This is a genomic window from Carnobacterium sp. 17-4 (genome assembly GCF_000195575.1).
In the GTDB taxonomy this organism is placed as follows: Bacteria; Bacillota; Bacilli; order Lactobacillales; family Carnobacteriaceae; genus Carnobacterium_B.
Genome location: NC_015391.1, coordinates 958,529 through 1,073,871, shown reverse-complemented (window position 1 = coordinate 1,073,871; position 115,343 = coordinate 958,529). Strand labels below are relative to the sequence as shown.

General features: G+C 34.9%; 110 protein-coding genes, 1 pseudogene, 2 riboswitches and 1 other annotated feature (2 of these 114 running past the window's edge). Of the genes and pseudogenes, 13 read left to right on the top strand and 98 right to left on the bottom strand.

Features of this window, described 5'->3' with window-relative positions; all coding sequences use genetic code 11:
* The 5 genes from dinG to dapB form a co-directional block, all read right to left on the bottom strand.
* Positions 1-894: the beginning of an ATP-dependent DNA helicase DinG gene (gene dinG / locus CAR_RS05240; RefSeq protein ID WP_013710675.1), read on the bottom strand. The gene continues 1,929 nt to the left of window position 1, outside the view; the window shows 894 of its 2,823 coding nt (coding positions 1-894); it begins with the start codon at positions 892-894; the stop codon falls past the left edge of the window.
* Positions 895-1,023: 129 nt separating this feature from the next.
* Entirely contained in the window at positions 1,024-1,500 is a 477-nt protein-coding gene (locus CAR_RS05235) for a hypothetical protein (protein ID WP_013710674.1), read from the bottom strand.
* Positions 1,501-1,708: 208 nt separating this feature from the next.
* Positions 1,709-2,311 carry a nitroreductase family protein gene (locus CAR_RS05230; protein ID WP_013710673.1) on the bottom strand — a complete coding sequence of 201 codons (603 nt, stop codon included), beginning with the start codon at positions 2,309-2,311 and terminating at the stop codon, positions 1,709-1,711.
* Between the two features lie 173 nt (positions 2,312-2,484).
* Positions 2,485-3,690 (bottom strand): CCA tRNA nucleotidyltransferase, encoded by a 1,206-nt coding sequence (locus CAR_RS05225; RefSeq protein WP_013710672.1) that lies wholly within the window; start codon positions 3,688-3,690, stop codon positions 2,485-2,487.
* Positions 3,687-4,478, bottom strand: a complete 792-nt coding sequence (dapB, locus tag CAR_RS05220; protein WP_013710671.1) for a 4-hydroxy-tetrahydrodipicolinate reductase — start codon at positions 4,476-4,478, stop codon at positions 3,687-3,689. The genes CAR_RS05225 and dapB overlap by 4 nt, the downstream gene beginning before the upstream one ends.
* A 208-nt stretch (positions 4,479-4,686) precedes the next feature.
* Here dapB and CAR_RS05215 point away from each other — a divergent pair, with 208 nt between their 5' ends.
* Positions 4,687-5,577, top strand: a complete 891-nt coding sequence (locus tag CAR_RS05215) for a YitT family protein (RefSeq protein WP_013710670.1) — start codon at positions 4,687-4,689, stop codon at positions 5,575-5,577.
* On the opposite strand, the gene CAR_RS05210 is transcribed toward CAR_RS05215, so the two are convergent.
* Together CAR_RS05210 and CAR_RS05205 are read right to left on the bottom strand one after the other, a co-directional pair.
* Positions 5,574-6,149, bottom strand: a complete 576-nt coding sequence (locus CAR_RS05210) for a ReoY family proteolytic degradation factor (protein ID WP_013710669.1) — start codon at positions 6,147-6,149, stop codon at positions 5,574-5,576. The genes CAR_RS05215 and CAR_RS05210 overlap by 4 nt on opposite strands.
* A 48-nt stretch (positions 6,150-6,197) precedes the next feature.
* A complete protein-coding gene (locus tag CAR_RS05205; RefSeq protein ID WP_013710668.1) occupies positions 6,198-7,463 on the bottom strand; it encodes a tetratricopeptide repeat protein in 1,266 nt (421 codons plus the stop codon).
* A gap of 188 nt (positions 7,464-7,651) precedes the next feature.
* Here CAR_RS05205 and CAR_RS05200 point away from each other — a divergent pair, with 188 nt between their 5' ends.
* From CAR_RS05200 to CAR_RS13150, 3 genes are all read left to right on the top strand, one after another.
* Entirely contained in the window at positions 7,652-8,629 is a 978-nt protein-coding gene (locus CAR_RS05200; protein ID WP_013710667.1) for a GGDEF domain-containing protein, read from the top strand.
* A gap of 240 nt (positions 8,630-8,869) precedes the next feature.
* Positions 8,870-9,091 (top strand): glycine zipper family protein, encoded by a 222-nt coding sequence (locus tag CAR_RS05195; RefSeq protein WP_013710666.1) that lies wholly within the window; start codon positions 8,870-8,872, stop codon positions 9,089-9,091.
* Positions 9,092-9,314: 223 nt separating this feature from the next.
* Positions 9,315-9,452, top strand: a complete 138-nt coding sequence (locus tag CAR_RS13150; RefSeq protein WP_158305243.1) for a hypothetical protein — start codon at positions 9,315-9,317, stop codon at positions 9,450-9,452.
* Between the two features lie 288 nt (positions 9,453-9,740).
* On the opposite strand, the gene CAR_RS05190 is transcribed toward CAR_RS13150, so the two are convergent.
* The 22 genes from CAR_RS05190 to dnaE all read right to left on the bottom strand — a co-directional run bounded on the left by CAR_RS05190 (position 9,741) and on the right by dnaE (position 35,589).
* Complete coding sequence (locus CAR_RS05190; protein WP_013710665.1) at positions 9,741-10,016, bottom strand: HU family DNA-binding protein; 276 nt, start codon at positions 10,014-10,016, stop codon at positions 9,741-9,743.
* A 270-nt stretch (positions 10,017-10,286) separates the two neighbouring features.
* Positions 10,287-11,600, bottom strand: a complete 1,314-nt coding sequence (der, locus tag CAR_RS05185) for a ribosome biogenesis GTPase Der (RefSeq protein WP_013710664.1) — start codon at positions 11,598-11,600, stop codon at positions 10,287-10,289.
* A 187-nt stretch (positions 11,601-11,787) separates the two neighbouring features.
* Complete coding sequence (rpsA, locus tag CAR_RS05180; protein ID WP_013710663.1) at positions 11,788-13,008, bottom strand: 30S ribosomal protein S1; 1,221 nt, start codon at positions 13,006-13,008, stop codon at positions 11,788-11,790.
* Between the two features lie 103 nt (positions 13,009-13,111).
* Complete coding sequence (cmk, locus tag CAR_RS05175; protein ID WP_013710662.1) at positions 13,112-13,789, bottom strand: (d)CMP kinase; 678 nt, start codon at positions 13,787-13,789, stop codon at positions 13,112-13,114.
* An 88-nt stretch (positions 13,790-13,877) separates the two neighbouring features.
* On the bottom strand, positions 13,878-14,495 hold the full coding sequence (locus tag CAR_RS05170; protein ID WP_013710661.1) for a LysM peptidoglycan-binding domain-containing protein: 618 nt from the start codon (positions 14,493-14,495) through the stop codon (positions 13,878-13,880).
* 64 nt (positions 14,496-14,559) lie between these two features.
* On the bottom strand, positions 14,560-16,005 hold the full coding sequence (locus CAR_RS05165) for a RecQ family ATP-dependent DNA helicase (RefSeq protein WP_041556255.1): 1,446 nt from the start codon (positions 16,003-16,005) through the stop codon (positions 14,560-14,562).
* On the bottom strand, positions 15,998-17,068 hold the full coding sequence (locus CAR_RS05160; RefSeq protein ID WP_041556253.1) for a helix-turn-helix domain-containing protein: 1,071 nt from the start codon (positions 17,066-17,068) through the stop codon (positions 15,998-16,000). Before CAR_RS05160 ends, CAR_RS05165 begins: the two co-directional genes overlap by 8 nt.
* A 189-nt stretch (positions 17,069-17,257) precedes the next feature.
* Positions 17,258-17,839 (bottom strand): ECF transporter S component, encoded by a 582-nt coding sequence (locus CAR_RS05155; RefSeq protein WP_013710658.1) that lies wholly within the window; start codon positions 17,837-17,839, stop codon positions 17,258-17,260.
* Between the two features lie 140 nt (positions 17,840-17,979).
* Positions 17,980-18,103, bottom strand: a riboswitch (FMN riboswitch).
* A gap of 78 nt (positions 18,104-18,181) precedes the next feature.
* Positions 18,182-19,978 (bottom strand): sensor histidine kinase, encoded by a 1,797-nt coding sequence (locus tag CAR_RS05150; RefSeq protein WP_041556251.1) that lies wholly within the window; start codon positions 19,976-19,978, stop codon positions 18,182-18,184.
* Positions 19,979-19,986: 8 nt separating this feature from the next.
* Entirely contained in the window at positions 19,987-20,712 is a 726-nt protein-coding gene (locus CAR_RS05145; protein ID WP_013710656.1) for a response regulator transcription factor, read from the bottom strand.
* A gap of 221 nt (positions 20,713-20,933) precedes the next feature.
* Positions 20,934-21,671 (bottom strand): pseudouridine synthase, encoded by a 738-nt coding sequence (locus tag CAR_RS05140; protein ID WP_041556249.1) that lies wholly within the window; start codon positions 21,669-21,671, stop codon positions 20,934-20,936.
* Positions 21,672-21,704: 33 nt separating this feature from the next.
* Positions 21,705-22,277 (bottom strand): SMC-Scp complex subunit ScpB, encoded by a 573-nt coding sequence (gene scpB / locus CAR_RS05135; RefSeq protein ID WP_013710654.1) that lies wholly within the window; start codon positions 22,275-22,277, stop codon positions 21,705-21,707.
* A gap of 1 nt (position 22,278) precedes the next feature.
* Positions 22,279-23,052: a segregation/condensation protein A gene (locus CAR_RS05130; protein ID WP_013710653.1), complete on the bottom strand. Its 774-nt coding sequence runs from the start codon at positions 23,050-23,052 to the stop codon at positions 22,279-22,281.
* Positions 23,053-23,460, bottom strand: a complete 408-nt coding sequence (locus tag CAR_RS05125; protein ID WP_013710652.1) for a GNAT family N-acetyltransferase — start codon at positions 23,458-23,460, stop codon at positions 23,053-23,055.
* A 49-nt stretch (positions 23,461-23,509) separates the two neighbouring features.
* Positions 23,510-24,826, bottom strand: coding sequence for a diaminopimelate decarboxylase (gene lysA / locus CAR_RS05120; RefSeq protein ID WP_013710651.1), 1,317 nt, complete (start codon positions 24,824-24,826; stop codon positions 23,510-23,512).
* Positions 24,827-25,034: 208 nt separating this feature from the next.
* A complete protein-coding gene (locus CAR_RS05115) occupies positions 25,035-25,856 on the bottom strand; it encodes a purine-nucleoside phosphorylase (RefSeq protein WP_013710650.1) in 822 nt (273 codons plus the stop codon).
* A 24-nt stretch (positions 25,857-25,880) separates the two neighbouring features.
* On the bottom strand, positions 25,881-27,050 hold the full coding sequence (gene deoB / locus CAR_RS05110; protein ID WP_041556247.1) for a phosphopentomutase: 1,170 nt from the start codon (positions 27,048-27,050) through the stop codon (positions 25,881-25,883).
* A gap of 92 nt (positions 27,051-27,142) precedes the next feature.
* Positions 27,143-28,033 carry a site-specific tyrosine recombinase XerD gene (gene xerD, locus CAR_RS05105; protein WP_041556245.1) on the bottom strand — a complete coding sequence of 297 codons (891 nt, stop codon included), beginning with the start codon at positions 28,031-28,033 and terminating at the stop codon, positions 27,143-27,145.
* Between the two features lie 87 nt (positions 28,034-28,120).
* Positions 28,121-29,029 (bottom strand): CvfB family protein, encoded by a 909-nt coding sequence (locus tag CAR_RS05100; protein ID WP_013710647.1) that lies wholly within the window; start codon positions 29,027-29,029, stop codon positions 28,121-28,123.
* Positions 29,030-29,252: 223 nt separating this feature from the next.
* A complete protein-coding gene (pyk, locus tag CAR_RS05095; RefSeq protein ID WP_013710646.1) occupies positions 29,253-31,010 on the bottom strand; it encodes a pyruvate kinase in 1,758 nt (585 codons plus the stop codon).
* 59 nt (positions 31,011-31,069) lie between these two features.
* The gene (gene pfkA, locus CAR_RS05090; RefSeq protein ID WP_013710645.1) at positions 31,070-32,032 is read right to left on the bottom strand and encodes a 6-phosphofructokinase; all 963 of its coding nucleotides are present in this window, start codon (positions 32,030-32,032) and stop codon (positions 31,070-31,072) included.
* 218 nt (positions 32,033-32,250) lie between these two features.
* Positions 32,251-35,589, bottom strand: coding sequence for a DNA polymerase III subunit alpha (dnaE, locus tag CAR_RS05085; RefSeq protein WP_013710644.1), 3,339 nt, complete (start codon positions 35,587-35,589; stop codon positions 32,251-32,253).
* Positions 35,590-35,783: 194 nt separating this feature from the next.
* On the opposite strand from dnaE, the gene CAR_RS05080 reads away from it, so the two are divergent.
* Complete coding sequence (locus CAR_RS05080; protein WP_013710643.1) at positions 35,784-35,972, top strand: YjzD family protein; 189 nt, start codon at positions 35,784-35,786, stop codon at positions 35,970-35,972.
* Positions 35,973-36,019: 47 nt separating this feature from the next.
* Here the strand turns inward: CAR_RS05080 and clpB are convergent, their stop codons facing one another.
* The 3 genes from clpB to CAR_RS05065 form a co-directional block, all read right to left on the bottom strand.
* Positions 36,020-38,632: an ATP-dependent chaperone ClpB gene (clpB, locus tag CAR_RS05075; RefSeq protein WP_041556243.1), complete on the bottom strand. Its 2,613-nt coding sequence runs from the start codon at positions 38,630-38,632 to the stop codon at positions 36,020-36,022.
* 182 nt (positions 38,633-38,814) lie between these two features.
* On the bottom strand, positions 38,815-39,144 hold the full coding sequence (locus CAR_RS05070; protein ID WP_013710641.1) for a metal-sulfur cluster assembly factor: 330 nt from the start codon (positions 39,142-39,144) through the stop codon (positions 38,815-38,817).
* Positions 39,145-39,228: 84 nt separating this feature from the next.
* A complete protein-coding gene (locus tag CAR_RS05065) occupies positions 39,229-39,990 on the bottom strand; it encodes a prolyl oligopeptidase family serine peptidase (RefSeq protein WP_041556241.1) in 762 nt (253 codons plus the stop codon).
* Between the two features lie 138 nt (positions 39,991-40,128).
* Here CAR_RS05065 and CAR_RS05060 point away from each other — a divergent pair, with 138 nt between their 5' ends.
* A complete protein-coding gene (locus CAR_RS05060) occupies positions 40,129-40,941 on the top strand; it encodes a Cof-type HAD-IIB family hydrolase (protein ID WP_013710639.1) in 813 nt (270 codons plus the stop codon).
* Positions 40,942-41,009: 68 nt separating this feature from the next.
* Here CAR_RS05060 and CAR_RS05055 read toward each other — a convergent pair whose 3' ends face one another.
* Complete coding sequence (locus tag CAR_RS05055; RefSeq protein WP_013710638.1) at positions 41,010-41,906, bottom strand: YitT family protein; 897 nt, start codon at positions 41,904-41,906, stop codon at positions 41,010-41,012.
* A 166-nt stretch (positions 41,907-42,072) separates the two neighbouring features.
* On the opposite strand from CAR_RS05055, the gene CAR_RS05050 reads away from it, so the two are divergent.
* Entirely contained in the window at positions 42,073-42,564 is a 492-nt protein-coding gene (locus CAR_RS05050) for a YajQ family cyclic di-GMP-binding protein (protein WP_013710637.1), read from the top strand.
* 75 nt (positions 42,565-42,639) lie between these two features.
* Here CAR_RS05050 and CAR_RS05045 read toward each other — a convergent pair whose 3' ends face one another.
* The 19 genes from CAR_RS05045 to CAR_RS04955 form a co-directional block, all read right to left on the bottom strand.
* Positions 42,640-43,062 carry an OsmC family protein gene (locus tag CAR_RS05045; RefSeq protein WP_013710636.1) on the bottom strand — a complete coding sequence of 141 codons (423 nt, stop codon included), beginning with the start codon at positions 43,060-43,062 and terminating at the stop codon, positions 42,640-42,642.
* Between the two features lie 42 nt (positions 43,063-43,104).
* Positions 43,105-43,536, bottom strand: a complete 432-nt coding sequence (locus CAR_RS05040; RefSeq protein ID WP_013710635.1) for a hypothetical protein — start codon at positions 43,534-43,536, stop codon at positions 43,105-43,107.
* Positions 43,537-43,674: 138 nt separating this feature from the next.
* A complete protein-coding gene (gene rplS, locus CAR_RS05035; protein WP_013710634.1) occupies positions 43,675-44,022 on the bottom strand; it encodes a 50S ribosomal protein L19 in 348 nt (115 codons plus the stop codon).
* Positions 44,023-44,190: 168 nt separating this feature from the next.
* Positions 44,191-44,940 (bottom strand): tRNA (guanosine(37)-N1)-methyltransferase TrmD, encoded by a 750-nt coding sequence (trmD, locus tag CAR_RS05030; RefSeq protein ID WP_013710633.1) that lies wholly within the window; start codon positions 44,938-44,940, stop codon positions 44,191-44,193.
* The gene (rimM, locus tag CAR_RS05025) at positions 44,940-45,455 is read right to left on the bottom strand and encodes a ribosome maturation factor RimM (protein ID WP_013710632.1); all 516 of its coding nucleotides are present in this window, start codon (positions 45,453-45,455) and stop codon (positions 44,940-44,942) included. The genes trmD and rimM overlap by 1 nt, the downstream gene beginning before the upstream one ends.
* A 121-nt stretch (positions 45,456-45,576) precedes the next feature.
* A complete protein-coding gene (locus CAR_RS05020; RefSeq protein ID WP_035022574.1) occupies positions 45,577-45,819 on the bottom strand; it encodes a KH domain-containing protein in 243 nt (80 codons plus the stop codon).
* Positions 45,820-45,833: 14 nt separating this feature from the next.
* On the bottom strand, positions 45,834-46,106 hold the full coding sequence (rpsP, locus tag CAR_RS05015; RefSeq protein WP_013710630.1) for a 30S ribosomal protein S16: 273 nt from the start codon (positions 46,104-46,106) through the stop codon (positions 45,834-45,836).
* Positions 46,107-46,230: 124 nt separating this feature from the next.
* A complete protein-coding gene (ffh, locus tag CAR_RS05010; RefSeq protein WP_013710629.1) occupies positions 46,231-47,658 on the bottom strand; it encodes a signal recognition particle protein in 1,428 nt (475 codons plus the stop codon).
* Positions 47,659-47,681: 23 nt separating this feature from the next.
* Positions 47,682-48,020, bottom strand: coding sequence for a putative DNA-binding protein (locus tag CAR_RS05005; RefSeq protein ID WP_013710628.1), 339 nt, complete (start codon positions 48,018-48,020; stop codon positions 47,682-47,684).
* Positions 48,021-48,281: 261 nt separating this feature from the next.
* On the bottom strand, positions 48,282-50,177 hold the full coding sequence (locus CAR_RS05000) for a PTS transporter subunit EIIC (protein ID WP_013710627.1): 1,896 nt from the start codon (positions 50,175-50,177) through the stop codon (positions 48,282-48,284).
* A 174-nt stretch (positions 50,178-50,351) separates the two neighbouring features.
* Positions 50,352-51,350 (bottom strand): signal recognition particle-docking protein FtsY, encoded by a 999-nt coding sequence (ftsY, locus tag CAR_RS04995; protein ID WP_013710626.1) that lies wholly within the window; start codon positions 51,348-51,350, stop codon positions 50,352-50,354.
* Positions 51,351-51,382: 32 nt separating this feature from the next.
* The gene (gene yidA / locus CAR_RS04990; RefSeq protein WP_013710625.1) at positions 51,383-52,192 is read right to left on the bottom strand and encodes a sugar-phosphatase; all 810 of its coding nucleotides are present in this window, start codon (positions 52,190-52,192) and stop codon (positions 51,383-51,385) included.
* 82 nt (positions 52,193-52,274) lie between these two features.
* Positions 52,275-55,847 carry a chromosome segregation protein SMC gene (gene smc / locus CAR_RS04985; RefSeq protein WP_013710624.1) on the bottom strand — a complete coding sequence of 1,191 codons (3,573 nt, stop codon included), beginning with the start codon at positions 55,845-55,847 and terminating at the stop codon, positions 52,275-52,277.
* Positions 55,848-55,871: 24 nt separating this feature from the next.
* Positions 55,872-56,567, bottom strand: a complete 696-nt coding sequence (rnc, locus tag CAR_RS04980; RefSeq protein ID WP_041556238.1) for a ribonuclease III — start codon at positions 56,565-56,567, stop codon at positions 55,872-55,874.
* A 185-nt stretch (positions 56,568-56,752) separates the two neighbouring features.
* Complete coding sequence (gene acpP / locus CAR_RS04975) at positions 56,753-56,995, bottom strand: acyl carrier protein (protein WP_013710622.1); 243 nt, start codon at positions 56,993-56,995, stop codon at positions 56,753-56,755.
* Between the two features lie 128 nt (positions 56,996-57,123).
* On the bottom strand, positions 57,124-58,134 hold the full coding sequence (gene plsX / locus CAR_RS04970; protein WP_013710621.1) for a phosphate acyltransferase PlsX: 1,011 nt from the start codon (positions 58,132-58,134) through the stop codon (positions 57,124-57,126).
* Between the two features lie 81 nt (positions 58,135-58,215).
* On the bottom strand, positions 58,216-60,264 hold the full coding sequence (gene recG, locus CAR_RS04965) for an ATP-dependent DNA helicase RecG (RefSeq protein WP_013710620.1): 2,049 nt from the start codon (positions 60,262-60,264) through the stop codon (positions 58,216-58,218).
* Between the two features lie 176 nt (positions 60,265-60,440).
* Entirely contained in the window at positions 60,441-62,114 is a 1,674-nt protein-coding gene (locus CAR_RS04960; RefSeq protein ID WP_013710619.1) for a DAK2 domain-containing protein, read from the bottom strand.
* A gap of 69 nt (positions 62,115-62,183) precedes the next feature.
* Positions 62,184-62,546 (bottom strand): Asp23/Gls24 family envelope stress response protein, encoded by a 363-nt coding sequence (locus CAR_RS04955; RefSeq protein WP_013710618.1) that lies wholly within the window; start codon positions 62,544-62,546, stop codon positions 62,184-62,186.
* A gap of 247 nt (positions 62,547-62,793) precedes the next feature.
* On the opposite strand from CAR_RS04955, the gene rpmB reads away from it, so the two are divergent.
* On the top strand, positions 62,794-62,982 hold the full coding sequence (gene rpmB, locus CAR_RS04950; RefSeq protein ID WP_013710617.1) for a 50S ribosomal protein L28: 189 nt from the start codon (positions 62,794-62,796) through the stop codon (positions 62,980-62,982).
* Between the two features lie 55 nt (positions 62,983-63,037).
* On the opposite strand, the gene CAR_RS04945 is transcribed toward rpmB, so the two are convergent.
* The 23 genes from CAR_RS04945 to CAR_RS04835 all read right to left on the bottom strand — a co-directional run bounded on the left by CAR_RS04945 (position 63,038) and on the right by CAR_RS04835 (position 86,207).
* Complete coding sequence (locus CAR_RS04945) at positions 63,038-63,685, bottom strand: thiamine diphosphokinase (protein WP_013710616.1); 648 nt, start codon at positions 63,683-63,685, stop codon at positions 63,038-63,040.
* Between the two features lies 1 nt (position 63,686).
* Positions 63,687-64,337, bottom strand: a complete 651-nt coding sequence (rpe, locus tag CAR_RS04940) for a ribulose-phosphate 3-epimerase (RefSeq protein WP_041556234.1) — start codon at positions 64,335-64,337, stop codon at positions 63,687-63,689.
* A gap of 10 nt (positions 64,338-64,347) precedes the next feature.
* A complete protein-coding gene (gene rsgA, locus CAR_RS04935) occupies positions 64,348-65,250 on the bottom strand; it encodes a ribosome small subunit-dependent GTPase A (RefSeq protein WP_013710614.1) in 903 nt (300 codons plus the stop codon).
* 151 nt (positions 65,251-65,401) lie between these two features.
* Positions 65,402-67,393, bottom strand: a complete 1,992-nt coding sequence (pknB, locus tag CAR_RS04930) for a Stk1 family PASTA domain-containing Ser/Thr kinase (protein WP_013710613.1) — start codon at positions 67,391-67,393, stop codon at positions 65,402-65,404.
* Positions 67,380-68,141: a Stp1/IreP family PP2C-type Ser/Thr phosphatase gene (locus CAR_RS04925; RefSeq protein ID WP_013710612.1), complete on the bottom strand. Its 762-nt coding sequence runs from the start codon at positions 68,139-68,141 to the stop codon at positions 67,380-67,382. The genes pknB and CAR_RS04925 overlap by 14 nt, the downstream gene beginning before the upstream one ends.
* A 327-nt stretch (positions 68,142-68,468) precedes the next feature.
* Positions 68,469-69,845 (bottom strand): 16S rRNA (cytosine(967)-C(5))-methyltransferase RsmB, encoded by a 1,377-nt coding sequence (gene rsmB, locus CAR_RS04920; RefSeq protein WP_013710611.1) that lies wholly within the window; start codon positions 69,843-69,845, stop codon positions 68,469-68,471.
* Positions 69,835-70,788, bottom strand: coding sequence for a methionyl-tRNA formyltransferase (gene fmt, locus CAR_RS04915; RefSeq protein ID WP_013710610.1), 954 nt, complete (start codon positions 70,786-70,788; stop codon positions 69,835-69,837). The genes rsmB and fmt overlap by 11 nt, the downstream gene beginning before the upstream one ends.
* On the bottom strand, positions 70,785-71,279 hold the full coding sequence (gene def, locus CAR_RS04910) for a peptide deformylase (protein WP_041556232.1): 495 nt from the start codon (positions 71,277-71,279) through the stop codon (positions 70,785-70,787). Before def ends, fmt begins: the two co-directional genes overlap by 4 nt.
* Positions 71,280-71,327: 48 nt before the next feature.
* On the bottom strand, positions 71,328-73,742 hold the full coding sequence (priA, locus tag CAR_RS04905; RefSeq protein WP_013710608.1) for a primosomal protein N': 2,415 nt from the start codon (positions 73,740-73,742) through the stop codon (positions 71,328-71,330).
* A 14-nt stretch (positions 73,743-73,756) separates the two neighbouring features.
* Positions 73,757-74,962 carry a bifunctional phosphopantothenoylcysteine decarboxylase/phosphopantothenate--cysteine ligase CoaBC gene (gene coaBC, locus CAR_RS04900; protein WP_013710607.1) on the bottom strand — a complete coding sequence of 402 codons (1,206 nt, stop codon included), beginning with the start codon at positions 74,960-74,962 and terminating at the stop codon, positions 73,757-73,759.
* A 188-nt stretch (positions 74,963-75,150) separates the two neighbouring features.
* Positions 75,151-75,366 (bottom strand): DNA-directed RNA polymerase subunit omega, encoded by a 216-nt coding sequence (gene rpoZ / locus CAR_RS04895; RefSeq protein WP_041556230.1) that lies wholly within the window; start codon positions 75,364-75,366, stop codon positions 75,151-75,153.
* Between the two features lie 4 nt (positions 75,367-75,370).
* On the bottom strand, positions 75,371-75,985 hold the full coding sequence (gmk, locus tag CAR_RS04890; RefSeq protein WP_013710605.1) for a guanylate kinase: 615 nt from the start codon (positions 75,983-75,985) through the stop codon (positions 75,371-75,373).
* A gap of 75 nt (positions 75,986-76,060) precedes the next feature.
* Positions 76,061-76,276 carry a YdbC family protein gene (locus CAR_RS04885; protein WP_013710604.1) on the bottom strand — a complete coding sequence of 72 codons (216 nt, stop codon included), beginning with the start codon at positions 76,274-76,276 and terminating at the stop codon, positions 76,061-76,063.
* A 221-nt stretch (positions 76,277-76,497) separates the two neighbouring features.
* A complete protein-coding gene (locus CAR_RS04880) occupies positions 76,498-77,124 on the bottom strand; it encodes a V-type ATP synthase subunit D (protein ID WP_041556228.1) in 627 nt (208 codons plus the stop codon).
* Positions 77,125-77,130: 6 nt separating this feature from the next.
* The gene (locus CAR_RS04875) at positions 77,131-78,507 is read right to left on the bottom strand and encodes a V-type ATP synthase subunit B (RefSeq protein WP_041556227.1); all 1,377 of its coding nucleotides are present in this window, start codon (positions 78,505-78,507) and stop codon (positions 77,131-77,133) included.
* On the bottom strand, positions 78,500-80,284 hold the full coding sequence (locus tag CAR_RS04870; RefSeq protein WP_013710601.1) for a V-type ATP synthase subunit A: 1,785 nt from the start codon (positions 80,282-80,284) through the stop codon (positions 78,500-78,502). The genes CAR_RS04875 and CAR_RS04870 overlap by 8 nt, the downstream gene beginning before the upstream one ends.
* A gap of 12 nt (positions 80,285-80,296) precedes the next feature.
* Positions 80,297-80,608 (bottom strand): V-type ATP synthase subunit F, encoded by a 312-nt coding sequence (locus CAR_RS04865; protein ID WP_013710600.1) that lies wholly within the window; start codon positions 80,606-80,608, stop codon positions 80,297-80,299.
* On the bottom strand, positions 80,598-81,602 hold the full coding sequence (locus CAR_RS04860; protein WP_013710599.1) for a V-type ATP synthase subunit C: 1,005 nt from the start codon (positions 81,600-81,602) through the stop codon (positions 80,598-80,600). Before CAR_RS04860 ends, CAR_RS04865 begins: the two co-directional genes overlap by 11 nt.
* A gap of 15 nt (positions 81,603-81,617) precedes the next feature.
* On the bottom strand, positions 81,618-82,199 hold the full coding sequence (locus CAR_RS04855) for a V-type ATP synthase subunit E (RefSeq protein ID WP_013710598.1): 582 nt from the start codon (positions 82,197-82,199) through the stop codon (positions 81,618-81,620).
* Positions 82,200-82,248: 49 nt separating this feature from the next.
* Complete coding sequence (locus tag CAR_RS04850) at positions 82,249-82,725, bottom strand: V-type ATP synthase subunit K (RefSeq protein ID WP_013710597.1); 477 nt, start codon at positions 82,723-82,725, stop codon at positions 82,249-82,251.
* A 29-nt stretch (positions 82,726-82,754) separates the two neighbouring features.
* Entirely contained in the window at positions 82,755-84,716 is a 1,962-nt protein-coding gene (locus CAR_RS04845) for a V-type ATP synthase subunit I (RefSeq protein WP_013710596.1), read from the bottom strand.
* Positions 84,703-85,029, bottom strand: a complete 327-nt coding sequence (locus CAR_RS04840; RefSeq protein ID WP_013710595.1) for a hypothetical protein — start codon at positions 85,027-85,029, stop codon at positions 84,703-84,705. The genes CAR_RS04845 and CAR_RS04840 overlap by 14 nt, the downstream gene beginning before the upstream one ends.
* Positions 85,030-85,075: 46 nt before the next feature.
* Positions 85,076-85,124, bottom strand: a sequence feature (sodium ion sensor (DUF1646 type); this cis-regulatory element may regulate processes involved in with the transportation of sodium ions).
* 213 nt (positions 85,125-85,337) lie between these two features.
* Entirely contained in the window at positions 85,338-86,207 is an 870-nt protein-coding gene (locus tag CAR_RS04835; RefSeq protein WP_013710594.1) for a DegV family protein, read from the bottom strand.
* A gap of 155 nt (positions 86,208-86,362) precedes the next feature.
* On the opposite strand from CAR_RS04835, the gene CAR_RS04830 reads away from it, so the two are divergent.
* Positions 86,363-86,689, top strand: a complete 327-nt coding sequence (locus tag CAR_RS04830) for a hypothetical protein (protein ID WP_041556226.1) — start codon at positions 86,363-86,365, stop codon at positions 86,687-86,689.
* A 107-nt stretch (positions 86,690-86,796) separates the two neighbouring features.
* On the opposite strand, the gene CAR_RS04825 is transcribed toward CAR_RS04830, so the two are convergent.
* The 8 genes from CAR_RS04825 to CAR_RS04790 all read right to left on the bottom strand — a co-directional run bounded on the left by CAR_RS04825 (position 86,797) and on the right by CAR_RS04790 (position 94,097).
* Entirely contained in the window at positions 86,797-87,492 is a 696-nt protein-coding gene (locus CAR_RS04825) for an ABC transporter permease (RefSeq protein WP_052303157.1), read from the bottom strand.
* A 2-nt stretch (positions 87,493-87,494) separates the two neighbouring features.
* Complete coding sequence (locus CAR_RS04820) at positions 87,495-88,439, bottom strand: osmoprotectant ABC transporter substrate-binding protein (protein WP_013710591.1); 945 nt, start codon at positions 88,437-88,439, stop codon at positions 87,495-87,497.
* A gap of 13 nt (positions 88,440-88,452) precedes the next feature.
* Positions 88,453-89,088: an ABC transporter permease gene (locus CAR_RS04815; protein ID WP_013710590.1), complete on the bottom strand. Its 636-nt coding sequence runs from the start codon at positions 89,086-89,088 to the stop codon at positions 88,453-88,455.
* Positions 89,089-89,102: 14 nt separating this feature from the next.
* A complete protein-coding gene (locus tag CAR_RS04810; RefSeq protein WP_041556224.1) occupies positions 89,103-90,287 on the bottom strand; it encodes a betaine/proline/choline family ABC transporter ATP-binding protein in 1,185 nt (394 codons plus the stop codon).
* A gap of 159 nt (positions 90,288-90,446) precedes the next feature.
* Positions 90,447-91,898 carry a cardiolipin synthase gene (cls, locus tag CAR_RS04805; protein WP_041556222.1) on the bottom strand — a complete coding sequence of 484 codons (1,452 nt, stop codon included), beginning with the start codon at positions 91,896-91,898 and terminating at the stop codon, positions 90,447-90,449.
* A 155-nt stretch (positions 91,899-92,053) separates the two neighbouring features.
* Positions 92,054-92,617, bottom strand: coding sequence for an energy-coupled thiamine transporter ThiT (thiT, locus tag CAR_RS04800; RefSeq protein WP_013710587.1), 564 nt, complete (start codon positions 92,615-92,617; stop codon positions 92,054-92,056).
* A gap of 74 nt (positions 92,618-92,691) precedes the next feature.
* Positions 92,692-92,795: riboswitch (TPP riboswitch) on the bottom strand.
* An 83-nt stretch (positions 92,796-92,878) separates the two neighbouring features.
* Positions 92,879-93,379, bottom strand: a complete 501-nt coding sequence (locus tag CAR_RS04795; protein ID WP_013710586.1) for a GNAT family N-acetyltransferase — start codon at positions 93,377-93,379, stop codon at positions 92,879-92,881.
* Positions 93,380-93,431: 52 nt separating this feature from the next.
* Positions 93,432-94,097 carry an HD domain-containing protein gene (locus CAR_RS04790; RefSeq protein WP_013710585.1) on the bottom strand — a complete coding sequence of 222 codons (666 nt, stop codon included), beginning with the start codon at positions 94,095-94,097 and terminating at the stop codon, positions 93,432-93,434.
* Positions 94,098-94,546: 449 nt separating this feature from the next.
* On the opposite strand from CAR_RS04790, the gene CAR_RS04785 reads away from it, so the two are divergent.
* Complete coding sequence (locus CAR_RS04785; RefSeq protein WP_013710584.1) at positions 94,547-95,743, top strand: quaternary amine ABC transporter ATP-binding protein; 1,197 nt, start codon at positions 94,547-94,549, stop codon at positions 95,741-95,743.
* Positions 95,736-97,530, top strand: a pseudogene (locus CAR_RS13320) (ABC transporter permease/substrate binding protein). The gene CAR_RS04785 and the pseudogene CAR_RS13320 overlap by 8 nt, the downstream one beginning before the upstream one ends.
* Before the next feature lie 118 nt (positions 97,531-97,648).
* Here CAR_RS13320 and CAR_RS04770 read toward each other — a convergent pair.
* From CAR_RS04770 to CAR_RS04760, 3 genes are read right to left on the bottom strand one after another with little or no spacing between them, the layout of a single operon-like run.
* Complete coding sequence (locus CAR_RS04770) at positions 97,649-99,328, bottom strand: ribonuclease J (RefSeq protein WP_013710581.1); 1,680 nt, start codon at positions 99,326-99,328, stop codon at positions 97,649-97,651.
* A gap of 31 nt (positions 99,329-99,359) precedes the next feature.
* Positions 99,360-100,238 carry a 4-hydroxy-tetrahydrodipicolinate synthase gene (dapA, locus tag CAR_RS04765; RefSeq protein ID WP_041556218.1) on the bottom strand — a complete coding sequence of 293 codons (879 nt, stop codon included), beginning with the start codon at positions 100,236-100,238 and terminating at the stop codon, positions 99,360-99,362.
* A gap of 33 nt (positions 100,239-100,271) precedes the next feature.
* Positions 100,272-101,321 (bottom strand): aspartate-semialdehyde dehydrogenase, encoded by a 1,050-nt coding sequence (locus CAR_RS04760; protein ID WP_013710579.1) that lies wholly within the window; start codon positions 101,319-101,321, stop codon positions 100,272-100,274.
* 210 nt (positions 101,322-101,531) lie between these two features.
* Here CAR_RS04760 and CAR_RS04755 point away from each other — a divergent pair, with 210 nt between their 5' ends.
* Complete coding sequence (locus tag CAR_RS04755) at positions 101,532-102,284, top strand: alpha/beta hydrolase (protein WP_013710578.1); 753 nt, start codon at positions 101,532-101,534, stop codon at positions 102,282-102,284.
* A gap of 51 nt (positions 102,285-102,335) precedes the next feature.
* On the opposite strand, the gene pnp is transcribed toward CAR_RS04755, so the two are convergent.
* The 9 genes from pnp to CAR_RS04715 all read right to left on the bottom strand — a co-directional run bounded on the left by pnp (position 102,336) and on the right by CAR_RS04715 (position 112,489).
* Entirely contained in the window at positions 102,336-104,444 is a 2,109-nt protein-coding gene (gene pnp / locus CAR_RS04750; RefSeq protein WP_041556216.1) for a polyribonucleotide nucleotidyltransferase, read from the bottom strand.
* Positions 104,445-104,639: 195 nt separating this feature from the next.
* Positions 104,640-104,909 (bottom strand): 30S ribosomal protein S15, encoded by a 270-nt coding sequence (gene rpsO, locus CAR_RS04745; protein WP_013710576.1) that lies wholly within the window; start codon positions 104,907-104,909, stop codon positions 104,640-104,642.
* A 173-nt stretch (positions 104,910-105,082) separates the two neighbouring features.
* Positions 105,083-107,077 (bottom strand): excinuclease ABC subunit UvrB, encoded by a 1,995-nt coding sequence (gene uvrB, locus CAR_RS04740; RefSeq protein ID WP_013710575.1) that lies wholly within the window; start codon positions 107,075-107,077, stop codon positions 105,083-105,085.
* Positions 107,078-107,293: 216 nt separating this feature from the next.
* Positions 107,294-107,548, bottom strand: coding sequence for a 30S ribosomal protein S20 (gene rpsT, locus CAR_RS04735; protein ID WP_041556214.1), 255 nt, complete (start codon positions 107,546-107,548; stop codon positions 107,294-107,296).
* Between the two features lie 132 nt (positions 107,549-107,680).
* Positions 107,681-108,544, bottom strand: coding sequence for a DNA polymerase III subunit delta (gene holA / locus CAR_RS04730; RefSeq protein WP_083806880.1), 864 nt, complete (start codon positions 108,542-108,544; stop codon positions 107,681-107,683).
* Complete coding sequence (locus tag CAR_RS13410; protein ID WP_013710572.1) at positions 108,468-108,740, bottom strand: hypothetical protein; 273 nt, start codon at positions 108,738-108,740, stop codon at positions 108,468-108,470. The genes holA and CAR_RS13410 overlap by 77 nt, the downstream gene beginning before the upstream one ends.
* Before the next feature lie 72 nt (positions 108,741-108,812).
* Positions 108,813-111,161 carry a DNA internalization-related competence protein ComEC/Rec2 gene (locus CAR_RS04725; protein WP_148229385.1) on the bottom strand — a complete coding sequence of 783 codons (2,349 nt, stop codon included), beginning with the start codon at positions 111,159-111,161 and terminating at the stop codon, positions 108,813-108,815.
* The gene (locus CAR_RS04720; RefSeq protein ID WP_013710570.1) at positions 111,162-111,680 is read right to left on the bottom strand and encodes a ComE operon protein 2; all 519 of its coding nucleotides are present in this window, start codon (positions 111,678-111,680) and stop codon (positions 111,162-111,164) included.
* A gap of 101 nt (positions 111,681-111,781) precedes the next feature.
* The gene (locus CAR_RS04715) at positions 111,782-112,489 is read right to left on the bottom strand and encodes a helix-hairpin-helix domain-containing protein (protein WP_041556212.1); all 708 of its coding nucleotides are present in this window, start codon (positions 112,487-112,489) and stop codon (positions 111,782-111,784) included.
* A gap of 152 nt (positions 112,490-112,641) precedes the next feature.
* Between CAR_RS04715 and CAR_RS04710 the strand changes: the two genes are divergently transcribed.
* Positions 112,642-113,388, top strand: a complete 747-nt coding sequence (locus CAR_RS04710) for a tryptophan-rich sensory protein (protein ID WP_013710568.1) — start codon at positions 112,642-112,644, stop codon at positions 113,386-113,388.
* An 80-nt stretch (positions 113,389-113,468) separates the two neighbouring features.
* Here CAR_RS04710 and CAR_RS04705 read toward each other — a convergent pair whose 3' ends face one another.
* The 3 genes in view from CAR_RS04705 to rsmD are tightly spaced (at most 47 nt apart) and all read right to left on the bottom strand, a layout consistent with a single transcriptional unit that may run on beyond the window.
* Positions 113,469-114,512 (bottom strand): SepM family pheromone-processing serine protease, encoded by a 1,044-nt coding sequence (locus CAR_RS04705; protein WP_041556210.1) that lies wholly within the window; start codon positions 114,510-114,512, stop codon positions 113,469-113,471.
* Positions 114,513-114,559: 47 nt separating this feature from the next.
* Positions 114,560-115,051 carry a pantetheine-phosphate adenylyltransferase gene (coaD, locus tag CAR_RS04700; protein WP_013710566.1) on the bottom strand — a complete coding sequence of 164 codons (492 nt, stop codon included), beginning with the start codon at positions 115,049-115,051 and terminating at the stop codon, positions 114,560-114,562.
* Positions 115,044-115,343, bottom strand: the 3' portion of a protein-coding gene (gene rsmD / locus CAR_RS04695; protein WP_013710565.1) for a 16S rRNA (guanine(966)-N(2))-methyltransferase RsmD. It continues 273 nt past the right edge of the window; only the last 300 of its 573 coding nucleotides appear in the window; its start codon lies beyond the right edge, outside the window — the gene reads right to left on this strand; it ends in the stop codon at positions 115,044-115,046. The genes coaD and rsmD overlap by 8 nt, the downstream gene beginning before the upstream one ends.

Sequence of the window (115,343 nt, the reverse complement as noted above, 5' to 3'; positions counted from 1 at the left end):
ATAACCCAGAGTCTTACCTACTCCTGTAGCAGCTTCAATTGCAAAATGACCCTTTTCATTAGTAGTAAAATAATTAAACACAGCATCCATCATTTTGATTTGTTGGTTTCTGGTTGTCAACTTCGTCTGAAATAACTGTTCCTTCTTCGCTACAGTTGTTGGGTAACTTACCTCTTCACGGTAAGTTTTTTGTTCAAAAATAGGTTTCTTTATCTTTATTGCTAACCCATTTTTAATCATAATAGATTCAGAGAGCGGTAATCGCTCCTGCTTCATTTCAGCTAAGAAATTTTCAAAGAAATAAGATGTTTCCATAGTAAGGTGCTCAGAAATTTCAACCATTTTTTCTACAGTAACTAAAGGCAATTCTTTTAGTTTATTTTTTAATTCAAGAAAAAGTTCTGCAGTAACTGCTGCATCGCTATCTGCTTGATGCGGATTAGTGTGTTCAATATTAAATTTGCTGACTAAATCATTTAGCCGGTAACTTGATTCAGTAGGCAATAGAATTTGTGCTAGTTCAACAGTATCTATTCCTTTATTCTTCAACGCTGGCATTCCACAACGCTGCAATTCTCCTGAAAGAAAAATATAATCAAATTGAATATTGTGTGCGACGATAATGCAATCTTCCAATAAATTATAAATGGTTGCTGCAACATCTTCAAAATATGGTGCTAAGGCAACTGATTTATTCGAAAGACCCGTCAAATGCTCTATTTGTTTTGGGATACTTGTTAAAGGGTTAACCGTTGTTGCGAAACGATGAACAATTTTATCGTCTTCTATTAAGACACAACCAAATTGAATCATACGGTCCCCACTGGTTACATTACCGCCTGTTGTTTCAATATCCACTACAGCATATGTATCTTTATGGTTCAATTTATTCACCTAATTCTTTAGACATAGTATTTTCTTTACCATCATACTATGAAGCTTTAAAAAAAACAAAAAAAGCTCAAGAAAAAATGGGAATTCAGCCATTTTTTCTTGAGTCATTTAAGTACCAACTATTTCTTTTTAAAATTTATCTTTATAGATATCATTTACTGTTTTTTCTTTATCAATGACAATGTACAACACATTATCTTGAGAAACAAATGAACTTTGATAAGCGTTGTCAATTCGATCAGAATCAATTGCTTCATAAGGGAAATAAACGGTCTCTTTAGCAATAATTTCTACAGAATCTGAGTTTTCACTATCTCTATACAGGATATCCATTTTTTCAATATCTGGATCTTTTACTGCACGATCAAACATACCCATTTCTAAACCGCCAAGATTAATGTCGCTTGAATTCACTTCATCAGCCTCTGGAAAAATTTCGATTTTTAAAGATTCACACGGGAAAATTTCTTGAAGTTCGCTATCACCAATGCGTCCAAAGCTTTTTGAAATGTGTTTAATCCATAAATCTCCAATAAATTCTTTATCGATTGTCCAAGTTTCTTTATTTTTAAACGTCATTTTTAATGCCTTAACTTCTTTTTTCATTATTTTCGCTCCCTTTTTTTTATTATTTAAAAAGTTTGTGATTCTTTTACTAGTTTCATTCTACCATAAAATAACTAGATGTAAATAAAAAAGATTAGAAATTGTGATTTTTTTAACAAGACAAAAACAAAAAAAGGCATAGGAAGTTCACCAATTTCCTATGCCTTCATCTATTTCTTAATAGACCGTTCGTTTAGTTCATTAATGATTAGTCAAATACAAGAACTCTAGCAGAATCGTCCATGTATTCTTTTTCACCAGCTGGAGCTTCAATAGAACCAATCGGCATTTGTCCTGTTAATTTCCAGTCTGCAGAAAGATTCCATTCTTTTTTAACAGCATCGTCAATTAATGGGTTGTAGTGTTGTAAACTTCCTCCAATATTTTCAACAGCTAATGCTGTCCATACAGAGTTTTGTGCAATCCCAGTAGATTGTTCAGACCAGATAGGGAAGTTATCTGCGTATAATGCAAATTGTTCTTGTAAAGCTTTAACGATACTTGTATCTTCAAAGAATAAAATTGTTCCGAATGCTGCACGGAAGCTATTTAATTTTTCTTTAGTTGGAGTAACATCTTGTCCTTCTGGAATAGCTTTAAGTAAAGCTTCTTCAGTAATATCCCAAAGTTTGTTGTGAGCAGCTCCAAATAATACTACTGCACGTGAAGTTTGTGAATTGAATGAAGATGGGCTTTCTTTAATCGCTTTTGCAACTAATCCAACGATTTCTGATTCAGGTAAAGAAACATTTTTTCCTAAAGAATAAATTGAACGACGTTCTTCTAATAATTTTGTGAATTGGTTTTCCATAATTTAAAAATTCCTCCTTTAATTAACTTACAATATTAGTATAACAACTTATTTTTAGTGCGTAAACCTTTTTCTTACTTTTTGTATAATTAGTTACAAAAAGTAAGAAAAAGATAGTCATCGTTTTTTATAGATGACTATCTTTTTACTTAGATAACGCTATAGCAGCTTTTTCAAGCATCTTTAGTATAATGATTTGAAATCCATTCAACTATGACCGATTTTTCATTAGCCAATTCACCTGATAAAATAGTGGTCTCTATTTCTGTTATCAAATTCCCTAACCATTTGCCAGGCTTTCGATTCAATACTACTTGTAGATCATCGCCATCTACTTCCAGGTCATGCTTACTATAAATTGGCAACTCTTGGTACATCATCTGAACGGACTCAAAATTAATCGGATATCCTAAACAATCCATAACTGTTTCAACATCTAACGCAATTTGAAGTCCAACTTGATAAAGGACTTGACGATTAAAATCATCTTTCAAGCGATGCTCTAAAGCAATCATTGCTAATTTCACCTGATTAATTTCTTTTTTTGAACATTTCCAAGCTCTTAAAAATGGCTCAACATCATCACTCGTTTTTTTAAGATGATGAATTAACAACGTCCACGCAACGATTCGATTCTCAATCACACACTCTAGTTTAGCGAAGGCTTCTAACTCTTTTTTGGAGCCCTTCAGTCCTGGACAATAATAAAAGAGATTCGTTCGGATAAATAACCCAAGCCCTTGTTTTCTTCCACTTCCTAAAAGAAGTTTAACAAATTCTACTTGAATGCGTTCGATTGCTATTTTTTTAAGCAAAGGATGGTTTTTTTGAATCGCTGCTTCTGTTTCGCTATCCATATTAAAATTTAGTTGGCTAACAAATCTTACTCCACGCATCATACGTAAAGCATCCTCGAAAAAACGTTCTTCTGGAATACCGACTGCTTTGATCAATTTATTTTCTAGATCTTTTTGACCATTGAAATAGTCAATGATTTCTCCATCTCGGTTCATTGCTAATGCATTAATTGTAAAATCACGTCGTTTTAAATCTTCTTTTAAGGAACGAACAAATTCAACAGTATCAGGACGTCTAAAATCTTGATACGTTGATTCCGTTCTGAATGTAGTGATTTCATAGCTTGCATCTTTCCATAACACCATTACAGTACCATGTTCGATGCCTACATCAATTGTTTTCGGGAAAATTCCTTTGATCTCATTTGGTTTTGCACTTGTGGCGATATCCACGTCATTGATTGGCTTATTTAAAAGGGTATCTCTGACACTTCCACCCACAAAATAAGCTTTAAAACCAGCTTCTTCTATTTTATCAATAATTGGCAATGCCTGTTTAAACTGATGATCGAACAAAATCATAAAATATTTTCCAATCCATAGGCTAATTCATTTAATGACATTACCTTTTCACAGCCTAAAGCCACACCTGTCATAAACGAAGAGCGATCAAATGAATCATGGCGGATTACTAGTCCTTCGCCAACACTTCCAAATTGCACTTGTTGATGAGCCACCAGACCGGGTAAACGCACACTGTGAATTTTCATGCCTTCATAATCAGCTCCACGTGCTCCTTTAATCAGCTCTTTTTCCTCAGGGTTTCCTTGTTCATGATGTCCACGTGCAGCAAAGATCATTTCAGCTGTTTTAATTGCTGTACCGCTTGGTGCATCTAATTTATTATCATGATGCATCTCAGTTATTTCAACATCTGGGAAATACTTAGAAGCTTTAGCAGCAAACTCCATCATGAGAACTGCTCCAATAGCAAAATTAGGCGCAATTAATCCCCCAATATTTTTATCTTTAGCTAATTGTTGGACTTCTTTAACTTCACTTTCTGTAAAACCAGTTGTCCCCACTACGGGGCGAATCCCTTTTTCTAAAGCAAAACACGTATTTTTGAAAGCAACAGCGGGAATTGTAAAGTCGATCCACACATCTGCTTGGACTTCTTTCACCATTAGTTCTTTGTCTTGAAACACAGGTACATCTATATTTGAAAATTCGGTTAACTCACTTAGATTTTTTTCAGAAGAATGAGGATCAAGTACGCCTACTAATGAGAACTTTTCGTTTTCTAGTACCATTTTTGTGGCCGTTAATCCCATCTTACCTTTAAAGCCTGCAACTACAATTTTAATCATTTTTAATCTTCCCTCTCAATCGGCTTTTCCACCGTAACTTCTTTTTTCACATTATCTATTTTATCTATGCCAAATGACTATTGCACTATTCATTTCATAGTCTACTACTCTTTAAGTCTACCAAAAAGTGAGAAGGTTGCAAGACTTGTTGCTTGTTTTTAAAAAAAAATGTATTATTTATAAGATAAATCAAGTCAGGAGTGAAGGTATGTTAAACGAAAAATTAGCTGTAAAAGATTTACTGATCATCACAATTGGCTGTGCACTTTATGCATTTGGACTAGTGTATATTAACATTGCAAACGAATTAGCTGAAGGTGGAATGACAGGCGTTTCTTTATTGTTACGCTACTGGTTTCAAATTGATCCAGCTCTTTCTACTTTACTCCTAAACATCCCAACGATATTAATCGGATGGAAAATGTTAGGCAACCGTTCTTTAGTTTACACCATATACGGAACAGCTATGTTGTCCTTCTTCTTATACATATGGCAAAGAACTTCAATTGCTATTGATTTAGAAAACGACCTTTTTATAGCTGGTATCTTAGCTGGCTTATGTGGCGGAGTAGGTAGCGGTATGATCTACCGTTCGGGCGGAACAACTGGTGGCAGTGATATTCTTGCTCGTATTTTAGAAAAGAAAAAAGGTATTTCTATGGGGAAAACATTATTGATTTTTGATGTTTTCATTTTAACGTTATCGTTAACTTACATAGACTTGCCTCACATGATGTATACGTTACTTGCTTCATATGTATTTTCTAAAATTGTTGACTTCATGCAAGATGGTTCTTATGCAGCAAGAGGACTGCTCATTATCTCAGAGAAAAATGATCGTATCGCTGAAACGATTATGTCAGAGATGGAACGTGGCGTAACGTTCTTCAAAGCTGAAGGTGCTTATTCAAAAGAAGAAAAGAAAGTATTGTATTGCGTTTTAGGCAGTCATGAAATCGTCATGGCTAAACGAATCATTCATGAAATTGATCCAAAAGCCTTTTATTCTCTTCTAACGGTACATGAAGTTTTAGGAGAAGGTTTTTCATTCGACCCTAAACCTAAGCAACCAATGTTCAAAAAAAAAGCCCAACCTTAATGGTTGGGCTTTTTTTGTTCATTCTTTAAATCCTCTTCAATTTCTTTCAATTGTTTTGACAATTGTATAAATCTTTCTCGATCGTCCTTTTCTAAAGACAAATCAATTTGATGTAATGTATTTTGTTTCCGCTCAGTTAATGACAACGTCTCAAGTGCAAGTTCGACTTCTTCAACAAGTTTTATGCTAATGGTTTCATTCCATTTGTAATAGGGATTATCTTCTAATACAGTCACATATTCGGCAGACTTCCATGGATTTAAAAAGACAAGCTCAATATACATTTCTTCTTGCCAATTTAATCGAACTTCATGGAAAGCCTGTTCCGGATCACTAAACACTGTCCCATTCTTATAAAATAGAAATGGCTCATTATTCATTTCCGTTGTAGATATCATCATTCCACGTGGAGTTTTATCTACAGCCTCTACAAAATGGACTTTATTTAATACTATATCATGATTTAGTAAGTAGTTTAGGATCCACATGGATTCTCTTCTTTTCAATTGGTATCGGTCTAAAAACCAGCCAAGAAAAATCTTTTTAGCTTCTAAAGAAATTTGGATGTTCATGTAAAAAACCTCCCTATCTTACCCTTTTTCTCATTATAACTTAATCAATTAATAGTTGCTATTTATTTCTTCTAGTATTTCTAATATTTCTGCATCTGTTGGCTCAAGAAGTAAATAATCGTTTATGACATCTTTAATAACGGTACGTTCTCCTTCTTCCCGCAGAAAATAGATATACGATTTCAAAAAATCCTTATTTTGACGAAGTGACGGATATGCTTTTTGATAAGCTGTACTTGCTGCTGAATATTCTTCCAAACCTTCATTGGCTAAGGCTAAATTCCAATAAAACTGAGGATCGACTTCATTTTGCACGAGCATTTTTTGAATCCATTCGACAGTTTCATCGAAACGTTCTTGTTTCAGCAATAAATTTGTATACGCTAACTGCACAGTTGAATTTTCTGGAACAAGTTGAACGGCCTTTAAATAATAAGCTTCTGCTAAAGGTTCATCTTCTAACTTGATGGCTATATCAGCACCATAATAGAAAAGTTCATAATTGTATTCATCAACTCTTAATCCTTCTTTGATGGTTTCTAGAGCCTTGTCCAGTTCATTTTCTTCTTCAAGCCCTTTAGCTAAATATGGGTACAAAGTTGTGTAGTTCGGATCTAAGTCTTTTAATTTATTCAAGGTTTCAATTGAACGACGGTATTGTTTGTCTTGTAAATAAGAGAAGCCCAATTGGAATAACGTGTCAACATTCTCTTTTTCTTCCAAACTTTGCTCTAGATATAGGATAGCTTGCTCCAGATCACCTAAAGCACTGTATGAGCTTCCGCATCGTGCAGCAAGGTTAATGCCTGAAAAATCAGATAGACCTTGGCTCATCAATTCTTCATAGCCATGAATCGCTTGAGCGTATTTCCCCATAGAAAAATGTAATTCTGCTAAGGCGAAATCTATAACTGGTTCGTCAGATAAGATTTCCTTCGCTTTGAGCAGCTTTTGCTCACTCACTTCATAAAGACCTTGAACTTGGTATAAGTCGGCTAAAACAAGCAACGTTTGGGGATAAACAGCACTGTCTTCTGTGACTTCTAGTAACCAATCCATTGCTGTATCTAATTCATTTGCTTCAATAGCTATTTCTGCTAAACCTATTCTTAATTCATCGTCTTCAGGATAACGTTCCAGCAGGTACAGGTTTATTTTTTTTACTTCATTTAAAAAACCAAGGTGATAAAGAGAATCTGCAAGATTATACAGTTCTTCATCTGTATCTTGTTTTAAAGCCTGTTCAAAATAATCCATCGCTTCTTCTAATTGATTATTTTGAAGCGTGTCAATCATCATTTGTCCATATGACATGTCAAAAAACCTCTTTCATTTTACAATCTTCTATATCTTCTATTTTAACATAAATTAGAACAACTAGGGTCTTACACTTTTCTATTTATTAAAGTGTACAAAAATTATTGAACTCAACTCTAATTTAAAGTAAGCTTAAAAGGTTAATATTTTCAGTCAACTAAATTTTTAACAAAGGGGCTAGTACTTTGCAAGAATATACTAATGAAGAGCTCATCTTACAAATGACTTCTTTGAAAAGATTGAATAAAGAACTATTGGTAGCTCTTCAAGAAACAGAACGTCTAGAATTTGAATGGACACAAAATTTAGGGCAATGGTTCTGGGATTTTACATTGAATGAAGTCACCTTTAATCCGCTAAAAGCAGAAGCCATCGGATACTTAAAAGAAGACCTTCCGGAAAAAGTTCCCTATCATTTTTTTACAGATAAAATTCACCCTGATGACATAGATGAAGTGATGCAATTAATGACAGATCATCTTAAGGGAGAAATACCTGCTTGGAATACAAAATACCGTATTCAAGCCAAAGATGGTTCATGGAAAGTGTACCGCGATTTCGGAAAAGTAACAGAGCGAAATGAACAAGGAGCTCCACTATTTCTTAAAGGAATTGTATTTGACATTACACAAGAAGAACAAGAACGAGATCAACTAATGGTCAGAAATCAAAATTTATCTAATCAAATGAAAAAAGATACTCTCACTTCTCTATATAACAGAACAGCTGTTACAGTGGAGCTAGCAAAACATGCAAACCATTCAAAAAAAACTGACCTTCCTTTATCGGTAATGTTTTTGAAAATTGATAAGTATTCCGAATATGAGGAACTGTTTGGAGTGGTCCTAAGTGAAGAGATACTAAAAGTTACTGGTCAAATCATACAAGTAGCCATTCAAGAAAATAGACACGTTGCTGGTCGATACAGAGAATCCGTATTTTTGATTTTATTAAATGATACTCAAAAAGAAGAAGCTTATATCCTTGCTGACACAATAAGACAGACTGTTTTAGAAACCCTTTTCGATGTTCCAAAGCATGTAAGCGTAAGTGTTGGTATATCCGAATTCAATAAAGAAGAAACAATCAGTGAGTTAGTTAATAATGTATCAAAAAAATTAGTAACCGCCGTTAAAAATGGTGGAAACCAAATTATCATGTAAAATTAAGTCTTATTTCGTAAATTAATTTACGAAATAAGACTTTTTATTACTTTAATCAATAAAACTACTGACTTCTCAAGGATTTTAAATACTGTATTAATTAAATGCGTCCATTGGATATACCGGAACATCATCACAAGTGTGAATATTGAATTCCGGTATTAGAATGGGATGTTTAATTTCAATTAATAGATTATCTTAACTAATATGCTAAAATAAAAATACAAGGAGGAGTTACTTATGGGAGAATTAGATAATAAAGATAGTGAAAAGGAAAATAATGGAAAGAACACAGATCAAGCATCTTACATTGCTTTAGGTATGTCTTATGGTCTTGCGTTTGGTGCTGCTTTAGGACTAGTATTTGATAATTTGGCTATAGGAATCGCTATAGGTATTACTCTCGGAGTTGCAGTTGGTGCAGCTATGGGCAGTCAAAAATCAAAAAATAAATCAAAATAAAAGCCACCTCATTCAAGAAGTGGCTTTTTTTATAGTTTCAGTAGCTTAGAAAATTTTTCCAACCAATTCAATTAGACTAGTCACAGTAATACATCCCCTCTTTTAAATCTACTTATATGAAATATGTTGAGGAAAACCCTCTAGACAACGTCACTTTAGGCAGACATACTAAAACATTCCAAGATATAAAACGAATTGAAATTGAATTTTTAGAGCTATGAAGATGAAGCTTTATAGGTTGAACTTTACTGAAGAATCTATTTATCGTTTAGAGCAGCTGGCTGAATTTATGTACCTAACTGAACGCCAATTCAAAACAACTCCTTCATATAGCCTTAGAAAGGGCAGTGCAGCGCGTTAGACTAAAAGCAAGGCAATCTACTTATCACATATCCAGACACTCTTACAACTCCTAATTAGCCGGAAAGAACGTGCCTTTAAAGTAAATCATAGAAAGAGTTGATCATATGGACGCAGATATTACAGATCATCTTTATACTCACGTCACTAGTTCAATGAAAACAAACGTAATTGCTAAGCTTGAAGCTAGCGGATTATAAATTTCTACTAGTTTTTTGCTAGTTTTGGAAACATCTATCCCTATAAAACAGCAAAAACCCCTGATTTCTCAGGGGTTTTAAGTACTGTATTATTTAACTGCGTCTTTAAGAGCTTTACCTGGTTTAAATGCAGGTACTTTGCTTGCAGCAATTTGGATTTCTTCCCCTGTTTGAGGGTTACGACCTTTACGTGCAGCACGATCGCGAACTTCAAAGTTACCAAAACCAATAATTTGAACTTTTTCACCTTCACTTAATGAAGTTTGAATTGATTCAAAAACAGCATCTACTGCTGAAGTTGCATCTTTTTTAGTAAGTCCTGTTGAAGTCGCAACGTTTTCGATTAATTCTGCTTTGTTAGCCATGTGTATTTCACCTCCCTCGGAAAGAAGAATTGATGCTTTATTTTTTAGCAAATAAACATCATTTAGACATTTTTGAGTGGCCCAAAAATGAATCAATGCGAAATGTAAAATTAGTATTTCTAAATGACATTTCATTTAAAAAGATATCATATAAATACTGATACTGCAATGATTTTTAGCGTTTCAGGAAATTTTCTTATGCATTTTATAAATAATGATTAAATTATTTGAAACCCCTTAAGAGTTATGTTAAAATACCAATTTAATTTTTTATTTCCTTCTTCTTACGATCAAATGAATCGGTGTTCCTTCAAAAGTAAAGGCATCACGAATGCGATTTTCTAAGAAACGAGCATAAGAGAAATGCATCATTTCGGGTTCATTCACAAACACTACAAACGTTGGCGGTTTAACGGCTACTTGAGTAGCATAATAAATACGCAATCGTTTTCCTTTATCCGTTGGAGTTGGATTCATAGCCACTGCATCTAATATGACTTCATTCAAGGTAGCTGATTGAATGCGTAAGTTTTGATTCATACTTACTCGCTCGATAATTTCAGGAAGTTTATTTAGACGTTGTTTCGTTAAAGCTGACACAAATATGATTGGTGCATAGCTTAGATACAAAAATTCACTTCTAATTTGTTCTTCAAATGCTTTCATTGTGTGGTTATCTTTTTCAAGAGTATCCCATTTATTTACAACAATGATGATTCCTTTTCCGGCTTCATGAGCATATCCAGCAACTTTTTTATCTTGCTCTCTAATACCTTCTTCAGCATTCAATACACATAAAACAACATCAGAACGTTCGATTGCTCTTAGGGCTCTTAAAACACTATATCTTTCAGTATTTTCATAAACTTTCCCTTTTTTACGCATTCCAGCAGTATCAATCATCACAAATTCAGTTCCGTCTTCGCCTACAAAAGCTGTATCGATAGCATCACGAGTCGTTCCTGCAATACTCGAAACAATCACTCGATCTTCTCCTAATATAGCATTTACAAGTGATGATTTCCCAACATTTGGTCTACCAATCAAGCTGAATTTTATAACGGAATCATCATACTCTTCTTCTTGCTCTTCTGGGAAGTGGCTGATTGCTGCATCCAACAAATCACCAATTCCTAAACCATGACTTCCTGATATTGGGAAAGGTTCCCCTAATCCTAAAGAATAAAAGTCAAAAATATCGTTACGCATTTCAGGATTATCTACTTTGTTAACAGCTAATAAGACTGGTTTGTTTGTACGATAAAGAATTTTTGCTACATTCTCATCTGCATCTGTTATGTGTTCTTTTACACTTGTGATAAAAATAATCACATCTGCTTCATCCATAGCTATTTCAGCTTGGTATTTAATCTGTTCTAAAAATGGTTCATCACCTAAATCGATCCCGCCTGTATCAATCACATTAAATTCTTTTCCTAGCCATTCTGCTGGTGCATAAATACGATCACGGGTTACTCCTGATACGTCTTCTACAATTGAGATACGCTCTCCAACAATACGATTAAAAATAGTTGATTTTCCTACGTTAGGGCGACCAACGATGGCTACAACTGGTTTTGCCATTGTTTTTGCCTCCTTTTTTATATTCTCTTGTAAGTTTATAGAAATACCTCAAAACATGCAAGCTTTTGCTTAAGGAATAAGGCAAACTCTCATAAATACTTTATTTTTTCGTTATATTTTACTTAATAAATGCAAAAAAAAGAACATGTGAACAAAAAATGCTCACATATCCTTTTTAACGGTTTAATTAATTATCATCATCTGTTGTAATATCAGACAATTGATCGCCTAAAATATCACCTAACGTAAAACCTGTATCTTCTTCAGGCAAGTCGTAATTGGTTTCTTTTTGACTTGCTTTTGGCTGATTCGGTTTCTCTTCTAATGCCTTAATACTTAAAGAAAGTCTTTGATCTGTTGGATTAACTTCTAATACTTTCACTTTAATTTCGTCGCCCTCATTTAAAACTTCATGTGGAGTTGCAATATGATTGTGCGAAATTTGCGAGATATGAACAAGTCCTTCAACTCCTGGGAAGACTTCAACAAACGCTCCAAAACTTGTTAAACGTTTAACTAGACCATCCAGAACAGACCCTACTGCTGCGCGCTCTTCAATATCATCCCATGGTCCAGGCAAAGTTTCTTTAATAGAAAGAGAAATACGGCCTTCTTCTTCATTTACAGAAAGAATCTTCACATTAACTTCTTCTCCGACTGTTAAGACATCTGCAGGATCTTTTACATGCTCATAAGCAATTTGTGAGATGTGAACAAGACCATCTACACCGCCAAGATCAATAAAAGCTCCAAAATTTGTTAGACGAGCGATTTTTCCTTTTACAATATCGCCTTCAACCAAATGATTAAGTAAGTCTTTTTTCTTTTCTTCATTTTCTGCTTCAACAACAGCCTTATGAGAAAGAATTAAGCGGTTCTCACTAGGTTCGATTTCAACAATTTTAAATTTCAACGTCTGTCCTTTATAACTAGAAAAATCTTCTACAAAATGAACATCTACCATAGAAGCAGGTACAAATCCTCTGACGCCCACATCTACAACTAAACCACCTTTTACTACTTCTTTAACAGGTGCTTCAATAATGGTACCTTCATCAAATTCTTTTTGAACTTTTTCCCAGACTTGTTTAGCATCAATACGACGCTTTGATAGCAAATAGCTACCATTTTCTTTTTCTTTAATCTCTTTGATAACAACTAAATCTACGATATCTCCAACATTTACAATATCTGTAACGTTTTCAAATGGAGCAGCTGATAATTCATTGTTCGGAATAACACCTTCAACTCCGCCACCAATGATGCCAACTATAGCTTGCTTATTATCTTGAATCGTTAAAATTTCACCTTTAACAATATCGCCAATATTAATTTCTTGAACACTATTCATTGCGTCCATCATTGATTCTTGTTCGTTGACCTCTTGGTTTTTTTCATTTTCCGTCATCTGTTTGCCCTCCTATAGCTAGCCAATTAAATACTTTCTCTCTATATTTTAACCAATTTTTCAAATTATTGCCACCATAACGATTGAAAAAATAAAAGAATCCTCAATTAGTAAGTTTGATTTGAATTAATTCTCTGATTCTTTCAACAACCTGTTCAATAGACAAGCTAGTTGTATCTAAGAGAATAGCATCTTCAGCTTGTGTAAGCGGAGAAACTTCACGATGTGAATCTTTGTAATCTCGATCCGCAATTTCTTGCTTCAATACTTCTAGTGAAGTAGGTATACCTTTACTTAAATTTTCTTTATAGCGTCTTTCTGCTCGTTCGTCAACACTAGCAATAAGAAATATTTTCACTTCTGCTGTTGGCAAAACGGCTGTACCAATATCACGACCGTCCATAACTACTCCACCGTGTGAAGCTATTTCTTGTTGCCTTTTTACTAATTCTTTTCTAACTTCGCCATGCGCTGAAACGGCTGAAACGGCATTTGTTACATCTGTTAAACGAATAGCATCGGTGACTTCCTCACCATTAATAAATACTTTTTGATTGCCTTTATTTGGTTCAAAAGAAATAACCATTTCTTTTAATAAGCGAACTAATTGTTTTTCATCTGTTACTTCGATTTTATTTTTGATTGCTTGATATGTTAGAGCACGATACATTGCTCCAGTATCGCAATAAATGTAACCTAATTCTTTCGCTAATATCTTAGCGACTGTGCTTTTTCCAGCTGATGCCGGACCGTCAATGGCAACTTGTATTGTTTTTTTCAAATTTTTTCCTACTTTCTTTTTTCATATTAAAAAGGCTAGGTTAACCCTAGCCTTCTGCCGATTATAAAAATCCAACTCTAAAGAACATTTATTTAACTTTCAAAACCATTCCTACACTAACTGAATCGCCTGCTATACCATTTAATGCTTTCAATTCATCTGTCGACATACCATGATTTACAGCAATACGATACAGATTGTCTCCTGCTTGAACAGTATAAGTATTTGTTGCTTCTTCTACCACTTCAGACTCTGGTTCTTCAACACTTTCAGGCTCTTCGATCACAGGCTGTTCTGCCACTTGTGATTCAGGCTCTTCTGGTTGTACAGCTTCACTTTCAGATGACTCTTCTTCTATACTTTCAGATGAAACTTCTGATTCGGGTTCCGACTCAGAAACCGATTCTTCTGAGCTGCTTGATTCACTACTGCTATTTTGTGTTATTGTCATTCTTTCTTCCGTTTCATTCTGGTTTTTACTACTATCGGAGTCTGCATTAGACCACCAAAGATAAGCAACACTTGGCAAGATAATAATCAATAGTAAGAAAATAAACAAAGATGTTATAACAGGGTGTACACTTTTCTTCGCTTTTTTCCTTGCTGTTCTAGAATATTTATCATCCACTAAACTATCGTCATCATCAAATTTACGATTCCATGCTTTTTCTTTTTTTGGGTTATTTTTCGAATTTTTTTTACTCATCTTTTAGTACTCCTCCTAGGCTAAACTCTGTATTATTGTATCATTTTTACATAGAATTGTCTTATTAATTTCCTATTAAAAATAATTCCTTTATAGTTTCTTCCCAACTTTTTTCATTTCGAGAACCTATTTTTTGTTTTAAATCAGATTCGCCGTAAAAATCAGCGATTTCAAGACTGCAATTATTACAGCAACGATCTGGTTTGCCTTCTAATTTTTCATCAAAATAATGCAAGAGAAAGCTTCTTTTGCAACTTGATGTTTCAGCATAATCCATCATGTAATACAATTGTTGTTGTTTGTAAACAATTCTACTTTTTACTTGCTGCTTGGCTGTTTCAATAGATAGATTGGATTTTAAATAATTTTCTATTAGTTGCTTTTGGGAAGGACTGCAACTACCTTCTGGGATCACACCTTTTTTATACCCATATTCTAACATCTCAACTGTCGGTAATGTGTATTCTTGCAAACGAAATTGAATCATACTATCTCCTTGTTCATACAGCAATAGAGCCAAGCTTGGTTCTCCATCTCTGCCGCATCTTCCGACTTCTTGCAAATACGCTTCAGGACTTCCCGGAAGATGATAGTGAATAACAAATCGAATATTACTTTTATTGATGCCCATTCCAAATGCGCTCGTCGCACAAATAATATCAATTTCATTATGAACAAATTGCTGTTGTATTTTAATTTTGTCTTCTGATTCTATATCGGAGTGGTAACTTTCTGCAATAATGGTTGTTTTTGCACGAATCATTTCAGCAATTTCATCGGCAGTTTTCTTACTAGAAAAATAAATAATTCCTGGTTTCTTCAATTTTTCAATTTGATTCATTAAGTGCTGATTCTTGTCTCGGTCACAGATAATTGTAGAAAAAGCAATGTTTGAACGGTCGACTGAATAAACAATCTCCTTTGTATTTCCATCGTCAATATGCAATGACGTTAAAATTTCTTCTCGTACACGTTTTGTAGCTGTAGCGGTCAATGCCATGGTTAACGGGAAGTTTAGTTCTTTACGAACCAATCCTAAATCTAAGTAATCAGGTCTGAAATCCAGTCCCCACTGAGAGATACAATGGGCTTCGTCAATGGCAAAAAGACCAATTGGAACTTTTTTTAAATACGCCATCACATATTCTTGGTGAAGCATCTCAGGCGAAAGAAAAATAAATTTATATTGAGATAAATGCTTTAAAACCCATTCTTTTTCCTGTGCATTCATCAAACTGTTGATAGCTGCGACTCTTTTTTCACCGTTAAGCTTTAACTGTTCTACTTGGTCTTGCATTAAAGACAATAGAGGTGAAACAATCACTACAAGACCATTCAAACAATAACCTGTTAATTGATAACAAATTGATTTTCCTGTGCCAGTTGGCAGCATAACTAAGGTGTGTCGACCTTCCAAAGCTGCTAAAACCGCTTCCTCTTGCCCATTTCTAAAAGAGGTATACCCAAAATATTCCTCTAAATTTTGTTTGATGAGCTCTCTATTATTCATCGGTACGACTCCTTTCAACTTGGATCAATCTGTACCATGAAAATGGGACCTGAGGCATATCTTTTTCTAATTCCTCATAGCTAATCTTTTCATTAGATTGAAATGCCGTAACTAAATGTTGGTAATCGCTATCCGGTATTACACTAGAAATATCGAAATCCGGAAAAATAATAGCCAATTCAATGATGTGTTCTGAAATAGTATTTGCCTTTAATTTCCTCTTAAGTGCAATATTTTCAATAGAAAGTCCTTTATCTAAATAGTTTGCGGTCAATCTTGTACTTTGGCTTAGATTACTGTAGGGATCTCTGATACATTCTTGATAAATCAAATAAAATAGAGGATAGTTTTCTTTTTTTCGAACAACTTGATCCATTACTTGAATAATAGCATTTTGAAGTAAAAAAGCCATTTCTAACGCTTCAATTTTATGCATCGAAGCTAATTGAGTAATTGTTTTCCCAAATTTTTCATATCCTGTCAATTGTGACACCACTATTTCTGCAGCAAATGAATCCAAGTTTTTTAATACATGAATCCATTCTTTTCCAAAAGATTGAGCGAGATCTTGTTTATCCAATGGATTATTTTTCAACCAATTTTTTACCCAAAGTTGGTTTTTCCATTCTTTATTAACAGGTAAATAACGCTTATTTTGGTACCGTAATTCTGAAAGAACTTGGGTCAAAAACACAATTTTTTCCCAAAATTCCTTAGTAGCTTTTCCATTTAATAATTGATTTAAATTTGTGGGGTAAAAATGTTCAGAAAAATAGACTTCTACTTCTGCCTTCCCTTGTTCAGAAAGATAAAACTCTTCATTCGCATCGTTTGCTTTGATCCAACCTTTGGCAACGAAACCTTGAATCATCTGGTTATACTGTTCTCGTTTTAGATTGGGGAAAATTGAAAAAAACTTGATCATTTGGTAAGTATGCGCTTTGAACAAAATCGAAGCAGTTCTTTTTCCTATTAGAATATGGTATAGCGTTGAAGGTTTAATTGGGTAGTCTTTAGAATATAATGAAAGACAGAAAATCTGACTGTATAACGATTGCTCCAAGACATTCACCCTCATTTCAGATACTTTAACAACCGTAACAGCAACGCTGATAGATCGTTAAATCTAATATACCAAAAATAACTAATTTTAGGGTATTCTTTTATAAATTTTAATAAATATTAATCAGGAGCGAATGCATGATTTTAGAGATAAAAAAAGAAACCGCAATAAAATTGCGATTTCTCTCATTTATTTAAAACTAATTTTTGTCATTTGGTTACGAAACAACCAATTTTTTAATTTTGCAAAGATTAAGATAAATACTGTGCTTACTATTGCTCCTTTTATTATATTAAATGGTATAACACCCATTAAAAGATACTCTCTAATAGGTCCTACACTAAAGTTTAATACTTTTAAGTATAAAGGAAGTAAGAATAAATAATTTACAAATGATAGAACAACTGTTAAAGATACAGTTCCAATCACATTTGCAAAAACAATATTTTTCATATCATGAACTTTAGTCTTCATGATTAAATAGATTGGCAATGTATACGCGACAGAAGCTATAAAACTTGCAGTATCCCCAATGGGATATCCTGCGTCACCACCCGTTTGAATGTAATGCAGTAATGAACGTATGAACGCAACCATCACGCCTCCAACCGGACCGTATAAGAACATTCCAATCAAAACAGGAATATCACTAAAGTCTACTTTAAGAAAAGTAACTCCTGGAATTATTGGAAAGCCAAATGAAATCAAAATGGTTGCAAAAGCAGCCAACATGGAGATTCCCACCATTTTTTTCGTGTTACTAGTTTGCATAAAAATCCTCCTAAAAGGATTCATCAGCGTAGGCATTACTGAGTCTATTTAAATAAAAGCAATATAAAAATGCTCGTCCAAATTATCTTCAGATAGATAATTAAACAGAGCACTTGAACAATGATGCATATTCAAATAAACTCCATCTTCTTTATTCAGACTTTACTGTCGGTACTGGAATTTAACCAGTTCAACTAAATAATGCTATTTAGCTCGTGGACTATACCACCGGTCGGGAATTTCACCCTGCCCCTGAAGACGAATCTTTATATTTTTTTTAACATTTTAATTGTATATCATAATAAAAGAAAAATCAATAGTTACTTACTTTTTATTAATGAATCAATCGATATACGGTAAATGAACAACAAAAGTAGTATGCTCATTTATAACGCTTTTTACTTCGACAAAGCCGCCATGTGCTTCTATAATATTTTTAACAATGGATAAACCGATTCCTGTTCCTGTTTTATTGCCTTTCATCACAGTACGCGATTTATCAGCTTTATAAAATCGATCGAAAACATAAGGAACATCTTCTTCAGAAATTCCTGTTCCGTTATCCCTTACTTCAATCAAAATTTCATCCATTATTTTTTCTAAATGAACCCAAATTTCTACTTTCTTATTTTCTTTATTTGACAAACTAGTATGTCTGATCGCATTATTTATCAAGTTTACAAATACTTGGTTCATTTTGTCTTCATCCATATAATAAGAGTCTAAATTAGGATCAATCGTCAATTTCATCTCAATATTATTTTTTTCAGACATAGTAGCAAATCGCGTAAATAACTTATTGAAAAAGTCGTCTAACTGTACATCCAGTTTAATCAAATTAATAAAGCCCGCTTCCATTCTAGAACTATCGAGCATTTCGTTGACCATACGGTTCATTCGAATAGATTCTTCACCGATTATCTTAGCCATTTCTTTTTTTTCTTCTTGTGTTTCAGCTACATCATCCAAAATAGCTTCACTGTATCCTTGAATCATAACTAACGGTGTTCTTAATTCATGAGATATATTGTTGATAAAATCATTTCTCATAATATCAAGTCGTTTTTCTTTAGTAATGTCCTGAATAGAAACCAATACACCACGAACACTTTCTAAATTTTCATCAAAAAGTGGGATCAACGTTATATTGTAATAATAATCATCGATATTGTTTTCGTAACTTACTTTTTCTGGAAATTTGATAACAGAATCAATTCGATATTCTAACACTTCAGGTATGATTGTTTTCATCACTTGATCTGATCGATACAAGTGTTGTAAGTATTCATCTCCAAGTGGATTAGACATCAACAATGTTTTATCTTGATTGTAATACAATACTCCAGTCGAGATGGACGTCACAATATTTTCTAATAATTCTTTTTCTTGTCTAGTTGCTGCTCCTGTTACTTCCAATGATTTACCCATCTTATTCATAGCCAGCGCTAATTGAGCTAACTCATCTTTGTAATTCGAATGCGTTTGTTTTGAGAAATCATTTTTAGCATAATCGTAAGCAATATCTCTCAATTGAGTTAAAGGATGGCCTAGTCTACGTTGGAAATAATAAAACAATAAAATTCCTATTATGATATAAAGAATCAAATTCGCAATTGACCACATCGCCATTCTACTATGGGTTTTATTTAAAAATGATAAATCTCCATAGATGTACAGTTTACCCTCTTGATTATTAAGGTTAAAATGCTTAATCTTCATGATGAAAGGTGTTTTTGATTTTCCATCAAATTTAACTTCATCTTTAACTAAAGCGTCTTTTCCACTATTTAATGCTGCGTTCACTTGAGTGGTAGCTTTAACTTTTTCTATAGCTTTTAATTGTTTATCCAAATCAATGTTTGAAGAATAAACTATAGGTTCATCTCCTTGTTGGATACTTAAAAAAAGATGTGAATTAAAAGCTCTTATTTTATCTAAATTATCTATTAAAAAATTTGGATTTTCTTCAGACATGGCTGCAATAGTATCCATTGAACTTTCAAAATCTTTTATATAATTTTCTTCAATATTTTTTTTATAAATCATTCCATATACTTGAGTTGAGGTAAAAAAACAAAAACCTATAGCTAACATGGTTACTACCCAAGTACGGGTTACTAGGCTATTTAGTCTAAACATATCCCAACCTACTTTTCAGATTCTTCTGGAAAAGAATTAAATTTATAACCAAGACCCCATACGGTCACAATCATTTTTGCGGCCGGTTCAGAATGCTTCGTTAATTTTTCTCTTAAGCGCTTAACATGAGTATCTACCGTTCTTAAATCGCCAAAAAACTCATACTTCCATACTTCACGTAAGAGTTGTTCTCTTCCAAAAATTTGATCCGGAGATTGTGCTAGATACAATAATAAATCATATTCCTTTGGAGTCAAGTTAACAGCGTTTCCATCTGCCAAGACACGATGAGATTGGTCATCTATTTCAAAATGAGGCATTTTAATTAAATCAGGATTATCTTTTTCTTTTGGTTTTCCGCTTTGGGTTCTTTTTAGAATAGCCGATACTCTTAAAACAACTTCTCTTGGACTAAATGGTTTAACAATATAATCATCTGCACCAACTTCAAATCCCTCTATACGACTAACTTCTTCCCCTTTAGCGGTCAACATCATAATCGGAGTATTTTTACTTTCTCTTATTTTCTCAGCAGCTTGAATACCATCCATTTTAGGAAGCATCAAATCTAGCAGGATTAAATCGTAATCATTTTCTAAAGCCATCTTAACAGCATCTTCTCCATTATCAGCTTCAGAAATAACATAATTTTCTCTCTCTAAATACATTTTTAATAGTCTACGAATACGATCTTCGTCATCTACTACTAATAGATGCATTGCATCATTTCCCATTATATTTCCACCTCATTATTTTCCTGTAGCACTTACCTATAGTAATTTAGTCTAATATCAGTATACACAACATTTGTTGCAATTTTCAACTAATTGACATAATTCCTTGGTGAAATACTAAAACGTTCTCAAAAAGAAGTACGTACTCTAAAAAAACTGCTTCATTTATTTGTTTATAAAAAAAGAGCTTGATTTTTTATCCAAGCTCTTTACGCATTTATTTACTTTGTTTTGTTTTCTTCTTGAGTTGCTGAATTACGCAATTGATAGATTTCAAATGTCTTTAATTCACGCCATTCGCCTGTTTGCAATCCGTCCAACGTTAATGTGCCATAAGATTCTCTTTTTAATTTTTCTACTGGATGGCCAATAGCTTGAAACATGTTTTTCACTTGTCTATTGCGACCTTCATGTATGGTTAATTCGACCATAGTAATATCTTTTGCTCGATCAGCCGAAAGGATTTTAGCTTTAGCTGGTGCCGTTTTTTTACCTTCAATAACGATCCCTTTTTCAAGCTTATTCAGTGCCTTTCTATCGACTAAACCTTTTACTTTAGCCACATACGTTTTATCTATTTGATACTTGGGATGCATCAATAATTGGGAAAGTTCTCCGTCATTTGTTAACATCAATGCTCCTGTTGTGTCATAGTCTAATCGGCCTACCGGGTAAATTCGTTGCTCTATATTAGTAAATAAATCCGTTACTACAGGTCGTCCCTTATCATCTGAAACGGCTGTAATCATATTTCTAGGTTTATTTAATAAAAAATAGACCGGTTCTTCTCTATAAATTGGAACTCCATCTACTTCTACTACATCAGAATTCCCAATTTGAATTCCCATTTCTTTAACAACTTTTCCATTTACTTTAACATGTCCCTTAGAAATAAGTTCCTCTGATTTACGACGCGAGGCAACCCCCGCATGAGCTAAAACTTTTTGCAATCTTTCCATAATTTCTCCTTCGTACAACTCTATTTTTTATTCTTATTCAAACTGCTGGTTAAAACGTTCAAAAAATAAATCTGATTCTTTTTCGCTAGCTTCAGTTTCTAATTCAGTTATCTTAGGTAATTCATTTAAATCTTTAAGACCAAAGTAATCCATAAAATAGTCCGAAGTCCCATATAAAATAGCTCTTCCAGGACCTTCTGCTCGTCCTTTTGGTTCAATCAATCCTCTAAGAGTGAGTTTTTGTAGTGCTCCGCTTGTTTGTACTCCTCGTATCTCATCAATCTCCATACGAGTCAAAGGCTGCTTATAGGCTATAATAGCAAGTGTTTCTAATGCTGCCTGTGAAAGGTTAGTGGTTAAAGGTGAGATAGCATATTTTTTTATGACATCTGCATACTCTTTTTTAGTCGCTAGTTGATACTGATTTCCTACTTCAAGCAACATCAGCCCTCTGGCAGTCATCGTTTCATACTCTTTTTGAAGTCGCATTAAAAATTGATACGCTTGTTGAGTTGAACACTCTAAAAGACTCGAAATTTCCTCTAGTGTCATCCCTTCATCTCCAGCTACAAAGAGCAGTGCTTCAATTGCTGCTAATTCATCCATACTACTCATCACCTATTTCTTCTGTTTCTGATGGATAGACAATAATATCTCCATAGGTTATTTCTTGTTGAATGTAAATATCTTTCTCCTTAATGAGTTCAAGTAAAGCCATAAAGGTCGTTACCATTTCATTTTTTGTTGGCTCTTCAAAAAAACCTGCAAACAAAACTCCTTGATTGGCTTTTACATTTCTTAGTTTCCCCATGATAAAATCCATTTTTTCATTAATAGAAGTCTCTTCAGCTTTAATTTTTGTTTGTAAAGGAACCTTTTTCATTTTCTTATTAAACATTTCTTGAAAAGCAGCTACTAAATCAAATGTACTGATTTGAAGAGGTTCAAGAGGAACTTTTTCTTGTAACAGCTCTAAATTAGCTGGCTCCTTAGAAAAATACTGACTTCGTTCTTCTTCTTTTACTTTTAGTAAAGCGGCAGCTGATTTAAATTTTTTGTATTCTAACAATTGTTCTACTAAGGCATCTCGGGGATCTTCGCCAGAATCATAAAAACCTTCATCTTCTTGATCTGCATCGATCTCCTGTTTAGGCAATAGAAGTTTGCTTTTAATGGCCATTAACGTAGCAGCCATAACTAAATAATCGCCTGCAACATCTAGTTGCAATACTTTCATTGCTCGAATGTAATTTAAATATTGTGACGTTACATCAGCAATTGGGATATCGTAAATATCGATTTCTAAATGTTTAATTAAGTGTAGCAATAAGTCTAACGGCCCTTCAAATGCATCAATCTTTATAGTTATATCAGATGACATCTAACCCTCGCCTTTTTCATCAGTTACTAAGATCTGCTGTTGGTTTTGTTTACTTTTTTCTTGTTCCCACTTAGCAACCAAAGCGGACGTTTCTAATGTTCCCATTATTTTTTTTTGTGGAAAACGACGTTCTAAAGCTTCTAACATTTTATAACTAATGCCTTCATTTCTAAATGAAGGATTGATTGAAATATGCCTTAACAGTATCATGTCATTCCCAATTTCTACGCCTATTACACCTATGATATCCTGAGTGTCCTCACTTTTCCATAAATAAAGTTTACGATCTTCTTTACTTTGATACCAATCCATTTCATCTTGCAAACGTGAAACGTCTTTTAAATCTGGAACGAATGAGAGTAATCCCATTGAAATTTTTTCATAGTCATTTTTGTAATCGAGTAACATAATTTCCTCCTAGCGCTTTAAGCTTGCAGTACTACCGATTAGTGCCTATCTATTGATACAGAGAGCAATCTAATCTCATTAAGTCTGCATAACTTTCTCGCTTAATAGCCAAAAAATCTTTTCCATTTTCAACAAAAACTACTGGTGGTCTTGGAATGCGGTTGTAATTGCTTGCCATTGCATAACCATAAGCACCAGTACTAAATACAGCTAAAATGTCAGTGGCATCTGCTTTTGGCAGTGGCAAATCCCAAATTAACATATCTCCAGACTCACAACATTTCCCAGCTATAGAGTAAGTTTCTTCTACTGCATCTGCTACACGATTAGCCAAAACTCCTGTATATTTCGCATCGTATAAGGCTGGTCTGATGTTATCCGTCATACCGCCATCAATGGCTAAATAGTTTCGAACATCCGGTATCAATTTTTGCGAACCGACTTGATATAAAGTGATCCCTGCATCTCCTACTAGACTACGACCTGGTTCAATCCAGATTTCAGGCATTGGCAATTGTATTTTTTCTGAAACAGACTGAACTTCATCAATTAAGTTATTTACATAGTCTTCAATTGGCAACGGCTCATCTTCAGAAGTATATCTAATACCAAAACCTCCACCAACGTTTAAAACGCGCAATTGAAAATCAAACAATACTTGCCATTCTTTTGACTGTATCATTAGTTTATCAATCGCTAGACTAAAACCGTCTGTTTCAAAAATCTGTGAACCAATATGACAATGCAAACCCATTACATCAATATAAGGCATTTCCAAAGACATTTCTAAGGCTTGCTGTGCTTGGCCATTTTCTAGATCAAACCCAAATTTAGAATCGGTCTGTCCAGTAGTGATGTATTCATGAGTATGAGCTTCAACTCCAGGAGTTACCCTTAATAGAACAGACACTTTTTGTTGGCGTTGTTTAGTATATTCATTCAATTTACTTAATTCATAAAAATTATCGACAACAAAGCAACCAATGTCATAATCCAAAGCTGCAATAATTTCTGAATCTGATTTATTGTTCCCATGAAAATGGATCTTTTTATTTGGGTATTCTGCTTGGATAGCTGTAAATAACTCTCCACCAGAAACAACATCTAATGACATTTCTTCTTTTGCCATTAACTGATAGACTGCCAAACAAGAAAATGCTTTACTGGCATAAGCAACTTGAGCTTTGATGTTACGATCTTGAAAAGCCTTTTTGAATGTACGTGCTTTGTATTTTATTTGAGAAATATCGTATACGTAGACTGGTGTTCCATATTTTTCAACCAATGAAACTGTATCTACGCCGCCAATTTCTAAATGATTAGCTTCATTCATTCTCATTGTGCCCGTTAGTAATCTTTCATCCATTAATCGACTATCCTCATTTCAATTTCTCTTGTTTTTTGCTTTACTTACTTTAACACAAAAAAAAGCATTTCTCAATGCAGGCCTATACCTTTAATAAACCTATAATGTCACATTTTTTAAACTTGATCCAGAGATGAACAAAAGAGAAACTGATTAAGTTACGGCTAATAAACCATAGCTTTTCACAGTTTCTCTTTGTATTGTCTGATTACATTTCTGAAAGGATATTTTTTACAAATGCTTTAAACGTATGTTTAACACGTTGAGTAGTTTCAACAACTTCTTCATGATTTAATTGAGCTTGCATACCTGCTGCTAAATTAGTGATACATGAAATACCGATTACTCTCATATCAGCATGTTTTGCTACTATGACTTCAGGAACGGTTGACATCCCTACTGCATCTGCTCCGAAAAGACGAACCATTTTTATCTCTGCAGGTGTTTCGTAAGTAGGTCCAGAAAACCCGATATAAACGCCTTCTTTCAGGTCGATATTCATGTCTTTCGCTACAGAACGGACAGTTTCTTGATACGCTAAATCGTAAGCATGGCTCATATCCGTAAAGCGTGGCCCCATAGAGGCATCATTTGGTCCAATCAAAGGATTTACACCTGTATAGTTAATTTGATCTGTAATCATCATCAATTCCCCCGGTGTGAAGTCAGCGTTGACTCCACCAGCAGCATTTGTAACGATTAGTGAATGAATACCTAAGGCTTTCATTACACGGATTGGAAAAGTTACTTCTTCTAAAGAGTAGCCTTCATAAAAATGAAAACGACCTTGCATAGCTAGTACTTTTTTACCACCAAGAGTTCCATATACTAATTGTCCAGCATGACCTTCTACAGTTGAAACAGGAAAATGAGGAATTTCACTGTAAGAAATTGCAATTGCATTTTCAACTTCGTCGCCCAACTCACCTAATCCTGATCCTAAAATTAAGCCAATTTCGATATTTTGAACGCCTTTTTCTAGGATGTAATTTTTTGCTTCATTTATTTTATTTAAAATTGCGGTAGTCATAACCGTCCTCCAATAATTCTTTTTTTATTTTAATTCCTTTAAGAAACTTTTCCCAAAACCAGTATCTTGAACATGGAAGTTCTCTGCAATAGTTGCTCCAATATCAGCAAAGTGTCCTTGAGGAATTTCGCCATGCCCTTTCATAGATGGGGAATACGCTAGTAAAGGAACATATTCTCTTGTATGGTCTGTTCCAGGAGCTGTCGGATCATTTCCGTGGTCAGCTGTAATCAACAATAAATCGTCTTCTTTTAATTTTCCAACAATTTCATCAATTCGATCATCAAATTCATCTATCGCTTGACCATAGCCTGCAACATCGCGACGATGCCCAAACTTGGCATCAAAATCAACAAGATTTAAGAAGCTAAGGCCTTCAAAATCTTTGTCCATAACGGTCAATAATTTGTCTACACCATCCATATTGTCTTCCGTACGTACAGAATCCGTAATACCTTTTCCATTATAAATGTCATTGATTTTACCAATTGCGATTACTTCTTTTCCAGCTTCGCTTAAATGATTTAAGACGGTTTTGCCAAAAGGATCTAACGCATAGTCATGACGTCCGCTTGTTCTTGAGAAATTACCCGGTTCCCCAATGTATGGGCGAGCAATAATTCTACCAATCATGTAAGGATCCTCTTTTGTAATATCTCTTACAAATTGACATATACGGTATAACTCTTCTAAGGGAATAACCTCTTCATGAGCTGCAATTTGTAGCACAGGGTCTGCTGAAGTATAGATAATCAAATCTCCTGTTTCTAATTGGTGCTGTCCATATTCATCAAGGATAGCTGTCCCACTTGCTGGCTTGTTCCCAACAATTTTACGACCTGAAAAATCTTCAATTTTTTTTAATAAATCATCTGGAAAACCTTCCGGAAAAACACGAAATGGAGTTTGAATATTCAGCCCCATAATTTCCCAATGTCCAGTCATAGTATCTTTACCTACTGACACTTCTTCTAATTTAGTATAATACCCTAAACTATCTGCAACACTGCGAACACCTTTCAACTGTTTAATGTTTCCAAGTCCTAATTGTTCTAGATGAGGTATTGTCAGGCCAGCTTCTTGCGCAATGTGACCTAAAGTATCGCTTCCTAAATCATTAAATTTATCAGCATCAGGTGCTTCACCAATACCAACTGAATCCATAACGATTAAATGCACTCTTTTGTATGACATTCGATCTTCATCCTCCTAATAATAGGTTTCTACATTCTCATTATAGTAAAAAGTACACAATAAAGCGAGCAAAATTCTGAATACTTTATTTTTCAAGCTCTGGGATGATAGGTTTTGTAAACGCTTGACATCCTTTTTTTAGTAATATGAGTATATATTTGAGTTGTGGAGATATCTGAATGACCTAACAACTCTTGCACCACTCTTAAATCAGCTCCATTTTCTAATAAATGTGTCGCAAACGAATGACGCAACGTATGAGGTGTCACTTCTTTTTCTATTCCAGCTTTTTTTACGATTATTTTCAAGTTTTTCCATACACCTTGTCTGGTCAATTTACGTCCATGATGATTTAGGAATAAGTGCGGTGAGCGCTGACCATCTTTTTCTAATTTTGTCCGGCTGTATCGTAAATATTTTTCAATCCATGTGATTGCTAGATCACCTAAAGGAATGATTCGCTCTTTATCTCCCTTACCAATTGTTTGAATTAATCCAAGTGATAAATGCAGATCATCTAATTTCAATTCTGTTAATTCAGAAACGCGCAAACCGGTTGCATACATTACTTCAAGCATTGCCCGATCTCTTAATCCTAGCGTCTCTCCTGTATTCGGAGTTTCTATTAAGCGATCTACTTCTTTGATCGACAATACTTTTGGTAATTTTTGTGCTTTCTTTGGTGTGTCGATATGTAGCATCGGATCACTTTGAGATATTTGTTCCTGTTTTAAAAACTGATGAAATTGTCTTAGGCAAGAAATCATTCGAATGATAGTACCTGCTGATTTTTCTTTCTCCTTTAAATCCTGCAAAAATGACAACACAGTGTACCGATCAATCTGGTCCCATTTGGTTACCTTGATTTGCTCAATAAAAACTAAGTATTGCCGGATATCTCTTTTATAGCTTTCAATTGTATTTTTTGAAAGACCTCGTTCGATTGTAAGAAAGCGTATATATTCTTCTACATCTTCATTCAATTTCTTCACCTCTATCACATTAAAAATACTACATTGAGTGAAATGCAAAAAGAAGGCAAGAACACTTTGTGAACTGCCTTCTTTAGATTATTCATTATCTAATTCTATTTGATCTTCTTCATCTTCTACTTTAGTTACAGGTGCAACAAGTTTTGTTTCGCCATCTTCTTGTACAATCAAACGTTGTTTCATTAAATTGCCAATAGCACGCTTAAACTGACCTTTACTGATTCCAAATCGATCAGAAATATCTTCTGGTGAACTTTTATCGGTATAAGGGAAGCTGCCTGTTTTTGTTCTTTCTAATATGGCCATCAACATTGCAGCATCGTCTCCGATAGCTTCATAGGCACGCGGCATTAAGGATACGTTTATAACGCCATCTGGTCTAACCCCAATGACACGCCCAGATACAACTTCTCCTAAACGAGGTTCGTCTTTACGTTCTGAAGGATGGATAAATCCAATTTGATTATCTTCTGTCAAAATAAATGTTCCAATCATTTTCAAACGATAAGCTGTTCCTTTAATATTTTGATTGATTAGTTCTTCTGTTCCTTTTTTTGCTAGTGATTGATATACTTCATCACTTGCTAGTTCTCCCCACATACGGTCTTTGTCATCTACTCTTATTGTTATCAGCAAACGGTCGCCTTTTTTAGGCCACAGTTGTTTAATGGTAGGCAACTCGTCAAGTGAAACAACTAATTCTTTATCTGGTAAACCTACATCTACAAATACACCTAAATCTTTACGTGTGTCTATAACCGTTCCCCATGCGTAATGTCCAACTTGAGCTTTAGGTATATCTTGAGTCAACATAAAGTCTTTATCCATTGAAATATAAGCAAAGCCTTCTACGGTATCTCCAAGCTTATATTCCATTCCTTCTGCTTTGTCTAATTTATAGGTTACTCCATCTTTTTGTACAAAAAACGCGTCCTCGTTTACATCTGTAACAAGTCCTGTAATAACTTTTCCTAATGATTGATTCATATTTTTTCCTCCATAAGTTTCAAAATAATCTTTGCATTTTTGTTCTATTGATCCATCTATTTCATTTTATAGGAAAAAGAAGTAGATGGAAAGCAAGGAACAATTTATCCAAAGCAAGTTTACCATATTTTTTTTATGTAAACTAAATAATAAATTACTCAAAAAAAACTCCCTATCGGATCTAAAATCAATCCTCAAGAGAGTTTTGTTTAGTTAATTGTGATTAGATTGCTGTTGTAGCTCCACGGTAAACAATTCCGCGACGTGAGTCAACAGTAATTAATTCATCATTTTTAATAAGTGTTGTTGCATTTTCAACATTCACAATTACAGGAATGCTCATTGCAATAGCAATAACAGCTGCATGACTAGTCAAACCGCCTTGTTCTACTACTAAAGCTGATGATTTTTCAATTGCTGGCAAGTAGTCTTTATCTGTTGTTTTAACAACTAAAATTCCACCCTCAACAGCATTTTTATTTGCTTCGTCAGCACTTGTTGCAACAGTTGCTTTACCAATAACAGCATCTGATCCAACACCTTGACCACTAGCTAATTTAGTTCCAATTAATTGGATCTTCATTAAGTTAGTTGTTCCACGTTCTCCAACTGGTACACCAGCAGTAATGATAATTAAATCTCCTGCAGAAGCAAATCCAGTTTCTTGAGCGATTTTAGTAGCTAGATTAAACATATCATCAGTTGAACCAGGTTTTTCAGAAACTACTGGAGAAACACCCCATGTTAATGCTAAACCACGCATTTGACGTTCTGTAAACGTAACAGCAACAATGTTAGCTTTTGGACGATATTTTGCAATCATGCGTGCAGTATGTCCAGATTCAGTTGCTGCAACAATTGTTTGAATGTTCAAGTTACGAGCAGTATGTCCTACTGATTGACCAATAGCTTCAGTCATATCTGTTTGGCTGTAAGCTTTTAATGCAAATGCATCTTGGTTTACTAATGCTTCTTCTGTACGAATAGCAATACGTGCCATAGTTTGTACAGCTTCAATCGGGTAATCCCCAGCAGCGGTTTCTCCAGAAAGCATGATAGCATCTGTACCATCAAAAATAGCATTTGCAACGTCACTTGCTTCCGCACGAGTTGGACGTGGGTTTTGTTGCATTGAGTCTAACATTTGTGTAGCTGTGATAACTGGTTTACCAGCTTGATTACATTTTTGGATAAGTGCTTTTTGAACGATAGGAACTTCTTCTGTTGGAATTTCAACTCCTAAGTCTCCACGTGCAACCATTAATCCATTTGAAACTTTCAAGATTTCGTCAATGTTATCTACGCCTTCTTGGTTTTCAATTTTAGGAATAATTTGAACGTGTGTCATGTTTTCTTCTTCAAGAATTTGTGTGATTTCTAAAACATCACTTGCACGACGTACGAAACTTGCAGCAATATAGTCAATATCATTTTCTAAACCAAAACGAATATCAGCAGCATCTTTATCAGTGATACCTGGTAAGTTAACAGATACGCCTGGTACGTTAACACCTTTTTTATTTTTCAATGTTCCTGGGTTTTTAACTAAAACAACAATTTCACCATTTGCATGGTCTAAGTCTGTTACTTCAAGATCCACTAAACCATCATCTAATAAGATGTGAGTTCCAGGGTTTACATCATTGATCAATTCAGGGTAACTGATTGAGAATTTTTCTTTTGTTCCTTCAACTTCTGTCATTGAGATACGAACAACGTCTCCTGCTTCAAATTCCACACGACCATCTTTCATGTTATGCGTACGCATTTCAGGACCTTTTGTATCTAATAGAATTCCTACCATTTTGCCAGTACGTTTTGATGCTTCGCGAATGTTTTTGATACGTGCACCATGCTCTTCAAAATCACCATGTGAAAAGTTTAAGCGGGCTACATTCATACCTGCATCTATCATTTGAACCAGTTGTTCAACTGTTTCACTTGCTGGACCAATCGTACATACAATCTTCGTTTTTTTCATTCTATTATCTCTCCCAACAGCAATTTTTTATTACAATTTTTTTAAAGTTTGTAATTCGTTTAATAAGATATTTCTTGATTTAATTTGTATAAGCTGACATCAGGCATATGTTTTTTTGTTTTCAAGGTTTCAACAATATCATTTTCAACAATTTTATTGTTTACGATTCCTATGCATAATCCGCCTTTACCAACTTTTAATAGATCAACAGCTCTCGCACCAAAAACACTTGATAATACTCGGTCACGAGCAGTTGGAGAACCTCCACGCTGAACATGCCCTAGAACAGTAACACGAGCTTGATAATCTCCAAATTTTGACAATTCATCCGCAAAGTCGTTTCCGTTCATTACGCCTTCAGCCAAAATAATGATACTGTGTTTTTTACCGCGTTCACGGCCTTTTTGAATCGTGCTTGCAATTTCTTCCATATTAAATTCTGTTTCAGGAATAATAATTTGTTCTGCTCCACCTGCTACACCAGTCCATAATGCGATATCTCCTGCATTACGTCCCATAACTTCAATAATAAAAGTACGCACGTGACTTGTTGCAGTATCACGGATTTTATCAACCGAATCTAATACAGTATTAATAGCCGTATCAAATCCAATACAGAAATCAGTACCTGGTATATCGTTATCGATCGTACCTGGTAAAGCTACAGTTGGATAACCGTGTCTAGTTAACGCAGCAGCACCCATATAAGAACCGTCTCCGCCAATAACTACTAAACCTTCAATCCCAAATTTATTTAGTTGTTCAATACCTTTTAATTGACCTTCTTCAGTAGCAAATTCAGGATAACGAGCAGAATAGAGAAAAGTTCCACCTCTCGAAATCTTATCACCTACATCTCTACGAGTTAATTTACGTATATCACCAGCCACCAAACCAGCATAGCCATAGTTAATACCATATACTTCCATACCTTCATAAAGACCTTTACGCACAACAGCTCGAATAGCTGCATTCATTCCTGGAGCATCTCCACCACTTGTCAAAACAGCAATACGTTTCATATTGACTTCACCTCATAAAATAGATTAAAGTAAACAGCTCTTCTAAACAACTCATAACTAGTTATCATCTAAAAAATCTTTTTACTTCTTACACTTATATATTCTAGCACAAATCATTCTTGCTTCAAACTTACAAACATAAGCTCAACTGCTATTCTACCATTTTTATAACGTCTTGTCTTTTTAAAAATCAGTTTTTATTAAAAAAATATACATATTTAACTATTTTTGATCACAACATTTTCTTTCCCGAGTAATTCTTCCAATTGTTCTATTAATTCGGGTGTATCATGGATCCAATTTTCTTCTGCTAAAACAATTTTTTTATTTGTTTGTACATAATAGAGAACGACCGGTATATTGCCTTTTGCCTTCATCATTATTTTTTTCATTTTTTCCAATGTCTCGTTGGTGTTCTGCACATCTAGTATCCGTATAAAACATTTTTTAGTGGTGTAACTGTCCATTACTTTCTCAACATTTTCCATTTGACCGACAATCATTTGAGGAGTATCTTCTCGTTTTGAATCAACTTTCCCAGAAACGTATAAAATAGTCCCGTTATTAAGAAAGTCAATAAATTGACGATATTTTGTCGGGAAAAGCGTGAGCGAGCAATCTCCAGAAGTATCACTAATTGTTACGAAAGCCATGGACTCACCTTTTTTAGTGCGGATTTTATGCACATTTTTTACCATCCCAATAATTCTACTTGTTTTTCCAATGGTCAGTTCGCTCGTATACTCAACTTGTTTCCATTGTCTCAATTGATCATACTTTTCAGTTGGATGACCTGACAAATATGTGCCTAAGTATTGTTCTTCTGTTTCTAGTTTTTCTTCAAGCGTTAAATCTGGAGCAAATTCATATTTAGGTTTTAATAATTCAAATAAATCAATATTGTTTCCGCTCATTTTTATGCTTTGAACAATTCCATCAACCGATGCTAATAAAGCGCCTCTAGAGTAATCAAATTGGTCGAATGCCCCTGCGTAGATTAATGGCTTAATGTATTCTGGCTTTAACCATTTTTTATCCAATCTTTTGAGAAAATCAATCAATCCTAAATATTTTCCATCGCTTTTTCGATTTTGAATCATTTCAACAATCATATCTCGTCTTAATCCTTTGATTGAATTGAAGCCAAATAAAATATTATTTTCAGTTAATGTAAACCCGCTAAAACTTGTATTGATATTAGGCGGAATAACTTTTATTTTCCTTTTTTTCGCTTCAATAATGTATTCTTTCATCTTAGCAGAACTGTTTAAGGCTGAATTTAATAGCGCCACAAAAAAAGCATTCGGGTAATGCGCTTTTAAATAGGCCATCTGATAAGCTATGAACGAGTAGGCCACTGCATGGGAACGGTTGAAACCATAATTCGCAAATCGTTCGATATAATCATAAACTTGCATGGCCACTTCTTTAGTGTACCCTAATTGGTTTGCACCAGAAATAAAATGATGTCTCTCTTTATCAATAATGGATTTTTGTTTTTTCCCAATCGCTCGTCTTAAAATATCCGCTTGACCTAACGTGTACCCACCCATTTTGGCAGCCACTTGCATGACTTGTTCTTGGTACACCATGACACCATAAGTGACCGCTAAAATTTCTGACAAGCTTTCATGAGGGTATTCTATAGGAAGAACACCTTTTTTCCTTTTAATAAAGGTATCGATTTGTTCCATTGGACCTGGACGATACAAAGCATTTACAGCTGCGATATCTTCGATTGAAGAAGGCTCTAATCTACGAAGAACGTTTTTTATTCCAGTAGATTCAAATTGAAAAATCCCCACCATATCTGCTTGACGGAATAATTGAAGAGTCTCTTGATCTTGCATTGGAATAGTCAAAAGATCCAAGCGTTTTCCAGTTTCCCTTTGAACAAGTTTTAGCGTGTTGTCAATGATCGTTAAATTTTTCAACCCTAAAAAGTCCATTTTTAACAATCCGATTTCTTCTACATTTCCCATCGGATATTGTGTTAACAGAATCTCTCCTCCACCTTTTTGCAAAGGAACATACTGAGTTAGTGGGTTATCACTGATAACAATTCCTGCTGCATGTGTCGATATGTGTCGAGGCAAACCTTCAATTCTTTTGGCCGTTTTAAACAGCAATTTATTTTTATCATTTTCTTCAACTAATTTCCTGAGTGTTACTGATTCTTTATAGGCTTTTTCTAAAGTGATGCCCAATATTTTTGGAATGGCTTTTGACCATACATTTGCTTCTGAAGGGCTTAGCCCAAATACTCGTGCTACATCTTTTAGAGCCATTTTAGCTGCCAATGTTCCAAAAGTGGCTATCTGAGCAACATGATTTTGACCGTACTTATTTTTTACATAATGCAAAATTTCTTCACGTCTATTATCAGGAAAATCCAAGTCGATATCAGGCATTGTATAGCGTTCTTCATTCAAAAATCGTTCAAATAATAAATTGTACTCTATTGGATCAACATCTGTGATTTCAAGCAAATAAGCTACCAAAGATCCAGCTGCTGAACCTCTACCTGCACCTGTAACAATTTTTACTTTATGAGCGTAAGCCATGACATCCCACACAATTAAAAAGTAATCTTCAAATCCCATTTTTTGAATAACGGCTAACTCATACTCTAATCGCTTTGTGTATCGCTCATCCGGTTGAACTACTCTCAACGTTAACCCTTTTAAACATTGTTCTTTTAAAAATTCCGTTGTCACTGTGTCTTTAGGTAAAGGAAATTTTGGCAATAATTGTTGATGCAGGGATATATCTGCATCAATCATTTTAGCTACCTCGTTGGTTTGTTGAGCAGCTTGTTCCAATCCGTTATCTTTAAATAACTTTTCTACCTCATTGCTTTCAGGTAAATAATACTCGCCTTCTTCAGCTTCCTGTTGATTGGATAGGACCTCTCCCTTATTGATTGCTCTTAATACTGTAGTGCTAAAGTCGTCAGCTGCATCGATGTACCGAATATCTTGCAAAGCAACTGTTAAAGTGCCTGTTTCATTTGCTAGTTCATTTACTGCATCTTGGATTACCTTAAGTTTTTGATGCAACTGTATGCCAAGATAAAATTGTTGCTTAGGAAAAGCCGCTTGCCATTTTCCGACAACTTTTGCTGCTGATTTTTTTTCATCTTGTAGTAAAAAGGATTCTGTCTCCCCTTTTTCTCCAGGTGTTATTGCGATTAAATTTTGACTGTATTGACTTATATGTTCAATTGTAAGCCATTCATTTTCAGTTAATAACATTTTCTCACTTGAAAGAGCCATCAAACTTTCATATCCTCTAGCATTTTTAGCTAATAAAATAATCGAATAAGTCTCTTCGTTATTTACAACGCCGCCAACATCTAATGTTAACCCTAAAATGGGTTTAATCTGATGTTTTTTGCACATTTTATAAAAGTCAACCATTCCATATAAGACATTGTGATCGGTTAAGGCGATCGCTCGATAACCTCTTTCTTTTGCTTTGACCACTAATTCTTCAATTGAAGTTGTACTTTGTAATAAACTATAAGAACTAATAACCTGTAATTGTACAAATGACATCTTGTCACCCCATTCTAACTCATTACTATCTATTATACCCTTCTAAGATTCGTATACGCAAACCTTCTAAAAAGAACTTTTTATTCTTGCGCAATATCCTAAAGTAACCTACAATCAAAAAAATTCTACTTACTTTTGCTTTACAAAGTTTTTGAAAGTGCTAAAATGAACGAGTAAAGAAGAGAGGTTATATCATGAAATATTTAGTGACATTATTTTGGGGATTCCTTATAGGACAAGCTGTCAATTACATTGGTAGTTCATTATCAAGCGGCTCGTATGACTTTATTACAGCATCTGCTATTGGATTATTTATTGGCGTTATGGTTATTTTAATTGCCAAATCTTTTCCTAATCAAAAACAAGGACATACAGCTAAATAAGCTTTTCATAAAAAAAAAAGACATTCTAATGAATGTCTTTTTTTTATTTAGTCATTTAAAATTGTTGTTTCGTAAGATAATTGATCCTCTTTTAAGGTAATCGTTACTTTGGATTTTGGTGGGATTTCTCCAGAAATGATCCCTTTAGCTAAAGGTGTTTCCACTTCTTTAGTAATAAATCTCTTCAATGGTCTCGCACCATACATAGGATCGTAAGCTTTTTCTGCTATCCATATCTGTGCCTCTTCTGAAATAGTCAGTTCAATATCTTGTTCTGCTAAACGTTCTGACAAATTGTGTACTAATTTGAGAACAATCTTCTTCACAACTTGTATACTAAGTGGGGCAAATAAAATCGTATCATCGATTCGATTTAAGAACTCTGGTTTAAAGGATGTTTTTAATAATGACATCACATGTTCTTTCGTCGCTTCTTTTATTTGTCCTTTTTCATCCGTACCTTCCAACAATAAATCAGATCCAATGTTACTTGTCATGATTAAAACAGTATTTTTAAAATCGACCATTCTGCCTTTAGAATCGGTTAGGCGTCCATCATCCAATACTTGTAATAAAATATTAAATACATCTGGATGAGCTTTTTCAATTTCATCTAATAAGACAATAGTATATGGACTTCTTCTTACCGCTTCGGTCAATTGTCCTCCTTCATCATATCCAACATAACCAGGAGGCGCTCCTATTAATCTTGAAACAGTATGTTTTTCCATATATTCGCTCATATCGATTCGCACCATATGATCTTGCGAGTCAAATAAGTTTTCGGCTAAAGCTTTGGCTAATTCAGTTTTCCCTACCCCTGTAGGTCCTAGAAACAGGAATGAACCTAGTGGACGATTAGGATCTTGGATACCAGCTCGAGCCCGGATAACCGCATCTGATACACTTTGTACCGCTTCATCTTGACCGATGACTCGTTCACTTAATGACGTATCTAAGTGCATCAATTTTTCACGTTCTCCTTTAACTAATCTACTAACAGGAATACCCGTCATCCGACCAATAACGACAGCAATTTCTTCATCTGTTACCGATTCTTGTACAAGTCTGATTGAATTCCCTTGGGCAGCTAATTGTTCCTCTTCTAGCTTTTTCAATTCTTTTTCTAAAGCAGGAATTTGTCCATGCCTTAAAACAGCGGCACGCTCTAAGTCATAGTTGCCTTCAGCTTCTTCTAACTCATGACGCGCTTTTTCAATTTCAGCACGTTTATTACGCAACTTAGCGACTTCTTCTTTTTCAGTTTCCCATTTCATTTTCAACTGATTGGCTTCTTCACGTAGATTAGACAATTCTTCCTGAATGATCTCTAATCTTCGGATACTAGCATCATCTTTTTCTTTTTTCAACGCTGCTTCTTCAATTTCCAGCTGCATCAAACGACGTGAAACTTGATCCAATTCAGTAGGTCGTGAATTCATTTCCACTCGAATCGTTGCACAAGCTTCATCTATTAAATCAATGGCTTTATCCGGTAAAAAGCGATCCGTGATGTAGCGGTTGGATAACGTTGCAGCAGCAACTAAAGCATTATCATGTATATTAACACTATGGTGAATTTCAAAACGTTCTTTTAATCCCCTTAAAATACTAATGGTCTCTTCTACAGTTGGCTCATCAACGAGTACTTTCTGGAAGCGTCTTTCCAGTGCTTTATCCGTTTCCATGTATTTCCGGTATTCATCTAGTGTGGTTGCACCAATACAATGCAATTCGCCACGAGCTAACATAGGCTTCAATAGATTTCCTGCATCCATGCTGCCTTCTGTTTTACCAGCACCTACAATAGTGTGGATCTCATCAATAAATAAGATGATTTGTCCTTCACTTTTTTTCACTTCTTTTAAGACGGCTTTTAAACGTTCTTCAAATTCACCACGGTATTTAGCCCCTGCAATCAACGCACCCATATCTAATGAAAAAATAGTTTTTCCTTTTAAGTTTTCAGGAACGTCTTTTCGAACAATTCGTTGAGCCAACCCTTCTACTATAGCCGTTTTACCGACACCAGGTTCTCCAATCAATACAGGATTATTCTTTGTTTTACGAGATAAAATACGAATCACATCACGAATTTCATCATCTCTTCCAATGACTGGGTCTTGATCTCCGCTTCTTACCGCCTTGACCAAATCAGTTCCATATTTTTCAAGTGCTTGATAAGTTTCTTCTTGATTTTGTGAGGTCACGCGATCTCCTCCTCTTATTTTTTCAATTTCAGCTTTTAATGCTTTTTCAGTTAATCCATTTTTGGTTAAATACTTTGTCAAGCTGTGGTTCTTTAATTTCATCAGTGCTAGCAAAACGATTTCGGTTGAAAGGAAATCATCTTGAAATTCAGTCCTTAAAGTATCAGCTTCCGTTAGCAATCGAAATAAGTTTTGGCTCATTCCTTGTCCATATTGAACGTTTGAGCCTTCCACAGTTGGGTAGTTGTCTAATTCTTGGTCTACAAAAAATTCAAAATCATCTGTATCGATTCCGAGAGATTGATAAAGTCCACGTGCAAAATGATCAGGAGTCAAAAACACTTTCCATAAATGGAGAAGATCAATTTCTTGATGCTTTCTGGTTACGGCAATACTTTGAGCTTCGCCAAGAGTTTGCTGCATTGTAGTGGTCATTTTTTCTATATCCATTGGAACCCCTCCTTGATTTTTACTAATCATATTATATTTAATTAGTCAGTAAAGGTCAATCAAAAACAATTGAATTTTTGAACTCAATTTGCAAGTTTAAGAGATTAGAATTTACTTTCAACATTGTTTCAACTACTAGAGTTAAAAAGTTTACTCTAACTTTTAATAGAGTAAACTTTTCTTTATCTAACGCCTAATGCAATTCTTGCATAACGGCTCATTCTGCTAGTATCCCAAGCAGGATACCAAACTAGCTTAACTTCGGTTGAAGTAATTTCAGGAATCGATTGCATAGCTGTCATAATATCATTGGTAATGGTATCTGCTAATGGACAGCCCATTGTAGTTAACGTTAACTTTATCACACAACGATTTTCATCCACCAATTCGATAGCGTAAACTAACCCTAGATTGACAATGTCAATGTTCAGTTCTGGATCTATAACTTGTTCTAAAGCTGTCATGATGAGTCCTTTAAGCTCTTCCATCTGATTTTCACTAGTTGGTTTCATTGGGTAACCACCTTCTCATTTTAACTTTATTTTACCTTTTATCAGAGGTGAAGTAAATCATTTCAACGAGAGTTTGTGATTTTTTTATAAATGTTTATTAAAAAATTCAGCTGTTTCAACCGAAATTATATATGGGACATGATGGCCATATCCTTCTGTTGTTGTAAAACTCACATGTTGACCATAATCTTGATCTTTTATTTTTTTATAAAAATCAAAAGTCGGTTGATAAGGGACTAATTCATCGTCTTCATCATGCCAGAAGTGAATAAATTTACCATCAATTTTTTCAGGTTGTAAATCGAGCGAAATAGCTTTTAATGATTCGATAGCAGGAGCAAATTGTTCTGACTCAAAATCGATTTCTACTCCTTGTTGCCATTTAGAGGTCAATAACCATTTAGAAAAAGGGATTGGTGCAGGACTTCCCATCAAGACAACAGCTGTTTTTATCCAAGGATATTGCGTTAATAACGCTGAAGTTGTTACACCGCCCATAGAAAGGCCAGACACGCCGATACGGTTTTGATCTGTTAATCCAGCGTTTACATAATGATCAATTATAGTTGGAAATTCTACTATACTATGTTGAACAACATCCCAAAATTCCATACTTCTTTCGGTTACTGGTGCTCCTTGACTTCTTTCACCATGTAAATAAGCTTCAGGAATCAATACTCTAAATCCTTTTTTAGCAATTTCGTATCCATGAACTAAAGAACTTTCTTTAAAATTTGTCCACCCATGATAAAAAACGACAGTTGGCAAAGTTTCATTTTCACTTTCTGTTGAAACAACCTCTAGTAAAGGGATGCCATTCACCTTTTCCTGTTTTACAGTTATCATCTATCTGACCTCTTTCTATATTTATTCTTATAGGCTTTGTGGTACACTATTAGTAAAGGTTCTATGTAGTACAAGTGTAGCATAAAAGAAACATAGAAGCTTTTATAAAGACAAATGAAGAATAGTCGGAGGATTTTGATGAATAAAAAATTAATTGCTCTTGATTTAGATGGCACTACATTGAATAATCGTTCTGAAATTTCAGTAAGAACACAAAATGTTTTAACAACTTTAAGAAATGCTGGTCACCTTGTTTCAATTGTAACAGGTAGACCTTATAGAAATAGCAAACAGTTTTATACTCAATTAGGTATGGAAACGCCCATGGTTAACTTTAACGGAGCGTTATGCCACTTGCCAGATCAATTAAATTGGGAATCACAATACCACAAAACACTAGATCGTGAAATTGCCTTAGATATGTTAACTTTAAAAAAAGAGTTAGATATCCACTTAATTGCAGCTGAACTCAGAGATACTGTTTTTGCGGATAACTATTTTGTTCCTTACAGCGACTTCTTTCCAGATGGAAAAAAAGGCGCTTCAAAACTAACATCTTCTAGTTTAAAAGAAGACCCTACTGCTGTTTGTGTATTTACGGATAAAGAAAATCAAGGTTATATCATTGAAAAAATCTCAGCTCGTTATGGTGATTCAGTCGAAATTAGAACTTGGGGCGGACAAACACCTTGTTTAGAAATCGTAGCAGCAGGTGTACAAAAAGCATTAGGTGTCGAACGCATTGCTCAAGTATATGGTATCAAACAAAAAGATATTATTGCTTTTGGTGATGAAGACAACGACTATGAAATGATTCAATATGCAGGTCATGGTGTAGTAATGAAAAATGGAATCGATACTTTAAAACATATTTCAAATGATGTAACGGAGAAAACCAATAACGAAGAAGGTTTGGCTCATTATTTAGAAAATTACTTTAAATTAGTCTAATTTCTTTCCTTAATTAAACGTAAAAAAAGACAAGGAGTCATTCATTAGGAATGGTTCCTTGTCTTACTTTATTTTTTTAATTGAGATTCCTTTTGTCGATCAGAACTCCAAAATTCACCTAATACTTTATTTGTTTCCATGAAATTAACAAACGCTGAAGCATCTGCTTCCCTGACCGCTTGTTCGAGTTCATACATCTCGTAGCGAGTGATAACCACCATTAAAATAGAACGATCCATTCCTGAATAAGCTCCTTTTGCAGGTATAATGGTGATTCCTCTTATTAATTTTTCGTGGATGACTTTTACTAAAGCATCTGGTTCATTGGTCACGATCATGGCTGTTACTTTTTGATGACTGGTATGAATTGTATCAATCACTTTAGTCATAACATAAATCGATACCAATGTGTACAAAGCATATTCCCATCCGTATAAGAAGCCGGCTGACGAAACAATCAGCAAATTCATGGCAAATGTTAAGGTTCCAATTGATCTCCCAGTTGTTTTAGCTAACACCATTGAGATAATATCCATTCCACCAGTTGAAAAACCGTATTTCAAAGCAAATCCAATTCCGGCTCCACTAATGATACCTCCAAATAAAGCATTCATCATAGGATCAGCCGTTAATGGATTAACCGGCAAGAGGATGATGAAAAATGAAATCAAGATAGAGGTTAAAAAACTATATAACGTAAAGTTTTTTCCTACTTTAAACCACCCAAGAATTGCGATTGGGATATTAAATACGAGAATCAGGATACCTGTATCAATTACAATTCCTGAACTGCTCCCGAGAATATCTGCTAATAATTGCGATACTCCATTAATCCCAGATGCATAAATATTAGAGGGAATTAAGAAATTATTCATAGCTATTGCACTTGTAATAGCTGCAAAAAAGATAAAAAAGATTTTTTTGGCTTGTTCGATCCAAAAATTTGGTGTTTTTAATTTTGTCATTTTACAACTCCCTACTTACTTAATCAAACAAGGATAACAAGTTTTTCTTTATAAAGAAAGCGGAAAATAGTTTTATTCATTACGCTCTCATTTGTATCCGTTTCCTTCTCCTATACACGCCTTTGTGGTACAATTTAAGAGCACAATGTAGAAGGAGGAAACAATTATGGCAAAAGAAGCAAGTTTTGATATCGTTTCAGAAATGAATATGGAAGAGATAAAAAATTCCATCCAGTTGGCAACAAAAGAAATCGCCAATCGTTTTGATTTTAAAGGCTCTATCAGCGAGATCAAATTAGAAAAAGAAAAATTGGTTTTAGTTTCAGATGACGACTTCAAGTTAGAGCAAGTAAAAGACGTATTGTCTAATAAATTGGTTAAGAGAGGCGTTCCTACCAGAAATCTCCATTATTCTTCAACTGAAAAAGCTTTTGGTGGAAATGTGCGTCAATTCGCTGACTTAATTAATGGAATCGATAAAGAACACGCAAAAACGATTACTCAATTGATTAAAAAATCTGGTATTAAAGTTAAAACTCAAATACAAGACGATCAAATACGAGTAACCGGTAAAAATCGTGATGATCTACAGCAAGTTATTGCTCTATTAAGAGATACAGATCTCCCAATTGATTTGCAATTTATCAATTACAGATAATCAAATACTACTTCTAGGATTATTATGCTGAAAGACCTTCAAATATGGATTTGAAGGTCTTTTTAGCATTTTTATTTAAAATTGTTCAACCGCTGTTACAGAGACTGTCTGGCTTCCTGCCAATAATTTAGATACAGGGCAACGATTTTCAGCTTCTTCCACGATTTTTTTACTTTCTTCAAAAGATAGTCCCTCAATTTTCGCAAAAGCTTCTACATTAAAGAAAAAACCGATTCCACTGGGTTCACGCATATAGTCAACATGAACTTCAACACGGCTTTCATTCTCTTTTCCTCTAGCTTTTAGCAAGGATTGAATCGTAGCATTGAGGCACGTACTAAAAGATAAGCCAAGTAATTCTTCAGGATTTGTGCCATCCTCATCGCTTAAGGGACTGGACAGCTTAACATTCAGTCCGCCATTTTTTACAAATGCTTGACCATTCACACCTGTTTCATTGACTATCTCAGCATGAAATAACGGTTTGCGGTCTTTCATGAAATCCCTACTTTCTTATTCATGATAACGATTAAATTGAATTTATTTTTTTCCTACAGCTTCTTCAATTTTAGGAAGAATACTTTTAGCAATTGTTGATCCTACGATCATCATTTCATAAGCTGCTCTCACCTCTTCTGTTGTTCGTGAAAGGAGTCTCATATAAATTTCTCCATCTCCAGCAAGACATACGCGATAATAACCTGTTTTCATTTCATTTAATTCATTTAAAACTTCTAACACTTTATGTTTTGCATCAAAATTCGTTACATAAGCTAGTTTATGGTACACAATTTGAAAATCAATGATACCCTCTTCTTTATTATCAAAAACAACCCCAAATGGTAAAGCTTGCTGATCATTCAGTTTAAATTTACCATTATACAAAATTTGTCCATTTTTTATTTCTTTCTTAGCTAAAGGCACATGTTTTGCCTTCAAGATGGCTTCAAAGTTTACTAATGCTTTATTCACTCTACAATACCCCACTTTTTTTAAGTTCTAATCGCTTTTTCATTTTCAATTATAACGTACTCTATTCATAATTAACAGCGTATTTAATAAAACAAAAAAAGTTCTAACTCAAGAGAGTTAGAACTTAAAAAATTCATCTTAGCGACGGATTTCTTTAATACGAGCTGCTTTACCGTGTAATGCACGTAAGTAGTACAATTTAGCACGACGTACTTTACCAAAGCGAACAACTTCGATTTGAGCAACACGTGGTGAGTGTAATGGGAATGTACGTTCAACGCCAATTCCATTAGAAATTTTACGAACTGTGTAAGTTTCGCTAACTCCAGCACCACGGCGTTTGATTACAACACCTTCAAATAATTGGATACGTTCTCTAGTACCCTCAACGATTTTAGCATGAACACGTACAGTATCTCCTGGACGGAAAGCTGGGATGTCTTCACGTAATTGTTCGTTAGTGATTGATTCAATTAAATTACTCATTATGTTTTTCTCCTTCCAACAAACCTTCATATATCACATATGGATACAGCGGAACATCGTTTTGATGGCAGGTTTTACCCGCTCACCAAATAATTTTAACATAAGCACTAAAGGGTGTAAAGTAAATTTCCTTATTTTCCAGAAAAAATAGCGAAAATTATAGTTTCTTTACTCTTTAGGAGTCGCTTCTTCTGCTTTTATTTCTTCTACATATTTTTGTTGTTCATCTGATAATAAGATGTTTTCAAGCATATCAGGGCGTCTTTCCATCGTACGTCTGATTGATTCTTTATCTTGCCACTCTTTTATTTTTTTATGATTCCCACTAATTATCACATCAGGAACTTTCATTCCGCGGTACTCAGCAGGTCTAGTGTACTGAGGATGCTCCAATAACCCAGTGGAATGAGAGTCCGTTTTAGCTGATTGATCGTTTCCTAAAACCTCAGGTAACAAACGTACCGTCGCATCGATCATCACCATGGCGCCTAGTTCCCCGCCAGTTAGAACGTAATCCCCTAACGAAATCTCATCCGTTACCAACGTCCGAATTCGTTCATCATACCCCTCGTAATGGCCACAAATAAATACTAGATGTTCTTCTTCTGCCAGTTCTTCTGCTACCGATTGAGTAAATGGAACACCTGCAGGATCTAGCAAGATCACGCGTTTTTTAGTATCAGGCGCCTGTTCATTAATTGCATCTATGGCAGCAAAAATAGGCTGCGCTTTTAATAACATTCCTGCACCGCCACCATAAGGATAATCATCTACATTCTGGTGCTTGTTATCTGTGTAGTCTCTAAAATTCATCACATTTACTTGTAGCAGATCTTTACCAATTGCTTTTCCAATAATGGATTCGGTCAACGGTCCTTGAAACATTCGCGGAAACAAGGTCAAAACATCAATTTTCATTAATCATCTAGCCCTTCCATCATATGAATCGTCACCATTTGGTTTTCTAAATCAACCTCTAATACGACTTCTTCAATATATGGAATCAATAGATCTTTCTTTTTCGGACGTTCAATTACCCATACATCATTAGCACCAGGTGACATTACTTCACTGATTTTCCCAATGGTATTTTTTTCTTCATCTTGTACAGTCAATCCAACTATTTGATGCAAATAGAATTCGTTTTTTGGCAATTCTGTTAAGCGGTCTTCGCTAACTTTCAGGATACCATCACGATATTTTTCTACATCATTGATATTTGGGTGGTTTTCAAAGGATAGGATATCAAAATTCTTGTGTTTACGATGGCTTGCAACAGTTAAATCCGTTACTAACTTGCCATCTTGGAATAACGATAACGTAGACCCTTTTTTGTATCTTTCTTCCGGAAAATCAGTTTTTGAAATAACTCGAACTTCACCTTTTATTCCTTGTGTGTTAACAATTTTCCCTACATTGTACAATGTTTTCATTGCATTCCCTCATTTACAATTAATTTTTTCATTTAAGTATCTATTCAGCTGGATGTCTAATAAAATCATTTATAAAAAAAGAAACCATCTCTTATTGAAGAAATGATTTCTTTTCCGGAATTTAGCTATTGGCAATTGTTAATCTTACACGTTTGGGTCCAAGAACTCTAACACTGTAAACAATTGTACGAATAGCTTTTGCTACGCGACCTTTTTTTCCAATTACTCGTCCAACATCATCAGGGTGAACAGACAATTGATATTCTAAAAACTCTTCAGTTTCTACTACATCGATTGTCAACTCATCCGGATGACTTACAAGAGGACTTACAACTGTAAGAATTAAATCTTTTATGTCAGCCATAGAAAACATCCTTTTTATTTAATGTTTTTTGATTCATGGAATTTTTTCATAATGCCTTCTTTTGAAAGGATGTTACGAATTGTATCAGAAGGTTGAGCACCATTAGCTAACCATTTTAATACTGCTTCTTCGTCCACTTTTACTTCTGCTGGATTAACAACTGGGTTGTATGTTCCTACAGTTTCGATGAAACGTCCATCACGTGGAGAACGTGAATCTGCAACTACGATACGGTAAAAAGGATTTCTTTTAGATCCCATGCGTTTTAAACGAATTTTTACTGCCATATTTCTTACACCTCCATTAACTATCTCACAATTAGTAGTTTACCAGTTTATTTATAGCTTGTAAAGTGTTTTTTCTTTACAGCTTGTTTTTTTTTACAAAGTAGTTATTTACTATTTCAAGATATTATTTACGACTTTTTTTATTCTTTTTCTTCATTTTTTTCTTATTCTTACGAACCATAGAATTCATAGCCATTTTTCCAAGTTTGCCTTTTGCACCTTGTCCAAATAGATTTTCCATACCGTTCATATTTCCTTTAGACATTTGACTCATCATTTTTTTCGATTCATTAAATTGCTTTATCAATCGATTTACTTCAGCTATTGGACGAGCTGAACCTCTCGCAATTCTACGACGTCGACTTTGAGATAAAAGATCAGGATTTTCTCTTTCTTGCGGTGTCATAGACAAAACAATAGCTTTCATTCGGGCAGTATCTTTTGGATCGATTTGAAGTTTATCTAATCCAGGAACATTGCTCATACCTGGAATCATTTTTAAAATATCTTCCATCGGTCCCATATTGCTGACTTGATCCATTTGTTCAATGAAATCATTGAAGTCAAAACTATTTTCACGTAATTTTGTCATCATTTCTTCTGATTTCTTTTCGTCAAAATCTTCTTGAGCCTTTTCAATCAGAGTTAACATATCTCCCATACCTAAAATACGGTTGGCCATACGCTCTGGATAGAATGGTTCTAAAGCATCTAGTTTTTCACCAGAACCTGTAAATTTGATAGGTTTACCAGTAACCGCACGAATAGAAAGTGCTGCTCCTCCACGAGTATCTCCATCTAATTTCGTTAAGATGACACCGGTGATATCTAATTGCTCATTAAATGATGAAGCGACATTTGCAGCTTCTTGCCCAGTCATTGCATCAACAACTAAGAAAATTTCTGTTGGCTGTGACGTTTCTTTAATATCGCTTAACTCTTGCATCAATGTTTCATCAATTTGTAAACGACCAGCAGTATCAATCAACACGAAATCTAAGTGTTCTGCCTTTGCTTTTTCGATCCCTTGTCTTGCGATTTCAACAGGACTGACTTGATCTCCCATAGAGAAAACAGGAACATCTAATTGTTTCCCAATAGTTTCTAATTGTTGAATGGCTGCTGGACGATAAATATCGGCAGCAATCAATAAAGGTCGTTTGTTTTGATTTTTGCGTAGATAGCTAGCTAATTTACCAGCTGTAGTCGTTTTACCTGCCCCTTGCAAACCAACCATCATGACAACTGTAGGTGCTTTAGGTGACGTTTGAATCGTGGCTTGTTCCCCACCCATCAACTCGGTCAATTCTTCATTAACGATTTTAATCACTTGTTGTCCAGGAGAAAGGCTGTCCAATACTTCAGAACCTACTGCACGAGCACTCACCGTTTTAACAAAATCTTTGACAACTTTAAAGTTAACGTCAGCTTCTAATAAGGCTAAACGTACTTCTCTCATCATTTCTTTTACATCAGCTTCTGATACTTTCCCTTTGCGACGCATTTTTGTCATCGCATTTTGGAGACGTTCAGTTAAACCTTCAAATGCCATTCTACTTCACCATTCCTTTATTTCTAATCTCTGTCTTTTTTTAATAACTCAATAAACTGTTCTAATACCTCATCTTTTGGATAATGACTCTTAATGTAACTTGACATATCCTCTATGACGGCCTTTGTAGTATTGAAATCTTCCAATAAGTGTAGCTTTTTTTCATACTCGATTAAGCTATTTTCAGTTCGCCTGATGTTATCATAAATTGCTTGACGACTAACTTCAAATTCTTCTGCAATCTCACCCAGAGAAAAATCATCTGCATAGTATAATTGCATATAACTTTTTTGTTTGTCGGTCAATAAAGAGCCATAGAAATCGAACAAGGCGTTCATTTGATTTGTTTTTTCAATTTCCAATCGTAACCCTTCTTTCTTTGCTTAACAACTGTCAAGGAAAACACGTTTACACACCTTATTAGCGTACCTGTTTTTGCCTAAATAATCAATAGTTTGTCTTGTTTTTACAAACATTTCTTTAATCCATTTAGTCGTTTTCACTATTTTTAATTACTGAGCTATAAGGTTATCTGATAACACACAAAAAGAACCCCCTTAACGGCAGGACAATCTCTGCCCGTTAAAGGAGTTCTTTACTAGTTTAATTACTTAAGAAACAAATTATAGCTTACCATTACGGTATTCTTCAATATTTGATTTAATATTTACTACTTTAGGTCCATAAATGACTTGGGCACTAGTCCCTTTGACAACAACTCCAGCTGCTCCAGTTGATTTTAACTTAGCTTGATCAACTAATTGACCATCTTTAACGGTAACTCTTAAACGAGTAGCACAATTATCAACGTCGATTAGATTTTCTTCTCCGCCAAGGCCTTCAATAATATCTGCAGACATTTCATCAGCAGGGTTAGAAGGTTTAACAGAAGATGCAGATGCAGGTGCTGTATTTGTTGAGCTAGCTAAATATTCATCTATATTTGATTTAATATTTGAAACTTTTGGTCCATAAATAACTTGGGCACTATTTCCTTTTACAACGACTCCAGCCGCTCCAGTTGATTTCAACATAGCTTGATCAACCAATTTACCATCTTTGATCGTTACTCTTAATCTTGTTGCACAATTGTCAACATCGACTAAATTGGCTTTTCCACCCAGTCCTTCAATAATGTCATGCGACATTTCATCTTGAACGGGTTCATTAGATGTAGTTCCGCCAGCTTTTTTAGCTTGGTAATCTGCTTTTGTATACATTTTTGATTCAGCTACTTCATCTTCACGACCTGGTGTTTTCAAGTCGAATTTTGTAATAAAGAAACGGAAAACGAAATAGTAAACAAGTGCATAAATAATTCCTACTAAGACAACTGGTATCCAGTTGGTTATTCCTTGTCCTGGTAAGATACCATACAATACAAAGTCAAGTAAGCCACCTGAGAAAGTCAATCCTACTCCAACATTTAAAAAGTGCATAATAACAAAAGAAAACGCAGCTAATACACAATGTACTCCGAAGTATAAGAAAGGTGAAGCAAATAAGAATGAAAATTCAAGCGGTTCTGTGATTCCTGTAAAAATTGACGTTAGTGAAGAAGACATCATAAGTCCCTTAACATCTTTTTTACGTTCAGGTTTAGCCGTTTGGTACATTGCTAAAGCTGCTGCTGGGAATCCGAAAATCATGAACGGGAATAATCCAGAGAAGAATTTTGCTGCTTCAGGATCAACAACTTGTCCATTAGCTAATTGTGAGAAGACGATGTTTTGAGCTCCTTCAACAATTGTTCCGTTAATTTCAGCCGTTCCTCCAAGTGCTGTCTGCCAGAAAGGAAGATAAAACACATGATGTAAACCTAATGGAATCAATGCACGATAAATAAAACCGTACAAGAAAGTTCCAAAATACCCAAGTTCAGCTACAACTGAACCTAACCATGCAATCCCTGCACCAGCATATGGCCAGATAAACGCAAGAATCATCCCGACGATTACAGCTGCAAATGCTGATACGATTGGTATGAAACGCGTTCCAGAAAAGAATGATAAAGCGTCTGGTAATTCAATTTTATAAAAGCGATTGTGCAAGGCAGCAACGATCAATCCCATAATGATTCCGCCAAATACACCTGTATTCATTGTTGCCTCAAAACTAAGTACCGAAGCAATTAATCCCGGTGTTTGTTGCAACTTTTCTATATTTCCAAAGTTTGTTATGGTACTTGTTAAAGATGCATACATCATAAAGTACGCTACAACAGCTGATAAAGCCGCAACTTCTTTAGCAGCTTTAGCCATTCCTAAAGCAACCCCAACTGCAAAGAGCAGTGGTAAATTATCAAATACGATCGTTCCACAATCTTTAAGTACTGTTAAAACACCATATAAAACAGTACCTTCCCCTAATAACCACTCTAAGTCATATAGACTTACAAATGAATCTCCAGTAAAAGATGACCCTATTCCTAATAGCAAACCTGCTACTGGAAGCAATGCAATAGGCAACATAAAGGTTTTACCCATTTTTTGCAGCCCTTCAAAAATTTTATCTTTCACTTCTTTTCCTCCTTAAAATCTAAATAAGTGCTTGTATGAATATATTATAATAACAGCATACTTTGCAATATTATCACATTGGTGAACCAGTTTCAAAATGTAAACGTACACACGTTCGAGAAAAAAAGAGTAACCTTTTAATTTACTTAAAAGGTTACTCTTTAAGAATTTTTATTAAATCGAATTTTGAATTAATTCGCTAAATAATCCATAAATATATTCATTTGGATCAAATAGTTGCAAGTCATCCATACTTTCACCTAATCCAACAAATTTCACAGGAATATCTAACTCTTTACGAATAGCTAAAACAATTCCACCTTTTGCTGTGCCATCTAATTTAGTTAACACAATTCCAGTTACATTGGTCGTTTGTTTAAATTGTTTGGCTTGGTTCATCGCATTTTGTCCAGTTGTTGCATCTAGTACAAGCAACACCTCATGAGGACCGCCTGGTATTTCACGTTCTATAATCCGTTTCATTTTTTCTAACTCATTCATAAGATTTACTTTGTTTTGTAAACGTCCAGCTGTATCTACGAATAAAATATCTGCTTGTTGTTGTTTAGCTTCTTTAATCGCATCAAACACTACAGCTGCTGGATCTCCACCAGCTTTACCACTGACTACTTCTACGCCAACACGCTCTCCCCAAACATGTAACTGTTCTATCGCACCAGCTCTGAACGTATCACCAGCTGCTAAGAGTACCTTTTTACCTTCTTGTTGGTAAAGATGCGCCATCTTGCCGATTGTAGTGGTTTTCCCTACACCGTTTACGCCAACCACCAAAATCACCGTTAACCCATCAGGATTTATATGGACTTCTGGCTTTTCAGTATCCTCTTTTTCATAAATTTCAACCATTTTTTCAATAATCACTTGTTGAACTTCATTGGAAGCTTTTGCATTTTTCAGTTTTACTTCTTGGCGTAAGGCATCTGTAATTTCCATTGTCGCTTCAAAACCAACATCTGCCCCAATTAAAACTTCCTCAAGTTCATCAAAAAAATCTTCATCAACTGTTCTAAAATTAGCAAACAATTCATTCATGCGTTGAGAAAATGTTTTTCTCGTTTTTTCAAGGCCTTTTTCATACTTTTCGGTTACTTCTGTGGTTTCAATTTTCTCTTCACCTGTAAAAGCTTTTTTGATTTTGTCGAATAATCCCATTTTATACCCTCTTTTCTTGGCATTGTTAATGATTAGTTAAGTACAAATTTTTGAATGGCATGTGCCACGCCATGTTCTTCATTTGTTTTAGTAATATATTGAGCCATTGATTTGATGTCATCCGTAGCATTTCCCATGGCTACTCCCATGCCTGCATATTCAATCATTGCTGCATCGTTAGCTTCATCCCCTAATGCCATTACCTCTGATGCTTCAAAACCTAGCAAATCGGCTAAAACAGCTATTCCACTACCTTTGTCTACACCTTTAGGCATTAGTTCTAATAATATTGGACGAGATTTCATTATCGTATATTTTTTATAAAAATGAACGGGAATGTTTTGAATGGCTTCATCTAATTCGGTTTGAGCGTAACAAAAGACTGTTTTATTGATTGCAATATCTTCTGGTACTTCTTCCATTGCTATCGGAACATATGGCAATGCTGACATAACTGTTGGATATAGCGAGTCTCTCCCTTTAGGGTATGGCGGCTCATAAATTTTTTCTAAATCAATGAAGTTACAAGGCACATTGATCTGTTTGCTTAGCTCAAAAATTTCTTCTGTTTCAGCTTTTGTTAATGTTGTCTTAGATAATACTTCACCAGTATCTGTACGTTGTACTAGACCACCATTGTAAGTAATGCCATAATCTCCAGCTTCTTTTAAATTTAGCTCTTCTAAATAGGCGATCATTCCTAACAAAGGTCGGCCGGTACAAAGAACTACTTTGACGCCTTGTTCTTTTGCTTGTTTGATTGCTTCTTTATTTTCATCTGATATGCCATGTTTCCCATTTAATAATGTTCCATCCAAATCAATTGCAACTAATTTAATCATGCTTTGACTCCAATCTTTTTAATAACTACTTTAAAAGGGAAAAAAAGATCGACACCAATCGATCTTTCCTCCTCTATTGTTTCTAGGTTATTCCTACAGGTGTTTCGGTTAATTCTTCTAAACGAACAGATACGACTTTAGAAACACCTGATTCTTGCATGGTTATTCCATAAAGAACATTAGCTTCTTCCATAGTTCCTTTACGGTGAGTAATAACGATAAATTGAGTATCTCCATCAAATCGTTTTAAATATTTTCCAAATCGGATGACGTTAGCTTCATCTAGTGCAGCTTCAACTTCATCTAAAATACAGAAAGGTACCGGTCGGGCTTGTATGATTGAAAACATTAGAGCAATTGCTGTAAATGCTCGTTCTCCGCCAGATAATAAACTTAACTGCTGTAGTTTTTTCCCTGGTGGTTGAGCGATGATCTCAATACCTGTCGTTAACAAGTTTTTAGGATCTGTTAATCGTAATTCAGCTGAGCCTCCGCCAAACATTTGCGGAAAAACTTCAGAAAACCTTAGTCGAATATCTTCAAACACTTCTGAAAAACGAAGCTTCACTTCTTCATCCATTTCGTTCATCGTGGTGTACAAACTAATTTTTGCTTCTACTAAATCTTCACGTTGATCCACAAGGAAAGAATACCGCTCATTTACACGATCAAATTCTTCAATAGCACCAATGTTAACAGAGCCCAGCTCTTCAATACTTTGTTTCAAAAGCTTCACTTTACGTGTCGCTTCTTCAACAGAAAGCTCAAGCAGATGGCTTTCTTTAGCCGCTTCAAAAGTCATACTGTATTCTTCATTTAAATAAGTTAAGCGATTTTCAATCGCAACATCTGTTCGATTCATTGAGACTTCAGATTTTGCTTTTTCTTCTAGAAGATAATGTTTTTGATTATTCGTTATTGTCGTTAGCTGTTCAATTTCATTCAGCTGACCTTCAATTGTATTTTTCTCACTTTTCACTTTTGATAATTGACTTTCTAGCATCTGCTTTGTGTCTGATAATTGCGCTAACTGATCGCTTAATTCTTTTTTAGTCATCTGATGCGTACCATCAGAATGCGTTATTTGTTCCATTCGACTAGTGATGGTCGTAATGTCTTTCTGTTGATCATCTAATTGACTAGAGACCGCTTTTTGTTCTTTTTTCAAACTAAGCAATTGCTCTTTTAAAGCAGCTAACTTAGTTCGTAGCTGCTGTTGTTTTTCATTAACCAACGTATGATTTTTTTCGCGCTCTTCCTTTTGAGAAGAAGCTAATAAAATCTGATGATTGATATGCTCCATTTCTTTTTTGACCGTTTGAAAAGATTCCGTTAACTCCGTTTTTTTCAACTCATAGGACTCTACTTCTTCTTTTGCTTCTTTGTATTCATATTGGAGAGCTTTTAACTCTCTCGTTAACCGGATTTGTTTTTCTTCCAATGTTTCCGCTTGATTTTTTAATTCTTGTTCTTTCAAGCGTTGTTTTTCTCCAAGTTCACGTAATTCGTTTAAGTTTGTCTCTTCTTTTTTTATTACTTGTTTCATTGTCCGAACTTCTATTTCTTTTTCTGTCAAAGTCGTTTCCATTTGAGTGATTTGCTTAGTTAAATTTGTTAATTCATTTTTCCGAGCAAATAAACTTCCCTGATTGCCAGACTTGCTTGCTCCACCAGTCATTGAACCCCCAGCATTCATCACATCGCCTTCAAGAGTCACTACACGGTACTTAAATTGAATTTCACGTGCAATGTTATTAGCAGAGGACAAATCTCTGGCAACAATGGTTGTTCCCAATAAATTTTGTATAACTGTTGAAACAGCTTCAGGATAAGCAATCAATTTACTTGCAATCCCTAAGAAACCATCACAACTGCTAGCCTTATTTTCTACAGATGTTGGCAGATGACGAGCTTTTATTGTGGTTAAAGGTAAAAATGTTGCTCGACCAATACGTTTTTGTTTTAAATACTGAATACCTTTACGTCCGCTTTGCTCATCTTGAACGATAATGTTTTGGCTAGCTGCACCGAGTGCAATATCAATAGCTAACTCAGCTTGTTTGGGCACTTCAATCAATTCAGCAACAGCTCCGATGATTCCACCGATATCTTTTTTACGTTTTAAAACTTCTTTTACACCTTGATAAAAACCAGCATAATCTTCATTTAATTCTTTCAAACTTTCTTTTTTTGCTTTTGCCTGCTGCACAACTTTTAAAGCATCATACATACGCGTCTCGTTCACTTCTAATTCTTGTCTTTTAGTTTGAACGCTTGCTTGTTTCTCTTGATATAATAGTAATTTCTGAGCAATCTCTTGTTGCGTATTTGTTAATTCTTTAGCAATACGTGTAAAATCTTCCGTAATTTTTTCGATCGTTTTCTCGAGTTCCTTGACCGATGCGGTTGATTTCAAGTTCTTTTGCGCCATTTGATAAGAGCTTCGCTCAAGATAGGTTTGCTCATTGCGCAAACTGGTTTGCTTTTGCATTAAATCAACATATTCATCTCGCAAACTCTCAATCGTCTCTTTTGAATTTCCAGAAAGAGACAAGGCTTCTTTTTCAACAGCTAGAAGTTCTGACTTTAATTGTCGTTCTTGTTCCGTTTTCTCAGCAAGGTTTTCATCGATCCCTTTTAATTGTTGCTCTAATTGAGCCACTCTCTGGTTTGCTTGCTCTTTAGTGACTTCAAGTTGCTGTAGATTTTCAGTGGTGTACTTATTGCGTTCAGATAAAACATTATTTTGACCATCAGTCTGTTCAAATAATTGAATGGTTTCAACCAATTTTTGCTGAGTTTTTTCAATTTCATCAGTCAATTTAGCTTTTTGTTTCCGTTTGTGCTTCAATTGCGTTTCACAATCCGATAAGCTTATTTGCTTTTCAACTAATTGTTTCTCAAAAGAACTCATTTCATGTTTGCTTTCATCCCATTTTACTTTCAAACGTTCAATTTCAACAACCGTTAAAGCAATATCCATTTCGGTCAATTTTTCCTTATAAGATAAATAGTCTTTCGCTATACTGCTTTGTTCTCTCAAAGGTTCAACTTGCCCTTCCAGTTCATAGACAATATCTTGGACACGATTTAGATTTTCTTCGGTTTCAGTTAATTTTTGTTCAGCTTTTTTCTTACGTGTTTTGTATTTTAATACACCAGCTGCTTCTTCAAAAATTGCTCTTCTTTCTTCTGGCTTACTGTTGAAAATACTTTCAACTTTTCCTTGAGAAATAATCGAAAAAGACTCTTTTCCCAATCCCGAATCCATAAAAAGATCAACGATATCTTTCAAACGACAAGCTTGTTTATTCAAATAGAATTCACTCTCACCGTTTCGATGCAATCGTCTCGTAATACTTATTTCGCTAAATTCTAACGGTAAAAAATGATCTTCATTTTCTAGTATCAATGTAACTTCAGCTAAATTGACTGGTTTCCTTGTATCAGATCCTGAAAAAATAACATCATTCATTCTTCCGCCACGTAGGTTCTTTGCTGATTGTTCACCTAAAACCCAACGGATGGCTTCTGTAATATTACTTTTCCCACTTCCGTTAGGACCTACTACAGCTGTCACACCATCATGAAACTCAATTGTTGTTTTATCCGCAAATGATTTGAAACCAGCGATGTCTATTCTTTTTAATTGCACAACTACTGGCTCCTTTCTCCTGTACTATTTTTCTTGCAAAGCAAGCAATGCATTTTCTGCAGCCACTTGTTCAGCTGCTTTTTTAGTTTTCCCTTGTCCTTGTCCAAGTACTTGCCCTTCAGCAAGTACTTCTACCACAAAGGCCTTTTGATGTGCAGGCCCAATTTCATCAACTAATTGATAGTCGATTCCAATTTCACCTTTTTGTTGTAAAAACTCTTGTAAATTAGTTTTATGATCCATCACATGTGAGAAAGCACCGGACTTGATTTTTGGAAAAATCGTTTGATCAAGAAAAGATAATACGCTATCTATTCCTTGATCTAAATATAACGCTCCAATAAAGGATTCAAATAAATCGCAAAGTAATGCTGGACGTTTTCGTCCATTCATACGTTCTTCGCCTCTACCTAAACGGATAAATTGATCGAATTCGTATTCTTTTGCGAATTGACTCAAACTAGCTTCACAAACAATAGTCGCTCTCAATCGTGTTAATTTCCCTTCAGGCAAGTTAGGATATAATTCGTATAAAAATCTTGATACGGTTAATTCTAATACCGCATCTCCTAAAAATTCAATTCTTTCATTATCCTTTAACTCAAGATTCCTGTGCTCATTCACATATGATGAATGGGTAAATGCTTCTTCTAAATATGATAGGTCATGAAAAACCAAATCAAATTTAGTCTTTAATTGTGTTAAAAATGCGTCATCCATTGTATTCTTCCTTTCTATAAAAATTTCTCCATGCTCTTTCATTATACTGTGTTTAGTCATAAAAATAAACCATTTCTAAGTTTATCCTCTAACGTATATCAAGAGTGAAGACCATTCATCTGGTTTACTTCAAAAAGAAAGAGTCGCTTAACTCAAAATAAGTTAAGCGACTCTAGAGAACCTTATTAATTTTTATGTTGATCAATATAGGTTACTGCATTTCCAACTGTAGCGATTTGTTCAGCATCTTCATCAGAAATTTCTGTTCCGAAGACATCCTCTAATTCCATAACTAATTCTACAACATCAAGAGAATCAGCACCTAAATCATCTTTAAAAGTAAGTTCTTTAGTTACTTTTTCTTCATCAATGCCAAATCTTTCAACAATGATTTTTCTTATTTTTTCGAAAGTTTCATTAGTAGACAATCTTTTACACCTCCGCATTTGACTTTATTATTAATGGTAAATTAATATCACTTTATTTATTTTAACGATATTCACAAACATTGTCCAACTATTTTTTAGTGCTGCATTTTTTCCTTGTTCAGAAAAACTTATTCAGACGGTAGTTCTTTTGTTTCAAAATAGTGAACTAAGTCATCAATAACATGTGATTCCAACATTTCGTGAATTTGCTTAATCGTGTGGTACACAGCTTCTTTTTCAGTTGATCCGTGAGTCTTGACAACAGGCGCTTTAACTCCAAATAACACTGCTCCGCCATGCTTTGAGTAATCCATAACATCTTTCATATTAGAAAAACTATCTTTTAATAACAATCCGCCTAATTTAGCTTTTGTGCCATTTTCATACACAGCATTTTTAATAAGTTTCATCATAGACATAGCTGTACCTTCAATTGTTTTTAATACAGCATTTCCAGTAAAACCATCTGTAACGACTACATCCGCTGCCCCGCCTAACAATTCACGTGCTTCAACGTTTCCGATGAAGTTAATATCTGTATTGTTTGCTAACAGTTGATAAGCTCTCTTTGTTACATCATTTCCCTTATTTTCTTCTGTTCCGTTATTCAAAAGTCCAACTTTTGGATTTTTGATTCCTCGAACAAATTGAGCGTAATAGCTTCCTAATATCGCATATTGGTGAATGTTTTCTGGTTTAGTATCTGCATTTGCACCAACATCCATTAAGTTAAAGGTTCCATTTTCTGTTCCAATTACAGGCAACGAAACTAACAGCCCTGGTCGATCGATTCCTTTAATTCTTCCAATAATCAATAATCCAGCAGTCAATAATGCACCTGTATTCCCCGCAGAAAATAAAGCATCTGCTTCTTTGTCTTTTACAGCTTGTGCCGCTAAAACCATTGAAGCGTTCTTTTTACGGCGAACTGCACGAACAGGATCGTCATCACTCGCTATTTTTTCATCTGTATGAATAATGGTGATATTCGTTTCATCCGTTAAGTATTTTCTTATCGACTCTTCTTTTCCATATAAAAGAAACTCAATATCATTGTATTCTTTAGCTGCCATCATGACACCTTCTACAATTGCTTTTGGAGCGTTATCTCCGCCCATAGCATCTACTGCAATTTTCAAATCATTTGCCTCCCTAGTTAACTTCCAACATTTCTAAACTTTACGTTCCTAATAGATATTACCACTAATCATGATTGAACCTCAATTAAAATCTAATCCTTCTAATTCATTAAATCCAACAGCTTCTCTAATTGGTTGATAAAGTTCGTTTGTTAGAAAGTCCTTTTGATTGATTAATTGAACCGCTTCTTGTCTAGCTGCTTCCAAAGCTCCAAAATCCCCCACGATATCCCCGATTTTAAAATCAGGTATCCCAGATTGTTTATTACCAAACAAATCTCCAGGACCTCTGAGTTCTAAATCTTTTTCACTTAATAAAAAACCATCAGTTGTTTCCGTCATGATTTTCATACGTTCCATCCCATTTTCAGTTTTAGGATTTGCGACAAGAATACAATACGATTCTTTATCTCCTCGACCTACCCGGCCTCTTAACTGATGCAATTGAGACAGACCAAAACGATCTGCATCGTAAATAATCATAGTTGTTGCATTCGGTACATTTACACCTACTTCGATTACTGTTGTGGAAACAAGAACTTGTAGTTTTTTTTCTTTAAAATTTTCCATAATGTTTTCTTTATCGGCTGACTTCATTTTCCCATGCAACAAACCTACTTGAAAACGATCGCCATAATAAGCTGTTAATTTTTCATAAATATCAGTCGCATTTTTAACATCAATGCTTTCTGATTCTTCAATCAATGGACAGATTACATAGGCTTGTGACCCTTTTTTTAACTGACTTTCAATAAACTCTAGCGTTTTTTCAAAATTTTTCGGTTTGATCCATGTGGTTTGAATCGGGATTCTTCCTGCAGGCATTTCATCAATAATAGAGACATCCATTTCACCATATGCCGTAATTGCTAAGGTCCGAGGTATAGGGGTAGCTGTCATAAATAAAACATCCGCATCTTTCCCCTTATCCCTTAATAATTTCCGTTGATTCACCCCAAAACGATGTTGTTCATCGGTAATGACTAATCCTAAACGAGAGAAATAAACATCTTGCTGGATCAATGCATGCGTACCTATAAGAACGTCTAATTCACCATTAGCTAATTGTTCTAATATGATGCGTCGTTCTTTTGTTTTTGTTGAACCTGTCAATAATGCAATTCTCACTTCAAGTGGATCGAATAATTCCGTTAAACTTTCCATATGCTGTTCAGCGAGAATTCCTGTAGGAACCATCAAGGCCGATTGAACGCCAACGTTCGTGGCAGCATATAAAGCAATCGCAGCTACGATTGTTTTTCCGCTCCCAACATCTCCTTGAAGTAAACGATGCATATGAATCGGTTGCCTTAAATCACTGCAGATTTCATTCACTACTCTTTTTTGTGCTGTTGTTAATTCAAAAGGCAATGTCTCAATAAAATTTCTCAAATCATTCACATTGTAATTTAGTATATTTCCTTTGCCCATAGCTTTTTGCTTTTTTCGTACAATCTGCATGCGCATTTGGTACAATAAGAATTCTTCAAAAACAACTTCTCTTCTGGCTTGCTTTTTTTGTTCTTCTGAAGCTGGAAAATGCATCGCATAAACAGCATCATGATGAGAAATCAAACGGTACTTCGTTCTTAATTCTGCAGGAATAACCTCTGGGATATGCTCTTGATAGATTTTAAAAGCTTCTGTGATCAATTGCAGTATCGTACTTTGTTTAATGTGTTTATTTGCACTGTAAACTGACTCAAAATCTCCCTGTTCAGAACCTGATTTGCTGCCTAAAATTTTCATCCCAGTCAAACTTTTTCTCTTTGCATCCCATTTTCCAAATACAGCAATTTCTTCTCCAGTAACAATTTTACTTTTCAAGTAAGCTTGATTAAAAAAAGTCACCGTTATTACTGCATGTTCAATGATTAAGCGAAAAGACAAACGATTCTTTTTGGGTCCAAAACGACTGACGACTGCTTCTGAAACCACATTTCCTTTTAACGTTACTTTTTCCTGATCTTCTATCTCTAATAAATCCTTTTCTTGAATATCCTCATAACGAATCGGATAATGAGAGAGCAAATCAGAAATGGTATGAATGCCTAATTGATGCAAAGCTTCTAAACGCTTTTCACCAACGTAAGGGAGGACCGAAACAGAATCATAAATTGATTTAGCCATATATTTTTAAACAGATTAAACAGCTTCAGCTTTTTTAACCTGTCGCTTACCTCCCTTTAGTGTGATAATTGCTCAACGCAAAAAATAACTGCTTTATTTATTCATTTTCTTTAAACTGACTAAAAAAGACAAAAATAGGCTTGGAATAAAATCCGGTTCTATTTTTGTCTTTTTAGTTATTCTACTGACAAGATGTACGGATAAACTGGTTGTTGTCCGTCATGAATTTCAACTTCTACTTCTTCAAAGAGATTTTCAATTTCAGCTGCAATTTCAGCTGCTTCAGCTTCATCTCCATCTTCTCCAAGTAAAATAGTCACAATTTCACTATCTTCTGTTATCATTTTTTTCAATGTTTCAATCGTAACATTTTTACGGTTGGATTGAGATACTTTAATTTTGCCTTCAATAATTCCCATAAAGTCGTCTTTTTTGATTTTTATTCCATCGATTTCTGTATCTCTTACTGCATTCGTTACTTGACCACTAGCAACATTTTTTAATTCACTCATCATTTCAGCTTTATTAGTATCTAAGTCATTCAACTCATTAAATGCTAACATTGCAGTCATACCTTGAGAAATGGTCTTACTAGGAATAACAACTACTGGCAATTCGCTTACTTCTGCAGCTTGATCAGCTGCCATGAAAATATTTTTGTTGTTTGGCAAGATAATAATTTTTTCAGCATGTACTTCTTCAATTGCTTTAAGAATATCTTCTGTGCTTGGGTTCATTGTTTGTCCGCCACTAATGACATAATCTACGCCTAAGCTTCTGAACAAGTTTTGAACGCCTTCTCCTGCTGCAACTGCGATAATACCATAAGGTGTTTTAGCTGCTTTTTCAACAGGTTGAGGTGACTCATTTTCAAGAATCGTTTCATGTTGAACACGCATGTTATCAACTTTAATTTTTAGCAATGAACCAAATTTTTGTCCGTAATTCATTACTTCTCCTGGATACTCTGTATGAACATGAACTTTAACAATCTCGTCATCAGAAACTACCAATAAAGAGTCCCCAATTTCGTTTAAATGATTACGGAATGTATCATAATCAAATTCACTGTCAACGGTTTCGCCTTTACCAATTTGAACCATAATTTCTGTACAATAACCAAATTTGATATCTTCAGTATGAATATGGTTTGACACACTTCTATGGTGTTCAGCATTAACCAACTCTGTCATTTCTGCAGCAGAAGGTTGATAAATATCTTCTTCTACAATTTTACCAGACAATACTTCTAAGAATCCTTCGTAAATAAATAAAAGACCTTGTCCACCACTATCTACAACCCCTACTTCTTTAAGTACAGGCAATAAATCAGGCGTTTTAGCTAAAGATTTTTTAGCACCACGAACAATTGCTTCCATAACTTCAACAATATCATCTGTCTCTTTTGCTTTTTTTTCACCAACTTTAGCAGATTCACGAGCCACAGTTAAAATGGTTCCCTCTACAGGTTTCATAACGGCTTTATATGCCGTTTCAACGCCCTTAGTGAATGCTTCTGAAAAGTCTTTAGAAGTTACCGTTTCTTTATTTTCAATAGCTTTGCCGAATCCTCTAAATAATTGAGATAAAATAACTCCAGAATTCCCACGAGCTCCCATCAATAACCCTTTAGAAAGGGCTGCTGACAAATCACCAACACTTTCAGAAGTTGTATTTGCAACTGCCTTAGCTCCACTTGCTAAAGATAAATTCATGTTGGTACCTGTATCACCATCTGGAACTGGAAAAACATTCAATGAGTTTACATATTCCGCATTTTTATCTAAACGATTAGCCCCTGTCGCTATCATTAAACGAAACTGTTTACCTTCTAATTTTGTAACTTTCACTACATATATCCTCCTTAGTTACTTTTTAATAAGTATTAGTAACTATTTCTTCTTTAAACTAGTCATTTTTTAATCATTTAATACGCGAACACCTTGAACATAAACATTCACAGTGTTAGCCGTAACATCTAACATTGTTTCCAAATTGTACTTCACGATTTCTTGCACATTACGGCTGACTTCAGAAATTTTTATTCCGTAACTAACAATAATGTAAATATCAACTGCAACGCCGTTATCTTCTTGACGAACGACAACTCCACGCGAATAGTTTTCTTTTTTTAGTATGTCATTTAAATTATCACGGATTTGGCTTTTACTTGCCATACCAACGATTCCAAAAATTTCGGTTGCGGCACCACCAACGACGGTCGCAATAACTTCATTTGAGATATCTATTGTTCCAAATTGTGTTTTGATTTTAACTGCCATGTTAAAAATCCTCCTCTTGGCTAGCAAGCCATAAATTACTACTCTACATTTTACCATAGCAGACCTAATAAGAAAAGAAAAACTAAGTTTCCTCATTTTTAAATAATACTAGGGAAACAATAATAGACTGTCAAGTAAATTTCCTTGAAAGAAGTTCTTGCAAAGGCAACTAAATTATGATAAATTATTGAAGTATGAGTATTGATTGAAGCTTTGCTTCGATATATCGGCAAAGGAGGAAAGACTAATGGCTAAAGAATGTGTAATTACAGGACGTAAAGCAAGAAGCGGAAATAACCGCTCTCACGCTATGAACAAATCAAAACGTACTTGGGGTGCTAACTTACAAAAAGTTCGTATCATGGTTGACGGAACACCTAAAAAAGTTTGGGTATCTGCTCGAGCACTTAAATCTGGTAAAGTTGCACGCGTATAATTTTACTTAAAAAAGAACCTTTCCCGTCATCATGGAAAAGGTTCTTTTTGTTTTTTTAGTCTTTGCTTTGAATAACAGCTATCATTCCAGATGCAAAGGAAAAATTTACTGTATCTGTAATAAATTCATTACTTGCCAAGGAAATCGGATGAGAAAAATCCGCATCAGTTAATTGATATTTGGCATCTTTTATAGATAATTTTTCCACAGGAGATAGGCAAGTAAATGCGAGATATTTTTTATCTTGTTCTTTCACTATGGTATGAGTACCTGGCAAAAAGTATAAGATAGTATTTTGGACATCTATTAGACGTATTTTAGCAGCATGATTGAGTAGTTTAGGTTGAAAAATCATATAAATGTTGTTTAATAAATGATCCATTCTTCCACCAGTTGCTCCATAAATAGAGACACTATCTGGCTTGAATTCGTCAAAAGCTATTTGGACAGCCAGCTCTGTATCGGTCTCATCTTTTTCTGCTTTGTAAACTCGAACATCTACAATTTCTTTTTTTATTTTTTCTAATTCTTCCTCTGTGACTGAATCAAAATCTCCAAGGGCGATCTTAGGAACAATTCCTTGCCCCAATAATCGTAAGGCCCCTCTATCAACACCAATCCAAATAAGTTCTTCTGATTGATTATTTTTTATTACTGGAACGCGCTCATAAGGTCCACCGACCATAATTGCTAAATGTCCCATCTTATTTTACCGCATCCATTAATAAGGCCATTTGATTCAAAGGATCTTCTGCATTATAAATATACGATCCTGCAACAAAAACTGTCGCTCCCGCTTCTTTACATTGTTTAGCAGTCTGTTCACCTATTCCCCCATCAACTTGTATTTCATAAGTATAGCCTTCTCTATCTTTTATTTCTTTTGCTTTTTTTATTTTTTTTAGCATTTCAGGAATAAAACTTTGTCCGCCATAACCGGGATTAACCGTCATCACTAAAACTAAATCAATTACTCCCAATATGTGTATCATCGATTCAATCGGTGTTCCGGGATTCACAGCAATCCCTGCTTTAACTCCTTGGTCTTTTATCAACTGGATAACACGGTGAATATGCGGTGTGCTTTCAGGATGCACAGTAATGATATCCGCACCTGCCGCAGCAAATTGTTTAATGTAGTTTTCAGGATACTCTACCATTAGATGGCAATCCAACGGCAACTTTGTTACCGGACGAATAGCAGCTACAGTATCTGCACCAAATGTAATGTTTGGTACAAAATGTCCATCCATTACATCAACATGAATGTAATCTGCACCTCCATCTTCAACTAACTGAATATCTCTTGCTAAATTTGCAAAGTCTGCACTTAAAATAGATGGTGCTAATTTCATTTTTTTATCCTCATTTCTTATGTTTATTGTCATATCTTGGTTTACGACTTTCAATTTCATCTAAAAATTGCAAATAATGTTGGTAACGGTATGCTGGTATCATATTTAATTCTACTTCTTTTTTCACTTGACACCCTGGCTCTTTTTTATGCATACACCCTCTAAATCGACAGTCATCTTGCACTTCAACAAAGTCAGGAAAGCATGCCGATAGTTCTTCTGCTTCAAGTTCTAGAAAATCGATTGAACTAAAACCAGGAGTATCAGCAACTAATCCTTCATACAAAGGCAATAATTCCACGTGTCTAGTCGTATGTTTCCCTCTACCAAGAGAGCTTGAAATTTCAGCTGTTTTCAGTTCTAAATCAGGTGCAATACTGTTCAGCAATGTTGATTTCCCTGCACCAGATTGGCCCATAAAAACAGACAATTTATTAGGGAAATAAGAGGTTAATTCCTCTAAAGATTTTTTATTGTCATCTTGTTCAGGTACAATAATGGGATACCCTATTTTTTCATAAGCTCGCTCTTTTTCTTTTAATTGTTGCAACAATTCATCCGTTAACAAATCAATTTTACTGATATAGATAATGGCTTGGATTCCTTTACTCTCTAAAGTAACCAAAAAACGATCTAATAAATTTGTTGAAAAATTAGGTTCAATAGCTGACATTACTACAATACCGATATCCACATTGGCCACAGGCGGACGGACCAATTCATTTTTCCTAGGTAACAGTTCTTGTACTACACCCTCTTTTAAATTGCCACTTTCAAATAAGACATAATCACCAACCAAAGGCGTTAGTTCCCTTTTTCGAAAGTTCCCTCTTCCCCTTGTTTGATAGGTTTCTCCTTTATAGTATACATAATAAAAACCACTTAATGCTTTTCTGATTTGACCTTCCGGCAATAAAACCCCTCCTATAACGCGTTCTCTTTTATACTCTACTGAATGAAACCTAAGAAAGCAAGATTTTAATCATAGTTAATGTGTTTTATGAATAGAAAAAAAAGGACTAAAAAACTGAAAAAAACAGTCTCTTAATCCTTTTTTAATTGGTTTATTCAGGAGTTACATTAGTATTTTCTTCTATAATTTCTCCATCACGTTCAATTCGATACGTACCTACTTCGTCTTCTTGAAGAACAAATGGTATAACTGTTTCAAAATCTTCGGTAATTGTGAACTTCTGAAATTCATTTTCTAAAGAATGCTCTTTGTCTTGGATATAGATGATAATTTCATTAGGTACAGGTGTTGGTTCTTGCGAGCCACTTTCAGAACTTGATTCATCAGGTTCTTCTATTTTTGGTTCAGCATACGGTATGGTTACCGTTTTAGAAAATTTTTGTTCCGGTGCCTTACCTAAAGAGATAACAACGGAGAATGACGAGCCACTTGATAACAATGCTCCTGCAGAAGGATCTTGTGATATCACTTGACCTTCTGAAATTTCTTCAGAGTATTCTTCATTAATAGTAACCGTCAAACCATTTTCACTAGCATAGTCTTGTACACCTTTTTCAGAATATCCTGCCAAATCTTTCATTTCAAACATTGCTTCGCCGGTACTTACAGTCAATGTTACTGTCGTTTCGCTTGGAACCACTTCGTCATCTTCAGCTACACTTTGTTCAATAATTGTGCCTTCTGGATAAGTATCACTGCTGGCATCAACTCGTTCAGTATCGAAGCCTTGATCAATCAATTCTGCTCTGACCTCTTCATAGGGTTCACCTGTATAGTCTTTAAAAGAAACTGTCTCTTTTCCAGAACTGATATATAAATTAACATCAGTCTCTTCTTTAACACTGGCACCTGTTTCGGGATCCGTTCTTGTAACCAGTCCCTCTTCAACGTCTTCACTTGTCTCTACGATAGTCTTACTGATTTGTAATTTAGCTTCTGAAAGTACCTCTTCAGCTTCATCTTCCGACAGCCCTACTACATCTGGAACTGAGATGTCTTTTGGAGCTGTAAGTGCAAATGCAACCACACTTCCGGCAACAATCAGTAAAAGCAATAATAGTGTTAGCCAAATAATTTTTCTCTTTTTCTTCTTAGGCTTTTTTTCTTTTGCCTCCTCGTTTTTTGGTTTATCCTTTTGTTCTGCTTTATCTTCTGGGTTTTTTCCTTCTACCAAACTAGTAGGCGCTACCGGAACAATCGGTTCCAATACTTTTGTTTTTTCCATTAAACTCGCTGGAACAAATTTCGGTTCATTGATTCTTTGCGGTGATAATGAAGTCGCTAAATCAGAAGCCATTTCTTGTACCGTACGGTATCTGTCAATTGTTTCTTTTGCTGTTGCTTTAAGAACAACATTCTCTAAAGGTTGCGGAATTCGATGATCAAAATCCTTCACTGAAGGGAGAGATTCTTGAAAATGTTTTAACGCGATTGATACAGCTGATTCGCCTTCAAATGGAACATTTCCTGTTAACAATTCATATAAAATAATCCCTAATGAATAGATATCGGATTGATTAGTCGCCATTCCTCCTCTTGCTTGTTCTGGAGAAAGGTAATGAACCGACCCTAACAAAGAATTTGTTTGAGTAATCGACGTTTGTGATAACGCTACTGCTATACCAAAGTCAGTTATTTTCACGACACCTGATTCATCGATTAAAACATTTTGCGGTTTTAAATCTCTATGAATAATCCGATTATTATGCGCTTCTGCCACAGCTGCCAAAATTTGTCTCATAATATCAAGAACTTTTTGATAAGGAATAGGGAAGTTGCTGTGGATGTAATGCTTCAAATCCATTCCTTTAATGTATTCCATAACAATGTATTGATTATTTTCTTCTTCTCCAACATCATACACACTAACAATATTAGGATGAGTTAATTCGGTGGCAGCCAATGCTTCTCGCTTAAAGCGGCGAATGGTATCTTGATCATCTCTGAAATCAAAACGCAAGACCTTAACAGCCACATCTCGTTCTAGAATTAGGTCTCTGGCAAGATAAACATTTGCCATACCACCTGAGCCGACCGTACCAATTATTTTATAACGTCCATTTAATTTTTTACCTATTTCCATGAATGCTATCCCTCCCTTCTGTATTTGTCTGAACTAATATGATTGTTATATTATCGTAACCTCCACGCTCATTAGCCATAGTAACTAGCGTTTCAACTTTTTCTTCTAGTGGTTTTTTGGTACTTAAAATTTCTTTTATGTCTTGATCTTCAACCATATTCGTCAATCCATCTGAACAGAGCAACATCTGGTCGTTAGGTAAGGCCGGTAAAATTGTTACGTCAATATCAATCTCATCTGTAACACCTAAAGAACGAGTCAATACATTCTTTCTAGGATGGTTTTCAGCGTCTTCTGAAGAAATTTCTCCACTTTTAACTAGTTCATTGACTAATGAATGGTCTTCCGTCACTTGGCTTAAACGACCTTCAGTATAGTGGTACCCTCTGCTGTCGCCAATATTTGCAATCACAAATTCTTGTTCTACAACTGCTGTTGCAACAAGTGTTGTTCCCATTCCTTCTAAATCAGAAAATTCGCGTGACTTTTCAAGAATACGTTTATTTTCACGACTAATGCGTGTTAACATCCATTGAGTAATCTGCTCAGCATTGTGTACATCTGATTCTTCCCATGAATGCCCTAAATGCGAAACGGCCATTTCACTAGCCACATCGCCACCTCTATGTCCACCCATTCCATCACACAAAATTGCCAACGTAATCTTTTGTTTATTTATAAAATAACCGGCGAAATCTTGATTGTTTTTCCTCTTCTTGCCGGTATCACTGCGAAATACAACTTCCATTGTTTCACCTCATACCTTTCAATAAGTCATTTCATCATTTTTAACTAATCATCAACGCTCTGTATCATTTCACTAAGGCTTGAGTAAGCAAGCCTTAGTGAAATGATACAGAAATTTAATCGCTCATCATGTATAAAAAGACAACACAAAAGAAAATGGAAGAAAGTATCAAATCTGGATTTTGCTACTCGACTAACCTTTTTAGTTATATCCCTCTCTATCCTGAAATAATAGTGAGCAGGACTATGTCGAAAAATTCAGATCCAAAGATTTGTTCTTCCATTCTCAATTTTTAGTTGTTTTTTTACTAGTTGATTTTAACTAAATTTAGTTCTGTATTTTTCTTAGGCAGCTAATAAAAAAGCCGTCTGTTCCAAAATCATGTGGATAAAGTTGAAGAAATCCATCTTTCAGGCAACCTGATAGCGATTCTTCAGTTCTAACAGAAACTTTTTCAAAATCAGCATGTGCGGCTAAAAAGTTCTCGACTGTTTCTTTATTTTCCTCATTTGCTATTGTACATGTACTGTAAACTAAAAGTCCACCTACTTTTAGTTTTGGGGCTACTTTTTCTAAGATACCCAGCTGTATTTTTTGAAGATTCAATAAATCTTTTTCTTTTTTAGTGTACTTGATATCAGGCTTACGTCTCATTAATCCTAGACCAGAACACGGTGCATCTACTAATATACGGTCAAATTGCTCGTCTGAGAACTCTTGATCTACATTTCTGGCATCTAGCTTCATTGCTGTTACTACATCTTCTACATGCATTCTTTTAGCATTTTCGGTAATCAAAGCTACTTTGTGTTCATGAAGGTCAAGTGCCGTTACTTTTCCGCCTTCTTCAGCGGATAAATAAGAAGCAATATGCGTTGTTTTACCACCTGGAGCAGCACAAGCATCCAATACTTGATGATGTGGTTCAAGTTGTAAAGCTGGTGCAACTAATTGAGAAGATTCATCTTGAATCGTTAATTGTCCAGATTGAAACAGTGGTGAAGAAGCAAAGTGTCCGCCATCACTGACGATACCCACTGGAGAAATCACGCTTTCACGAACATCAAATCCTTCTTCTTCCATAGCTTCTAACGCTTCTTCAACGGTCAAAAACTTCTCATTTACTCGTGCACTTGAATGGCTCGGACGAAGTAACGACTCACCTAATTTTTTAGTTTCTTCTAATCCAATATCTGCAGTGAATTTTTCTACTAGCCATCTTGGCATGCTCAACTCAATGCTTAAACGTTCAATTGGGTCTGCGATCTTCTCAACACTAGGAAATCCATTACGGTCAGCATTTCTTAGAACGCCATTTATAAACTTACTGATTCCAACGTGACCTTTTTTCTTAGCTACTTCAACAGCTTCAAATAAAATAGCATGAACCGGAATTTTATCTAAATAAATCATTTGATAAATTGACAATCTTAGTAGATTTCGTACCCAGATATCAATTTTTTTGTCTTCATTTAAAAATGGAGACAAATAAAAATCCAATGTTAATTTACGCTGTAGAACACCATATACCAATTCTGTTAACAAGCGCGCATCAGCTGCACTTAGTTTGTTTTTTTGAATGGCTTCGTTGATCAACAAATTCGAATACGAACCCGTTTTATCTGTTCGTTCCAAAATCGACATCGCTAAATAACGACTTGTTTTCTTAACATTTCTTTTTTCAGGTGTTTGATTAGTTTCCATTTGACCCTACCTTTTCTCCAACTTTTAGTTGGCTGCCTACTCCACTTAAAAAAGCCATGACAGTCATTTTACTTTTACCAGCTGGTTGAACTTCATTTATTTTTACAACTGTCTGATCCCCACAAGCTATATAGATCGCTTCTTTTTCAATCCGTATAATGGTTCCGGGAACTGCTGTTGTTTTTTCTTCAGTAGGTGTCACATCCCATAACTTCAGTCTGTTTCCTTCTAATAAAGTATACGCTACTGGCCAAGGGCGCATGCCACGAACTTGATAATCGACTTCGGCTGCTGTTTTAGTCCAATCCACCAATTCTTCTTCACGTTTAATGTTTGGCGAATAAGTAACTTCCTCTTCATTTTGCTTTACTGGCATGATATCTCCAGCCAATAACTTAGGCAAAGTATCCATTAATAAGTCTTTACCTAAGGCACTTAAACGATCAAATAACGTTCCAACATCGTCATTCCGAGTAATTTCTAAAGCTTTTTGTGAGAGGATATCTCCTGCATCCATTTTTTTCTCCATATACATAATAGAAACACCCGTCTCTTTTTCGCCTTTCATAAGAGCATAGTGGACTGGAGCGCCACCACGATACTTAGGCAACAAAGAAGCATGTACATTGATCGCGCCATATTTAGGAACAGATAATAATTTTTGTGGTAGAAATTGACCAAACGCTGCAGTAATGATCAGGTCTGGTTCAAGAGCGATCAGTGCCTCCATTTCAGGAGAACCCGAAATTTTTTCTGGTTGAAAAACGGGCAAACCGTGTTGAACAGCAGCTGCCTTAACAGGTGAAGCCGTCAAGATTTTCTTTCTTCCTACCGGTCTATCCGGTTGAGTGACCACTGCTATCACTTCATACTCCGAATCAATCAATGCTTCTAAAATTGGAACTGAAAAAGCAGGAGTTCCCATAAATACGATTTTTATCATTCTAGATTCGCCTCCATATAACTTTCTAAATCTTCGGGTTTAATTTTTTGAATAATCTTATCTGTAAATAACTTGCCATCTAAGTGTTCCAACTCATGCTGGAATGCACGCGCAAGATAATCATCAGCTTCCACTTCAAATTCATCTCCATTACGGTCATAAAATCTTAACACGATAGTATCGGCTCTTTTTATTGTCCCGTATACTTCTGGAAAACTCAAACAACCTTCTACATCAATAGTTTCACCTGTTGATTGTACAATTTGTGGATTGATCATTTCAAACAATCCTGATTCTTCGTCAATTTCTACTAAAGCCAGTCTAAGATTGCTGCTTACTTGTGGAGCCGCAATTCCAATACCATCATTTGCAATCATGGTATCATGCATATCTTCTAATAATTGGATGATTTCATCTGTAATTTCCTCTACTTCTTTTGTAGGAGTAGTCAGTAGTGCATTTGGGTAAGTTAATATTGGTAGTACGGACATGATTGACCCTCTTTCTTTTAAATTATTTAATAACATAAAGCTTAAGTGCTAGATAAAATTTATGGGCTCCGAGTCAATAGCAATTTGTAAACCCTTAGCCATTTCTCTTTGAGATTCCACTAAAATTGTTTGCAAAACAGCCTTTAAATGCGGTTCGCTTTTGTACTTAATAATCGTTTGGTAATAATAGCGATTGTTCATACGAGCAACTGCTTTTGGTGTTGGCCCTAACATAATGGTCTCCGGCTGCAACTGTGGCTTAATGTGTTGAACGATTTGTTGCATTTTCTTTGCAGCTTTTATTTCTTCTTCATGACTAGTTGTAATCAAAATTGTATAGAAATAAGGCGGATAATTCCCACGATGTCGTAACATCATTTCTTGTTTATAGAATGTATCGTAATCATGTTCTTTAGCTAGCTGAATCGCGTAATGTTCAGGATTAAACGTTTGAACGATTACTTCACCTGTTAATTCAGCTCTTCCAGCACGTCCACTTACTTGTGTTAACAATTGGAATGTCCGCTCACTCGCTCTAAAATCAGGTAAGCCTAATCCTGTATCTGCATTCAAAACACCCACCAAAGTAATATTGGGGAAATCTAAACCTTTTGCAATCATTTGTGTACCCAATAAAATGTCCGCTTCACCATTTCCAAAAGAAGCTAACAACTTTTCATGTGCCCCTTTTTTACGCGTCGTATCCACATCCATGCGGATCACTTTTGCTTCTGGCAAAACATCTCTTAATTCTTCTTCAATCTTTTGCGTTCCAGTACCATAGTAGCGTATCTTACTTCCTTTGCAACTTGGACAAGTATGTGGAATATTTTCTTCATGACCACAATAATGGCATTTCATTGTTTTTGTATCCATATGCAAGGTTAATGAAATATCGCAATTCGGACAAGGCAAGACAAATCCGCAGTCTCGACACATCACGAAAGAAGAATACCCACGTCTATTTAATAGTAAAACGATTTGTTCTTTTTTTTCTATTCGGTCTCGTATCTTTTCTTGTAAAAGAATTGAGAAACTGCTACGATTAGCGTTTTTTAATTCTTCTCTCATATCGACAACTTCAACATCAGGTAAGTCTTTTTGATTGACTCGTGTTGGCAGTTCCAACAATGTATACACGTTTTTTTGCGCTCTGGCTCTCGACTCTAATGAGGGTGTAGCACTTCCTAAAATAACAGGACAGTTATGGTAATTTGCTCTCCATATTGCTACATCCCTAGCATGATACCTGGGGTTTTCATCTTGTTTATACGTAGCTTCGTGCTCTTCATCAATAATAATCACGCCGATATTTTTAACCGGTGCAAAAATTGATGACCGAGCACCTACTACAACCCGAGCTTCACCGCGTTCAATTTTTCGCCATTCGTCGTATTTTTCACCAACAGACAACCCACTGTGCAAAACGGCTACTTCTTCTCCAAAGCGCCCTTTAAAATGATTCACCATTTGAGGAGTCAATGCTATCTCAGGTACGAGCATCAAAGCACTTTTATTGTTTTGAAGTGTCTGGGCAATGGTCTGCAAATAGATTTCTGTTTTCCCACTTCCAGTTACCCCTTTTAGCAAGAATACTTCCGTTCTTTCTTCTGTTACAGCTTTCAAAATAGGTTGAATAGCATTTTGTTGTCCTTCATTCAGTTGAAAGGATACGGTTTTTTTAAAGGTCTTATCTTTAAATGGATCACGGTAAACTTCAACTTCTTCAATAGTTAACCAGCCTTTTTTTTCACCTGTTCGAATATCCGATGCCGTAAGTTCCGTATTTTTAGTGAGTTCACTCACACTGATTGTTTGCTCAATTAATGATTGCAATACATCTAGAAGAAGGTGTTGTTTTGGACCGCGTTTGCCTAAAGTTAGTTTTTCATCTTCAAATTGCTCAAAAGATAAATTCGCTCGAATCATTCTTTTTTTCTTTGTTTTTGCTTGGTTTTTAACTTCATATATCACTTCAACAGCATCTTTTTTCTTCAATTCGATCAACTGCGGTAAGATAGCTCTTTCTTCCGCTTCTTCCCATTTGATCTCATTTTTCCCTTTAAATAGCTCAAAAAATAAGTCTTCAGGAATTTCATCAATGAGTCGAATTTTTTTTTCATATTTTGCTTTCAATATAGCTGGCAACATTGTTTGGTAACACGTTATTTGAAAAGCATAAGTTTTGCGTGCCATTTCTTTGCCCAACAACAGCATTTCTTCGTCAAGAACCGCTGTTAAGTCCATTAGACCAACAATGGGTTTTAACTCGCCTTCATAATCTGTTGAGTGAGTAATCTCCACAACAAAGCCTTGGACTTGCCTAGTTCCTTGACCAAACGGAACGGCCACACGCATTCCTTGAACAATATCTTGTTCGAATTCAGTAGGAATACGATAATCATAAGGTTTGTTCGTCTGCATTGTTGGAACATCCACAATTACTTTAGCAATTGAAACCACTCATTCTCACACCTTTATTTTTTCATTTTAGTAAGAGCAACAGCTAAAATTTCTTCCGCTATCGCTTGCTTACTATTTACTTTTAATTCAATCGGCTGTTCATTTGTCATAAAAATAGTTACTTCATTTGTATCTTTATTAAATCCTGCATAGGGTTTGGATACATCATTGGCTACGATCATATCTGCATTTTTCTTTTTTAGTTTCCCTTGAGCATACTCTTCAACATTGTGCGTTTCAGCAGCAAAACCAATTAAAAATTGATCGTTTTTCTGACTACCTAAAGTAGCTAATATGTCTGTATTCCTTACCAATGTCAGTGTCATTTCTTGTTCACTTTTCTTAATCTTTTTATTTGCAACCTGATCTGGACGGTAGTCAGACACTGCTGCCGCCATAATAACGATAGCCGCTTTTTTAAACTCAGCATTTACCGCTTGATGCATCTGTTCAGCAGTCTCTACAGACACTAAATCCACTCCATAAGGTGTCTTTAGTGTCTTGGAAGTAGAAATCAAACAAACTTCTGCTCCTAGATCACGAGCAGCACTAGCTAAACTGTATCCCATTTTACCTGAAGAATCATTTGTAATATATCGAACAGGGTCAATTCTTTCTTTGGTTCCACCAGCTGTTATGACGACTTTTTTATTTTTTAACGGTAAATGGGTTTCTTTTTTGATTAAAAATTCTTGAATGGTTTCAACGATTTTTTCTGGTTCAGGAAAACGGCCTTTTCCTTCGTATCCTTCAGCTAGAAAACCTGTATCTGGTTCCATAATAAAATGCCCGTCGTTTTCTAACAGTTGAAAATTTCTTATCGTTGCAGCATTTTCAAGCATATGCTCATTCATAGCTGGCACAATAAAAACAGGTGCAGTAGTAGCCAATAATGCAGTAGTCACAAAGTTGTCTCCAATGCCATGTGCCATCTTCGCTAACGTGTTGGCTGTTGCCGGAGCAATCACTGCTAAATCTGACCAGTCCGCAAAATGAATATGACTGACTTTGTCGCCTTCGCGTTCATCAAATGTATCTGTATAAACATGGTGCTTGCTCAAAATTTGAAACGTTAAAGGAGTAACAAATTCTGTTGCAGATTCCGTCATCGCTACTCTAACAGTAGCTCCTGCTTTTATTAAACGTCTCACCAAATCACAAGCTTTATAAACCGCAATACCCCCGGTAACATATACAACAACTTTTTTTCCTTTTAACAACTGGCATTCCTCCTGACAAAACCTTGAAATTAATGATGCTTCTCTTTCTTATTTTACTAGAAATAAAAGCATTTGTCTTAACTATCCCACAATTCTTAGTATTAACGCATTCTAATTGGGTTCATTTCAAAACAAAAGTGCTTCAAAGTAAGAAAACCATTACTTTGAAGCACTTTTTGTTGTATGTCTTATTCTTCTGGGCCAACCGTTAATGGATCAATAACTAAATCGCCATTATTAATTTCTTCTAATGCACGTCCAACATTTTTATGTGAACGATAGTTTTCTAACATCGGCATTGAACCTTCATCCAGTTCGTGTGCACGTTTACTTGCTAATGTAACTAAAGAATATTTAGATTCAATTTTTTCTAATAAGCTATCAATAGATGGTTCTAACATCATGATTTTACAACTCCTTGATCATTTTTTTATAACGCTGTATAACGCGTGAAACTTTTAAGTGTTCACTTTCAATGATTTGTTTGACTTTTCTAACAGCATTTTCAACTTTATCGTTTTCAACCGCATAATCATAATAACGCATTAAATCAATTTCTTCAATTGCTTTTGTCATGCGTTGTTCAATTATAGCCATTTCATCTGTTCCACGACCAACAATACGTGATTTTAATTCTTTTAAATCTGGCGGTGTTAAAAAGATAAATATTCCTTCAGGCATTTTTTCACGAACTTGAAGAGCTCCTTGAACTTCAATTTCTAAAAATACGTCTTTGCCGCTCTGTAGCGTTTTTTCAACATATTCAAGAGGAGTTCCATAATAGTTTCCTACATATTCAGCATATTCCAATAATCCTCCACTTTCAATCAAAGCTTCAAATTCTTCTTTTGTCCTGAAAAAGTAATCTATTCCATCTCGTTCTCCTGCTCTTTGCTTTCGAGTTGTCATTGAAATTGAATAATCAAAATCATTATCGCCGCTCTCAAATATTGCCTGTCTTACTGTCCCTTTTCCTACCCCAGATGGTCCAGAAAGAACAATTAAAAGTCCACGTTCAGTCATGTCAAAATCCTTCCTATCATCAAAATGTTCAACTATTCGTTGCCTATTATCAAAATCTAACAAATTCCAACTTGTTTAAGTAGTTAAAAACTGTTTAAGAGTATCCATTTCTTCATTTGTGAATGTAAGGCCTTTTCCCATCTTATCGTGGTCAGGACTCCACTCACGAATATCAAATTTAGGAGGATTTCCGTTCCAACAAACTAAATTTAATTCTTTGCGCCATCCTTTAGCGTTTTCAGAAAGTACGGCTAATTCTTCAACAATCTCAAAAGAAAATTTTTGATCCATTTATAAACACCTCAACAATCTTTAGCTACTTCTAATTTTTATCTGTTAAAGATAACTTATTCTCCAGTTTAGCATAAAATGCCATTTTCTTATAGCTTTTTATTTGCAGAATGTATTTTTTTACGTACTAATCCCCACTTTCCAAGTATACCAATCTATTTTTCAGACCAAAAAATAAACGCCAGACCAAGAATTGTATCCTTGATCTAACGTTTGCTTTCTTAACCCATGTCTTTAACTTTCATTAAGCGCGTAATTGCTGCTCGTTCACTCTCATCTAATTTCATTTGAATAAAGTAGATGGTTTCTTCATAACGAGGAATTGTCATATATTCAAGAGCATTTACTCGGCGGCGCGTTTTTTCTATTTCATTTGCCATCAATTGACAAGTTTTTTCTATTTCAGATAACTCTAACAGTTGCGTCATAACGTCAGCCATTTGTTCAATTGACGTATCCAGCTCACTATTGGAGTTCAGATAACCATAAACCAACTCTTTAGAATTGTCGTCATCATCGTAATTAAAATTCATTACGGGTACTTTAACACTCATAATATTTTTTTCATACAAATCAAGGCTGACACTGCGAGGTGGAATAGCCACTAATTCTTCAATAAATTTTTCATTCAATAGCGCTTTTGCCATAACGAAAGACTGCATAGCTTTTGTTAACTTTGCTTCAACTTCTGTACGTAAATCATTATTTTTCCGAATAAGTAAGATGAATTGTCTCATCAGTTCATCTTGCTTATCCTTTAATAATTTATGTCCCCGGGTTGCTGTGCTTAGTCTACCTTTTAATGTCGCTAGTTCCATCCTTGTAGGGTTAACATTTAATTTCACCATTTAGACTTACTCCCCTTTCGGCAGGTATTCGTCTAACATATCGTCTTTAATTCGTTTCAATTCAGTTCTTGGCAGAATAGATAATAATTCCCATCCTAGATCCAGAGTCTCATCAATTGTACGATTTGTATAGTTTCCTTGATTTACATATTCTTTTTCAAAACGATTTGCAAATTCTGCAAACATTTTATCTTCTGCTGATAATGCAGAATCTCCTAAAACAACTGCTAACTCTTTAGCTTGTTTCCCTTGAGCATAGGCAGCAAAGAGTTGATTCATTGTAGCGGCATGATCTTTTCTCGTTTTGCCCTCACCAGTTCCTTTGTCTTTTAGACGGGAAAGAGATTGCAATGCATCGATTGGAGGTTGAACACCACTATTGTATAAATCACGTGACAATATTATTTGACCTTCCGTGATATATCCAGTTAAATCAGGAATTGGATGTGTTTTATCATCTTCCGGCATCGTTAGGATAGGAATCTGCGTAACTGATCCTTTTCCTCCTACTAGACGACCAGCTCTTTCATATAAAGTTGCCAAGTTTGTATATAGGTATCCTGGGTAACCACGACGACCGGGAACTTCACGTCTAGCTGCTGAAATTTCACGTAATGCTTCACAGTAGTTTGTCATATCGGTCATGATAACTAATACATGCATATCTTTTTCATAAGCCAAATATTCAGCTGCAGTTAAGGCCATTTTAGGTGTTGCAATTCTTTCAATAGCTGGATCATCAGCTAAATTGATAAACATTACCGAACGGTCGATAGCTCCTGTTTTACGGAAGTCTTCCATAAAGAATTCAGCTTCTTCAAAAGTAATCCCGATGGCTGCAAATACAACAGCAAACTTCTCATCCGAATTTTTAACAGTCGCTTGTCTAGCAATTTGTGCAGCTAGTTCTTTATGTGGCAGACCAGAACCTGAAAATACTGGTAACTTTTGTCCACGAACCAATGTATTCAAGTGATCAATAGAAGAGATACCCGTTTGGATAAACTCATCTGGATAGTCACGTGCCATAGGGTTGATTGCTTCACCATTGATATCTAGCGTTTTTTCAGGAATCAACTCTGGTCCACCATCATTCACGCGTCCCATTCCATCAAACACACGTCCAACCATATCTTCAGAAACATCTAACGATAAAGGTCTTCCAAGAAAACGAACTTTAGTATCTTGCAAGTTGATTCCACTTGATCCTTCAAAAATTTGGACCATCGCTTTATCGCCATTAATTTCAAGAACTTGTCCACGTCTTTTTTCACCATTTTGCATTTGTATTTCAACTAACTCATCGAATTTAACACCTTCTACGCCTTCAACGGCCATCAAGGGTCCCACGACTTCATTTATTGTACGATATTCTTTAAGCATTTGTTTCCATACCTCCTTCTGAAACAACTCCATGAATAGCCTCTTTGATGTCTTTTCTTAACACTTCAAATTTAGCAATTTGATCTTCAGGGAAGTATTTAGATTTAGCAATCTGTTCACGAGCAGCTGCCGTGCCTTTTTTAATTTCAGCGAAGTAAGCACCAAGTTCCATACCAGCTCGTGCTTCATCTTCAAAACTCAAGATAGTAGCTAACATTTCATATTGTTTTTCTCTTGATGTATAAGTATCTACATCATCAAAAGCATTTTGTTGCAGAAAATCTTCACGAATCATTTTAGCTGTTTCTAATTTCAATCGGTCTTTTTCTGATAAAGATTCTACCCCAACTAGTCGAACAATTTCTTCCAATTCAGATTCGTCTTGCAGAAGTAATTTTGTTCTTGTAACCATGCCTGACCAATCTTTACCTAAAATATTTCCAATATATTCATTCAATTCATTAGAATATAACGAATAAGACGTTAGCCAATCGATAGATGGAAAATGACGCTTTTGAGCTAATAAATTATCTAAACTCCAGAATACTTTTACTACTCGTAATGTATTTTGTGTTACTGGTTCAGATGTATCTCCTCCTGGAGGGGATACTGCTCCAATAGCTGTTATACTTCCTTCACGACCTTCTGAACCTAAAGTGATTACTTTACCTGCACGTTCATAATATTCTGCAATACGACTACCTAGATATGCCGGATAACCTTCATCCCCTGGCATTTCTTCTAAACGACCAGACATTTCACGTAAAGCTTCTGCCCAACGAGAAGTCGAATCCGCCATGATAGCTACACTGTAACCCATGTCACGGAAATACTCTGCAATCGTGATTCCTGTATAAATTGAAGCTTCACGAGCCGCAACAGGCATATTAGAAGTATTGGCAATCAAAATAGTTCTTTCCATGATAGATTCACCCGTATTAGGGTCAATTAGTTCTGGAAATTCATTGATTACGTCCGTCATTTCATTTCCACGTTCACCACAACCTACATAAACAACTAAATCAACATCAGCCCATTTAGCGATTTGGTGTTGCACAACTGTTTTACCGGCACCAAAAGGACCCGGTACAGCTGCTGATCCACCCTTAGCAACTGGAAATAGTGTATCAATAACACGTTGACCTGTTACCATTGGTTCAACTGGATTTAATTTTTTAGCAGTTGGACGACCTTGTCGAACAGGCCATTTTTGCATCATGGTAAATTCTTTTACGCCTTCATCTGTTTCGATACTATAAATAGCATCATGAATAGTAAATTGACCTTGTTCAATTGATTTTATCGTTCCTTCAATACCATGTGGAACCATGATTTTATGAGAAATAACTTTAGTTTCTGGAACAGAACCTACGATGTCTCCTGTAGATACTTTTTGTCCAACTGTAACGGTAGGTGTAAATTCCCATTTTTTTGAACGATCTAACGGTTCGATGCTTACTCCTCTAACTAAATAGTTACTTTCTGTCTTTTCCATAAATTTATCTAAAGGACGTTGAATTCCGTCAAACATTTGTGCAATCATTCCGGGCGCTAATTCAACAGATAACGCATCTCCTGTCGTTTCAACTGGTTCCCCAGGTCCAATCATGGATGTTTCTTCATATACTTGTATAGAAGCTACATTTCCACGCATTTCAATGATTTCGCCTATTAAGCCCAATTTTCCGACTTTACAAATATCTTGAATATTTGCTTCTTCCATCCCTTCAGCTGTAACTAAAGGACCGGAAACACTAACAATTTTCCCTGTTTTCAAACTTGTAACCTCCTATAAAATATTCTGTCCAACCGCTTTTTCAACATTCTCTTGGATACGATTTTTCCCGATATCTAATGATCCCATATGATTAGGAATCAATATAATAGCCGGTGAAATCTCTTCATCGTATCGTTTTATGGTATCCGGAATCAATTTGCCTAATGGTTCCGTTAAATAGATAATGCCATAATTTTCTGTTGCTAATCGATCAATCGTTTTTCTAGCTTCTTTAGCCTCAGATGCGAAAAAAACGTCAAAACCTAACATTTTAAATGGCAAAATAGAATCTTTATCTCCTACTACACCAATTTTATGAGCCATAGTTTATTCGCATCCTTTCTCTGATAGCTGAAATTGGAAGATTATTTTCTTTACCAACTAGAATAAGTCTTAAATTTTTCACTTCATTCTCTTTAGCGTAGAGATACGCGACAATCGGTAATGGTCCAAAAACTTCAAGTTTAGCATCTTTTATACGATTGATAAAAGCATTATCTGTTTCTAAATCTATTTTTTCTGGGGATAACTCTTTTGTTTCATCATTAATTGACGCCAGTATAATGTTTTTGTATTTAGATTCTGCAAGTTTTTTACCTGCATTGACTAAATTATCTGCCCCAATTTGAACGAGTTGATCTTTAGGTATTGTCCCAGAGCTAGATAGGATAGTTGTTAAAAAATTACGCGTTCTTTTTTGACGGATAGCTCTTGTTAAAGTAGACAAATTGTTCATATCAATATAAAAAGTTACTAAGTCTAAAATTTTTGTATCATTCATTTTTTCAGCAATGTGTCTTAAATGAGTGAAGAAGCGACGATCAAGAATAATATCTACGGCTTGACTATCTTTATATTCTTCATATGATTCAGATGCCTCTAATATACTGATTAAATAGTCTTGATCTAAATCACTGGATTTTTTTGTATCAACGGCCTGTCTCAATGCTGATATAGAATCCTTACCGATATTTATAAGCAATGAATCAAAATCCTTTTTAGTACCCTTTTCTTTTAACAAAACTTTCAAATTATGATAAGAGTAGCGCAATGAAAATAGTTCAATTAAATCATGATTAGGAGTGATTTTAAATAAATCAGTATAGACAGATTGCAACTCATTCATCAATAGCGTATCGTAATTCTTAGTCTCCTTTAAATCTTCAACATCATTTCGATAAGGAGTATCTTTTAAAACGTTTACCGCTTCTTCAAAATTACTTGCTTGTAACATCCGTTCATATTGATCATTTCTAAGGAGACTACTTTCATATACACGAATACGTGTATTTGCGCCAACAAAGTCTGTTGATTTCATTTTTTCCTCTCCTTTTTAATCAAATAATTGTTTTGAAACTGATGAAACAAGTTGACCTTTGATATCTTTGACCAATTCATCAAACAAATAATTGTATTGTATTCCGCTCTTTTTAAGAATAAATCCATTCTTTTTAGAAATAGTTTTTGTAGACAATTGAACATTCACTACTTCTTTAGCTACTTTATCGATCCAGTCGTTTGATACTTTGTTGACTGACTCTTGTCCTACAATTAATTCGATAGATTCACTATCTTTATGTTGTTTTAAAACAGCTAATAAAAACTGTTGAAATTCTGAATCTGTCCATTGATTCATTTGCTTTTCAGCCTCATTAAAAACGATTGTTAATACTTTTTGCTTTTCAGAAAGCAATTGATTTCGCTTGTTGATCTGTAATGTATGTTTATCTTGTTCGAATTTTCTTGCCAAACGTGAATCAATTAAAATGATTTGTTTCGCTTTTTCTTCAGCTAAATTTTCAGCAGACTCCGCAAGCAACTGTTCTTTCTCAGCTTCGGCTTCGTTTATTTTATCTTGTACTTCAGATTTCTTGTTTTCTATCAAACGATCTGTTAATAGTTTTAAGTCTGACATTCTCACGCCTCCATTCTTTCTTTTTTCACTATAAATGGACTAGTTTTGATTAAGCGTTAAATATCATTAAGAATGAAATAACAAATCCTAAAATCGCATAAGTTTCAACCATCGCTGCGTATACAATCCCTTTAGTAGCATGCTCTGGTCTTTTAGCTAAAATTTGGATACCGGCAGCAGCAACACGTCCTTGTGCAACACCAGAAGTTAATCCAGTAAATGCAATTGGTAGAGAAGCCATAAACATATACATACCTTCAGCTAAACTTGTATCTAAACCAGTATTCAAGAAAATTAAAAATGCGATAACGAAACCGTACAAACCTTGAGTTCCCGGTAATAACATTAAGATTAATGATTGTCCAAATTTTTCAGGTTGTTCTGTAGTTAATGCAGCAGCTGCTTCCCCTGCAATTCCGACCCCTTTAGCAGAACCTGTTCCTGCAAAGAATGTAGCAAAAGCTATACCTAAAGCTGCAAATACTATTCCGCCGTTTTCAATTAAATAACTTGTAAAAGTTTCCATTATAAAATTCCTCCATTTAAATTCTTTTTTTATTTGTTAGTTCTATTTTTTAAATAAATATGTTTTTCGAAGGTTTTAAAAGGATTTAATGATTGTCCTCCACCTTCATAAAATTTACCGAAAAATTCAACATACTGAAGTCTTATTGTATGAATATAAGCACTTAAGTAGGTCAAGAAAATATTTAATGCATGTAAGACAATAAATAGTAAGGCACCAATCGTAAACTTCATTACTGGTGGAAAAATATCTACAATCGAATTAAAGGCCACTGCAATACTCCCACCGGAAACTCCTAAAGCCATTAAACGGGTATAACTGACTATATCTCCAACATAATTTGTTGCGCCATAAATATTGTAAAGTCCTAATCCGAACCCTAAAGCTTTATTATCAGACGCCAACATAGTCACCAATATAATTCCAATGACGTTCGCAATGATGACAACCAAAGAAATGGTTTGAACAAGATCATTATTCCAAAAAGTCATATTAACTACTATAACAGCTATACCTATTAAGATAAGAGCCCAAGCCGTTCCGTCAATATAACTAGATGCTCTTTGCTGTTTACGCCATTTTATACCCCCATTTAAAATCAATCCATAAATCAATTGGATAAATCCAAATACTACAGATAAAATCAATATGGTGATGACATCATTTGTAATAGACAACAACTGGAATGGGAGAGTATACCCAAAGAAACTTCCATAAATAATTCCCCAAATTATGACTGAATAAGACAAATAGTGAAAGAGTTGGATAAAGTTTTTCATTCCCTTATCAAACTTGAACACTTTAGATCCAACTAAAGTCGCTAACCAGAGCAATACTCCATATCCTAAATCCGCACTCATCATTCCAAAAAAGACAAAGTAAAAAGGCATCATTAATGGCGTAGGGTCTACATCATCGTACTTAGGCATACTATACATTTCTGTAATACTTTCAAAAGGTTTAACCAGTTTATGGTTCTTTAGAACAACTGGAACTTTATCGTAGTCCTTAAATTTAATTTCATCTGCAATAACGACATAACTTTCTTTTCCAACATGTTCATCTAACAGAATCGTTAATTCCGAAATTTTTTCCTCTTCAAGCCAACCAGTTAAAATAAAAAGATCCCTACCATTTAATAAAAGGTCTTTTCCAATTTCTCTTTCAACTAGATTATAGTAATATTCCTCACCTAACTGTAATTCTCTTGTTTTTTCTTTAAATGTCTTTATTGCATTTTTTAATTTATTTTCTTCTTTTTGTAGGTCTTCAATTTCTTTAAGCGTTATCTTCAACTCATCGTTGGGTTTCAGATTATATGGATAAACAAGTTTTGATAATTGGAATTGGTCAAAAACTTCGTCCAATAGAGAGTTCAATTTTGATGGAATCAAAATCAGATAAGAAGCTTCATCTTTGTAATGAAATATTTTTTCTAAATAGCTATTTTCTATCGATTCAACATTTTCTTCGAAACTTTCTACATTGTTAGAAGCTATACTTCCAACTGTTCCAGACATCAATTGAAATGATTTTAAATCATTAGGATTAAAATCCATATTCTGCCATTTCCGAAGAAAGTCTTCTTTTTCTCCGAGATTTTTTTTACTCTGATCAAGTTCAACTAGCCTTTTTTCAATGTCTCCTAGTTCAACGATTACTTGGTCTAAATCGGAATAAAGAACATGCTTTTCAAGTTCTTCGAGAGTATACTCTTCACGACCCTTTCTCAGCTTTTCAATCATACCTGGCTGAGAAATATGGTGGTTCAAAAAGCTTAAAGCAGCTTGACTTTCTTTTAGTTTCTCTTCATATTCAACACGTTTCTGAGGTTTTGTATTTGTTGAATAATAATCAAGAAATTCTGATTCTTCTAAAGTAGACAATTCAAACAGTTCAAGTTTTTGCAATTCTTGAACTGCTCTTAATAAAGAATCTTTATTTTCTTGTTCACCTAAAAGTGTCATTTGTTTCATTTTAGCTATTGCCATAGTGAGTGCTTACCTCCTTTACAATATGATCAACAACACTGTTTTGCTTATCTTCTACTGATTTAAGCATTGCTTTTATTTCAATAGACAATTCTTGATCAACTGTTTGCTTTTCTTTTGCTAAACGATCACGATACATATCTTGTTGCTTAATCTCATAATCATGTAACTCTTGTTGCATATTTTGATTGCTTTCTTGAATTCTTTGTTTAATGGATTGATTAATTTCTTGAATTTTTTTTTCTCCATTAACTTCAACTTGGCGGGCTCTTTCTTCTGCTTCTTTTACATATTCAACTGCTTCCAGACTCATTTCTACACCCCCTTAAAATACAAAAAAAGGCATCACTTAAGAACTCTTCTTCTCACCCCTTGAAGAAAATATCCTTGAAAGCAACTGCCCCAACCATTATTTTTAATTTAACTACTTATAATTTACCATAACGTTTTCTTGTTGTCAAAACATAAAACCTTAATCAGTAACGATTTGTAACGGCTTTCTAAGATGAAGAAAACTTAATAAACTACTTAATAGATGAAGAAAAAAGTAACAACTACTTCTATAAAGTATATCGACCCTTTTTCTCATTTATTAAGCGTTCTCTTATCAAAAAGTAACCTTTATTTTCTTACGTCTCCAAAAGAAAATAAAGCAACCGATCCAAATCCTGTATGAGCTGCAATAGTAGGACCATAAGGATGAACTTGTATATCTTTCACCTTAATTTTTGATTCGATTTCTTTTTTGATCCATTCAGCCTCTTCGGGAACACCGACATGACCAATAAAAACCGTTTGATTTTCGGGATCTATCATACCCTCAACTGTTTTATTAATTAAATAGTGTAATGATTTCTTTCTTCCACGTACTTTAGCAGAGGGCACTAAACCACCTTTTTCATTCATTACGATAATCGGTTTAACATTTAGAACACTTCCAAGTGTTGCAGAAACGGAAGATATTCTCCCGCTACGTTCAAGATGTCTGATATCATCAACAGTTACCCATGAATGAAGTTTCATTTTATATTCTTCTAACCAATTCACTACTTCTTCTAATGATTTGCCTTCTTTTTTTCGATTTACCGCCTCAAATACTAAAAGACCTTCTCCAAGGCAAGCAGCTTTAGAGTCTACAATCGTTATATTTACTTGGTCATATTCTTCTTTCAACATCTCTACAGCTGTTACAGCATTATTGTAAGAACCACTTAATGCAGAAGACAGTCCTAAAAATAGAACAGGTTGTCCTTTTTCAACATATTTTTTAAATACTTCTAAAAATGTTCCAATATTAACTTGAGAACTAGTTGCCATTGCGCCATTCTTTAAAGCTTCAAAGAAGGCATCACGGTCAAAAGTTTCTCCCATATCATCTAGATAATCTTTTCCATCCATATTAATCATTAAATTTATAATTTCAATATCATTATTTTTTATAAAATCTAATGGCAAATCGCAGCATGAATCTGCAATAATTTTATAATCCATTGTTAAAACCCCTTTTTCAGAACTCTATACATACTTGTTTCATTATGCCATTTTTTCAGAAAAATAGAAACTTTAAAAAAATAATTAAACAGCTTGCTTTGTTGAACGTTTGTTCGTATAATAAAATTATCAAACAAACGTTCGGAGGAATAAAGATGAAAAAAAATACTTTAGAAGAACCAGTTCATCCCTTTGCCTTTCTACAAAAAAAATTCTTTTTGCCTACTACGACTAGTGAACTAGAATTTTTCCCTCAAATGCCTGAAGCACAAATCATTCTTTTCTTAAATCAAGCTTTTACTAAAAAGAAAAAAATAATTTTACAAATCAACCAACTAAAAAATCAATCTAGCCTAACTGAAGTTACTGGTTTTATTAGATACACGCCTTTTAAAAGACCACAAATCATTTTAGAAAATACTCTTCTTCATATGACTTATCTTATTCATCCAAGTGATATAAGACATATCCGTTTACCTTAAAATGATTTATACTTACTTTTTTCACTATTAGAATAATACTAAAAAGCTCTCCCAATAACGATTAGATATACAGCTATCTAATTCGCTCAAAAGGAGAGCTTTTTATTTTAAATTGATTTTATCCATGTTTGATTATTACGATAATAATTTTTTCCTTTTGTTGGATCTAATTTCTTCTCAATCCACCCTAAGAGTAAGTCACTAATGATTGCCATAAAAGCAGTAGGAATAGCACCCGCAAGGATAATGGCTCCACCATCGGTCACGTTTACTCCTCTAGTGATGATATCCCCTAAACCACCGGCTCCTATAAAGGTTCCGATTGCAGTTACTCCAATACCCACTACCATAGCATTACGAATTCCTGCCATAATAATCGATAAAGCCAATGGAAGTTCAATCATATAAGTCAGTTGCCATCTTGTCATGCCCATTCCTTTACCAGAATCTAAAATATTTTTGTCTACGCTTTGAACTCCAGCGTAAGTATTTTTAATAATCGGCAATAGAGAGTACAAAAATACTGTAGAAACAACGGTATTCACACCTAGTCCCAATCCTAACATTAAAATAGACAACATAGCTAAAGAAGGAATCGTTTGGATCACATTAGCGGCTCCTATAACCCAATCAGCTAACTTTCCATGTCGGGAAATCCAAAAACCAAGAGGGATCCCTACAATTGCTGCAAATAACACCCCATAAATTGAAATTAAGAAGTGACGAAAAAATTGACTCCAAATGTAAAGGCCATTTTCTGAGAAGTAATAAAGTAATTGTTCCCATAAATTCATGTCTGCCATCATTACTGTTCGTCTCCTTCTTCGTTTACTTCAACTGATTCAAAGTAATTATTTTCTTTCAAGAAATTATCTGCTACAACTTTAGGTTCAATTAAATTATTGTCTGAAATATAGTTTAATTCTTGCATTTTTTCATCCGATATTGTATTTTTCAACTTCGTTAATACTTCATTCAATTCAGGATAAGCTTCTAAAACTTCAAAAGTTGCAACCGGACTTGCGTCATACGGTGGGAATAGTCGTTTGTCATCTTCCAATACCACTAAGTCATAACTTTTAATACGACCATCTGTCGAATAGCCCAGTACAACATCCATTTCACCAGCTTGTAATGCATTATAAACTAAACCGATTTGCATAGGATATACACGGTTAAAATCAAAACCATAAGTGTCTAGAAACGCATCATAACCATCTCCTACACGTTGGATCCAAGAGGTATCCACTCCTGCATTAAGTTCGCCAGCAATGTCCTCTAAATCACTAATCGTAACTAAGTCATATTGATCTGCCAGTTCTTGTGTCACCATAAAGGCATACGTATTAGCAAATCCATATGTTGGAAACCATTTTTGATCAAACTCAGCTGCAAATCCCTCTACAACTAAATCCAAGGCTACCTCAGGATCCGTAATCGGATCTTGCCCTAACTCACCCGTTAACGAAGTTCCAGTATATTTTATTGCCGCAACGTTCGCATCTCCACCAATCAATGCTTGATGATTTAGAGAAGATGAACCCAGATTATTAACAATTTGAGCATCTATATCAATGTAATGCTCAACCATGCCTTCAACAATATAGCCAACAATTTGTTGCTCTGTAGTTGAACCACCTGTGATGGTGATACCTTCTTCATTAAACCCGCTGCCTAGACCAGGCAACGAACAACTGCTTAATAATAGTGCTGCTAAAAAAAGGGCAGCAATTTTTTGAATTTTCTTCATAGTTGAAGCCCTCCTATTCAATACCTTGTATAACTCTAGGCGTTACTTTTTTCTCTAGTTTTCCTAGTGCATAATCTGTTAACAATGCAAGAATAGTCACAGGTATAGTCCCACCAATAATCAAACTAGGAATAAAAAGATTTAATCCGTTAAAGATAAAATCACCTAATCCACCTGCTCCAATGTATGAAGCTAAAGCAGCCCATGATATAACGTAAACACCGGACAATCGAATTCCCGCCATAATAACTGGTGCAGCCTGAGGCAACTCCACATTACGAATCAATTGTACGCTTGTCATTCCCATTCCTTTTCCTGCATCTCTTAAGTTAACATCTACTCCATTCATTCCTATATAAGTATTTCTCAAAATAGGCAACAAAGAATAGATAAATAATGCCACAATCGCAGGGACCTTGCCAATTCCAAATAAAGGAATCATTAAAGCTAGTAACGCTAATGAAGGAACTGTTTGTAAAATAGTAGCTAAACCAATAATAAATTTAGCACTTTTCTCAAATCGTGTTAATAAAACTCCCAAAGGGACAGCTACAATAACACCTAATGCCAATGCAATTGCTGAGATATAAAAATGTTCCCATGTTTTCAGGAGTAAATCAGAGCCATTTGTTGCAAAAAATTCAGCCATAGTCTTTTCCTCCTCTATTCATTACTTTCTTTAGGAATGGTTGTTTCAAAAACACTGCTGGATGTCAGCTCTTCTTCTTGTTCTTCACCCCATATTGTATCGTAGACCACATCTACTAACGAAGCACGAGTAACAAGACCAATTAAACGGCCTTTATTATCCACAACTGGAATATTTTTAAAGCCACGCTTTAGAATTCTTTGAACAGTGTCTCTTAAAAGTGTACCTTCTCGAACAAAATAAACTTTGTCTATCATAATATCTCCAACACTTGTAGCACGTTTGCGGTTACGGTCAATTTTCTCGATATCTACATACCCTTTTAACACACCTGAATCATCCGTAACAAATAACGAATCCACACGTTTGTCTCTCATTAAACGTATAGCTTCTGAAATAGATTTTCCAGGAGTTACTGAAATCGGATTTTTTATCATAACTTGATCTACTGTTTGAATATTTGGTCTAGCTTGAATTAAGCGGTCTTCACCGATAAAGTCTTCAACAAATTGATTAGCCGGTTCAGCTAATATATTGTCTGGCGTATCAAATTGCACTACACGTCCTTTTTGCATGATAACAATGCGATCAGCTAATTTTAAAGCTTCATCCATATCATGAGTAACAAAAATAAAAGTTTTTCCCAATTCCACTTGCAACTCTTTAACTAATTCTTGTAAGGCATCTCTAGTAATAGGGTCTAATGCCCCAAATGGTTCGTCCATCAATATCACATCTTGATCAGCAGCTAAAGCACGAATAACTCCAATTCTTTGTTGTTGTCCACCAGAAAGTTCAGCTGGGTAACGTGACAAAAATTCTTTTGGTAAATCTACCTTCTCCAACAATCGTTCTGCAGATTCTCTCTGCTTATCTTCGGACCATTTTAATAATTTAGGAACCATTACGATATTGTCATATATAGTCATATGTGGCATTAAGCCAATTTGTTGGATAACATAGCCAATTTTACGTCTTAACTGAACAGGATCTTTCTTCATAATATCTTCCCCGTTAATTAAAATCTGACCTGATGTTGGTTCAATCATGCGATTGATCATACGCATAGAAGTTGTTTTCCCACTTCCACTCGTACCAATAAATACAATAAACTCTCCATCATTAAATGTGAGGTTAATATTGTCAACAGCTTTTTTCCCACCTTTGTAGACTTTGGAAACATTTTTAAATTCTATCACTACATTCACCTCTTATATAGTTTCGTTTTTTTACCATACTCCCATTTATTATCTCAAAGAAGCTTCACCTTATCAAATTTGATGCCTTCTAATTAAAACCCTCTCATAAAAGAACAAGGTTGAAACAAAAAACTTGTTTCAACCTTGTTCTTTCATTGCTTATAAAATTGGAGAAAATAACCGTGAAAAAATTTGTTTGAATTTTAACCATTTAGATTGATTGTCTAAGATTTCTTTAGTTAACAAATAACTTTTTTTCATATCATCGTAGAACAATTGTTGCTGTTGCTTTGCAATTTTATCATCGTAAATAAAGACATTCACTTCAAAATTTAATTTAAAGCTTCGGATATCAAAATTGGCTGTACCAATTGAACAAATATCTCCATCAACAACAACAGTTTTTGCATGCAGAAACCCATTATCATAGATGTACACTTCTGCTCCAGCATCCACCATCTCTTCTGCGTAGTACATTGTTGCACGATAGATAAAGGGATGATCTGGTTTATTCGGTATCATAATTTTTACGTCAATCCCAGACATAACGGCAATTTGGATAGATTCTAACACTGAATCATCTGGAACAAAATACGGTGTTTGTATGAAAACTGACTCTTTAGCCATACTAATCATCTTGATGTAGCCTTTTTTTATTTGTTCAAGATCTGAATCAGGACCACTAGATACCACTTGAACATTTGTGTGTCCTTTTTTATCAATCAATGGAAAATAATTTTCTTCGTATTCCAATTTATGTTTTGAAACAGCTGCATTCCAGTCCATCAAAAAGCGAGTTTGTAAAGCTAACACTGCATTTCCTTGGATCTTCAAGTGAGTATCTCTCCAGTAGCCAAATTTCTTATATTCGCCTAAGTATTCGTCACCTACATTGAAACCACCGGTATAACCAATTTTTCCGTCAATTATTACAATTTTACGGTGATTCCGATAGTTAAACCGTAGATTAATAATTGGTAGCTTAGATCCAAAAAATGGTTCAGCTTTTCCACCTAATTTTTTCAAGTTTTTAAAAAATTTGGGTCTTAAAGATCTAGATCCTAATGCATCATAGATGACAAGAACTTCTACTCCTGCAGCTGCGCGTTCTTCTAATGCTTCAAGAACTCGTTTTCCAATTTTATCATTATGAATAATGTAATAAACCATATGAATATGGTGTTCTGCTTTAGAAATATCTTCAATTAATGAATCAAATTTTTTTGCTCCATCAGTAAATAACTCAATCTTGTTTCCTTTTGTTAAAATAGATTCATCACTTTCTAAAAACAAACTAGCCATTTCTTTTGCATTTTCAGTAGCTTGTTTTCCAGATAATAATTCTTCATCATCAGCTAGCATTTCTTTCTGGGCTTGCACAAGCTCTGGCATCCCTATATTTTCTTGCGAATTAATATCAAATATTTTTTCACGGGTCAATTTTTTCCCGATAAATAAATAAAAAATAAAACCTATACCTGGTAAAAGAATAAGCACAAGTAACCAAGCCCAAGTAGCTGCAATATCACGTTTTTCACGAAATACTGTTATGATAGAAAGTAAAACATTTAGAAAGTAGAGCCCTAAAATTATGTATATTATAATGTTCATTCAATTATTCCTCTCCACCTTATTATTGTCTAATCTTACTACTTCCGTTTTCTTTTAGCTACTAGAAACTATCTGTATAAAAAAATATCAAAAAAAAGAGACTGGAATAATTATCCACTCTCTTTATCTATAGACTTACTAAAGTAAAGCAACCTTTATTTTTTTGGTAAAAATAAAGTTGGCGTCGTTTTGGCCATGATGAATAATACTACACTAGTAGCTATTCCCGTTGCTAAAGCACTACCACCATTCGCAATAAACGAGTACCAAATGGGATTCATACCTTTTGGAGCATAGCTTCCCCAGAAATAATAACCTGCAATAAAGTGCCAAAAGAAACGGGCCACTGTACCAATAATCGTTCCAATTAAAATAAATTGATATTGCTTGAATTGATTATTTTCTTTAAAAGCAAGTTGTAAAGGTTTCCTAACTACACCCGCAAAACCAACAAATGCAAAAGCAACAAAATATTCTATAAATCCTTGTAATGGATGTAAGATGCTAGCATTTCCTATTAAAAAATGAAGTATCCCCCAAAGAAAACCTGCTGCAGTTCCTGCCGCAAAACCACGTCTAAATGCAAACAAGGTCAATGGAATCATACCTAAAGAAATAGTAAAACCTGTCCCAATATTTGTTGGAATCAGGGACAATACAATCGCTAAAGCCGCAAATATTGTACCTTCTATCCAAACTCGTAATCGATCATTTCTCAAAAAAAAACTCCTCCTATTGTGCTGAACAGTGCCACACATCAAAGGAGGAGCTCGAATTATCATTATAAATAACATTTCGTCCCCGTCACAATCCCTACGCTCGTACTAACGAACAGGTTCCAAGGGTTAGAATCACTTGATTCAGTCTCAGCTTTTTACAGCACCCCTTTGTGATGGTTGTTCATTTAATTTTTTCTTACAATATCTATTTTACGATGATTGTTAGGAGTTGTCAATGAAGCATTTATAAGATCTTTTACCCTAATTCGAACTCATTTCATTTGTCAGTTTTTTTGAGTAAACAAATTTATAGCCATCCAACTCTTTCACTTTATTTCTAGTATCTTTAAATCCAGATTTTATATACATCATTTGTCCACTAATGTTATCGTAATCAATCAACAAAATAATTTCAGTAATAGAAGGAAAATGTTCGTTAATAAACCTAGGTAGTTTTTCTAATGAAGCTTTTCCATATCCTTGTTTTAGATACTGCTTATCAACCGAATGGGCTTTTAATAAAATCGCATGAGGATTTGAAACGTAATTTAGAATAGTGTCTCCAGTTTGAAGGATAAAAAAAGCCACCATTTTATTCCCTTCTAACACTAGAATCGGATGTTTTTCACTTTCATGTAAACTTTCTGTCATACCATCCATAGGTTTCACTGTATATGGTGTTTCTTCTATTGTATAGTCTTCTATTATAAAATTATCGCTTACCGTTGCTTCTCTTAAAATTAGACTTTTCATATCACCCATAACAAACCTCCTATACTTTTATTTCAAATCCCATTGATTTTCAACGTATAGCTTATTTTTTACCATCCCACTCAGCGTAAAACTCTTCTAAGTATGCTTCCATGTAAGCATGTCTTTTTTTAGCCATTTCTTTTCCAATACTCGTATTCATCTTATTTTTTAATTTTAATAATTTTTCATAAAAATGCATAATTGCTGTATCTTCTCCAGAACGATAGTCTTCAATTGTAAGCTGATTTCGTGGTTTTTTCGCTGGATCATGGATTAAGCGATTTTTTGAGCCCGAGTAAGCCATAGTTCGTGCAATTCCAATTGCGCCCAATGCATCCAATCGATCTGCGTCTTGAACAATTTGTCCTTCTATAGAAGATAGTACCACTTTATTTGTTCCGCCCTTATAAGACATATGAAGAATAATTCCCATTATCTGTTCGATTTCTGGTTCGATTAGTGAAAATCTAGAAAGCCATACTCTAACCTTATTTTCTCCTTCAGCTTCTGTCTTATTTAACTTGCCGTCTGCTACGTCATGTAAGAGAGCTGCCATTTCACAAACAAAAAGATCAATATTTCCTTTTTCCTTTTGCGCTATACTTTTAGTTAGATTTCGAACACGGTCAATATGCCACCAATCATGACCGCTAGCATCATCTTTTAAAAGTTGGTAGACATATTCTTCTGTCTCATTTATTATGTTTTTTTGCAATTGCGTTAACATCCATCGTCCACCTCTTTTGGGTCATCAAAGTACTTAAAATAAGTTTATCAATCTCACTTAAAAATCACAAGTTATATGTCCATTGTAATGTTATTCTTTATCGGACTTTTTTCAAATAAACGAACAAAAAATAGCCAAAAAAAAAGTTTTTTCATTTTTTTTATTCATGCTCTAAGGTCTGTTATATAGGCAAAACAAAGGCACTAAAGCTTATTTTTGAAAATGCTTTGGTTTTTCATTTGTTTTCATTCATGTTACACTACTCATTGTGTTCCATTTGAAACTATTTTTTTTATGAATAGTTGTCGTTGTTTTTTTGTAAAAGGGGTTTTAGATAAAACTACTATGGACAGTGGTTAGCTAGTCAATTTATGTTTGGATCCTCTTTTACATCAATTTTGATTTATTAGTTTGAGATTCATACCTAAAAAGGGAAAGGAGATGTTATTTTGTCAAAAATAACTGTTGAAAATGTATCGAAAGTTTTTGGTAAAAAAACAACACAAGCCTTAGAAATGTTGAAAGAACAAAAATCTAAGCAAGAAATTTTAAAAGAAACGGGGGCCACTGTTGGGGTTAATAACGTTAGTTTCACTGTTGAAGAAGGTGAAATTTTTGTTATTATGGGATTATCTGGTAGTGGAAAATCAACTCTTGTTCGAATGTTTAATCGTTTAATCGATCCTACAAAAGGAGATATCTATATAGATGATGAGAATCTCTCTAAAATGGATAAAAAAGCTTTACGTCAAGTCAGAAGAGAAAAACTAAGTATGGTTTTCCAAAACTTTGGTCTCTTTCCTCACCGGACAATTCTAGAAAATACAGAGTATGGCCTAGAAATCCAAGGTGTTGACAAAGCTGAAAGACAGCAAAAAGCTCAAAAAGCTCTAGATAATGCAGGTTTAGGTGAATATAAAGATCAATACCCTAATCAACTATCTGGCGGAATGCAACAACGTGTAGGATTAGCACGTGCTTTAGCGAATGATCCTGAAATCTTATTAATGGACGAAGCTTTCTCAGCATTAGACCCATTGATTCGTCGTGAAATGCAAGATGAATTAATCGAACTTCAATCTAAAGTGAAAAAGACGATTATTTTTATTACTCATGATCTAAACGAAGCTTTAAGAATCGGTGATAAAATTGCCTTAATGAAAGATGGATCAATCGTACAAATCGGTTCTCCTGAAGAAATATTAACTAACCCAGCTAATGATTACGTTGAAAAATTTGTTGAAGACGTTGATCGTTCTAAAGTATTAACAGCTGAAAATATTATGCAACGTCCTGAAACATTGAATATAAAAAATCATGGTCCGCGTTTTGCACTTGAGCAAATGCGTAGTGAGGGAATATCCAGCATCCTAGTAGTAGATAGCCAACGTAACCTTCTAGGTTATATCACGGCAGAAGATGCTTCAGATGCTCGTAAGAATAATATTACAACAATTGAAAACATCCTGAAAAAAGACATCCCAACTGTTACTAGAACAACTTCCATGAACGATATCTTTTCAGTTATTCATGATGCAACTACTCCCGTAGCAGTTGTAGATGATGGTAAGTTAGTTGGTATAATTGTCAGAGGCGCTGTAATAGCTGCCCTTGCAGGAGAGAGTGAGGTGCTTGAAAATGTCTAGTATATTAGATATCATTCCAGAATTACCAGTAGCTGATGCTGTAGAAAACTTTACAAGTTGGGTAACTCAAACTTTTGCGTTTTTGTTTGACCCTATTCAAAAATATTCAGAAATCGTTATGGAATTTGTGACAAATACGTTATTACTTGTTCCGCCAATTTTGTTTATTTTGATTATTGCTTTGATTGCTTTTATTGCTTCAAAGAAAAAAATCGGATTGGCTACATTTACAATAATTGGTCTTTGGTTTACCTATAATCAAGGTCTTTGGGAAGACTTAATGAACACTCTGACTTTGGTTCTGGTTGCAAGTTTATTATCTGTTATCATCGGGGTTCCATTCGGAATTTTAATGGCTAAAAGTAAAATTGCAAATGCCATTATTACTCCTGTTCTTGATTTCATGCAAACAATGCCAGCCTTTGTTTACTTGATTCCCGCAGTTGCTTTCTTTGGTATTGGTATGGTTCCGGGGGTATTCGCCTCTTTAATTTTTGCCATCCCACCTACTGTTCGCTTTACTAACCTTGGAATCAGACAAGTTTCACACGAATTAGTTGAAGCTGCTGAATCATTTGGTAGCACAGGTGCTCAAAAATTATTTAAAGTAGAATTGCCTTTAGCAAAATCAACAATTATGGCTGGTATCAACCAAACTGTTATGTTGGCTTTATCTATGGTAGTTATTGCTTCAATGATTGGAGCTCCAGGTCTTGGTAGAGAAGTTCTTTCTTCACTACAACGTGCACAAATTGGAACAGGTTTCGTATCTGGTTTAGGTTTAGTTGTCTTAGCGATTATTATTGACCGCTTAACGCAAAAATTAAATAAAAAATAAAAATAACAAATCAAAAAAAAATTAGTTTACAAAAAAGGGGATATAAATTTAATATGAAAAAATTAATTGGAAACATTTAGGTCTTACAGCTGGTTTGGGGTTATCATTAGTTGCAGCAGGTTGTTCAACTGAAAAGTCATCAACTGAGGATGAATCAGCAACTGTTGGTAAAGGACAAGAAATTGAATTATCTTATGTTGAATGGGATACTGAAGTTGCTTCTACTAACGTTATTGGTAAAGTATTGGAAGACTTAGGGTATGATGTAAAACTAACACCATTAGATAACGCTGTAATGTGGCAAGCCGTAGCTAGCGGAGACGCTGACGCTATGGTAGCTGCATGGTTACCAGCTACTCATGGTTCTCAATTTGAAGAATATGGCGACCAAATGGTTGATTTAGGACCAAACTTAGAAGGCGCATTAGTTGGCCTTGTCGTTCCTGAATATATGGATGTTGATTCAATTGCAGATCTTAAAGATGAAGCTGCAATGACTATCACTGGTATCGAACCTGGTGCAGGTGTTGTTGCTGCAACTGAAAAATCTTTAGAAGATTACGATAACTTGAGTGAATGGGATCTTGAAACCTCTTCATCTGGTGCCATGACTGTTGCATTGGGTCAAGCAATTCAAAATGAAGAAGATATTGTTATTACTGGTTGGTCTCCACACTGGATGTTCGCCTCTTATGACTTAAAATATTTAGAAGATCCTGAAAATTCATTTGGCGAATCAGAAACAATCAATACTATGGCTCGTGAAGGTCTTGATGAAGACATGCCTGAAGCTTATCAAGTATTAGATCAATTTAATTGGACAACTGAAGAAATGGAAAGCATTATGCTAGATATTTCTGAAGGAGAAGATCCTGAAGATGCGGCTGAAACGTGGATTGAAGAAAATCCTGACCGTGTTGCTGAGTGGACTGAAGGCGTAGCAAAATAAGCTAGTCTGAAATCACTTTCGATCAAAGAGCATTCACTTAATGTGAGTGCTCTTCTTTTACAACAAAAAAAGCTCTTATATCCTTTTCTAAAGGAAGTAAGAGCTTTTTTTGTTGTGTTTAATTTTTACGGTTGCGCGAACTTGTTTCCATAATAATTGGTAGAATAACTGGACGTCTACGTGTTTGTTCAAAGAGATGTTTATTCAAAGCATCTCTAATTTCTTGCTTCAAACGACTCCATTCAAATTCTTTACGATTTAAATTCTCTTCTACTACTTCTCTAATAATCTCATTACTTTGATTAATTAGATCTGTATTTTCTTTAACGTATACGAAACCTCTAGTCATGACTTCAGGACCTGAAATAATTTTACTTTTTCTACGGTTAATAGTAACTACCGCTACAAAAATACCATCTTCAGATAACAATTTACGGTCGCGTAAAACAATATTTCCAATATCACCAATTCCAATACCATCGACCATTGTATTCCCTGCTGTAACTTGACCAGCTACATGCATACGCTCATTTTTGTATTCCATGATATCGCCTTTACCTGGTATGAATATATTTTTATAAGGCATTCCAACTTCATGTGCAAGTTTTGCATGAGCCGAAAGCATACGATATTCTCCTTGAACTGGAATAAAGTAAGTAGGTTTAATCAGATTGATCATTAATTTTAAATCGTTAGGAGTAGCATGGCCAGAAGCTTTCAAATTATCTGAAATTTGTTTTACCGTTCCACCAGCACGATAAATCAAGTTTTCTGCTTGAGCAACCGTTACTTCCATTGCTGTCGATGGGCTTGTTACGATATAAACTAGATCGCCCTCTTTAATATTTACTTGAGAGTGCTTTCCTTTTGCCATACGTGTTAACGTTTTAATCGGCTCGCCAGTAACGCCCGTTTCTAACACAACAATTTCGTGATCACTGTATTTTTCAATTTCTGTTATTGGAACAATCAAATCTTCATTTGGCAATTGAAGCTTATTCAGTTGCATAGCAATTTGAACGATTTCTTCAAGATTGCTTCCCGTGATGAAAATTTTCTTGTGCGATTTGTGAGCAGCGTCAAATACTTGTTGGATACGCAAGATATTACTAGCTACGCTGGCAACAATAATACGCCCACTAGCATTTTGGAATGTATCCAATACTTCTTCAGCTACTTTTAGATCGCTTATATTTTCAACAGGGCTCTCAGCTTCACTTGAATCACTCAATAAAGCTAAAACCTTATTTTTACCAATATCTGCAATGCGTGATAAATTACTTTGGTACATTGGTTTTGCACTTTGATCAAACTTAAAATCACCTGTGTAGACAATGCTTCCTTCGTCGGTCTTAAGAGCTACCCCAACAGAATCTGGAATAGTATGGGATGTTCTAAAGAAACTAGCCACAACATCTCCAAATTCAATCTCTGTATTTTCATCAACAATATGATAATCATCAAAAGTACTAACTTGACTATCTTTTTCAACAAATAATTTTGCTAAAGCTATTGTTAATTCAGTTCCAAATACTGGAACATCAAATTTTTGAAGAAAATAAGGTAGTGCTCCAATTGCATCTTCATGACCATGAGTTAGAAACACAGCTGTAACACGGTTTTTATTTTCTTCTAAATAACTAAAGTCAGGAATGACTACATCAATTCCTAATAATTCTGTTTCTGGAAACATTAATCCACAATCTAAAACAAATATGTCTTCATCCACCTCAACAGCATACATGTTTTTTCCATTTTCACGCACGCCCCCTAGTGGGATAATTTTTATTGTGCTCATTTCTTCACCTCTTTTACTTTCATTTCGTTTTTTATTTTGTCCAATTTAATTCAGTTAACACATGATTTTCTTCTGCTTTTGTACAAGGTACTAATGGCAATCTCAAACTACCGACGTTAATACCTAAGTGGTTTAACGCAAATTTAACAGGTGCTGGAGAAGGAACAGTAAATAAACTATTCATTTTAGGCACTAGTTGACGATGAATCTGTGCAGCTTCAGCCATAGATCCTTCTTGCAACAAGTTGTACATTTCAGACATCTCATTCCCTAAAACATGACTTGCTACAGAAATAACGCCCGTTGCTCCGATGCATTTAGCAGGAAAAGCATTACCATCTTCACCAGTATAAACTAAAAAGTCATCTGGTGTTTGTTCAATTTCTTCGCTTAAAGCATCTAAACCTAAACATTCTTTCACACCAATAATATTTTCAATCGATGAAAGTTTAATTGTCGTCTTAGGATCAATCGAAACACTAGTCCGTCCGGGGACGTTATAGATGATGATCGGCAGTCTAGTACTTTTAGCTACTGCTTCAAAATGAGCATACAAACCAGCTTGGTTAGGCTTACTGTAGTATGGCGTCACTACTAGTGCCGCATCTATGCCTGCAAGGGTTTCAACCTCTTTTGTAAAAGCAATCGTCTCAGCAGTGTTAAATGACCCCGTACCAGCAATGATTGGTACACGTCTTGCAACTAATTCAACTGTCTTACGGTATAAGTCTAACTTTTCATCATGAGTTAATGTAGGAGATTCTCCAGTTGTGCCTCCCACTACTAATCCTTCTGTTCCATTTTCAAGTAAGAAGTTGATCAACTTTTCTAATCGTCCATAATCAATTGATCCTTCTTCATCAAATGGTGTAGTCATAGCGGTTATAATGCGTGCTTTTTTTAAATCCAATACCATCACCCTCTATCTTAAATTCGACTTATATTAATTATTTGTTTTAATTAATTTTAACTTGTGTAAGCTTTCAGCAATTTGAACAGAATTCCAAGCTGCACCTTTGATTAAATTATCAGAAACGATCCACATATGATAACCTTTGTCTAAGTCACGATCTTTCCGTATCCTTCCAACAAATGTTTCTTTCTTGCCTTCTGCTTCTAATGCTGTTGGATAAACTTGGTTAGCAGGATCATCTTGAAGTTCAACACCTGGTGCTTTTTTCATAAGCTCTTGAATAGAAGCTACACTAGCTCCATCTTCTTTCACTTCAATATAAACAGACTCCGAGTGTCCTGAAATGACTGGAATACGGACGCATGTTGCAGAAACTTTTATGTTATCATCACCCATAATTTTTTTGGTTTCATTGATCATTTTCAACTCTTCAAATGTATAACCGTCTTCAGTAAACAAATCGATTTGTGGCAATGCATTGAAAGCAATTGGAAAATGTTTTTTATCTCCACCTGATGGTAAAATAGCCGCTTCATAAGGCTCACCATTTAACATATGTTGTGCTTGTTCTTTCATTTCTTTAACAGCTGAAACTCCAGCTCCGCTTACTGCTTGATACGTTGAAACGATGACCCGATCTAATCCATATTGTTTGCGAATCGGTTCTAGTGCAACCATCATTTGAATCGTTGAGCAATTCGGATTAGCAATAATTCCTTTATGAGAACGAATTGCCTCCTCATTTACTTCAGGAACGACTAAAGGTACTTCAGCATCCATTCGGTATGCGCTTGTATTGTCAATGACAACTGCGCCACGTTTTACCGCTTCGGGAGCAAATTGTTTTGAAATCGATCCACCTGCACTAAACAATGCAATATCAACATTCTCAAAAGAATTCGCCGTTGTTTCTTGGATTTCGATTTCTTTTCCATTAAATAAAGCTTTTTTCCCAGCTGATCGTTTCGAGGCTAAGAGTTTCACTTCATTAATTGGAAAATTGGCTTGCTCCAACATTTGAATCATTTTTGTTCCTACAGCTCCCGTAGCTCCTACGACTGCAATAGTATATCCATTCATTTATATCTCTCCTAATACATATTTCTATTTTTTATTTTATCTTATGGCTCCATGTACTCCCATTATACATTTTAGCACAATTCTTGAGTAAATTATACAAATGTAGATTATTCACTCTGTTTTGTTTGATTTATCTAACGAATAAAATGAAATATATGATACACTTTTTTTGTTCAGATTTATTTAAATTAATTTTTGAAAGGAGTATTTATGAAGCGTATCTATAAAATTTTAATTGGTTGTTTCATTTTCTTCATCTTGGTTCTATTAGGCAGTTTATTTTTTGTGCAATCTAAAACATATCAACCTTTAAGCGAAGCATTGAATGAAACAGAGTCTACTAATCAATACACGGTTGAAGAATCTCAAGATGCGATTATTTTCAAGCCATTAAATGAGCAACAATCTACTTCTGTCCTCTTTTATCAAGGGGGTCTTGTAGAAGAAAAAAGTTACAGTTCCATTGCGGCAAAACTCGCTGCAAAAGGATACCCCGTTTACCTGGTTAAGCATGCATTGAATCTTGCCGTTACCGATGCAAATAAAGCAAAAACCATTATCACTGATGAGGAGATTCAAAACTTTGTTATAGGTGGCCATTCCTTAGGTGGTGTGATGGCTAGTCGATTTGCTAATGAAGGTTATTCAGAATCCTTAAAAGGTGTTTTTCTACTAGCTAGTTACCCGGATGAAAAGGGTCGGTTAGATAAACTGCCTATTTCAGTTCTCTCCCTTATTGGTTCTAATGATGGCGTGGTGGATGAAGAGGCCTTTGAACTTGGCAAAAATCATTTACCTGCTACTACCCTATTCTACACTATTGAAGGGGGCAATCATGCTGGTTTTGGCGATTATGGAGATCAAGAGGGAGATCTCCCTGCCACCATTTCATCCGAACAACAGCAAGAACAGACAGTTGACCAACTAGTAAAATGGTTAAGAAACATTGACGAAAATGAATAGCAAAAAAAGAGCCCAATTTTTTCAAATTGAGCTCTTTTTCTATTTATTCTCTTAAGCTTCTTCAGTTGTTAACAACACTTTACGAGAAAGATTAATTCTTCCTTGTTTATCGATTTCGATAACTTTAACGTCCATTACTTCGCCTAAAGTCAAAACATCTTCAACTTTAGCGACACGTTCGTTAGCTAATTCAGAAATATGAACTAATCCATCTTTTCCTTTAGCAATTTCAACAAAAGCTCCGAATTTTTCAATTCGTTTTACTTTTCCTGAATAAATTTTACCGACTTCGATATCTTTCGTTAATTCTTCAATAATTTCTTTAGCGCGTCTAATCATAGCTGCGTCTTCAGATGCAATACTGATATTTCCTTCTTGATCGATATCAATTTTAACGCCGGTTTCTTCAATAATAGCATTGATTTGGTCACCACCGCGGCCAATAACAACTTTAATTTTTTCCGGTTTAATTTGCATCATTTCAATTTTAGGAGCGTAGGCACTTAATTCTTCATGAGGCTCAGCAATTGTAGAAATCAATTCATCAAGAATTTCCATTCTAGCTTTTTTAGCTTGAGTTAACGCTTCTTCTAAAATTTGTTGTGTGATACCTTCAATTTTAATATCCATTTGAAGAGCCGTGATTCCTTTGCTAGTACCTGCTACTTTAAAGTCCATATCGCCTAAATGATCTTCTAAACCTTGAATATCTGTTAAGACAGTATAGTTTTCGCCTTCTTTAACAAGTCCCATTGCAATACCAGCTACTGGAGCTTTGATTGGAACACCTGCATCCATTAAAGCTAAAGTGCCTGCACAAATACTTGCTTGTGATGAAGAACCATTTGACTCTAAAACTTCAGCAACTAAACGAATCATGTATGGGAAATCTTCTTCACTTGGAATAACTTGTGCTAATGCACGTTCTCCTAATGCTCCATGTCCAATTTCACGACGACCTGGTCCACGTGATGGTCCAGTACTTCCAACAGAGTATTGAGGGAAATTGTAGTGATGGATGAATCGTTTGCTGTTTTCAATTCCTAGACCATCAATAATTTGATGTTCGCCTAATGGTGCTAAAGTAGCTATAGACAATGCTTGAGTTTGTCCACGAGTGAATAAACCAGAACCATGTGCTCTTGGCAATAGTCCAATTTCTGAAGCTAAAGAACGAATTTCATCAATTTTACGACCATCTGGTCTAATTTTGTCAACTGTAATCAAACGACGGACTTCATTCTTTTCCATGTCTTCAACAATTTGTTTTACTTCTTTATTGATTCGTTTAGCTTCATCATTGTCTTGATATTTTTCTTCATAAAAAGTCATTGCTTCTTCTTTAACCGCTTCGATATTTTCTTCACGAGCTAATTTTTCTTCGGTTTGAATTGCAGCAATCATTTTAGTTTGGAAAGCATCGTTGACTTCTTTTTCTAAATCTGCATCAATTTGCAACAATTGAATAGTCATTTTTTCTTTTCCAACAGCCGCTACGATTTCTTCTTGGAAAGCAACTAATTCTTGAATTGCTTCATGACCAAACATTAAAGCACCAAGCATATCTTCTTCTGAAACTTCAGCAGCTCCACTTTCGACCATATTAATGGCATCTTTAGTTCCTGCAACTGTTAAATGAATGTCTGATAATGCTTCTTGCTCAAGAGTTGGATTAATGATGTATTCTCCGTCTACACGGCCTACATCAACACTTGCAATCGGTCCGTTAAACGGAATATCTGAAATAGCAAGTGATAAAGAAGAACCAAACATTGCTGAAAAAGCTGGTGAACAGTTTTGATCTACAGACATCACTGTATTTGTAATTTGAACTTCATTACGAAATCCTTCTGCAAACATCGGACGAATCGGACGGTCAATTAATCGAGCTGTTAAAGTAGCCGCTTCACTTGGGCGTGCTTCTCTCTTAATAAAACCACCTGGGATTTTACCGACTGAATACATTTTTTCATCGTAATTTACTGTCAAAGGAAAGAAATCTACGTCTTTCGCTTTTTTGCTAGCTACTGCTGCAGATAGCACTACAGTATCGTTATAGCGAATCAATGCTGCACCATTAGCTTGTTTTGCTAATTGTCCAACTTCAATTTCTAATGTGCGACCTGCCCATTCTTTAGTAAAAACTTGTTTCTCTGTCATTGTGTGCATTTCTCCTTTTATTAAAGCTTTTATTCGTTTTTCCAAACAGACTACTAAACAAATGTCAGTATTTAAGCTGATTAAATACTCACATTTGTATAGTAGGATGGACAACAAAATAAATAGCCTTCTTCTTTTACAAACAAAATGAAGCGAGATTCGTTAGAACCTCGCTTCTAAATAGACTACGAAAAATTAACGACGTAGACCTAATCTTTGAATCAATTCACGGTAACGAGTAATATCTTTGTTGCGTAAGTACGCAAGCAAGTTACGACGGTGACCAATTTTTTTCATAAGTCCACGGTAAGAATGGTGGTCTTTTTTGTGAACACGTGCGTGTTCGTTTAAATGGTTGATTTCAGCTGTTAATACAGCAACTTGTACTTCGGGAGAACCTGTATCTCCTTCGTGGATTGCGTATTCTTTGATGATCTCATTTTTGCGTTCTTTAGAAATTGACATTTCTAAGCACCTCTTTCCTCAAATTTTCCTCTTACTGAGTAGACGTTGGTGATTCGTTTTACCAAGTAAAAGGTATGTGTTTAGTACACAATTAAATTCTACTAGAATCTATAGGAAATTGCAAGTTATTAATAGTTTTTTTCCATTTTTACTAGATTCATTATTGTGTATTGTTATTTTAATTTGTACTGTGCAGTTATTTCTAAGATCATGTCTCTTATATTAGCTGCTTTTTCGAAGTTTAATTCTTTTGCTGCTACTTTCATTTCTACTTCCATACCATCAATCAACTCTAGACGTTGCTCTCTTGTCATCTTAGCAATGTTTTCTAAGCCAGATGCTCCCTCGTCCTCGCCTTTAACTACTGAAGTAATCGAGATCAAGTCACGAATATCTTTGATAATTGTTTTAGGTGTGATGCCATGTTTTTCATTGTATTCTTCTTGCGTTTCACGACGTCTCTCAGTCTCTGATATAGCGGCTCTCATAGAGTCTGTGATACGGTCCGCATACATAATGACTTTCCCGTTTTCATTACGTGCAGCCCTACCAATCGTCTGTACAAGTGAACGTTCGCTTCTTAAGAATCCTTCTTTATCTGCATCTAAAATAATAACCAATGATACTTCTGGGACATCGATACCTTCACGCAGCAAGTTGATACCAATCAACACGTCGTATACGCCTAAACGCAGATTTCGAATTATCTCGGTTCGTTCTAATGTCTTTATCTCACTATGCAAGTAGGCAACTTTAATTCCAACCTCTTTCAAGTAATCCGTTAGATCTTCTGACATTTTTTTAGTTAACGTAGTAATAAATACTCGCTCATTTTTTTCGGTTCGTTCATTTATTTCACCAATCAAATCATCAATTTGACCTTTGATTGGTCGCACTTCTATAATTGGATCTAATAATCCTGTAGGGCGAATGATTTGTTCAATAACTTCTGGAGCGCGTTCCAATTCATAAGGTCCTGGCGTTGCCGAAATATACATAATTTGATTTACGTGGTTTTCAAATTCTTCCAGACGAAGCGGACGGTTATCCAAAGCACTTGGCAATCTGAAACCATACTCAATCAATTGTGATTTTCTAGCTCTATCGCCGTTATACATCCCTCTAATTTGAGACATCGTGATATGAGACTCATCTATGACAATCAGAAAATCATCCGGGAAGAAATCAATTAACGTATACGGTGCTTCACCAGGTTTACGCCCATCCATGTGTCTAGAGTAATTTTCAATTCCTGAACAATACCCCATTTCCAACAACATTTCCAAATCATAGTTTGTTCGCTGTTCTAACCGTTGAGCTTCGATTAATTTATCTTCAGCCCGTAAAACTTTTAATCGCTCTTCTAGTTCTTCTTGGATATTTTTTATAGCCGATCTTGTTTGTTCATCGTTCGCTACAAAGTGAGTGGCCGGAAAAATAGGAACATGTTGAACATCGGCCTTGATTTCACCTGTTAAAACATCTACTTCTCTAATACGATCAATTTCATCTCCAAAGAACTCGACACGTATTGCTTCACTGTCACGTGATGCTAAGAAAATTTCCACTACATCTCCTCTAACACGAAAGCGTCCGCGTTGAAAGTCAATATCGTTACGTTCAAATTGCATGTCGACTAAACGACGTAACATCTCATCACGATTCATTTCAGTACCTACACGTAAAGACAGAACATGATCTCGATAGTCCTCAGGGTTAACCAGTCCATAGATACACGAAACAGAAGCTACTACAATGACATCTCTTCGTTCTAGCAATGCGCTCGTTGCGGAATGACGCAGTTTATCTATCTCATCGTTAACACTTGATTCTTTTTCAATAAAGGTATCACTTGAAGGAACATACGCTTCTGGTTGATAGTAGTCATAATAGCTAACAAAATACTCTACAGCGTTATCAGGAAAGAATTCTTTAAATTCACCATATAATTGACCTGCTAATGTTTTATTGTGTGCAATAACTAATGTTGGCTTATTTACTTCCTTAATGACATTTGAGACCGTAAATGTTTTTCCGGTTCCTGTGGCACCTAATAAGGTTTGTTCTTTCTCTCCAGCTTCGATACCTTTAATTAATTTTTTTATGGCATCCGGCTGATCACCACTAGGCTGGTATTTAGAAACCAGTTCAAATTGGTCTTTTGGCATTTCAAGTACCTCCTCGCACTTCTATTCAGTATAAAAAGAAGCCTGTCTAATTCAAGACACACATTTTTCAATTCTATTTTATTATTCTAGCACTGAACGTGTGTTCTTACAACTAATTTGATATAACTTCACTAGTATTCAAAAAATAAAAAAGCCTCAAGTCTTGAATACTCAAGACTTGAGGCTTTTTTATTTACTCTTTATAACAATGACCTCTTATTTAGCTAATTTAGCAGTTAAACGAGATTTGTCACGGTTAGCTTTATTTTTATGAATCAATCCTTTAGATGCAGCCATGTCAATTGCTTTGATTGCTTCTTTAAGTAATTGTTCAGAATTTTCGTTACCTGCTTCAATAGATTGAGCATATTTTTTAATAGCAGTACGCATTGAACTTTTTTGAACGTTGTTTTGTACAGCTGATTTTTCAGAAGTACGAACACGTTTGATTGCAGATTCGATGTTTGGCATTTGATTCACCCCACTTTCAATTATTTACAACTTAAAATAGTCTATTCTAGTTGTTTCAACAAATTCAATTATACATAAAGACAAGCTTCAATGCAATAAAAATGTGTAAAGTTTTTTTACTTGATAGCTGGATTATTTTAAACGCTTGTATTGGTCTCTGTTCGTTGCCTTTTTTTGCGCATACTGCAGAACGAATAATTCAAATTGCATTTCTTTATCGCCTTTTCCTGTCTTCAATCGATACTCAGCATCAATCAATCCATTATACGCTTCGATCAGCGAATGCTCCTCAATTTTCCTCATTTGTTGAATAGCTAATTTCACACGATAGGGATGCGTTTTTAATTGTTTAGCAATATCCCCTTGCTGATAGCCTTTCTTTTCTAAAATTTTGACTTGGATCAGTAATCTAAATTGAGAGGTCATAATCGCATTTATTTTAATAGGGTCTTCTTTTTGTAGTAATAAATCTTGGTATAAATTAAGCGCTTGTCCTACGTCTTTTTTCAAAACGTATTCATTTAGCGCAAAAATATTTTGTTCTAACGACTTAGCCACTAATTCTTGAACCGCATCTAGTGTAATAAATTTAGTATCTTGGGCATAAATAAAAAGTTTAGGCAATTCTCCCATCGCTACAGATAATTTCGCATCTGTTAATTGAATAAATAATTCAAACGCTTCTGGGGAATAACGGTACTCTTCATTTGCAATAGTATCTTTAATGTATTTTCGCATATCTTTTTCTGATAATGCATTTACTTCTATTATGGTAGCTGTTTTTTTTAGTAACTTAGTTATTTTTTTCCGTTCATCTAATTTTTCATAAGGGGCAAAGAATACAAGTGTCGTTGATTCAGAAGGATGAGTTAAATAACTTTCTAACCATTTCACATCATGTTCTACCTTTAACTTTGTTTTATCTCCCGTTAAAAAGACCGGTCTGTCTACAAAAACGAGACGGCGATCGCCAAAAAAATGGAATTGATTCTGCATCCTCTAAAGCTGTTCCAATCGAAACATCTTCCATATCGTAAGCACCGTAGTTTAATTCCAGTTCTTCTGCACTAAGCAATGAATCCAACAGTGTTTTTCTAGCTACGCTTGCTAAATAGGACTCTGTTCCTAATACAATATAAACGGGAGCAATCGTGCCATTTTTTATTTTTGCTAATTCTGATACAAAATTCACTCTGTTCCACCACTTTCTTGTATTGCCTTAATGGTACAAAGCTTTAAATTATTTTGCAAGCCTATTTTCAATTTATTTTAAAATCGTTTGAAAGTCTTTTTCTACCCCTATGTGTAAATAATCAGCATAGGTATACCTAAAACTTCCTTGCAGATCTGTTCGGTAGACCATTGCATTTAATGAAGCCAAACGTTCTAGCACATCCTCATTTGGGTGATTGTAGCGATTGTTTAACCCACAAGATATCAAAGCTGTTTTTGGCTTAATTTTTTGAATAAACCTTTCACTAGTTGACGTTTGGCTTCCATGATGTGCTACTTTTAAAATATCCACTTTTAGATTGGGGTAAAGAGCTGTTACTTCGGCTTCCCCCGTCTCTTCTATGTCCCCTGTGAAAAGCCAATTAAACTGACCAATTTTCCCATACAATACAAGCGAATCGTTGTTTTCTCCTTCACCATTGTCTAAGGGCCACAAAACAGCTAAAGAAGGTCCAAAAAGTTGCTCTCGTGCTCGTTTAGCGCTAACTGCACGTAAAGCCACACCACTTTTTTCTAATGCTTCAGCTGCATCAAAAAATGATTGTTTTTTAGTTGTCCCTATTGGGAAAACAAGCTCTTTAATTTCGATACCTTGAGCTAGTTCAATTAATTCACCCATATGATCCTCGTCACCATGCGTAATCAACACTTGGTCTAATTGTGTTACGCCTAGAGACTTGATCACCGGGATTAACACACGGCTTGAAACAGTTGTCTGATTTTTTCTTATTTGCCATTCTTCTTTTTCAAATGCTAGTGCTCCGCCCGTGTCTATTAGGTAGACACCTCTTCCAAAAGGCTCTTTAATTAAAGTCGCATCTCCCTGGCCTACATCTAGTATCAAAACTTCTCCAAATGGACTGTATTTTTGATACTGAATAAAGACTATAAAAACAGTTATCAACAACATAAGAACTCGTTTCCGTTTCTTTTGCTGTTCTAATGCTATCAGAAACGTAATTAATACCATCGTCGTTACAATAAATAACATCAAAGGAACTTTTCCGGTAACAATCGTACCATATGGAAAAAGTCTGATTTTTAATACCAGCCATTCAATCATTCCCAACGAACATTCCGCTAAGTCTATAAGAAAGTGAAAAAATAGTGTTCCCGAAAAAATATAGGAACTAAAAAACAATAGAATCATCAAGGGCATAATGAACCAAGTAAATAATGGAACAAAAAGCAAATTAGCAAACATTCCAATCCACGAAAACTCAAAAAAATGGAAACTGAGAACCGGTATAGAAATAAGTGTTAAAACAAAAGAGATGTATAAGTTATTTATAATGCTATATTTTGATTGGTTAAACAACGATGTTGAAAATAAAATTAGTGCTAAACTGAGTAGATAACTCAATTGAAAACCAATAGAGAATACTTGATAAGGATCTATCCAAAGTCCGACAATCAACGTCCATGACCATGCGTCCAGGCCGGAAATAGGTTTACGAATCCGTAAACCTGTCTGACTGATCAAACTCATCACAACAGCTCTAAAAATACTGGTTCCCCAACCGGTCAAACTTCCGTATATAGGAAGAAAAATAAATAAAAGGATATACGTGTGCTCACGTGTCATCCCGCTTCTCCATAAGATGTACGTCAGCCCAGCTATTAAAAATTGGATATGTAAGCCTGAAATACTCAATAAATGGATGATTCCAATTTCTTTGTATCCATTCATTACTTGATCATCAATAGAACTAGTATCTGCGAATAATAAGGTTTTAATGTAACTCGACACAGTAACTGTTGTTTTACGTTCAACATGAACCAGGATATTTTGTCTGATATTTTTCAAGTTAAATAGATCCCAAAAAGCCTTATTCTCAGTTCCAGAGTGCGCCTTAATTGATGTTGCATCTAAAATCCAATGAATTTTGTTATGAGACAAATAACGCTGATAATCAAATTGATTTAAATTCCTATTTTTTTCAGGTTTCGTCAAAGATCCTGTCACTACAAACTCTGTTATTTTTTGTTGTTTCTCCCAATACTCTTTTTCTTCTTTAGTAGACAATCGAAAAAAAACAACAATTTTTTCAGAATGCTTTATCGTTTCTCCAGCTTGATTAACTGTACCGTAAAATTGCACTTGATCGCCATCGATTTTCAATTGATTGGGATCCATTTCAATCAAAAAATCTTTAGTGTCCATCGAAAGACTCGTTTGGTTGTTGTACTTTTCTACCCCTACAAAAAAAACTGTTATACTCATGAACAAAAAAGAATAAATGAGCCATTTCTTTCTACGTGTAAACAGCAATCGAATCAACCAAATCAAGAATATAAAAATACTCAACCAATTAGGGTTTAAAATAGCAGTAGCACACAATAAAGAAGAAATAGCTGGAAAAAGAACGTATCCCTTCACTTATTGGAATGGCATGCGTCCATTAAGTTGGCTTAAACTAGTTTGAGCATTCGTATTGAAATCTAGTTGTTGGAAAAAATCTTTTGGAAGCACTACTTTTTGACATTGAACGTGGGCTTGTTCAATCAATTTTAAAGCGTAATCATTATTATGATAATCCTCTAAATAATTTATTTTTGTAATTCCCGCTTGAATAATCATTTTCGTACACTGTAAACAGGGAAAATGAGTAACATAAATTTCTGCACCTTCAGTTTGCGCTCCAAATTTTGCACATTGAAGAATCGCATTCATCTCAGCATGGATCGTACGTAAACAATGACCGTCAACAATATAACAACCGTCATCTATACAATGTGCATCCCCACTTACCGAACCGTTGTAACCTCCTGCAATAATTCTTTTTTCCCTTACAATTGTAGCTCCAACAGTTAATCGAGCACATGTACTTCGTAAAGACAGCAACAAACTCTGAGACATAAAATATTGATCCCATGGTATACGTTCAGTCATATTCATCCTCCTACTCATTTGTTTGTTTAAGTTGTTAATGATCTTAAACATTTTCTCAAGTATACAAAAGCCCACAAAGACTTTCAACACTTCATTTTGTACTCACCTTATTCGCCATCGCCCACAGTAATGTTTCCTCGTAATGCCTCAAAAGTTTTTTCACCAATGCCGGACACATTTTTCAGGTCTTCAATTTTTTGAAATGAACCATTCTCTTTTCTATAGATCATGATTTGTTCTGCTTTTTTCTCCCCTATTCCAGACAATTGTTGGAGTTCAATTGAGTCTGCGAGGTTGATATTTATTTTTCCAGACGTTGCTTCTTCACTATCTTCTTGTGGAACTGTGATGACAGCTTCTTCTATTGGAGCGGCTGAAGTTTCTAGTTTTCCAGATTCTTCATCAACCGTTCCAATTTTTGGAATAAAAATCACCATTTGATCTGTTAACTTTAAAGATAAATTTACAGGGTTTTGATTAGCCTTGTCACTAAAACCACCAGCTAATTCAATAGCATCAATCAACCTCATATCGCTTGTCACTTCATATACCCCTGGCAGGTACACCTCACCCTTAACATCTACATAAATTATTTCTGGTTCGCTATCTGATTGTTTTTCAGCCTGAATTGATGTTACTGAATACAAGTTTTCACTTTCCAAATAACTCATCGCAGCTGAGGGTTCTTCTACAGTATCTGTACTTTTCAAAAATATCAAAACGATTCCAAGTATACTGAGTACTAGACAGCTAAGAATACCTATCTCAATAAATAAACGATTTTTTATTAGCCAGTCTTTGCTAGTCTTCAACATCCCCTATCACTCCTTTTCGAGTCCTTCTAAAAGGTAATATACGTAAAAAAACCTATTTCATTTAATCAGTCGCTTTAATTTATTTATTTTTTAGTTTGTAGTATGGTTAAGTTAAAGTAATCTTAAACATTACTAATTAAGGAGTGATAAAAATGACTATAGGAAAACAGTTTGTTCTATATTTAGCCTTTGTAATAATGATTGTTGTGAACGCTTTAGCCAATATTCTTCCAATAAATGGTTATCAAACTGGAGAACTTTCTGACATGTATGATGTATTTTTTACTCCAGCTGGTTTTATTTTTAGTATTTGGGGAGTCATCTATTTTGCACTATTATTATGGTTGTTAAGTTTTAGTTTTAAGAAACAGACGCTAAGTCCCGCCCAATTCTGGGGATTTTTACTAACTTGTTTGTTTAATACATCATGGATTTTAGTTTGGCATTTTCTCTTGGACGGAATTGCATTTATTGTTATTTTTTTACTGCTTCTCTCACTTGTATTTTTATACCAAGCTCAAAAGAAAGCTAATGATTCTAAATGGTACCTCCTTCCTATTTCACTTTACTTAGGTTGGATCATTGTTGCTACCATTACAAATTTCAGTTATTGGTTAGTTGCTAGTATCGGCATCGATGCAAGTCTACAAACAATAGTCACTTATGTACTCTTATCACTAGCGACTATTTTAGGTCTAGGGATTGCTTATTTTTTAAAAGATTGGGCTATTATCCTGGTCTTTATATGGGCAATGTACGGGATATTCACAAAGAACTTACCTGACCATCGCTCAATAGCTATTTTCACAGCCGGGTTAATGGTTATTCTTATAATTGGAAGTATCGTTTCATTCTTGATTAATCGAAAAACAACCGTAAAAAATCCTTATCACTTTTAAAGTCAATCCATAAAAAAAAGACCGAAGACAAGGTTTATGTCTTCGGATTTTTTATGGATTTCTTTATTACATAGAACGGTTTATAGATTTTTCAAATAATCGATGGCATCTTGAAATGTTTTTACAGGTACAATTTTCATATCGGTATCAATTTCTTTTGCTGCATCAAGTGCTTCTTGGTAATTAGATTTCATTTCAGGATAATTTTCTTGTATGACTGGATCAATCGTATCATCCGGAGCAAAAAAGATTGTCGCTCCTTCTTCGCTGGCTGCAACAACTTTCTTATCAATTCCGCCAATACGACCAATTGTGCCATCTGGTTGCATCGTTCCAGTACCAGCAATTTCATTCCCTTTTCGCAAATCCTCATCAATTAACTGCGTATAAATTTGTAAAGCAAACATAAAACCAGCAGATGGTCCTCCAATTTCTCCAGCATCGATAGATACTGGAATATCTGTTTCAATTGAAGTATTATCGACTAAAGAAATTCCTAGACCAGCTTTTTTAGTTTCTTCCATTTCCATTAATTTTCCAGAAATCGTTTGTTGTTCGCCATTTCGTTCATATGTTACTTCAATGACTTGACCAACTTTTTGTTGTTGAACGTATTCAATAAATTCAGCTGAACTATCAAAAGATTGTCCATCAAGTGAAAGAATGGTGTCTCCAATCTCTAACTTGCCTTCAAAGTCGGACCCTTCCAAAATGGACATAATATAAACGCCATTATACGTCAACTGATACTCTTCTCCAGCAGCCTCATAAGCTTGTTCGATTGCCGAATTGATTGAGCTAGTCATATAGTAATTCTGTAGGTTAGTATATTCTGCATCAGAAGTATTTGTGCCAAACAGTTCTTCTGTGGTAAGCCCTTCATGAAAAGGCAAATATTTCATAAAATACGTAAAAGGAGTCGCTCTTCGAACCGCAACGGTCGTTAACATAAAATGACCGTCTTCTGGATCTTTTTTGTTGTCAACTTCTACCAATTCGTTCAGCTGAACTGCCGAACCCGGTCCTTCTATATAATAAGGAATAGGGACAAAAATTCCTGCAAGAATAATTATGATCAGTGCAACAAGCAAACCCTTGCGACTCTTTTTTTCTTTAGCATTCATTCCAATCATCCTCTGCATACCTAAATTTACTAGCTAATTGAATTTATTTATTTTATTTTAGCATACTTTTTTTTAATAGCTTCATTAACTCCAACTGGAACGAGACTGGAAACATCGCCACCAAACATCGCCACTTCTTTAATTAAGCTTGAGCTTAAAAATCGGTACTTCTCATTTGACATTAAAAAAACAGTTTCAATATCTTTATGCTGAATTTTATTCATTGTTGCAATTGTAGATTCATACTCAAAATCAGCATTATTCCTTAATCCTCTTACTAAAGTGACTGCACCGATTTTTTTTGCTAGTTCAACTGTCAGTCCGCCACTATGCTCCGTAACCCTTACATTTTCAATATGTTCGATAGCCTGTTTAATAAATGTCATTTTTTCTTCTAGAGAGAATAAAGCATTTTTAGACGTATTAGTCGCAACAGCAATGACAACTTGATCAAATAATTTTGAGGTTCTTTCAACTGTATCGAGATGGCCATTAGTAAATGGATCGAAACTTCCAGGAAACAAAGCGATTTTAGTCATTTACCTTCCCCATTTCCTTAGTGTATTCATACATAACAATTTGGCTCGCCCCATAGAATTCTTTTCTAAAGACTTTTGCTGCACCAATAGTTTCATTTAATTCAGTCCGCTTATCCAGCTCACAAATTATAATGGCTTCGTCATTCAATAAATCAGAATCGACTATTTTTTCAATTTGTTTTTCAATCTCTTGCTTAGCATAAGGAGGGTCTAAGAATAAGAGGTCAAATTTTTTCTTCCCTCTTAATAAATCAATTGCTCGATTGGCGTCATTTCGATAAATCTCAAATTT

What these genes read in the sequence shown, in the direction of transcription:
- CAR_RS05045 (WP_013710636.1), bottom strand. Translation starts at nt 43,062, where the DNA reads ATGAAAGACCGCAAACCGTTATTTCATGCTGAGATAGTCAATGAAACA.
- CAR_RS05155 (WP_013710658.1), bottom strand. Translation starts at nt 17,839, where the DNA reads ATGCAAACTAGTAACACGAAAAAAATGGTGGGAATCTCCATGTTGGCT.
- CAR_RS13150 (WP_158305243.1), top strand. Translation starts at nt 9,315, where the DNA reads ATGAAGCTTTATAGGTTGAACTTTACTGAAGAATCTATTTATCGTTTA.
- CAR_RS04760 (WP_013710579.1), bottom strand. Translation starts at nt 101,321, where the DNA reads ATGAATGGATATACTATTGCAGTCGTAGGAGCTACGGGAGCTGTAGGA.
- rpe (WP_041556234.1), bottom strand. Translation starts at nt 64,337, where the DNA reads ATGAAATTAGCACCATCTATTTTAAGTGCAGACTTTGCAAATTTAGCA.
- CAR_RS05070 (WP_013710641.1), bottom strand. Translation starts at nt 39,144, where the DNA reads ATGAAACCAACTAGTGAAAATCAGATGGAAGAGCTTAAAGGACTCATC.
- recG (WP_013710620.1), bottom strand. Translation starts at nt 60,264, where the DNA reads ATGGCTAAATCAATTTATGATTCTGTTTCGGTCCTCCCTTACGTTGGT.
- CAR_RS05060 (WP_013710639.1), top strand. Translation starts at nt 40,129, where the DNA reads ATGAATAAAAAATTAATTGCTCTTGATTTAGATGGCACTACATTGAAT.
- fmt (WP_013710610.1), bottom strand. Translation starts at nt 70,788, where the DNA reads ATGATAAAAATCGTATTTATGGGAACTCCTGCTTTTTCAGTTCCAATT.
- CAR_RS05065 (WP_041556241.1), bottom strand. Translation starts at nt 39,990, where the DNA reads ATGATAACTGTAAAACAGGAAAAGGTGAATGGCATCCCTTTACTAGAG.
- CAR_RS05150 (WP_041556251.1), bottom strand. Translation starts at nt 19,978, where the DNA reads ATGTTTAGACTAAATAGCCTAGTAACCCGTACTTGGGTAGTAACCATG.
- CAR_RS04715 (WP_041556212.1), bottom strand. Translation starts at nt 112,489, where the DNA reads ATGTTGAAGACTAGCAAAGACTGGCTAATAAAAAATCGTTTATTTATT.
- def (WP_041556232.1), bottom strand. Translation starts at nt 71,279, where the DNA reads ATGTCCGTACTACCAATATTAACTTACCCAAATGCACTACTGACTACT.
- rpsT (WP_041556214.1), bottom strand. Translation starts at nt 107,548, where the DNA reads ATGCCAAACATCGAATCTGCAATCAAACGTGTTCGTACTTCTGAAAAA.
- CAR_RS05100 (WP_013710647.1), bottom strand. Translation starts at nt 29,029, where the DNA reads ATGAATCAATCATTAGGAAAAGTTATTACAGGACTTGTTACAGATGTA.
- CAR_RS04955 (WP_013710618.1), bottom strand. Translation starts at nt 62,546, where the DNA reads ATGGCAGTTAAAATCAAAACACAATTTGGAACAATAGATATCTCAAAT.
- CAR_RS04770 (WP_013710581.1), bottom strand. Translation starts at nt 99,328, where the DNA reads ATGAGCACAATAAAAATTATCCCACTAGGGGGCGTGCGTGAAAATGGA.
- CAR_RS05055 (WP_013710638.1), bottom strand. Translation starts at nt 41,906, where the DNA reads ATGACAAAATTAAAAACACCAAATTTTTGGATCGAACAAGCCAAAAAA.
- uvrB (WP_013710575.1), bottom strand. Translation starts at nt 107,077, where the DNA reads ATGCCAAAAGACCAATTTGAACTGGTTTCTAAATACCAGCCTAGTGGT.
- CAR_RS05125 (WP_013710652.1), bottom strand. Translation starts at nt 23,460, where the DNA reads ATGTTACTCGATTACAAAAATGACTATGAAAAAATTTCAATGGGATTA.
- CAR_RS04845 (WP_013710596.1), bottom strand. Translation starts at nt 84,716, where the DNA reads ATGGCAATAGCTAAAATGAAACAAATGACACTTTTAGGTGAACAAGAA.
- CAR_RS04710 (WP_013710568.1), top strand. Translation starts at nt 112,642, where the DNA reads ATGACTATAGGAAAACAGTTTGTTCTATATTTAGCCTTTGTAATAATG.
- rplS (WP_013710634.1), bottom strand. Translation starts at nt 44,022, where the DNA reads ATGAGTAATTTAATTGAATCAATCACTAACGAACAATTACGTGAAGAC.
- CAR_RS05235 (WP_013710674.1), bottom strand. Translation starts at nt 1,500, where the DNA reads ATGAAAAAAGAAGTTAAGGCATTAAAAATGACGTTTAAAAATAAAGAA.
- pyk (WP_013710646.1), bottom strand. Translation starts at nt 31,010, where the DNA reads ATGAAAAAAACGAAGATTGTATGTACGATTGGTCCAGCAAGTGAAACA.
- CAR_RS04720 (WP_013710570.1), bottom strand. Translation starts at nt 111,680, where the DNA reads ATGAATATGACTGAACGTATACCATGGGATCAATATTTTATGTCTCAG.
- rimM (WP_013710632.1), bottom strand. Translation starts at nt 45,455, where the DNA reads ATGAAAACATTGTACAATGTAGGGAAAATTGTTAACACACAAGGAATA.
- CAR_RS04850 (WP_013710597.1), bottom strand. Translation starts at nt 82,725, where the DNA reads ATGGAAACTTTTACAAGTTATTTAATTGAAAACGGCGGAATAGTATTT.
- ffh (WP_013710629.1), bottom strand. Translation starts at nt 47,658, where the DNA reads ATGGCATTTGAAGGTTTAACTGAACGTCTCCAAAATGCGATGACAAAA.
- pfkA (WP_013710645.1), bottom strand. Translation starts at nt 32,032, where the DNA reads ATGAAACGTATTGCTGTTTTGACAAGTGGTGGAGATGCTCCAGGAATG.
- CAR_RS04880 (WP_041556228.1), bottom strand. Translation starts at nt 77,124, where the DNA reads ATGGTGAAATTAAATGTTAACCCTACAAGGATGGAACTAGCGACATTA.
- rpsO (WP_013710576.1), bottom strand. Translation starts at nt 104,909, where the DNA reads ATGTCAATTTCTAAAGAACGCAAAAATGAGATCATCAAAGAATACGCA.
- deoB (WP_041556247.1), bottom strand. Translation starts at nt 27,050, where the DNA reads ATGTCATACAAAAGAGTGCATTTAATCGTTATGGATTCAGTTGGTATT.
- CAR_RS05215 (WP_013710670.1), top strand. Translation starts at nt 4,687, where the DNA reads ATGTTAAACGAAAAATTAGCTGTAAAAGATTTACTGATCATCACAATT.
- CAR_RS04865 (WP_013710600.1), bottom strand. Translation starts at nt 80,608, where the DNA reads ATGGCTCATAAAATTGGTGTAGTAGGAGATAAAGATTCTATTTTGCCA.
- coaD (WP_013710566.1), bottom strand. Translation starts at nt 115,051, where the DNA reads ATGACTAAAATCGCTTTGTTTCCTGGAAGTTTCGATCCATTTACTAAT.
- scpB (WP_013710654.1), bottom strand. Translation starts at nt 22,277, where the DNA reads ATGGATGAATTAGCAGCAATTGAAGCACTGCTCTTTGTAGCTGGAGAT.
- CAR_RS04885 (WP_013710604.1), bottom strand. Translation starts at nt 76,276, where the DNA reads ATGGATCAAAAATTTTCTTTTGAGATTGTTGAAGAATTAGCCGTACTT.
- dnaE (WP_013710644.1), bottom strand. Translation starts at nt 35,589, where the DNA reads ATGTCATTTGTACAATTACAGGTTATTAGTTCTTATAGTTTATTACAA.
- CAR_RS04830 (WP_041556226.1), top strand. Translation starts at nt 86,363, where the DNA reads ATGAAAAAAAATACTTTAGAAGAACCAGTTCATCCCTTTGCCTTTCTA.
- CAR_RS05080 (WP_013710643.1), top strand. Translation starts at nt 35,784, where the DNA reads ATGAAATATTTAGTGACATTATTTTGGGGATTCCTTATAGGACAAGCT.
- rnc (WP_041556238.1), bottom strand. Translation starts at nt 56,567, where the DNA reads ATGGATGACGCATTTTTAACACAATTAAAGACTAAATTTGATTTGGTT.
- trmD (WP_013710633.1), bottom strand. Translation starts at nt 44,940, where the DNA reads ATGAAAATTGATGTTTTGACCTTGTTTCCGCGAATGTTTCAAGGACCG.
- CAR_RS04925 (WP_013710612.1), bottom strand. Translation starts at nt 68,141, where the DNA reads ATGGAAGTTGTATTTCGCAGTGATACCGGCAAGAAGAGGAAAAACAAT.
- CAR_RS05230 (WP_013710673.1), bottom strand. Translation starts at nt 2,311, where the DNA reads ATGGAAAACCAATTCACAAAATTATTAGAAGAACGTCGTTCAATTTAT.
- CAR_RS04855 (WP_013710598.1), bottom strand. Translation starts at nt 82,199, where the DNA reads ATGTCAGACTTAAAACTATTAACAGATCGTTTGATAGAAAACAAGAAA.
- CAR_RS05050 (WP_013710637.1), top strand. Translation starts at nt 42,073, where the DNA reads ATGGCAAAAGAAGCAAGTTTTGATATCGTTTCAGAAATGAATATGGAA.
- rpmB (WP_013710617.1), top strand. Translation starts at nt 62,794, where the DNA reads ATGGCTAAAGAATGTGTAATTACAGGACGTAAAGCAAGAAGCGGAAAT.
- pknB (WP_013710613.1), bottom strand. Translation starts at nt 67,393, where the DNA reads ATGGAAATAGGTAAAAAATTAAATGGACGTTATAAAATAATTGGTACG.
- CAR_RS05115 (WP_013710650.1), bottom strand. Translation starts at nt 25,856, where the DNA reads ATGACTACCGCAATTTTAAATAAAATAAATGAAGCAAAAAATTACATC.
- CAR_RS04945 (WP_013710616.1), bottom strand. Translation starts at nt 63,685, where the DNA reads ATGGGACATTTAGCAATTATGGTCGGTGGACCTTATGAGCGCGTTCCA.
- ftsY (WP_013710626.1), bottom strand. Translation starts at nt 51,350, where the DNA reads ATGGGATTATTCGACAAAATCAAAAAAGCTTTTACAGGTGAAGAGAAA.
- yidA (WP_013710625.1), bottom strand. Translation starts at nt 52,192, where the DNA reads ATGATTAAATTAGTTGCAATTGATTTGGATGGAACATTATTAAATGGG.
- CAR_RS05170 (WP_013710661.1), bottom strand. Translation starts at nt 14,495, where the DNA reads ATGAGTAAAAAAAATTCGAAAAATAACCCAAAAAAAGAAAAAGCATGG.
- CAR_RS05140 (WP_041556249.1), bottom strand. Translation starts at nt 21,671, where the DNA reads ATGGAAAGATTGCAAAAAGTTTTAGCTCATGCGGGGGTTGCCTCGCGT.
- gmk (WP_013710605.1), bottom strand. Translation starts at nt 75,985, where the DNA reads ATGACTGAACGTGGACTTTTAATTGTTCTTTCTGGACCATCTGGGGTA.
- CAR_RS04840 (WP_013710595.1), bottom strand. Translation starts at nt 85,029, where the DNA reads ATGAGTCTGGAAGCAGTTGAATATGTAAAAGAAGCAGAAGAAAGAGCC.
- CAR_RS04815 (WP_013710590.1), bottom strand. Translation starts at nt 89,088, where the DNA reads ATGGCTGAATTTTTTGCAACAAATGGCTCTGATTTACTCCTGAAAACA.
- CAR_RS05205 (WP_013710668.1), bottom strand. Translation starts at nt 7,463, where the DNA reads ATGTCATATGGACAAATGATGATTGACACGCTTCAAAATAATCAATTA.
- rsmB (WP_013710611.1), bottom strand. Translation starts at nt 69,845, where the DNA reads ATGGAAACTAATCAAACACCTGAAAAAAGAAATGTTAAGAAAACAAGT.
- lysA (WP_013710651.1), bottom strand. Translation starts at nt 24,826, where the DNA reads ATGGATGAAAGATTACTAACGGGCACAATGAGAATGAATGAAGCTAAT.
- CAR_RS04795 (WP_013710586.1), bottom strand. Translation starts at nt 93,379, where the DNA reads ATGGGTGATATGAAAAGTCTAATTTTAAGAGAAGCAACGGTAAGCGAT.
- CAR_RS04790 (WP_013710585.1), bottom strand. Translation starts at nt 94,097, where the DNA reads ATGTTAACGCAATTGCAAAAAAACATAATAAATGAGACAGAAGAATAT.
- CAR_RS05165 (WP_041556255.1), bottom strand. Translation starts at nt 16,005, where the DNA reads ATGAATAATAGAGAGCTCATCAAACAAAATTTAGAGGAATATTTTGGG.
- der (WP_013710664.1), bottom strand. Translation starts at nt 11,600, where the DNA reads ATGGCAAAACCAGTTGTAGCCATCGTTGGTCGCCCTAACGTAGGAAAA.
- CAR_RS04825 (WP_052303157.1), bottom strand. Translation starts at nt 87,492, where the DNA reads ATGGCAGACATGAATTTATGGGAACAATTACTTTATTACTTCTCAGAA.
- CAR_RS04755 (WP_013710578.1), top strand. Translation starts at nt 101,532, where the DNA reads ATGAAGCGTATCTATAAAATTTTAATTGGTTGTTTCATTTTCTTCATC.
- rpoZ (WP_041556230.1), bottom strand. Translation starts at nt 75,366, where the DNA reads ATGATGTTAGAACCATCTATTGATAGCTTATTAGAAAAAATTGAATCT.
- CAR_RS04820 (WP_013710591.1), bottom strand. Translation starts at nt 88,439, where the DNA reads ATGAAGAAAATTCAAAAAATTGCTGCCCTTTTTTTAGCAGCACTATTA.
- rpsA (WP_013710663.1), bottom strand. Translation starts at nt 13,008, where the DNA reads ATGACGGAAAATGAAAAAAACCAAGAGGTCAACGAACAAGAATCAATG.
- CAR_RS05190 (WP_013710665.1), bottom strand. Translation starts at nt 10,016, where the DNA reads ATGGCTAACAAAGCAGAATTAATCGAAAACGTTGCGACTTCAACAGGA.
- CAR_RS05195 (WP_013710666.1), top strand. Translation starts at nt 8,870, where the DNA reads ATGGGAGAATTAGATAATAAAGATAGTGAAAAGGAAAATAATGGAAAG.
- CAR_RS05020 (WP_035022574.1), bottom strand. Translation starts at nt 45,819, where the DNA reads ATGGCTGACATAAAAGATTTAATTCTTACAGTTGTAAGTCCTCTTGTA.
- CAR_RS04705 (WP_041556210.1), bottom strand. Translation starts at nt 114,512, where the DNA reads ATGAATGCTAAAGAAAAAAAGAGTCGCAAGGGTTTGCTTGTTGCACTG.
- CAR_RS04860 (WP_013710599.1), bottom strand. Translation starts at nt 81,602, where the DNA reads ATGAAATCAACAGACTTTGTTGGCGCAAATACACGTATTCGTGTATAT.
- holA (WP_083806880.1), bottom strand. Translation starts at nt 108,544, where the DNA reads ATGCAGAATCAATTCCATTTTTTTGGCGATCGCCGTCTCGTTTTTGTA.
- CAR_RS05145 (WP_013710656.1), bottom strand. Translation starts at nt 20,712, where the DNA reads ATGGGAAATGATGCAATGCATCTATTAGTAGTAGATGACGAAGATCGT.
- CAR_RS05225 (WP_013710672.1), bottom strand. Translation starts at nt 3,690, where the DNA reads ATGATTTTGTTCGATCATCAGTTTAAACAGGCATTGCCAATTATTGAT.
- CAR_RS04835 (WP_013710594.1), bottom strand. Translation starts at nt 86,207, where the DNA reads ATGGATTATAAAATTATTGCAGATTCATGCTGCGATTTGCCATTAGAT.
- CAR_RS05210 (WP_013710669.1), bottom strand. Translation starts at nt 6,149, where the DNA reads ATGAACATCCAAATTTCTTTAGAAGCTAAAAAGATTTTTCTTGGCTGG.
- rpsP (WP_013710630.1), bottom strand. Translation starts at nt 46,106, where the DNA reads ATGGCAGTAAAAATTCGTTTAAAACGCATGGGATCTAAAAGAAATCCT.
- pnp (WP_041556216.1), bottom strand. Translation starts at nt 104,444, where the DNA reads ATGACAGAGAAACAAGTTTTTACTAAAGAATGGGCAGGTCGCACATTA.
- clpB (WP_041556243.1), bottom strand. Translation starts at nt 38,632, where the DNA reads ATGGATATAGAAAAAATGACCACTACAATGCAGCAAACTCTTGGCGAA.
- dapB (WP_013710671.1), bottom strand. Translation starts at nt 4,478, where the DNA reads ATGATTAAAATTGTAGTTGCAGGCTTTAAAGGTAAGATGGGATTAACG.
- CAR_RS04875 (WP_041556227.1), bottom strand. Translation starts at nt 78,507, where the DNA reads ATGCTTAAAGAATATCGTACAATAAATGAAGTCGTGGGACCCTTGATG.
- CAR_RS05130 (WP_013710653.1), bottom strand. Translation starts at nt 23,052, where the DNA reads ATGTCATCTGATATAACTATAAAGATTGATGCATTTGAAGGGCCGTTA.
- cls (WP_041556222.1), bottom strand. Translation starts at nt 91,898, where the DNA reads ATGAACATTATAATATACATAATTTTAGGGCTCTACTTTCTAAATGTT.